The 113,590-nt window shown below is 66.6% G+C and carries 113 protein-coding genes and 1 tRNA gene (1 of these 114 cut by a window edge); 49 read left to right on the top strand and 65 right to left on the bottom strand.

The window, feature by feature from the left end; translation table 11 throughout:
• Positions 1-790 carry the 3' portion of a class I SAM-dependent methyltransferase gene (locus tag BPODLACK_RS16180; RefSeq protein WP_159405684.1) on the top strand. Its footprint begins 74 nt before the window's first position, so 790 of the gene's 864 nt are visible here — the last part of the coding sequence; its start codon lies beyond the left edge, outside the window; its stop codon occupies positions 788-790.
• Positions 791-808: 18 nt separating this feature from the next.
• Here BPODLACK_RS16180 and BPODLACK_RS16175 read toward each other — a convergent pair whose 3' ends face one another.
• The 6 genes from BPODLACK_RS16175 to BPODLACK_RS16150 all read right to left on the bottom strand — a co-directional run bounded on the left by BPODLACK_RS16175 (position 809) and on the right by BPODLACK_RS16150 (position 8,090).
• The gene (locus BPODLACK_RS16175) at positions 809-1,582 is read right to left on the bottom strand and encodes an amino acid ABC transporter ATP-binding protein (protein ID WP_006437329.1); all 774 of its coding nucleotides are present in this window, start codon (positions 1,580-1,582) and stop codon (positions 809-811) included.
• Entirely contained in the window at positions 1,579-2,559 is a 981-nt protein-coding gene (locus BPODLACK_RS16170) for an amino acid ABC transporter permease (RefSeq protein ID WP_024498727.1), read from the bottom strand. Before BPODLACK_RS16170 ends, BPODLACK_RS16175 begins: the two co-directional genes overlap by 4 nt.
• A gap of 1 nt (position 2,560) precedes the next feature.
• Positions 2,561-3,499, bottom strand: a complete 939-nt coding sequence (locus BPODLACK_RS16165) for an ABC transporter substrate-binding protein (protein WP_024498728.1) — start codon at positions 3,497-3,499, stop codon at positions 2,561-2,563.
• Between the two features lie 106 nt (positions 3,500-3,605).
• Positions 3,606-4,694, bottom strand: a complete 1,089-nt coding sequence (locus BPODLACK_RS16160; RefSeq protein ID WP_024498729.1) for an isocitrate/isopropylmalate dehydrogenase family protein — start codon at positions 4,692-4,694, stop codon at positions 3,606-3,608.
• Entirely contained in the window at positions 4,694-7,441 is a 2,748-nt protein-coding gene (polA, locus tag BPODLACK_RS16155; protein ID WP_035760413.1) for a DNA polymerase I, read from the bottom strand. The genes BPODLACK_RS16160 and polA overlap by 1 nt, the downstream gene beginning before the upstream one ends.
• A 79-nt stretch (positions 7,442-7,520) precedes the next feature.
• A complete protein-coding gene (locus BPODLACK_RS16150) occupies positions 7,521-8,090 on the bottom strand; it encodes a GNAT family N-acetyltransferase (protein WP_024498730.1) in 570 nt (189 codons plus the stop codon).
• Between the two features lie 220 nt (positions 8,091-8,310).
• Between BPODLACK_RS16150 and BPODLACK_RS16145 the strand changes: the two genes are divergently transcribed.
• From BPODLACK_RS16145 to BPODLACK_RS16130, 4 genes are read left to right on the top strand one after another with little or no spacing between them, the layout of a single operon-like run.
• Positions 8,311-9,732, top strand: coding sequence for a branched-chain amino acid ABC transporter permease (locus BPODLACK_RS16145; RefSeq protein ID WP_024498731.1), 1,422 nt, complete (start codon positions 8,311-8,313; stop codon positions 9,730-9,732).
• A 3-nt stretch (positions 9,733-9,735) separates the two neighbouring features.
• Positions 9,736-10,725: a branched-chain amino acid ABC transporter permease gene (locus BPODLACK_RS16140; protein WP_159405683.1), complete on the top strand. Its 990-nt coding sequence runs from the start codon at positions 9,736-9,738 to the stop codon at positions 10,723-10,725.
• On the top strand, positions 10,718-11,839 hold the full coding sequence (locus BPODLACK_RS16135; RefSeq protein ID WP_159405682.1) for an ABC transporter ATP-binding protein: 1,122 nt from the start codon (positions 10,718-10,720) through the stop codon (positions 11,837-11,839). The genes BPODLACK_RS16140 and BPODLACK_RS16135 overlap by 8 nt, the downstream gene beginning before the upstream one ends.
• Complete coding sequence (locus BPODLACK_RS16130) at positions 11,839-12,654, top strand: ABC transporter ATP-binding protein (RefSeq protein WP_159405681.1); 816 nt, start codon at positions 11,839-11,841, stop codon at positions 12,652-12,654. The genes BPODLACK_RS16135 and BPODLACK_RS16130 overlap by 1 nt, the downstream gene beginning before the upstream one ends.
• Positions 12,655-12,733: 79 nt before the next feature.
• On the opposite strand, the gene BPODLACK_RS16125 is transcribed toward BPODLACK_RS16130, so the two are convergent.
• Positions 12,734-14,098 (bottom strand): ABC transporter substrate-binding protein, encoded by a 1,365-nt coding sequence (locus BPODLACK_RS16125; RefSeq protein WP_024498735.1) that lies wholly within the window; start codon positions 14,096-14,098, stop codon positions 12,734-12,736.
• Positions 14,099-14,265: 167 nt separating this feature from the next.
• Positions 14,266-14,889, bottom strand: coding sequence for an ANTAR domain-containing response regulator (locus tag BPODLACK_RS16120; protein WP_159405680.1), 624 nt, complete (start codon positions 14,887-14,889; stop codon positions 14,266-14,268).
• A gap of 100 nt (positions 14,890-14,989) precedes the next feature.
• On the opposite strand from BPODLACK_RS16120, the gene BPODLACK_RS16115 reads away from it, so the two are divergent.
• The 12 genes from BPODLACK_RS16115 to BPODLACK_RS16060 all read left to right on the top strand — a co-directional run bounded on the left by BPODLACK_RS16115 (position 14,990) and on the right by BPODLACK_RS16060 (position 27,184).
• A tRNA-Leu gene (locus BPODLACK_RS16115) sits at positions 14,990-15,066 on the top strand.
• 12 nt (positions 15,067-15,078) lie between these two features.
• Positions 15,079-15,258 carry a hypothetical protein gene (locus BPODLACK_RS16110; protein ID WP_159405679.1) on the top strand — a complete coding sequence of 60 codons (180 nt, stop codon included), beginning with the start codon at positions 15,079-15,081 and terminating at the stop codon, positions 15,256-15,258.
• 41 nt (positions 15,259-15,299) lie between these two features.
• Positions 15,300-15,770, top strand: coding sequence for a hypothetical protein (locus BPODLACK_RS16105; protein WP_159405678.1), 471 nt, complete (start codon positions 15,300-15,302; stop codon positions 15,768-15,770).
• A gap of 252 nt (positions 15,771-16,022) precedes the next feature.
• Positions 16,023-16,307, top strand: coding sequence for a hypothetical protein (locus tag BPODLACK_RS16100; protein WP_159405677.1), 285 nt, complete (start codon positions 16,023-16,025; stop codon positions 16,305-16,307).
• Positions 16,304-17,245 carry an FAD:protein FMN transferase gene (locus BPODLACK_RS16095; RefSeq protein ID WP_159405676.1) on the top strand — a complete coding sequence of 314 codons (942 nt, stop codon included), beginning with the start codon at positions 16,304-16,306 and terminating at the stop codon, positions 17,243-17,245. Before BPODLACK_RS16100 ends, BPODLACK_RS16095 begins: the two co-directional genes overlap by 4 nt.
• Positions 17,245-17,802: a ferric reductase-like transmembrane domain-containing protein gene (locus BPODLACK_RS16090; RefSeq protein ID WP_159405675.1), complete on the top strand. Its 558-nt coding sequence runs from the start codon at positions 17,245-17,247 to the stop codon at positions 17,800-17,802. Before BPODLACK_RS16095 ends, BPODLACK_RS16090 begins: the two co-directional genes overlap by 1 nt.
• The gene (locus BPODLACK_RS16085) at positions 17,799-19,040 is read left to right on the top strand and encodes an NADH-ubiquinone oxidoreductase-F iron-sulfur binding region domain-containing protein (RefSeq protein ID WP_159405674.1); all 1,242 of its coding nucleotides are present in this window, start codon (positions 17,799-17,801) and stop codon (positions 19,038-19,040) included. The genes BPODLACK_RS16090 and BPODLACK_RS16085 overlap by 4 nt, the downstream gene beginning before the upstream one ends.
• Entirely contained in the window at positions 19,037-19,264 is a 228-nt protein-coding gene (locus BPODLACK_RS16080; protein ID WP_159405673.1) for a ferredoxin, read from the top strand. The genes BPODLACK_RS16085 and BPODLACK_RS16080 overlap by 4 nt, the downstream gene beginning before the upstream one ends.
• Positions 19,265-20,106: 842 nt before the next feature.
• The gene (locus tag BPODLACK_RS16075; protein WP_236577692.1) at positions 20,107-21,114 is read left to right on the top strand and encodes an alpha/beta hydrolase; all 1,008 of its coding nucleotides are present in this window, start codon (positions 20,107-20,109) and stop codon (positions 21,112-21,114) included.
• Between the two features lie 257 nt (positions 21,115-21,371).
• A complete protein-coding gene (locus BPODLACK_RS16070; RefSeq protein WP_159405672.1) occupies positions 21,372-22,136 on the top strand; it encodes an amino acid hydroxylase in 765 nt (254 codons plus the stop codon).
• Positions 22,137-22,199: 63 nt separating this feature from the next.
• Positions 22,200-26,150 carry an amino acid adenylation domain-containing protein gene (locus BPODLACK_RS16065; protein WP_328722244.1) on the top strand — a complete coding sequence of 1,317 codons (3,951 nt, stop codon included), beginning with the start codon at positions 22,200-22,202 and terminating at the stop codon, positions 26,148-26,150.
• Between the two features lie 233 nt (positions 26,151-26,383).
• Positions 26,384-27,184 carry an O-methyltransferase gene (locus BPODLACK_RS16060; protein ID WP_159405696.1) on the top strand — a complete coding sequence of 267 codons (801 nt, stop codon included), beginning with the start codon at positions 26,384-26,386 and terminating at the stop codon, positions 27,182-27,184.
• 243 nt (positions 27,185-27,427) lie between these two features.
• Here the strand turns inward: BPODLACK_RS16060 and BPODLACK_RS16055 are convergent, their stop codons facing one another.
• From BPODLACK_RS16055 to BPODLACK_RS15985, 15 genes are all read right to left on the bottom strand, one after another.
• Entirely contained in the window at positions 27,428-27,772 is a 345-nt protein-coding gene (locus tag BPODLACK_RS16055) for a gas vesicle protein K (RefSeq protein WP_201450625.1), read from the bottom strand.
• Positions 27,769-27,990, bottom strand: coding sequence for a gas vesicle protein (locus tag BPODLACK_RS16050; protein ID WP_159405671.1), 222 nt, complete (start codon positions 27,988-27,990; stop codon positions 27,769-27,771). The genes BPODLACK_RS16055 and BPODLACK_RS16050 overlap by 4 nt, the downstream gene beginning before the upstream one ends.
• Complete coding sequence (locus BPODLACK_RS16045; protein WP_159405670.1) at positions 27,987-28,772, bottom strand: GvpL/GvpF family gas vesicle protein; 786 nt, start codon at positions 28,770-28,772, stop codon at positions 27,987-27,989. The genes BPODLACK_RS16050 and BPODLACK_RS16045 overlap by 4 nt, the downstream gene beginning before the upstream one ends.
• The gene (locus BPODLACK_RS16040; protein WP_159405669.1) at positions 28,759-29,166 is read right to left on the bottom strand and encodes a gas vesicle protein; all 408 of its coding nucleotides are present in this window, start codon (positions 29,164-29,166) and stop codon (positions 28,759-28,761) included. The genes BPODLACK_RS16045 and BPODLACK_RS16040 overlap by 14 nt, the downstream gene beginning before the upstream one ends.
• Positions 29,163-29,456 carry a gas vesicle protein GvpO gene (gene gvpO / locus BPODLACK_RS16035; protein ID WP_159405668.1) on the bottom strand — a complete coding sequence of 98 codons (294 nt, stop codon included), beginning with the start codon at positions 29,454-29,456 and terminating at the stop codon, positions 29,163-29,165. Before gvpO ends, BPODLACK_RS16040 begins: the two co-directional genes overlap by 4 nt.
• Positions 29,457-29,463: 7 nt before the next feature.
• A complete protein-coding gene (locus tag BPODLACK_RS16030; RefSeq protein ID WP_159405667.1) occupies positions 29,464-29,715 on the bottom strand; it encodes a gas vesicle protein GvpG in 252 nt (83 codons plus the stop codon).
• 4 nt (positions 29,716-29,719) lie between these two features.
• Positions 29,720-30,508: a GvpL/GvpF family gas vesicle protein gene (locus BPODLACK_RS16025; RefSeq protein ID WP_159405666.1), complete on the bottom strand. Its 789-nt coding sequence runs from the start codon at positions 30,506-30,508 to the stop codon at positions 29,720-29,722.
• Positions 30,508-30,894, bottom strand: a complete 387-nt coding sequence (gene gvpJ, locus BPODLACK_RS16020; protein ID WP_159405665.1) for a gas vesicle protein GvpJ — start codon at positions 30,892-30,894, stop codon at positions 30,508-30,510. The genes BPODLACK_RS16025 and gvpJ overlap by 1 nt, the downstream gene beginning before the upstream one ends.
• A complete protein-coding gene (locus BPODLACK_RS16015) occupies positions 30,891-32,006 on the bottom strand; it encodes an SRPBCC family protein (RefSeq protein ID WP_159405664.1) in 1,116 nt (371 codons plus the stop codon). The genes gvpJ and BPODLACK_RS16015 overlap by 4 nt, the downstream gene beginning before the upstream one ends.
• A 1,005-nt stretch (positions 32,007-33,011) precedes the next feature.
• Positions 33,012-33,149 carry a hypothetical protein gene (locus BPODLACK_RS23595; protein ID WP_236577691.1) on the bottom strand — a complete coding sequence of 46 codons (138 nt, stop codon included), beginning with the start codon at positions 33,147-33,149 and terminating at the stop codon, positions 33,012-33,014.
• Between the two features lie 843 nt (positions 33,150-33,992).
• Complete coding sequence (locus BPODLACK_RS16005) at positions 33,993-34,187, bottom strand: CsbD family protein (protein WP_159405662.1); 195 nt, start codon at positions 34,185-34,187, stop codon at positions 33,993-33,995.
• A gap of 182 nt (positions 34,188-34,369) precedes the next feature.
• Entirely contained in the window at positions 34,370-35,116 is a 747-nt protein-coding gene (locus BPODLACK_RS16000; RefSeq protein ID WP_159405661.1) for a succinate dehydrogenase/fumarate reductase iron-sulfur subunit, read from the bottom strand.
• A gap of 1 nt (position 35,117) precedes the next feature.
• The gene (locus BPODLACK_RS15995) at positions 35,118-37,046 is read right to left on the bottom strand and encodes a fumarate reductase/succinate dehydrogenase flavoprotein subunit (RefSeq protein WP_024498743.1); all 1,929 of its coding nucleotides are present in this window, start codon (positions 37,044-37,046) and stop codon (positions 35,118-35,120) included.
• Between the two features lie 57 nt (positions 37,047-37,103).
• On the bottom strand, positions 37,104-37,928 hold the full coding sequence (locus tag BPODLACK_RS15990) for a hypothetical protein (RefSeq protein WP_159405660.1): 825 nt from the start codon (positions 37,926-37,928) through the stop codon (positions 37,104-37,106).
• Positions 37,925-38,215, bottom strand: a complete 291-nt coding sequence (locus BPODLACK_RS15985) for a hypothetical protein (protein WP_024498745.1) — start codon at positions 38,213-38,215, stop codon at positions 37,925-37,927. Before BPODLACK_RS15985 ends, BPODLACK_RS15990 begins: the two co-directional genes overlap by 4 nt.
• 333 nt (positions 38,216-38,548) lie before the next feature.
• Here BPODLACK_RS15985 and BPODLACK_RS23790 point away from each other — a divergent pair, with 333 nt between their 5' ends.
• Positions 38,549-38,671: a hypothetical protein gene (locus BPODLACK_RS23790; protein WP_268895971.1), complete on the top strand. Its 123-nt coding sequence runs from the start codon at positions 38,549-38,551 to the stop codon at positions 38,669-38,671.
• Here BPODLACK_RS23790 and BPODLACK_RS15980 read toward each other — a convergent pair.
• A complete protein-coding gene (locus BPODLACK_RS15980) occupies positions 38,668-39,651 on the bottom strand; it encodes a glycoside hydrolase family 43 protein (protein WP_159405659.1) in 984 nt (327 codons plus the stop codon). The genes BPODLACK_RS23790 and BPODLACK_RS15980 overlap by 4 nt on opposite strands.
• A gap of 221 nt (positions 39,652-39,872) precedes the next feature.
• On the opposite strand from BPODLACK_RS15980, the gene BPODLACK_RS15975 reads away from it, so the two are divergent.
• The gene (locus BPODLACK_RS15975) at positions 39,873-41,492 is read left to right on the top strand and encodes a DUF222 domain-containing protein (RefSeq protein ID WP_159405658.1); all 1,620 of its coding nucleotides are present in this window, start codon (positions 39,873-39,875) and stop codon (positions 41,490-41,492) included.
• Between the two features lie 161 nt (positions 41,493-41,653).
• On the opposite strand, the gene BPODLACK_RS15970 is transcribed toward BPODLACK_RS15975, so the two are convergent.
• On the bottom strand, positions 41,654-42,610 hold the full coding sequence (locus tag BPODLACK_RS15970) for a DUF1214 domain-containing protein (RefSeq protein ID WP_159405657.1): 957 nt from the start codon (positions 42,608-42,610) through the stop codon (positions 41,654-41,656).
• A 286-nt stretch (positions 42,611-42,896) separates the two neighbouring features.
• Here BPODLACK_RS15970 and BPODLACK_RS15965 point away from each other — a divergent pair, with 286 nt between their 5' ends.
• From BPODLACK_RS15965 to BPODLACK_RS15955, 3 genes are read left to right on the top strand one after another with little or no spacing between them, the layout of a single operon-like run.
• The gene (locus BPODLACK_RS15965; protein ID WP_159405656.1) at positions 42,897-43,844 is read left to right on the top strand and encodes a phosphate/phosphite/phosphonate ABC transporter substrate-binding protein; all 948 of its coding nucleotides are present in this window, start codon (positions 42,897-42,899) and stop codon (positions 43,842-43,844) included.
• Between the two features lie 25 nt (positions 43,845-43,869).
• Positions 43,870-44,703, top strand: coding sequence for a phosphonate ABC transporter ATP-binding protein (gene phnC / locus BPODLACK_RS15960; protein WP_201450624.1), 834 nt, complete (start codon positions 43,870-43,872; stop codon positions 44,701-44,703).
• Positions 44,697-46,421: a PhnE/PtxC family ABC transporter permease gene (locus BPODLACK_RS15955; protein ID WP_159405655.1), complete on the top strand. Its 1,725-nt coding sequence runs from the start codon at positions 44,697-44,699 to the stop codon at positions 46,419-46,421. The genes phnC and BPODLACK_RS15955 overlap by 7 nt, the downstream gene beginning before the upstream one ends.
• A 53-nt stretch (positions 46,422-46,474) precedes the next feature.
• Here the strand turns inward: BPODLACK_RS15955 and phnF are convergent, their stop codons facing one another.
• Complete coding sequence (gene phnF / locus BPODLACK_RS15950) at positions 46,475-47,203, bottom strand: phosphonate metabolism transcriptional regulator PhnF (RefSeq protein ID WP_236577690.1); 729 nt, start codon at positions 47,201-47,203, stop codon at positions 46,475-46,477.
• Between the two features lie 207 nt (positions 47,204-47,410).
• On the opposite strand from phnF, the gene phnG reads away from it, so the two are divergent.
• From phnG to phnN, 9 genes are read left to right on the top strand one after another with little or no spacing between them, the layout of a single operon-like run.
• Positions 47,411-47,902 carry a phosphonate C-P lyase system protein PhnG gene (gene phnG, locus BPODLACK_RS15945; RefSeq protein WP_159405653.1) on the top strand — a complete coding sequence of 164 codons (492 nt, stop codon included), beginning with the start codon at positions 47,411-47,413 and terminating at the stop codon, positions 47,900-47,902.
• Positions 47,899-48,531, top strand: a complete 633-nt coding sequence (phnH, locus tag BPODLACK_RS15940; RefSeq protein ID WP_159405652.1) for a phosphonate C-P lyase system protein PhnH — start codon at positions 47,899-47,901, stop codon at positions 48,529-48,531. The genes phnG and phnH overlap by 4 nt, the downstream gene beginning before the upstream one ends.
• A complete protein-coding gene (locus BPODLACK_RS15935) occupies positions 48,531-49,652 on the top strand; it encodes a carbon-phosphorus lyase complex subunit PhnI (RefSeq protein ID WP_159405651.1) in 1,122 nt (373 codons plus the stop codon). Before phnH ends, BPODLACK_RS15935 begins: the two co-directional genes overlap by 1 nt.
• Entirely contained in the window at positions 49,649-50,509 is an 861-nt protein-coding gene (locus BPODLACK_RS15930) for an alpha-D-ribose 1-methylphosphonate 5-phosphate C-P-lyase PhnJ (RefSeq protein ID WP_159405650.1), read from the top strand. Before BPODLACK_RS15935 ends, BPODLACK_RS15930 begins: the two co-directional genes overlap by 4 nt.
• Complete coding sequence (gene phnK / locus BPODLACK_RS15925) at positions 50,506-51,285, top strand: phosphonate C-P lyase system protein PhnK (protein WP_159405649.1); 780 nt, start codon at positions 50,506-50,508, stop codon at positions 51,283-51,285. The genes BPODLACK_RS15930 and phnK overlap by 4 nt, the downstream gene beginning before the upstream one ends.
• Positions 51,282-52,082 carry a phosphonate C-P lyase system protein PhnL gene (gene phnL, locus BPODLACK_RS15920; RefSeq protein WP_236577689.1) on the top strand — a complete coding sequence of 267 codons (801 nt, stop codon included), beginning with the start codon at positions 51,282-51,284 and terminating at the stop codon, positions 52,080-52,082. The genes phnK and phnL overlap by 4 nt, the downstream gene beginning before the upstream one ends.
• A complete protein-coding gene (locus BPODLACK_RS15915) occupies positions 52,079-52,903 on the top strand; it encodes a DUF1045 domain-containing protein (protein WP_159405648.1) in 825 nt (274 codons plus the stop codon). The genes phnL and BPODLACK_RS15915 overlap by 4 nt, the downstream gene beginning before the upstream one ends.
• Entirely contained in the window at positions 52,900-54,078 is a 1,179-nt protein-coding gene (locus tag BPODLACK_RS15910; protein WP_159405647.1) for an alpha-D-ribose 1-methylphosphonate 5-triphosphate diphosphatase, read from the top strand. The genes BPODLACK_RS15915 and BPODLACK_RS15910 overlap by 4 nt, the downstream gene beginning before the upstream one ends.
• The gene (gene phnN / locus BPODLACK_RS15905) at positions 54,075-54,641 is read left to right on the top strand and encodes a phosphonate metabolism protein/1,5-bisphosphokinase (PRPP-forming) PhnN (RefSeq protein WP_159405646.1); all 567 of its coding nucleotides are present in this window, start codon (positions 54,075-54,077) and stop codon (positions 54,639-54,641) included. Before BPODLACK_RS15910 ends, phnN begins: the two co-directional genes overlap by 4 nt.
• Before the next feature lie 69 nt (positions 54,642-54,710).
• Here phnN and BPODLACK_RS15900 read toward each other — a convergent pair whose 3' ends face one another.
• The gene (locus BPODLACK_RS15900; RefSeq protein WP_159405645.1) at positions 54,711-55,457 is read right to left on the bottom strand and encodes a class I SAM-dependent methyltransferase; all 747 of its coding nucleotides are present in this window, start codon (positions 55,455-55,457) and stop codon (positions 54,711-54,713) included.
• A 210-nt stretch (positions 55,458-55,667) separates the two neighbouring features.
• On the opposite strand from BPODLACK_RS15900, the gene BPODLACK_RS15895 reads away from it, so the two are divergent.
• The 6 genes from BPODLACK_RS15895 (at position 55,668) to BPODLACK_RS15870 (ending at position 59,908) form a co-directional block, all read left to right on the top strand.
• Positions 55,668-56,267 (top strand): hypothetical protein, encoded by a 600-nt coding sequence (locus BPODLACK_RS15895; RefSeq protein ID WP_159405644.1) that lies wholly within the window; start codon positions 55,668-55,670, stop codon positions 56,265-56,267.
• 219 nt (positions 56,268-56,486) lie between these two features.
• On the top strand, positions 56,487-57,734 hold the full coding sequence (locus BPODLACK_RS15890; RefSeq protein ID WP_159405643.1) for an alkane 1-monooxygenase: 1,248 nt from the start codon (positions 56,487-56,489) through the stop codon (positions 57,732-57,734).
• Positions 57,731-57,898 (top strand): rubredoxin, encoded by a 168-nt coding sequence (locus BPODLACK_RS15885; protein ID WP_024499789.1) that lies wholly within the window; start codon positions 57,731-57,733, stop codon positions 57,896-57,898. The genes BPODLACK_RS15890 and BPODLACK_RS15885 overlap by 4 nt, the downstream gene beginning before the upstream one ends.
• A complete protein-coding gene (locus BPODLACK_RS15880) occupies positions 57,895-58,074 on the top strand; it encodes a rubredoxin (protein ID WP_006437844.1) in 180 nt (59 codons plus the stop codon). The genes BPODLACK_RS15885 and BPODLACK_RS15880 overlap by 4 nt, the downstream gene beginning before the upstream one ends.
• A complete protein-coding gene (locus tag BPODLACK_RS15875; RefSeq protein ID WP_159405642.1) occupies positions 58,071-59,309 on the top strand; it encodes an NAD(P)/FAD-dependent oxidoreductase in 1,239 nt (412 codons plus the stop codon). The genes BPODLACK_RS15880 and BPODLACK_RS15875 overlap by 4 nt, the downstream gene beginning before the upstream one ends.
• Complete coding sequence (locus BPODLACK_RS15870) at positions 59,306-59,908, top strand: TetR family transcriptional regulator (RefSeq protein WP_024499787.1); 603 nt, start codon at positions 59,306-59,308, stop codon at positions 59,906-59,908. The genes BPODLACK_RS15875 and BPODLACK_RS15870 overlap by 4 nt, the downstream gene beginning before the upstream one ends.
• 8 nt (positions 59,909-59,916) lie before the next feature.
• Here the strand turns inward: BPODLACK_RS15870 and BPODLACK_RS15865 are convergent, their stop codons facing one another.
• The gene (locus BPODLACK_RS15865; protein ID WP_024499786.1) at positions 59,917-61,404 is read right to left on the bottom strand and encodes a phospholipase D-like domain-containing protein; all 1,488 of its coding nucleotides are present in this window, start codon (positions 61,402-61,404) and stop codon (positions 59,917-59,919) included.
• Positions 61,405-61,529: 125 nt separating this feature from the next.
• On the opposite strand from BPODLACK_RS15865, the gene BPODLACK_RS15860 reads away from it, so the two are divergent.
• The 5 genes from BPODLACK_RS15860 to BPODLACK_RS15840 all read left to right on the top strand — a co-directional run bounded on the left by BPODLACK_RS15860 (position 61,530) and on the right by BPODLACK_RS15840 (position 66,555).
• Positions 61,530-62,153 (top strand): CHAP domain-containing protein, encoded by a 624-nt coding sequence (locus tag BPODLACK_RS15860; RefSeq protein WP_159405641.1) that lies wholly within the window; start codon positions 61,530-61,532, stop codon positions 62,151-62,153.
• 22 nt (positions 62,154-62,175) lie between these two features.
• The gene (locus BPODLACK_RS15855) at positions 62,176-62,808 is read left to right on the top strand and encodes a DUF2461 domain-containing protein (protein ID WP_024497908.1); all 633 of its coding nucleotides are present in this window, start codon (positions 62,176-62,178) and stop codon (positions 62,806-62,808) included.
• 361 nt (positions 62,809-63,169) lie between these two features.
• Complete coding sequence (locus tag BPODLACK_RS15850; RefSeq protein WP_159405640.1) at positions 63,170-64,162, top strand: antibiotic biosynthesis monooxygenase; 993 nt, start codon at positions 63,170-63,172, stop codon at positions 64,160-64,162.
• A gap of 46 nt (positions 64,163-64,208) precedes the next feature.
• Entirely contained in the window at positions 64,209-65,606 is a 1,398-nt protein-coding gene (locus tag BPODLACK_RS15845; RefSeq protein ID WP_159405639.1) for an amidohydrolase family protein, read from the top strand.
• Between the two features lie 4 nt (positions 65,607-65,610).
• Positions 65,611-66,555: a hypothetical protein gene (locus BPODLACK_RS15840; protein WP_024497905.1), complete on the top strand. Its 945-nt coding sequence runs from the start codon at positions 65,611-65,613 to the stop codon at positions 66,553-66,555.
• Between the two features lies 1 nt (position 66,556).
• On the opposite strand, the gene BPODLACK_RS15835 is transcribed toward BPODLACK_RS15840, so the two are convergent.
• The gene (locus BPODLACK_RS15835) at positions 66,557-66,964 is read right to left on the bottom strand and encodes a YchJ family protein (protein ID WP_024497904.1); all 408 of its coding nucleotides are present in this window, start codon (positions 66,962-66,964) and stop codon (positions 66,557-66,559) included.
• 91 nt (positions 66,965-67,055) lie between these two features.
• On the opposite strand from BPODLACK_RS15835, the gene BPODLACK_RS15830 reads away from it, so the two are divergent.
• On the top strand, positions 67,056-67,268 hold the full coding sequence (locus BPODLACK_RS15830) for a dodecin (protein ID WP_006867659.1): 213 nt from the start codon (positions 67,056-67,058) through the stop codon (positions 67,266-67,268).
• A gap of 18 nt (positions 67,269-67,286) precedes the next feature.
• Here BPODLACK_RS15830 and BPODLACK_RS15825 read toward each other — a convergent pair whose 3' ends face one another.
• A complete protein-coding gene (locus BPODLACK_RS15825; protein WP_159405638.1) occupies positions 67,287-68,174 on the bottom strand; it encodes an alpha/beta fold hydrolase in 888 nt (295 codons plus the stop codon).
• Positions 68,175-68,249: 75 nt separating this feature from the next.
• Between BPODLACK_RS15825 and BPODLACK_RS15820 the strand changes: the two genes are divergently transcribed.
• Positions 68,250-68,870, top strand: coding sequence for a TetR/AcrR family transcriptional regulator (locus BPODLACK_RS15820; protein ID WP_159405637.1), 621 nt, complete (start codon positions 68,250-68,252; stop codon positions 68,868-68,870).
• On the opposite strand, the gene BPODLACK_RS15815 is transcribed toward BPODLACK_RS15820, so the two are convergent.
• The 5 genes from BPODLACK_RS15815 to BPODLACK_RS15795 all read right to left on the bottom strand — a co-directional run bounded on the left by BPODLACK_RS15815 (position 68,844) and on the right by BPODLACK_RS15795 (position 74,071).
• Positions 68,844-69,518 carry a TetR/AcrR family transcriptional regulator gene (locus BPODLACK_RS15815; RefSeq protein ID WP_024497900.1) on the bottom strand — a complete coding sequence of 225 codons (675 nt, stop codon included), beginning with the start codon at positions 69,516-69,518 and terminating at the stop codon, positions 68,844-68,846. The genes BPODLACK_RS15820 and BPODLACK_RS15815 overlap by 27 nt on opposite strands.
• A gap of 95 nt (positions 69,519-69,613) precedes the next feature.
• Positions 69,614-70,759, bottom strand: a complete 1,146-nt coding sequence (locus BPODLACK_RS15810; RefSeq protein ID WP_159405636.1) for an acyl-CoA dehydrogenase family protein — start codon at positions 70,757-70,759, stop codon at positions 69,614-69,616.
• 22 nt (positions 70,760-70,781) lie between these two features.
• The gene (locus BPODLACK_RS15805) at positions 70,782-72,458 is read right to left on the bottom strand and encodes a class I adenylate-forming enzyme family protein (protein ID WP_159405635.1); all 1,677 of its coding nucleotides are present in this window, start codon (positions 72,456-72,458) and stop codon (positions 70,782-70,784) included.
• A gap of 47 nt (positions 72,459-72,505) precedes the next feature.
• Positions 72,506-73,255, bottom strand: a complete 750-nt coding sequence (locus tag BPODLACK_RS15800) for an SDR family NAD(P)-dependent oxidoreductase (protein ID WP_159405634.1) — start codon at positions 73,253-73,255, stop codon at positions 72,506-72,508.
• Between the two features lie 21 nt (positions 73,256-73,276).
• Complete coding sequence (locus tag BPODLACK_RS15795; RefSeq protein ID WP_024497896.1) at positions 73,277-74,071, bottom strand: enoyl-CoA hydratase-related protein; 795 nt, start codon at positions 74,069-74,071, stop codon at positions 73,277-73,279.
• 232 nt (positions 74,072-74,303) lie between these two features.
• Between BPODLACK_RS15795 and BPODLACK_RS15790 the strand changes: the two genes are divergently transcribed.
• Together BPODLACK_RS15790 and eutC are read left to right on the top strand one after the other, a co-directional pair.
• Positions 74,304-75,713, top strand: a complete 1,410-nt coding sequence (locus BPODLACK_RS15790; protein WP_159405633.1) for an ethanolamine ammonia-lyase subunit EutB — start codon at positions 74,304-74,306, stop codon at positions 75,711-75,713.
• The gene (eutC, locus tag BPODLACK_RS15785; RefSeq protein WP_159405632.1) at positions 75,710-76,519 is read left to right on the top strand and encodes an ethanolamine ammonia-lyase subunit EutC; all 810 of its coding nucleotides are present in this window, start codon (positions 75,710-75,712) and stop codon (positions 76,517-76,519) included. The genes BPODLACK_RS15790 and eutC overlap by 4 nt, the downstream gene beginning before the upstream one ends.
• Positions 76,520-76,540: 21 nt before the next feature.
• Here the strand turns inward: eutC and BPODLACK_RS15780 are convergent, their stop codons facing one another.
• From BPODLACK_RS15780 to gltB, 9 genes are all read right to left on the bottom strand, one after another.
• Positions 76,541-76,876: an SHOCT domain-containing protein gene (locus tag BPODLACK_RS15780; protein WP_159405631.1), complete on the bottom strand. Its 336-nt coding sequence runs from the start codon at positions 76,874-76,876 to the stop codon at positions 76,541-76,543.
• Positions 76,877-76,916: 40 nt separating this feature from the next.
• Positions 76,917-77,366, bottom strand: coding sequence for a DUF6325 family protein (locus tag BPODLACK_RS15775; RefSeq protein ID WP_159405630.1), 450 nt, complete (start codon positions 77,364-77,366; stop codon positions 76,917-76,919).
• A complete protein-coding gene (locus BPODLACK_RS15770) occupies positions 77,366-79,201 on the bottom strand; it encodes an AMP-dependent synthetase/ligase (RefSeq protein ID WP_159405629.1) in 1,836 nt (611 codons plus the stop codon). The genes BPODLACK_RS15775 and BPODLACK_RS15770 overlap by 1 nt, the downstream gene beginning before the upstream one ends.
• Before the next feature lie 109 nt (positions 79,202-79,310).
• On the bottom strand, positions 79,311-81,290 hold the full coding sequence (locus BPODLACK_RS15765) for an ABC transporter ATP-binding protein/permease (protein WP_159405628.1): 1,980 nt from the start codon (positions 81,288-81,290) through the stop codon (positions 79,311-79,313).
• Positions 81,291-81,479: 189 nt separating this feature from the next.
• Positions 81,480-81,944 carry a hypothetical protein gene (locus BPODLACK_RS15760; RefSeq protein ID WP_159405627.1) on the bottom strand — a complete coding sequence of 155 codons (465 nt, stop codon included), beginning with the start codon at positions 81,942-81,944 and terminating at the stop codon, positions 81,480-81,482.
• 11 nt (positions 81,945-81,955) lie between these two features.
• Positions 81,956-82,834 (bottom strand): acyl-CoA thioesterase, encoded by an 879-nt coding sequence (locus BPODLACK_RS15755; RefSeq protein ID WP_006437818.1) that lies wholly within the window; start codon positions 82,832-82,834, stop codon positions 81,956-81,958.
• Positions 82,835-82,886: 52 nt separating this feature from the next.
• Positions 82,887-84,311: a pyruvate kinase gene (pyk, locus tag BPODLACK_RS15750; protein ID WP_006437817.1), complete on the bottom strand. Its 1,425-nt coding sequence runs from the start codon at positions 84,309-84,311 to the stop codon at positions 82,887-82,889.
• Positions 84,312-84,504: 193 nt separating this feature from the next.
• Positions 84,505-86,010 carry a glutamate synthase subunit beta gene (locus tag BPODLACK_RS15745; protein ID WP_159405626.1) on the bottom strand — a complete coding sequence of 502 codons (1,506 nt, stop codon included), beginning with the start codon at positions 86,008-86,010 and terminating at the stop codon, positions 84,505-84,507.
• Entirely contained in the window at positions 86,003-90,574 is a 4,572-nt protein-coding gene (gene gltB / locus BPODLACK_RS15740) for a glutamate synthase large subunit (protein ID WP_159405625.1), read from the bottom strand. The genes BPODLACK_RS15745 and gltB overlap by 8 nt, the downstream gene beginning before the upstream one ends.
• A gap of 541 nt (positions 90,575-91,115) precedes the next feature.
• Between gltB and BPODLACK_RS15735 the strand changes: the two genes are divergently transcribed.
• Complete coding sequence (locus BPODLACK_RS15735; protein WP_375295661.1) at positions 91,116-92,303, top strand: IS30 family transposase; 1,188 nt, start codon at positions 91,116-91,118, stop codon at positions 92,301-92,303.
• 46 nt (positions 92,304-92,349) lie between these two features.
• Here the strand turns inward: BPODLACK_RS15735 and lgt are convergent, their stop codons facing one another.
• The 16 genes from lgt to hisD all read right to left on the bottom strand — a co-directional run bounded on the left by lgt (position 92,350) and on the right by hisD (position 107,160).
• The gene (gene lgt, locus BPODLACK_RS15730; protein ID WP_159405624.1) at positions 92,350-94,218 is read right to left on the bottom strand and encodes a prolipoprotein diacylglyceryl transferase; all 1,869 of its coding nucleotides are present in this window, start codon (positions 94,216-94,218) and stop codon (positions 92,350-92,352) included.
• A 176-nt stretch (positions 94,219-94,394) separates the two neighbouring features.
• The gene (gene trpA / locus BPODLACK_RS15725) at positions 94,395-95,204 is read right to left on the bottom strand and encodes a tryptophan synthase subunit alpha (protein WP_024498861.1); all 810 of its coding nucleotides are present in this window, start codon (positions 95,202-95,204) and stop codon (positions 94,395-94,397) included.
• Positions 95,201-96,535: a tryptophan synthase subunit beta gene (gene trpB, locus BPODLACK_RS15720; RefSeq protein ID WP_159405623.1), complete on the bottom strand. Its 1,335-nt coding sequence runs from the start codon at positions 96,533-96,535 to the stop codon at positions 95,201-95,203. Before trpB ends, trpA begins: the two co-directional genes overlap by 4 nt.
• A gap of 61 nt (positions 96,536-96,596) precedes the next feature.
• Positions 96,597-97,415: an indole-3-glycerol phosphate synthase TrpC gene (trpC, locus tag BPODLACK_RS15715; protein WP_024498859.1), complete on the bottom strand. Its 819-nt coding sequence runs from the start codon at positions 97,413-97,415 to the stop codon at positions 96,597-96,599.
• Between the two features lie 196 nt (positions 97,416-97,611).
• A complete protein-coding gene (locus BPODLACK_RS15710; RefSeq protein WP_159405622.1) occupies positions 97,612-98,382 on the bottom strand; it encodes a TIGR02234 family membrane protein in 771 nt (256 codons plus the stop codon).
• The gene (locus BPODLACK_RS15705; RefSeq protein ID WP_159405621.1) at positions 98,379-99,971 is read right to left on the bottom strand and encodes an anthranilate synthase component I; all 1,593 of its coding nucleotides are present in this window, start codon (positions 99,969-99,971) and stop codon (positions 98,379-98,381) included. The genes BPODLACK_RS15710 and BPODLACK_RS15705 overlap by 4 nt, the downstream gene beginning before the upstream one ends.
• Positions 99,968-100,147, bottom strand: a complete 180-nt coding sequence (locus BPODLACK_RS15700) for a tautomerase family protein (RefSeq protein ID WP_005196179.1) — start codon at positions 100,145-100,147, stop codon at positions 99,968-99,970. The genes BPODLACK_RS15705 and BPODLACK_RS15700 overlap by 4 nt, the downstream gene beginning before the upstream one ends.
• A 39-nt stretch (positions 100,148-100,186) precedes the next feature.
• Positions 100,187-100,558, bottom strand: a complete 372-nt coding sequence (hisI, locus tag BPODLACK_RS15695) for a phosphoribosyl-AMP cyclohydrolase (protein ID WP_024498856.1) — start codon at positions 100,556-100,558, stop codon at positions 100,187-100,189.
• 19 nt (positions 100,559-100,577) lie between these two features.
• Complete coding sequence (hisF, locus tag BPODLACK_RS15690) at positions 100,578-101,351, bottom strand: imidazole glycerol phosphate synthase subunit HisF (RefSeq protein ID WP_024498855.1); 774 nt, start codon at positions 101,349-101,351, stop codon at positions 100,578-100,580.
• Positions 101,352-101,461: 110 nt separating this feature from the next.
• Entirely contained in the window at positions 101,462-102,283 is an 822-nt protein-coding gene (locus BPODLACK_RS15685) for an inositol monophosphatase family protein (RefSeq protein ID WP_159405620.1), read from the bottom strand.
• Positions 102,283-103,026 (bottom strand): bifunctional 1-(5-phosphoribosyl)-5-((5-phosphoribosylamino)methylideneamino)imidazole-4-carboxamide isomerase/phosphoribosylanthranilate isomerase PriA, encoded by a 744-nt coding sequence (gene priA / locus BPODLACK_RS15680; protein ID WP_159405619.1) that lies wholly within the window; start codon positions 103,024-103,026, stop codon positions 102,283-102,285. Before priA ends, BPODLACK_RS15685 begins: the two co-directional genes overlap by 1 nt.
• A 64-nt stretch (positions 103,027-103,090) precedes the next feature.
• Entirely contained in the window at positions 103,091-103,402 is a 312-nt protein-coding gene (locus BPODLACK_RS15675; protein WP_159405618.1) for a hypothetical protein, read from the bottom strand.
• Complete coding sequence (hisH, locus tag BPODLACK_RS15670) at positions 103,399-104,040, bottom strand: imidazole glycerol phosphate synthase subunit HisH (RefSeq protein WP_006437803.1); 642 nt, start codon at positions 104,038-104,040, stop codon at positions 103,399-103,401. The genes BPODLACK_RS15675 and hisH overlap by 4 nt, the downstream gene beginning before the upstream one ends.
• On the bottom strand, positions 104,037-104,660 hold the full coding sequence (hisB, locus tag BPODLACK_RS15665) for an imidazoleglycerol-phosphate dehydratase HisB (protein WP_006437802.1): 624 nt from the start codon (positions 104,658-104,660) through the stop codon (positions 104,037-104,039). Before hisB ends, hisH begins: the two co-directional genes overlap by 4 nt.
• Positions 104,657-105,820, bottom strand: coding sequence for a histidinol-phosphate transaminase (locus tag BPODLACK_RS15660; RefSeq protein WP_159405617.1), 1,164 nt, complete (start codon positions 105,818-105,820; stop codon positions 104,657-104,659). The genes hisB and BPODLACK_RS15660 overlap by 4 nt, the downstream gene beginning before the upstream one ends.
• Complete coding sequence (gene hisD / locus BPODLACK_RS15655; RefSeq protein ID WP_024498849.1) at positions 105,817-107,160, bottom strand: histidinol dehydrogenase; 1,344 nt, start codon at positions 107,158-107,160, stop codon at positions 105,817-105,819. Before hisD ends, BPODLACK_RS15660 begins: the two co-directional genes overlap by 4 nt.
• A gap of 285 nt (positions 107,161-107,445) precedes the next feature.
• Between hisD and BPODLACK_RS15650 the strand changes: the two genes are divergently transcribed.
• Positions 107,446-107,901, top strand: coding sequence for a hemerythrin domain-containing protein (locus BPODLACK_RS15650; RefSeq protein ID WP_035760451.1), 456 nt, complete (start codon positions 107,446-107,448; stop codon positions 107,899-107,901).
• Positions 107,902-107,957: 56 nt separating this feature from the next.
• Here BPODLACK_RS15650 and BPODLACK_RS15645 read toward each other — a convergent pair whose 3' ends face one another.
• From BPODLACK_RS15645 to BPODLACK_RS15625, 5 genes are all read right to left on the bottom strand, one after another.
• Positions 107,958-108,986 carry an ABC transporter substrate-binding protein gene (locus tag BPODLACK_RS15645; protein ID WP_024498847.1) on the bottom strand — a complete coding sequence of 343 codons (1,029 nt, stop codon included), beginning with the start codon at positions 108,984-108,986 and terminating at the stop codon, positions 107,958-107,960.
• A gap of 102 nt (positions 108,987-109,088) precedes the next feature.
• Positions 109,089-109,460, bottom strand: a complete 372-nt coding sequence (locus BPODLACK_RS15640; RefSeq protein ID WP_024498846.1) for a 4Fe-4S dicluster domain-containing protein — start codon at positions 109,458-109,460, stop codon at positions 109,089-109,091.
• Positions 109,457-111,070, bottom strand: a complete 1,614-nt coding sequence (locus BPODLACK_RS15635) for an FAD-dependent oxidoreductase (protein WP_024498845.1) — start codon at positions 111,068-111,070, stop codon at positions 109,457-109,459. Before BPODLACK_RS15635 ends, BPODLACK_RS15640 begins: the two co-directional genes overlap by 4 nt.
• A complete protein-coding gene (locus BPODLACK_RS15630; protein WP_024498844.1) occupies positions 111,063-111,818 on the bottom strand; it encodes an ABC transporter ATP-binding protein in 756 nt (251 codons plus the stop codon). The genes BPODLACK_RS15635 and BPODLACK_RS15630 overlap by 8 nt, the downstream gene beginning before the upstream one ends.
• A 3-nt stretch (positions 111,819-111,821) precedes the next feature.
• The gene (locus BPODLACK_RS15625; RefSeq protein WP_159405616.1) at positions 111,822-112,697 is read right to left on the bottom strand and encodes an ABC transporter permease; all 876 of its coding nucleotides are present in this window, start codon (positions 112,695-112,697) and stop codon (positions 111,822-111,824) included.
• 273 nt (positions 112,698-112,970) lie between these two features.
• Between BPODLACK_RS15625 and BPODLACK_RS15620 the strand changes: the two genes are divergently transcribed.
• On the top strand, positions 112,971-113,590 hold a 620-nt coding region (locus BPODLACK_RS15620; RefSeq protein ID WP_159405615.1), incomplete at its 3' end, for a DUF222 domain-containing protein.

Genomic DNA, 113,590 nt, shown 5'->3' with positions numbered 1-113,590 from the left:
GGGCGACGTCGACTCCGCGACAAGTGACCGGGCCAGCCGCTGGTGGTGGGACCACGACGCGGAGAATTACCACGACGAACACGGCGCCTTCCTCGGCACCTACACCGGGGGCGGCGACTTCGTGTGGTGTCCCGAAGGTGTCCGCGAGTCCGAGGCCGGCCTTCTCGGCGAGATCCAGGGCCGCACGATCCTCGAGATCGGCTGCGGCTCAGCACCATGCGCCCGCTGGCTGGCGGCGCGCGGCGCGCACGCCGTCGGTGTCGACCTGTCCCGTCGCATGCTCGGGATCGGACTCGACGCCATGGACGCCGACGAGGTGCCCGTGCCGCTGATCCAGGCGACCGCCGAAACGCTTCCGTTCGCCGACGAGTCATTCGACACCGCCTGCTCGGCCTTCGGCGCGATCCCCTTCGTCGCCGACTCCGCCGGCGTCATGGCCGAGGTCGCCCGCGTCCTGAAGCCCGGCGGCCGTTGGGTTTTCGCGGTCAACCATCCGATGCGGTGGATGTTCCTCGACGACCCGGGGCCCGAGGGGCTGACCGTGCACATCCCGTACTTCAACCGGACGCCGTACACCGAAACCGACCCGAGTGGTCAGATCACCTACGTCGAGCACCACCGGACCATCGGCGACCGGGTGCGCGAGCTCCGGGCGGCCGGATTCATCCTCGACGACATCATCGAACCCGAGTGGCCTGACGATCACGATCGCGAATGGGGGCAGTGGAGCCCATTTCGCGGACGCTATTTCCCCGGCACCGCGATCTTCTGTAGCCACAAACCTGCATGACGAGCCGGGGTCCCGGCCTCAGAGCAGCTTCGACAGGAACTCCCGCGTCCGCCCCTCCTGCGGATTGGCGAGAAGTTCGCGCGGGTCACCCTTCTCCACGACGACGCCGCCGTCCATGAAGACCAGCTGGTCGGCGACCTCGCGCGCGAACCCCATCTCGTGGGTCACGACCACCATGGTCATTCCCGACGCGGCGAGTTCGCGCATCACCTTGAGGACGTCGCCCACGAGTTCGGGGTCGAGTGCCGAGGTCGGCTCGTCGAAGAGCATGAGCTTGGGTTCCATCGCCAGGGCCCGGGCGATGGCGACGCGCTGCTGCTGACCGCCGGACAACTGCGCCGGATAGGCGTCGGCACGATCCGACAGACCGACCCGCTCGAGCAGGTACTCGGCCCGTTCGATGGCCTCGGCCCGTTGCTGCTTCTTCACCTGGATCGGCGCCTCGATGATGTTCTCGAGGGCTGTCCGGTGCGGGAAGAGATTGAAGTGCTGGAACACCATGCCGATGTCGCGGCGTTGGGCTGCAGCAGCTTTGGCGCTCATCTCGTAGAGCTTGCCGTTGCGCTCCCGGTAGCCGATGAGGTCACCGTCGACGTAGAGCCGGCCGGCGTTGACCACGTCGAGATGGTTGACGCACCGCAGGAACGTCGACTTGCCCGAGCCGGACGGACCGATCAGACACGTCACCTCGCCCCGGGCGACCTCGAGTGAGATGCCCTTGAGGACCTGGACCGATCCGAAGCTCTTGCACACCCGGTCGGCGAGGACCATCGGTGTCTCGGCGGAACTCATGCGTTCTCTCCCCCGGTCGTGCGGCCTGCTCCCGGTCCGCCCGCGACGTCGTCGGCCGCAGCCGCCTGCCCGTCGGCCATCGCCTTCAGCTGTCGTGCGGTCAGCGCGCGGGTGGCGCCCCGCGAGTAGTGGCGCTCCACGTAGTACTGGCCGACCATCAGGATGCTGGTGACGACGAGGTACCAGGTCGAGGCGACGAGCAGCAGCGGGATCGGTTCGAAGTTGACGCCGGAGATGTCACGCACCCGTCCATAGAGGTCGAGGGTCAGCGGTACCGCTGCCACGAGGCTCGTGGTCTTGAGCATGGAGATCAACTCGTTGCCGGTGGGCGGGATGATCACCCGCATGGCCTGCGGCAGCACGGTCCGGCGCATCGTCTGCGCCCACGACATGCCCAATGCGATCGACGCCTCGGACTGTCCCTCGCCGACCGACGACACGCCCGCGCGCACGATCTCGGCCATGTACGCGGCTTCGTTGAGACCGAGGCCGATGACCGCGAACAGGAATGCGGCGTTGAGGGTCTGGATGTCGAAGGACGCGAACTGGTGAACGAAGGGGATGCCGACGTCGATCTGCTTGTAGATCGCCGGGAACAGACCCCAGAAGACGAGCTGCACGTACACCGGTGTGCCGCGGAAGATCCACAGATACACCCAGGCGGTGCCGCGCAGGACAGGATTCGGCGAGAGCCGCATGATGGCGAGGGCGACACCGAGGACGATCGCGATCGTCATCGCCAGCACCGTGAGTGCGAGCGTGTACCCGACGCCGGACAGCACGCGTTCGTCGAACAGGTAGCGGCCGTAGGTGCCCCAGGCGTAGGCCTTGTTGGTGGCGGCCCCGTAGACGAACAGCGCCGCCAGCACGAGGATGATGACGGCGGCGATCCACTGCCCCGGTCGGCGAAGCGGTACCGCCTTGATCGGTTCGGGCTCGCCGGTCGTGGTGGTGGTGTCGGTCTGCGGTGAGGTCATCTCAGCTCACCGCTCCGTTGATGACGGAGACATCGATCATGCCCTCCTGCAGGCCCCAGTTGGCCGCGATCTCGTCGTACTGTCCGTTGTCCATCAGATATTGCACGGCCTTCTGCAGCGCGGGCCCCAAGCCGGAACCCTTCCGAACCGGCCATCCGTAAGGCGCCGAGTCGAACAGTTCACCGGCGGCCTTCAGCTTTCCGTTGGTGCGTTTGATCGCATAGGCGGTGACCGGCGAATCCGCCGACATCGCGTCGACCCGGCCGAGGATCAGCGCGTTGACCGCCTCGTCCTGGCTGTCGAATTTCACCTTGTCGATCGGCCGGAGACCTCTGGCCACGCATTCGGCGCTCTTGGCCGGGATCTCGTCGGTGTCCTCGTAGGTGGTGGTCTGCACCGCGACCCGCTTGCCGCACGCGTTCGACGGGTCGATGGCCTCGTCGGCGTCGGCGGCCTGTGCCCACTGCACGCCGGCGCTGTAGTAGGTCACGAAGTCGACCTGCTTCTCCCGCTCGAGCGTGTCGGTGAACGACGACATGCCCAGCTGGTACGTCCCCGCCTGCACCGACGGGATGATCGTGTCGAACTGCGATTCCTTGTACACCGGCGTCAGGCCGAGGACCTTGCCGACGGCGTTCATGAGGTCGACGTCGTATCCGATGATCCTGCCGTCCGGTCCTTTGAACTCGTTGGGCTGGTATGGCACGTTGACGCCGACGACGAGCCGACCGGTGCGAGCGATCTCCGGCGGAACCAGCGCGGCGATCGCCGGCACCTTCGCGACGTCGACGTCGATCGGGGTCACCTGGTTGGCGCGCTCGCGTTCCTCGTTGTTCACACAGCCGGTGACCACGACCGCGAGCGTCAGGAGCACGCCCAGCAGCCGGGCCACGCGTGGTCGAAGGGAACGTCGGTCGACCCGCGTCGAGGCCCGTGTCACAACACATCCCTTCGATCTCGAACGATCACCTGGTCAGACAACACACTGTAGTTGCCACCCGTCCCACCGGCTGACCACCCGGAGTTCACGCACGTCCGCGTGCGCGTCACCGGCCGGTCACCCGCCGGACCGCCTCCGCGGCGAACTCGGTGGTCGACGCCGTCCCGCCCAGGTCGGCGGTCGCGATCGCGGCCGCAAGGGTGCCGGCGACCGCCGAATCCATGCGGTCGGCAGCCGCGACGAGTCCCGGGTCGTCCGCGATGAGCCCGTAGCGCCGGAACCCCATGGCCACCGACGCGACCATGGCGACGGGATTCGCGACGCCCCGCCCGGCGATGTCCGGGGCGGCTCCGTGGGTGGCCTGCGCCATCACCTGGGTCGTCGAACAGTTCACCGAACCGGCGATCCCGAGCGAGCCGGCGAGTTCGCCCGCCAGGTCGGACAGGATGTCGCCGAAGAGGTTCTCGGTGACGATGACGTCGAAGTCGGCGGGTCGGCGGACGAGCAGCGCCGCCATGGCGTCGACGTGTTGTTCGGTGACCTCCACGTCGGGGAACTCCTTGCCGACCTCCCGGCACGCGTCGCGGAACAGGCCCGTGGTCAGGCGCAGCACGTTCGCCTTGTGCACGATGGTCAGCCGTGCCGGACGACCGGAATCAGCGCGGTCCCGTGCGGCTTCGAAGGCGACCCGCGCGATGCGCTCGCTGGCCGACCGGGTCACGAGCCCCACGGCCAGTGCGACATCCGGGGTCGGCATGAACTCACCGCTGCCCACGGTCATGTTGCGGTCGGCGTAGAGACCTTCGGAGTTCTCCCGGACGATCAACACATCGATGTCGGGCTTCGTCGCCGGCACGCCCGGAAATGCCTTGGCGGGACGGAGATTGGCGAACAGTCCGTACCTGGTGCGCAGCACCGCCCCCGGGGTGCGGCTGCGGTGCTCGACCGGGTACGACGCCGAATCGTGCGGCCCGACGATCCACAGACCGAGGTCGTCGAGGGCCGACAGCGTCGCATCGGGTACCGCGTCGTCGTGGGAGGCGATGGCGGCGGCACCGAACGGGAGTTCCTCCCAATCGATCCCGAAGCCCTCCACGGCCGCTGCCGCGTCGGCCACCGTCATCGCGGCCGGCACGACCTCGGGACCGATGCCGTCGCCGATGAGAACACCGACCCGCCTGGGCGAGGAGACCATCAGTGGGCCGCGTCGTCCCAGGACCGACCGAACCCGACCGACACCTCGAGCGGGACCGACAGCGTGATGGCGTTACCCATCTCCTCACGCACCGCGGCCTCCACCGCGTCCCGCTCACCGGGCGCCACCTCGACCACGAGTTCGTCGTGGACCTGCAGCAGCACCCGCGATGTCAGCTTCTCCGCGACGAATCGCTTGTGGACGTTGATCATCGCGACCTTGATGATGTCGGCCGCGGTGCCCTGGATGGGTGCGTTGAGCGCCATCCGCTCCGCGGACTGGCGCCGCTGCCAGTTGTCGCTGTTCAGGTCGGGCAGGTAACGCCGGCGGCCGAACAGGGTCGCGGTGTACTCGTTGCGCCGGGCCTCGGCGACCACATCGTGCAGATAGTCACGCACGCCGCCGAAGCGCGCGAAGTACGCCTCCATCTGTTCCTTGGCCTCCTCGCGGCTGATCTTCAGCTGTGCCGCGAGTCCGAAAGCGCTGAGGCCGTAGGCAAGTCCGTACGACATCGCCTTCACGCGGTGACGCATCTCGATGGTCACCTCGTCGATCGGCACCCCGAAGGCACGCGACCCGACGAAGTTGTGCAGGTCCTCGCCGGTGTTGAAGGCCTCGATCAGTCCCTCGTCCTCCGACAGGTGCGCCATGATCCGCATCTCGATCTGGCTGTAGTCGGCGGTCATCAGACTTTCGTAGTTGACCTCGGACGCCTGGTCGGTGCCGACGATGAAGCCGCGGCGGATCTCGCGTCCGGCCTCGGTGCGGACCGGGATGTTCTGCAGGTTCGGCTCGGTCGACGACAACCGGCCGGTGGCCGCGATGGTCTGGTTGAAGGTGGTGTGGATGCGACCGTCGTCCGCCACCGATTTCAGCAGACCATCGACGGTGACCTTCAGCCTCGTGGCGTCGCGATGCTCGAGAAGGTGTGCGAGGAAAGGATGTTCGGTCTTCTCGTACAGCGACTGCAGGGCGTCGGCGTCGGTGGTGTAACCGGTCTTGGTCTTCTTGGTCTTCGGCATGTCGAGCTTGTCGAAGAGCACGGTCTGCAACTGCTTGGGCGAGCCCAGGTTGATCTGTTCGCCGATGACCTCGTAGGCCGATTCCGCGGCTGCACGAATCCGGTCGTTGAACATCTGCGCGAGTGCATTGAAGTGGTCGACGTCGACGGCGATGCCGGCGGCCTCGAGGTCGGCCAGCACGAACGACAGCGGCAGCTCCATCTCGGTCAGCAGCGGCTTGGAGTCGATGCGGTCGAGCTCGATGTCGAGCGTGTCGGCGAGTTCCTGTACCGCCCGCGCCTCGAGCATGTGCTGTTCGGCGACCTTGCCCTCGGTGTCGTCGTCGAGCAGTGACATCTGGCCGTCACCCGCACCCGTGTCGGCGCGCAGTTCCCGGCGCAGATACCGCAGGGCCAGGTCGTCGAGGTTGAAGGTCCGCTGTCCGGGGCGGACGAGATATGCCGCCAGCGAGGTATCGCTGGTGACCCCGTCGAGCTTCCAGCCGCGCGAGCGCAGCGCGTGCACCGCCCACTTGGCCTCGTGAACAGCCTTCAGCGCGTCGGGATCGGCAAGCCAGTTGGCCAGTGCCGCATCGTCTTCCGGCGTCAGCGTGGTCACATCGACGTACGCCGACGAGCCGTCGGCGGCCGCGATCGCCAGACCGGTCGGGTCGGAGCCCACGACGACGTGCGGCGCGGTCACCGCGAGACCCGTGCGGCCCGTTCGGGCGTGTTCGGTGAGCCAGCTCGCGACCTCACCGGCACCGAGGACCGAACCGTCGAGGTCGAATCCGGCTTCGGCCTCGGGCTCAACGGAACTCAGGGTCGAGAACAGGCGGTCGCGCAGGACGCGGAACTCGAGGTCGTCGAAGAGCTGGTGGATGCGGTCGCGATCCCAGCCGACCATCGCGAGGTCGTCGGGGCCGGCCGGCAGTTGCATGTCGCGGATGAGTTCGGTGAGCTGACGGTTGGTCTGCACCGAGGCGAGATGAGCACGCAGGGCGTCGCCGACCTTGCCCTTCACCTCGTCGACGTGATCGACCAGCGAGGCCAGCGAACCGTATTCACGAATCCACTTCGACGCGGTCTTCTCCCCCACCCCGGGGATGCCGGGCAGGTTGTCGCTGGGGTCGCCGCGCAGTGCGGCGTAGTCCGGGTACTGCGCCGGGGTGAGACCGTACTTCTTCTCCACCTCTTCGGGGGTGAAACGCGTGAGGTCCGAGACACCCTTGCGCGGGTAGAGGACCGTGGTCGAGGCGTCGACGAGCTGGAGCGAATCGCGGTCACCGGTGACGATCAGCACCTTGAAACCCTGTTCGCGGGCCTGGGTCGCGAGGGTCGCGATGATGTCGTCGGCCTCGTAGCCCTCGATGGCCATGACCGTGACGCCCAGCGCGTCGAGAACCTCCTTGGTGAGGTCGACCTGCCCGTTGAACTCGTCGGGCGACTTGGAGCGCTGCGCCTTGTACTCCGGGTACATCTCCGAGCGGAACGTTTTCCGCGAGACGTCGAAGGCGGCCGCGATGTGGGTCGGCTCCTCGTCGCGCAGCAGGTTGATCAGCATCGAGGTGAAGCCGTAGACGGCGTTCGTGGTCTGCCCGGAGTGCGTCTTGAAGTTCTCGGCCGGGAGCGCGAAGAACGCCCGATATGCCAGGGAATGTCCGTCGAGGAGCATGAGGACCGGTTGCTTGGTCTTGACCTTGCTGCCGGTACGGGTTGCTGCCGGGGAACTCTGCGCTGGACTCACAGTCGCTGAGTCTAGTGATCCGTTCCGACACCCGGACCCCGCCCGCCGGGTGTTCGACCCGGGGGGTGACGACCAGGTGTCACATCGGGCGGTACATCGCCCAGACCTTCGGGCCGTCGAGCGGCAGTTCGAACTCCTCGGTGACCTGGAAGCCGAACCGCTCGTACAGCGGCACGTTGAGGGCATTGGAGCATTCCAGGTACGCGGGTCCGTCGATCTGCTCGAGCCGGTGCGTCAGCAGCGCCGTGCCGATGCCGGCACCTTTGACCGGGGCACCGATCTGCCCCAGATACCAGTGGGGTTCTTTGGGACGATACTTCGCGAACTCCGTCTCGAGCTTGATCCCGCGGTTGACGCGAGACCCGAGAGTACGGAAGAACTCCCACGACGACACGATCTGAGCCCACGTCGAGATCTTGTGCCCAGGAGGGTCCCAGGCGGCCGCACCGACCGGTTGCCCGTCGCGCATCGCGAGATCGAGCGTCGAACCTCGTCCGTGACTGTGGACCAGCAGCGTGCGGAACATCGCGCGGTGTCGAGACGTGTCGGGGTCCATCCACACCGTCACCGGATCGTCGGCGAAGGCCTGTGCGAGCAACGCACTCGCGAGTTCGACGTCTTTGGTCTGCGTGATGGTCACCGGCACCATCCGACCAGCGTACGGCGCGATCGTCGAGCCGACACGACATTGCGTCGATCGAACCGATCGCGTCGCGCCGCAGATGTAACTTCCGGGAAACGTCGTTGTCGTCACGTGGCGACGATGCTGCGGCTAAGTTCCCCAAGTGACCCGCCGCACAGCGACACCGGCGGGCTCATGCGCCGACCGAAGCCAACCCGCACGGGTCAACAGGGAGGTACCACCCTCGATGACAGAGCCTGACCGGCAGGCCCCACTCGTGTCCGATGACCACACCGAACGGATTCACGCGCATCGCCCCGAGTGTCGGCCCGCCTGCCAGACCCGTTCACCGTCCTCCCGCCCGCCATCCCGGCGATCACCGACACGCAGGACTTTCACCCGGCGCACCGCATCGACCATCCTGCTGTTCATTGCGGCATCGATCCTGTGCGGGCTGTTCGGGACCCCGTCGGCCGACGCCGCTCCCGACGAGGTGCGGGTCTTCGGCGTCCTGCGGAACGGCACGGAGAAGGTCGCGGGTGTGAAACTCGAGGCCAAGGACGCCGCCGGCAGCGTCGTCGGGACGGCGACCTCGTCCGCGACCGGCGCCTGGTCGGTCATGGTCCCACCCGGGAAGTACACGATCGTCGTCGACACCGGTTCTCTCCCAGACGATGTCGAGGTCCAGAAGTCCGAGTTACCGGTCGATGTCAGCGGTGGAACCGCCCGGCCGGTCATCTTCTCGTTCGGCGAGGTGCGGACCGGCACCGAGGTGTCGGCGGTCTCCGAACTCACGCGCCTGGCGATCGACGGCATCCGCTTCGGCCTCATCATCGCCATCACCGGCGTCGGGCTCAGCCTGATCTTCGGTACGACGGGCCTGACCAACTTCGCCCACGGGGAGCTGGTGACACTGGGGGCCGTCGTCGCGTGGGTGTTCAACGTGAGGGTCGGGCTGCAGCTGATACCGGCGACGATCCTCGCCGTCATCGTCGGCGTCGGCATCGGCATCCTGAACGAGCTCGGCCTCTGGAGACCGTTGCGACGACGACGAACCGGGCTGATCGCCATGCTCGTCGTGTCGATCGGTCTGGCCCTGGTGATGCGGTATCTGATCCTGATCTTCTTCTCCGACCGGGCCGAACCATTCGACGACTATCAGGCGCAGACCCAGATCGGGTCGGGTCCGTTCGCGATCACACCGGTCAATCTCGCCTGCATCATCATCTGCATCGTCGTGCTGCTCGGCGTGGCTCTGCTGTTGCAGCGCACCAGGATCGGCAAGGCGATGCGGGCCGTCGCCGACAACAAGGATCTCGCCGAGTCGTCGGGCATCGACGTCGACCGCGTCATCCTGTTCGTGTGGGCACTCGCCGGCGGGCTGGCGACGCTCGGCGGCGTGATGTTCGCGCTCTCCGAACTCGGTGGCCGCGTGCAGTGGGAGATGGGTTTCAAGCTCCTGCTGCTGATGTTCGCGGGCATCACCCTCGGCGGTCTCGGCACCGCCTACGGCGCGCTGCTCGGCTGCCTCATCGTCGGACTGCTCGTCCAGCTGTCGACGTACATCCTCAGTCCCGACCTCAAATACATCGGCGGCCTGTTGATCCTGATCATCATCCTGACCATCCGGCCCCAGGGCATTCTCGGGTCGCGAGCGAGGATCGGCTGACCCATGGACATCATCTCCGCTCTACAGATTGCGCTCGCGCAGCTCGTCGGCCCGTCGGCGATCTTCTACGCTCTGCTGGCCATCGGTCTCAACCTGCACTTCGGCTATGCCGGGCTGCTCAACTTCGGCCAGATCGCCTTCGCGCTCCTCGGCGGCTACGGCGTCGGCATCATGGCCGTCAACTACGACCAGCCACTGTGGCTGGGCGCCATCGTGGGAATCGCCGCCGCCGGCATGCTCGCGGTCGTCCTCGGCATCCCGACGCTACGTCTGCGAGCGGACTATCTGGCGATCGTGACGATCGCCGCGTCGGAGATCCTGCGACTGGTGTTCCGTTCGACGTCGGCCGACGATTTCACCCACTCCACCAACGGCATCTACGGATACGCGAGCGGTTTCTTCACGATCAGCCCGTTCGACAACGGCAAGCAGTACTCGTTCCTCGGGGTCACATTCCTCGGTGGCGACCTGTGGTCGATGGTGGTGGGCTGGATCGTCGTCGGTCTCCTCTGCCTCATGGTCTATCTCCTCGTGCGCAGCCCGTGGGGGCGTGTACTCAAGGCGGTGCGCGAAGACGAGGACGCGGCCCGTTCGCTCGGCAAGAACGCCTACTTCTTCAAGATGCAGGCGCTGATCCTCGGCGGTTGCATCGGCGGCCTCGCAGGCGTGTTCAACGCGCTTGCAACGCAATCGATCAACCCCGACTTCTACTCGACCGCCCAGACCTTCTTCGCCTACGGCGCACTGATCCTCGGCGGTGCGGCGACCGTGTTCGGACCGGTTCTCGGTGCGATGCTCTTCTGGTTCCTCCTTGCCATCCCCGACGCACTGCTGCGCCAGGCGACGGCCGGCGACGACCCCCTGCTCGACCTGTCGGCACAGCAGGTCGGCGCGATCCGCTACGTGCTGCTCGGTCTGGCGATCATTCTGATGATGGTGTTCCGGCCACAGGGACTCCTCGGCAACAAGAGGGAGGTGCAACTCGATGCCTGATGACGGTCGCCATACGGCTCACGACGACGAACCCTCGACGCCCACCGGATCGGCCGCCGGGGTCACGGTCGACGGGACAGACCCCGACATCGCCGACACCAGGGCGACGCGCCGCGACCTCAAGACGCTGTCCGCTCCCGAACGTTCGCGCCTGTTCGCCGACGTCTCACCCGAACCCGGGTCCGCCAAACCCGACCCGATCATCGTGGTGGACAACATCTCTCGCACCTTCGGGGGGATCAAGGCCGTCCAAGTGGATCACCTGGAGGTGCAGCGCGGGGCCATCACCGGTCTCATCGGCCCCAACGGCGCCGGCAAGACCACCTTCTTCAACCTGATCACCGGTTTCGACAAGCCTGATTCCGGTACCTGGTCGCTCAACGGCGAATCCCTCGGCCGGATGGTTCCGCACCAGGTCGCCCGACGGGGCATGGTCCGTACGTTCCAGCTGACGAAGGCACTGTCGAAGCTGTCGGTGCTCGACAACGTCAAACTCGGTGCGACAGAGCAGCGTGGCGAGCATTTCCTCGCCGCCCTCGCACCGTGGACGTGGCGCAAGCAGGAGGCCGAGATCACCGAGCGCGCCCACGAACTGCTGCGTCGGTTCAAGCTCGACGCCAAGGCGGGCGACTTCGCCGGGTCGCTCTCGGGTGGGCAGCGCAAGCTGCTGGAGATGGCGCGCGCGCTGATGACCGATCCGGAGATCGTGATGCTCGACGAGCCGATGGCGGGTGTGAACCCGGCTCTGACCCAGAGCCTGCTCGAACACATCAAGTCGCTGCGGGACGAGGGCGTCACAGTGGTGTTCGTCGAACACGACATGGACGTCATCCGCAACATCAGCGACTGGGTCGTGGTGATGGCCCAGGGACAGATCATCGCCGAATCCCTGCCGGATCGCCTGGGCGACAACGAGGCCGTCGTCGACGCCTATCTCGGGGGGCATCACGATCAGGCGCTGGAGTTCGACGACCGGGGGCAACCGGTCGGCGCGACCGCCGTGCTCGCGGAGAAGGTCGAGGCGGCCATCGAGGCCACTCTGGAGGTGGGCGGCGATCTGTCGGAGGTCACCGAGTTACCGCCCACCATCGCGGACGAGAAGGAGGCGCAGTGATGAGCACCGGTTCGGACGCCGGGTCGCTGACGCCGGCACAGCTCGCGGCCACGCCGGAGGAACACCGCAGGCTCGCCACGAATGCCCTGCTACGTGCCGACGACATCACCGCCGGCTACCTACCGGGCATCAACATTCTCGAGGAGTGCAACTTCTTCCTGGACGACGGCGAGATCGTGGGCATCATCGGGCCCAACGGTGCCGGCAAGTCGACACTGCTCAAGACCCTGTTCGGGCTGATCCCGGTGCGAAAGGGCTCGGTCACCCTACGGGGCGACGACATCACGTCGGCCAAGGCCCACGTCCTCGTCGACAAGGGCGTCGGGTACGTCCCGCAGACGCAGAACGTGTTCCCCGCGTTGTCGATCGAAGAAAACCTCGAGATGGGCGTCTACCTGCGTCCGAAGACCTTCGTCAAGCGGTTCGAGTTCGTCTCGGAACTGTTCCCGCTGCTGGCCGAACGCCGAAAGGTCAAGGCGGGTGCGCTGTCCGGCGGTGAACGACAGATGGTCGCGATGGGACGTGCGCTGATGATGGATCCGGCGGTGCTGCTGCTCGACGAGCCGTCGGCCGGCCTGTCCCCCATGTTCCAGGACGAGGTGTTCATCCGCTGCAAGGCGATCAACGCCACCGGCGTCTCGATCATCATGGTCGAGCAGAACGCCCGCCGCTGCCTCCAGATCTGCGACCGCGGTTACGTTCTCGACCAGGGCCGCAACGCCTACACCGACACCGGCAGCAACCTCGCGAACGACCCCAAGATCATCGAGCTCTATCTGGGCACCCTGGCGGGCAGCTCGGAGAAGAAGAAGTAGCGTCGCTCACCGGATCTCATGAGCGGACAGACGCAGGGACCCTCGGCTCGCGAGCCGAGGGTCCCTGGTTCCGTTGTGGCTACTGCGCGGCCACCGACACGTACTTGCGGGTCGGCGTCAGCAGCTTGTTGTCCCCGTCGAACTCGAGGACACCGTACGAGCCGACGCTGGGCTCACCGGCGGCGTTGAACGCCAGGTTGCCGGTCTTGCCGACGTAGGCGATCGTCTTGCCGCTCTTCAGCAGATCCAGGCAGGCCTGGTACGAGTCGCAGTCCTCGTCGCCGTTGGTGACGCCGATGATGTCGGCGGCAATGGTGCGACCGTCGGTCGACTTGGCTGCAGTCGCCGCAAGAGCACTCAGCACCGCGGCGTCGTAGCTCTCACCCGAGTAGTTGTAATCGATGAGCTCGGGATCGAGCTCCTTGAGGGCGGACTGGAACTCACCGCTGGTCTGCGTGAGCGGCGTGGTGCCCTTCATGCCCTTGAGCAGACCGGAACCGACCGATTGGCCCAGCGCGTTGCCCATGTTCCCGTCGACGCCGTACACGAGCTTGCCGTCGCTCGGCCCGATGCCGACCTCGTGCATACGGGTCAGGATCTTGGCGCTCTCCTCGAACCCGATGAGCGCGATGCCATCCGGGTTGAAGTTCTTCACCTGGTCGACCTCGGCGTTGAACGACTGGGCGTTCGGGTCGTAGATGATCTTCTGGATCTGGTCGGCGGGCACACCGGCGGCCTCCAGGTCACGAACGGTGTTGTCGGCCAGGCCTGTTCCGTACGGGTCGTTGAGCGCGAGGACTGACACGCGCTGAACGCCGTCCTCGGCCATCGTCTGCGAGAGTGCCTGTGCCTGCAGGACATCCGCGGGAGCGGTACGGAAGTACTGACCCTTGTCCTGATAGCAGGTGAACTCGTCGGAGGTGTTGGCCGGCGAGAACATGACGGCGCCCGCGTTGGCGATCTTGTCGATGACCTTCAGCGACACCGAGGACGACGCCGCACCGATGATCACCTGGGTACCGGCGGACAGTTCGCGGTCGACAGTGGCGTTGGCCGTGTCGGTGGTGGTGTCGCCGGAGTCGCCGGTGACCAGCGCAACGGGCTGATCGAGCACACCGCCGGCGGCGTTGATGTCTTTGATGGCGAGGTTGACGCCGGCGACCATGGGCGGTCCCAGAAAGGCCAGGGAGCCGGTCTCGGGGAGCAGCGTTCCGATCTTCAGCGGCGCGGTGCTCGCCGGTCCCGGGGTGGCCTTCGGCGGATTGCAGGCCAGTTTCTGGGCGAGGCCCGGTCCGGGAGGCGCGGGCGTGGACTCGACAGCTGCGCTCGCCGACCCTCCCGAGCCTTCGTCGGAACCGGAGTCAGAGCTGCTGCAGCCGGCGACGACGAGCGCTGCCGCCGCCGTCATGACCACCGCCCCGCTCGTCAGGAAACGAAAGGACATCGGTGTTCTCCTTGCGATTGGAGGTATCCCACGAAGGCGGCGCATCGACATCGACGCATCGAACCGCGCCTCGCTGGAGAAAAGCTAGCGCGATCTTGTTGCCCCTGCGTAAAGACAGTGAAACTGACTTGCGCGCAGAGGCATTGCGTCAACGGACCCTCGGTCGCTCAGTTCGCTCCGAGGGTCTCCACGACCACCTGCGCCACGGCTTTCATCGTGGTCCGACGGTCCATCGCAGCGCGCTGGATCCATTTGAACGCCTCGGGTTCCGACAGCCCCTGTTTCTGCATGAGCAGACCCTTGGCACGTTCGACGAGCTTGCGGGTCTCGAGGCGCTCGTTCATCGTCGCGACCTCACGCTCGAGCAGCTTGAGCTCGTGATAGCGGCTGACGGCGACCTCGATGGCGGGCACCAGGTCGGCCTTGGTGAACGGTTTGACCAGGTAGGCCATGGCACCGGCGTCGCGCGCCTTCTCGATGAAGTCGCGCTGACTGAAGGCGGTGAGCATGACCACCGGCGCCAGCCGCTTCTCCGCGATCTCGGTCGCCGCGTCGATGCCGTCCCGGATGGGCATCTTGATGTCCATGATCACCAGGTCGGGCCTCAGCGACTCGGTGAGCTCGACGGCGACCTGCCCGTTGGGGGCCTCGCCCACGACGTCGTAGCCCTCTTCACGGAGCATCTCGATGAGATCCATGCGGATCAACGAGTCGTCCTCGGCCACCAGAACCCGGTGTGTCTTCGTGGTCTCACCAGCTGTTGTCGTCGCACTGTCGGTCACCGTCACCATCCCCTCCTCCACGCCATAGTTGCTCCGAAAGAGTACCGGCTGCCGGCCCGGTCGGCCGATCATCTAAAGTTGGCTCCTGCACGGGGCAACCCGAGCACTGGCCCCCGTAGCCCAATTGGCAGAGGCAACGGATTCAAAACCCGTCCAGTGTGAGTTCGAGTCTCACCGGGGGCACCAGAGGCGCGCGTGGTGCGGGAGCCCCTTGATGGCGCTGACGGCTCCGACTACGGCGCCCACGGCGTCTTCGGCAACCGTGCCGCTGCCCATTCACCGCAGCGTTGGCTGGCCGAACACACCCGTCCGTGGGCCTGGGGCGTCGCCGGCGTGGCCCCGACACTCGGTAATGTCGCGATGGCGCGGCACCGCTGAACGAGCCGACCGCGTCAGAAGACCTGGACGGAGACACGCCCGTGAGCGCAACCTACCGCCGAATCGAACTGCTCCGTGGAACGTGGGGAACGGTCCTGCTGGTGGGCCCACGCGGTGTCATGCGCGCACTGGGGGTCCACGTCGACACGTCGAGCATCGTGGTCGCCCGAATCCTGGGGGCGCGGCACATCATCCAAGCTGCATCGTCCGGGGTGAATCCCAGCCCGGAGGTCCTGGCGGTGGGTGTATGGGTCGACGCCGTGCACGCCGCCACCGCGATCGGGTTGGCCGCCGCCGACACCAAACGGGCACATGCGGGATTGCTCGACGCCCTGGTCGCCGGGATATGGGCGGCATCAGGCTACCGAGACCTGGCCAGAGCCCGAGCCACGCCACAGCGCCATCAACGCGTGCGTGACCAGTGGGCCCGTGATGTGCTTTCGGTCGTCCCCGGCGGTCGAACACTTCTCGGCCGGGTCGATCAGGACCGCCATCTCGGACACGACCGATGAATAGCTCTCGGCGCGGCCCGGGTTACACCAGCGGCCCTCCGGTTGTCGATCGAACCAGGTCTCCACGTGAGCGGACGATGCTCGTGGTCGTCTACCGAGTCACCGAAGGCGGGCTCTGAAGCGGGCTGATCGATGCTTCCCGTCACTCCCCGACCAACCTCACAGCCCTCACTCAGCAAAACTACAGCGACGAACCGGATCTTGGATATCGAGGCCCGGAAATGCACTGGTCTCGGTATTGCCAAGGAGGCCATGATGAAGACGCCCGAGTCCGGTTTTCGCCGCACCCGAGCTGCGACGGCGACGGTCCTGGCGGTCGGTGCTGCCGCTGCCATCGGAACTTCGACGCTGGCATACCTCGATACGCAGACGGCCGGCGCAACGCCGCAGTCAGCACCGACACCGCGCGAACCGGAGTCCTCCTCGCAGTCGTCGTCGACTTACTCGTTTCCGGACACCTCGTCATCACAGTTCGGGCCGGCGCCGGCGGTATCACAGGGAAGCGGCGGCGGACAGACCAGCACGCACGGCTCATGAACGGCGCCACGATGACCGCCGAACTGGCGCAGTCGCACTGGCAGGTGTGGGGAACCGACGCCCACTTGATCGTCACGGACCCGGTGGTCCTCGAGGAGGCACAGACCCTGGTACAGACTGAGCTGGCAGCGATAGATCTCGCCTGCAGTCGCTTTCGCGAGACATCCGAGATCAGGTCGCTGACGCGGTCGAACGGTCGACCGATGGCGGTCAGCAGGTTGCTCGCCGACTTCATCGACGCAGCCCTCGATGCCGCGCGGATGACCGGTGGCGCAGTCGATCCCACTGTCGGCTCGGCGCTGATCGACCTCGGATACGACCGCGACTTCGCGGCGCTGAGCCGAGAACCGCACGCGGGCCGTCGCGTCGTCCCCCGTGTTGTTCAACGCGCCTCGTGGAAGATGGTGACGTCGAGGGACCAGATGGTGACCGTCCCGGCGGGCGTGATCCTCGACCTGGGCGCCACTGCGAAAGCTCTTGCCGCCGACCGGTGCGCGGCCCTCGTCCACACGACGTTCGGATGCGGCGTGTTGGTCAATCTCGGTGGTGACCTCTCGATCAGCGGCCCTACCCCTGTCGGTGGCTGGCAGATTCGAGTGCAGGACGGAGACGACCAGCCGGCCGCGGTGGTCGAGACGGGGCAGAACGTCGGGATCGCCACGTCGAGCACGCTTCGGAGGCGCTGGCACCACGCAGGCGAGAGCATCCATCACATCATCGACCCTGTGCTCGGCACACCGGCGCAAGCATGTTGGCGGACAGTGACTGTCGCGGCAACGAGTTGCCTGATAGCCAACACCGTCAGTACCGCCTGCATGGTGCGCGGACGCGACGCATCGCAGTGGGCCGCGACACTCGCTCTTCCGGTGCGCTTCGTCGACCAGGCGGGCGCGGTCACGCACACCGCGGCCTGGCCCCGGGAATCGAGGAACCAGTGATGGATCAAGCGTTGTGGGCACTGGGCCGCGGCACAGGTATGTCGGCCCTCATCATCCTGACGCTCTCGATCGCATCGGGCATCGTCGTCCGGTCGGGTCGCGCCCTGTTGACCCTGCCGCGGTTCGGCATGGTCGAACTTCATCGCAACACCACGTTGCTCGGAACGCTGTTGATCGCGTTCCACCTGGGAGCACTGTTCTTCGATCCCTATGCGCAGTTGAAACTCGTGGACGTTGTGCTGCCCTTCCTCGGCACCTACCGCCCTTTCTGGCTTGGACTGGGGACCGTGGCAGTGGATCTGATCATCCTTGTCGGGGTCACCAGCCTTCTCCGTCACCGGTTGGGGCACCGAGTCTTCCGAACGGTGCACTGGCTCGCCTACGCCCTGTGGCCGATCGCCCTGGTACACGGTTTGGGCAACGGCACCGATGCCGGGCACCTGTGGTTCCTCACGATCGTTGCCGCGTGCATCGCTCTGATGACCGCAGCAGGCGTGTTCCGACTCCGCCACGACTTCTACGAACATCACGACACCCGAATGAAAGTGTCCGCATGACAACGACTGCGCCGTTCCGTTCACCTGTCTCCCGTTCGACCCGACTCCTATCCGGGGACGGTCACGACCTGGCCCGCCACGCTGCCCGCTTCGGTCCTCGTCCCCGCTGCGGACCCCACTTGATCGATGCGGTGGCGGCGGCAGGGCTGCGCGGGCGCGGCGGTGCCGGGTTTCCGGCAGCGAGGAAGATGGCCGCTGTCGCAGCGGGCAGACGGTGCGTCCTCATCGCCAACGCTTCCGAAGGTGAGCCGCTCAGCCGCAAAGACGCAGCACTGCTTCACTCCTCGCCACACCTGGTCCTCGACGGGATGGCCGCAGTCGCTGACGCCATCGGCGCCCATGAGTCCTATCTGTACGTTCGACAGCACATGGTCGCACCGCTCCGCCGGCTCATCGACGAGCGCAGAACAACCGGCTGGGACCCGACGGACATCACGGTCGTCGAGGCACCCGAGCGATTCGTCGCAGGCGAGAAGACCGCAGTGATCGCGGCGGTCGGCGGTAGAGCAGCGATTCCGAGCGACTCCGTGACCAGCACGTCGGTCTCGGGGTTGCGGGGCCGTCCGACCCTGGTCCAGAACGTCGAAACCCTTGCACACATCGCGACGATCGCCCGCCGCGGGCCCGACTGGTTCCGAGAAGTCGGTACCCCGGACGAACCGGGCACGATGCTCATCACCCTCACCGGTACGAATCGCAATCCCGAAGTGCGGGAGGTCCCCATCGGGGTTCCGCTGTATTCGGTCCTGAACCCCGTAGCCGGTGAACCCGGTCGCTTCCGTGCGGTACTGGTTGGCGGATACCACGGAACGTGGCACGGGACAGACCAGTTGAGCGGTCAGACTCTGTCACGGTGGTCGTTGTCCACACTCGGCGCGAGCCCGGGAGCGGGCGTGATCCACACGCTCGACTCGGGTTCGTGCGGAGTTTCCGCGACGGCCCGCATCGTCGAATACCTTGCCCGTGAAAGCGCCGGTCAATGCGGACCCTGCCTGAACGGGCTTCCCCGCCTCGCAGAGTCGATGGCGATCTTGGCTCGGGGGCGGTGTGGCGCCGATGTGATCACCGATATCCGCAGATTCGCCGGGCTCGTCGACGGGCGCGGCGCCTGCCACCACCCTGACGGCACCGCCCGTTTGGTGCGCTCCGCGCTGACCACCTTCGCCCGTGATGTCGAGTTCCATCTTCGTGGGCGCTGCGAAGCGGGTCACCTCACCCAGCAGAGGAGAATCACATGAGGGACCGCGAGCGCGCCGCGACACGATTGCACATCGATTGGACTCGCTGCGATGGACGCGGCATCTGCACGGAACTCCTTCCGCGAGAACTCGCTCGCGACGAATGGGGGTACCCCCTGCCGTTGAGTGGTTCGCCCGAACCGGTCATCGGACGCGAATCACTTCGGCACGCACGCGACGCTGTCCGCCTGTGCCCGCGACTCGCATTGACACTTCGCTCATAGCACCGAAACCCCTCCGCCATGTCCGTGGCCATGAGAAAGGCACCATTGGTGGCCAGGTCGAGGTCCCCACTGGGGGCCAGTAAAAAAAGTGGCCCCACCCTGTGCTCGTCGTGTCGACCCGGAACGCCGCAAGGCCCAGGCGATGCTCACCGAGAACTCGGAAGCCTGGGTACGACGGCGTTCGCGACGACTCCACCTCTGAGGCAGCCCGTCCGATCAGCGAGTACCTTGTTGTGCACTCCGCCGATCTCCTCGAAACACGTGGCGAGAAGTGGTAGTTACCTGCACTGATGACGAGAAGTGGAGCCGTAACCGCAGGTGGCATCTGACCGTCGAGTGCACACCTTGGGTATTCAACACCCGTCCAGTGTCAGCTCGAGTCTGACCAGGGGCACGCATAAGGCCGGTTCAGAACCCGTCTCCGTGGGGCGGCGAGCCTTGATCAGCATATTTCGGGCAGCTCGAAGGGGAACCGTCTGTCCGCTTCTCGGCATCCGTGTCCGCTCAGCTCGGTACGTCATCGTGTCGCGGCCGGCTGCGCCGACGTGATGCGTTGTCAGCCGTCCCGGTGTTCGATGAACTTCCCACGCGCACAGCTGGTTTCCATCATGTGAACGGCAAATCCGCCGTCGGATACGCACCGCTTCGCCGACGATCGCGGTGTAGACGACAGCGCGTTCACAGCAGCCGTGCACCCCGCTCAACACTGCATCACGAAATTCGCGCCGGGATCATTCCCGCAGCGGCTACGATTCCGGGATGTATGAACACAACGCTCGGCGGCGTGTACCTGCTTGCAGCGAATCAGTCCGATGACGGTGCGCCGGCGGGGCCCACTGTCGATGGCCGTCGGCGCGTCGATGGCCGTCGGCGCGTGGATGGTGGTCTGCGCGATGGCCGCATCTTCCCCGGTTGCATTCGCAGCGCCCAACCCGGCAGGACCAGTTGGGTCGGATCGATCCGCCGTGGTGTCCGTGACGCCTCTGGGCGGACGCCAGTTCGCGGTGACGGTGTATTCGGCGGCGATGAATCGCCGGATTCCGCTGTGGGTGTCGCACCCGAATGCGTCGGCACCCGCGCTCTATCTCCTCAACGCCGTCGACGGCGGCGAAGGCGGGGGCGCGTGGACCGGACGAACCGACGTGGCCTCGTTTTTCGCTGACAAGAACGTCAACGTGGTGATCCCGATGGGAGGCCGCGCCAGCTACTACACCGATTGGCAACATCACGATCCCGTCTTGGGCACCAACAAATGGGCGACGTTCCTGACCCGCGAGTTGCCGCCATTGCTCAACGCCAGATTCTCCATGACCGGTCGGAATGCAGTTGCCGGATTGTCGATGTCGGCGACCTCGGCCCTGGACCTGGCGGCCCATGCACGCGGGCTCTATCAGGCGGTGGGTTCCTACAGCGGCTGCACACGCATGAGCGACCCCGTGGTGCAGGCGTCGGTGTACGCGGAGTTGGCGATCTTCGGCGCCAATGCGGCCAACATGTGGGGTCCACCCGGCGATCCCGCGTGGGCCGACCACGATGTGACGCTGCACGCGGATCGACTGCGTGGCACCCACGTGTACGTTTCGGTCGGCACCGGCCTTCCGGGCCCGCACGAAACACCCAATGCGCCGGGGATCGGCGGCAATGTCGGTGCGCTGGTCGATCGAGTTGTCGTCGGCGGAGCGTTGGAGGCGTTTGTCAATCAGTGCACGCGGCCATTGGTGGACCGCTTACGTGCCCTGCGCATCCCGGTGACTGTGGGCATGCCTGCGGCCGGCACACACTCATGGCCGTACTGGCAAGACCAGCTGCACAGATCTTGGCCCACACTGGCTGCCGCGATCGGCGCATGAGCCGAATCCCGAAACGTGTCGCAGATCGGCCAGATTCAAAGCGCTCATTTCGCACATTCCGGACGACATCGCTGGTTTCGCAAAACATTTCGCCGGGTACTGCCTTCTCCAGATGTTGTCAGTCTGTGGTGAATTCGCAGCACGGGTGGCAAGATTACCGTTCATAATCGGAGAACCCGAACACATTTGAGCTGAGCGTGAACAGGAGCAACTGAGACTGGCAGGAAGATTCCAGCAACGAGAAAGTACCGATTGCGATGACAGCATGTCTCGATATACGAGCCGAGCGCGAGCGGGTCGCCCGCGCGTTTCGCCCGGGGCGACCGTTGCCCGATTTTGGCTACAGCAGCGAAGAGGACGCCTTGTGGTCGCGTGTGTTCGCGACCCTTCGCGGCATGCATGAGGATCTCAGCTGCATGGCGTATCAGGGGGCCGCACAACGCGTGAAGCTGCCCACCGGCCGGGTGCCGCAGCTCAGTGAGGTCTCACGTACCCTTCGGTCCTTGACCGGCTTCGAGCTCGCACCGGCGATGGGGGCAGTACCGGGCCCGCTGTTCTACGGACCACTTGCCAAGGGCATTCTCACGTCAACCCCGGATGTGCGCCCGGTCACGGAGCAATCATTTTCGCCTGACCCCGATGTCATTCATGAACTGGTCGGCCATGGGGTGATGCTTGCCGATCCGGAGTTCGCGGAGCTGTACCGCCGGTTCGGACGAGCTGCCTTACACGCCGACTCTGACGAGGTGCGGACGGCGATCTCACGGTTGTTCTGGTTCACCATGGAGGTCGGCCTGGTCATCGAGAACGGCCGCCCGCGAGCGTGTGGTGCCGCCATCTTGTCCTCGGTTGCAGAGATGGAGTCTTTCGAGGATGCGGAGTTGAGAGACTTCCGGGTCGAGGATGTCATTGCCAGCGACATCGACGACAGCATCTGTCAGCCAGTGCTGTATGTCGCCGATTCGGTCAGCCAGATGATGGACGCCGTTGAACGTTTCCTCGCAGCTGGTGCCGAACTGTGACAGTGCAATCAAGCACAGTCGCCGTCGCTGACGCCCTCGCCGTCGAGCGCTGAGGACTTTGCCGTGCTGGACCTGTCGGGCGACGTGCGCCAGAATGGCAGCGCGATACCGGCGGCGAGCACCTTCGAATTGTCGGTCGCGCAGTCCGAACTGTGGATGGCGCAACAACTTCACCCGCGCACGCCGTTCTCCATTTCTCAGTATGCCGATCTGCACGGACCCGTCGATCTCGAACTGCTACAGGACTGTTGGCGACGGGCCGGTCGAGAATTGCAGTCGCCACATGTGCGTTTCACGGTCGTCGGTGGTAGGCCGCGCCAATACGTCGACCATGATCTACCGGCGGGGTTCGACTGCATCGATGTGAGCGATCAACCCGATCCAGACCATGCCACTCGTGTCTGGATGAGCAACGACCTTGAGGCCGCCATCGACTTGTCGGGTCCCGATGTCACCAGGACGGTGATGTTCACCCTCGGTCCCGACCGATACCGCTGGTACGCGCGCAGCCACCATATTGCGATGGACGGCTTCGGCGCCGCGCAACTATCGCAGCGAACGGCCGAACTGTATTCCGCCGCAACCGAAGGTACGGCCGCTCCACCGTGTCGGGCGATGCTCCTGACCGAGATTGTGGCGACCGAGCAGCGGTATCGGTGCTCGCCACGATTCGACGCCGACCGCGCGTACTGGGCTGGGCAACTCGCCGGTCTGGATCACATCACCAAGCTGACCGATCGATACGCTGCACCGTCGACAAGGCCGCATTCGGCGCAGGCAACGGTTGATGCAGCAGCAACGGCGCGGCTCGATGCCGTGGCCGGCCGGTACGGCACCGGAATGGCAGAGGTGTTGGTCGCGGCAGCAGTCGGGTTCCTGGCGCACATGACCGGTGACCGCGATGTCACAGTGTCACTGCCGGTGGCCGCCAGAACCACCGGGGCACTGCGTCGATCGGCGGGGATGGTCTCGAACGTGGTGCCCATACGCGTGCGAGGCGTAGCCGAGAGCACGGTCGCTGAACTGGTGCAACAGGTGCGCCTGACCATCATCGGCGCATTGCGGCACCAACTGTATCGCCACGAAGACCTGCTCCGCGACCACGGTGTGGGGCTGGCCGGTCGCAGTGGCTATGGTCCGCTGATCAACGTCCTCACCCTTCCCGAGAGCATCGGCTTCGGTGGCGCCCGCGGTCGGGCGCACCTGCTCTCGGCCGGGCCGGTAGAAGATCTGTCGGTCAGCTGCTACCGAGTCGGTACCGGACCCCTCAGCATCGATTTTCATGCCAACCCCGCCCTGTACACCGCAGATGAGCTGGATCGGTATCACCAGCAGTTCATGGACTGGTTGTCCCGATTCCTGCGGGCTTCGGCCGGGGAGAAGGTGTTCGCACTCAGGGCCGGCACACGGAGCGTCGCGGCCCCGCAGTCCCGGCGTCGGTCGCGGTTGCTGCCGGAGCTGCTGGCGGCCGGGATCGGTGCCGGTGAACGGATTGCACTGAGCGGGCCGGACCGGTCGGTGTCGTATCGCGAACTCGACGAGGTGACCGCACAGTGGGCACGTGAGCTGACAGCACGTGGGGCCGGTCCGGAAGTCGTTGTAGCGGTGGCCTTGTCCCGATCGGTGGAATCGGTCATGGCGCTGTGGGCGGTAGCCCGGGCAGGCGCGGTGTTCTTCCCGGTGAATCCCACCGATCCGCCGGCGCGGGTGACGAAGCTGATTGCAGATTCTGGGGCGATGTCGGGAATCACCCTCACCAGATGGTGCACACTGCTGGACGCCACGGCGGTGGATTGGCTGCTACTCGACAGCGACGAATTCACCTGCGCCGCAGCAACACAGCCGGTTGTGGCAGTGACCGATGCGGATCGGACACGGCCGCTGCGCGCCGCTCACCCCGCTTATCTGATCTACACCTCCGGATCCACCGGCGAGCCGAAGGGTGTGCTCAGCACTCACGAGGGTCTGTCGGCACTGAGTGACGAACTGCTCGCTCGGGGTCGGATTCGCCCGGAATCGGTCGTGCTGCTGGCGCATTCACCCTACTGCGACGCGTCGATGCTCGAATACCTCTCCGCATTCGCGTCCGGGGCGAAGCTGGTCGTGCCGGCACCGGACATCGTGGCCGGCGAACAACTCTCCCAGGTGATCGAGCAGGAGGCGATCACCCATTTGAACGTCACGCCGACCATTTTGGCGACACTCGACCCGCATCGACTGACGTCGCTGCAATGCGTCACCGTCGGCGGCGACAAATGCCCACCGGCACTTGCAGGCCGCTGGGCCACCCGGGTGCCCATGTTCAATTCCTACGGCCCGACCGAAGCCACTGTGATCGTGACCCACACAGGTGCGCTCGATCCCAACGCGACCATGACGATCGGCGGGGCACTCCCCGGAATGCAGACTCTCGTGCTGGATGCCAAGCTCGGCCTCGCACCGCCCGGGGCCCGCGGCGAACTCTATGTCGCCGGTGACGCGTTGGCGCGAGGCTATCTGGGACGGCCCGCGACCACGGCCCATTGTTACGTCGCAAACCCGTATGGCCCCGAGGGAACCCGAATGTATCGCACCGGTGATGTGGTTCGCGAGCAGCCGGACGGCACCCTGGAGTACCTCGGACGAAGCGATGTCCAGATCTCGCTACGCGGGCAGCGCATCGAACCGTCCGAAGTCGAGCGTGCTCTGACCGCGGACGAGGCAGTTGATCAGGCCGTGGTGCGGATGTGGACGTCCGAGACACTCGGCGACCGGTTGATCGGTTATGTCGTCGCGGCTGATGGCGACGGCTTCGACCGCGCCGCCGTGTTGGCGCGGTTGCGGACAGTGTTGCCGCCGGCCATGGTTCCGGCAGCGTTGGTGCCGCTGACCGCGATACCGATCAACCCCGGCAGCGGTAAGGCCGACCGATCCGCACTGCCTGATCCACAAGTGCTGGCGCGTCCCGCATTTCGCCCGCCGCAAACACAGATCGAGCACATCGTGGCAGCGGCGATCGCCGAAGTGACCGGACACTCGCGCGTCGGTCTGGACGACAATTTCTTCGAACTCGGTGGCAATTCGCTGCTGGGAGTGGATCTGTGTCAACGATTGTCGGAGCAGAGCGGCACCGCGGTGGCGATGTCGTCGTTGTTCACCCCGACGGTGGGCACCCTGGCAGCCGCCATCGAGTCCTCGGCGGCGGTCGGCTCGAACAGTGATCCGACGGCAGGTGTGTCCGCGCTGGAGACAATTCTTCCGTTGCGTGGCAACGGTTCAGGGACGCCGCTGATCTGTCTGCATTCCGCCGTGCCGCTGTCGTGGTGTTACACCGGCTTGCTGCAGTACGTCAGCGACCGGCCGATCTACGGGCTGCAGTCCCCAGCCATCGCCGCCGGAGGGCAGCGGTGGCGGACCGTCGAGGAGTTGGCGCAGGTATACCTGGACGAGCTCACGCGTGTGCAACCACAGGGGCCCTACCACCTGTTGGGATGGTCGCTGGGCGGGCAACTCGCGCACGCGCTTGCCATCGGGCTACGCGCTCGTGGGCATGACGTGGATTTGCTCATCATGCTCGACAGCGTCGTATTCGCCGACGGCACACCCCGGCCGCCATCGCCGACGATGCGCGATCTGATCACCCACCTACAAGGCAACGAGACAGACACTCCTGACAGCAGGCCGCTGGCCATCGACGACGCAGTCGATCTGCTCGCCCACACCACCGGGCCGGGCCGGGGGTTGACCCGTCAGCAGCTCGAGCGCCTGCACCAGGGATATGTCGACTGCGTTGGCATGTCGGCGCACTATCGGCCGAAATCCTACGACGGTGACTTGCTGTACTTCTCGGCACGCGAAGGAATCACCGGCGGCCTCACCGGCGACATGTGGCGACCGTATGTGTCCGGAACGATCATCGAACACTCCGTCGACGTCACGCATGCCCAAATGGCGAATCCCGAGGCCCTCGCGGTCATCGGACCGATCTTGGAGGCCGAATTGACTCGGCGCCATCGCATCGGCGGGCGACCGTGAAGTCATGCAGCACGCAGAAGGTCTGCCATGACGTCGGCAGCAGAGTGACGGAGGGGCATGTGGGCAAACACTTCGATGCGATCCTGGCGGTCACGGTGTCGGTCGCTTCATCGGTTCTGCTGATCACACGTCGGCCGAGACTCTTTGGGAGTCGACTCTCGCGGGTTGCGCTGACGGCCATCGCGGCACTCGGTCTGGCTATCGGCGTCAACGAGTGCATCGGTAGGCCGGTGATGTTTCTGCGATGGTCGTATCTGCGGTTCCTGTTCGGTCTGCGGCATATGGGCGCCACCTGGCAGGTCGGTGACGGTCGCGAACAGGCCTTGGCCGACTACGTGTGCACGCATGCTCGCCGGAACGACATCGACGACGTCATCCGGGCGATTGACGAGTTCTGCTATACCAAGAGCTATCTGATCAACATCGGTGACGAGAAAGGCAAGTTGCTGGATGACGCTGTCGCAGCAGCACAACCGCGCCGGTTGCTGGAACTCGGCACCTACTGCGGCTACAGTGCACTGCGCATTGCGCGTGTCATGCCCGCCGACGCCGTCTTGTACTCGATCGAATTCAATCCGGCGAACGCCGCCGTTGCCCGACGGATCTGGGATCACGCGGGCATCGGCGAGCGCATCGTCGTGATCGTCGGAACGTTGGACGATGACGGGAGAACCCTCAGCACGCTGGGCGACAGACACCAGTTCGCCCCCGGAACCCTCGATTTCGTCTTCATCGACCACGAAAAAGACGCGTATCTCCCGGATCTCCGCCGGATCCTGGATCACGAATGGCTGCACCCGGGCTCGGTTGTCGTGGCAGACAACGTCAAATACCCAGGCGCCCCACAGTACCGAGCATTCATGCGCAGCCAAGAGGGCCTCGACTGGCATACCCGAGAACACCCGTCACACGCCGAATACCAAAAGATCATCAAAGACGTCGTGCTCGAATCGACCTACCTCGGCCGACCAGACAATGCGCAATCAGTCAGCGGTCCAACCCACCTCGTTCAGGATGATCAGCAGCACCATTGAAAGGCGGATCTCGGTCGACCGGTCGCGCCGGCCATGGTCACCGTGACCGCAAGCCTGGACCGGGTCGTTACCCGATGTGGTGATCGGGTGGTCGCTGAGCATCAAAGCTATTGGGCACCAAACGGTTTGACCACCGACCCTGATCACGTGGCGGTGGCCAAAGCTCAACCCATCGGTACTGGACATCACCGAGTTCGGCGTCCTGCGCGCCTACATCCGGCTCGCAATCGGTTGGGGCGCTACTCAGGGTGGTGGCAACAGAGGTCCCAGCGGTCCGAGGTCGATGTTGAGGTCTTCGGGAGTCAACCCGAAATGATCACGGAGCTCGGTCATCTTCTCCTCGAGAAGCATGAGCGTGGTCCCTATTCGCTCGATCTGATCGTCGCTCAGATCTCCGTGTTCGACCCTGCGTATCGCCTGGCGCTCCATCAGCTGACGCAGCAATTCGACGAGGGTGAGGACCAGGGCGACCAAACCGCGCTCGACTGATTCGGGATCCGCGTCGATGCGTTGCGGCAGAACACGTTGCCCCTCGTCGATCAGGGCATCGACATCAACGGATTCAGGCCGATCCGCCGGCTCGGTCATCGGTCGGCCGCGCCGTCCGTGGCCGACGAGAGCGGTTCGAGCGCGCTGACCGACGCGATGAGGGTGCGCAGCGAGATCTTCACCATGTCCACGTCCGCCAGTGACAGGGTGATCTCACCGGTGATGACGACCCCGCCGGCCAGCACCCGGTCGAGCAGATCGACCAGGGCGATGCGGCGCGTGTCATCCGCCCGGACCACGGGAGCCGACTCGTTCATGGTTTCGCCTCGTCGATCCCGGTGAAGGAGTACGGCGGCCACGGCCCGGTCAGCTCGAGAGAGACGCCAGGGTACTTGCCATCGAGTTCGGTTACGACGCCGGCGAATTCGTCGACCAGCCGGTCCTCGACCAGATAGGTGCCGTTGAAGATCATCCAGGCCCGTTTGCCGGAGATCACCGGGTCGGTCACCTGCTGGCGCCGACCGTCCACGGCGTGCGCCCCGAGAGCTGAATGGATGGCTTCGGCATGCTCGGCGGCACGGCGCTCGATGTCCTGCTGCGCCGCGAGTTCCGCGCGCCTGCGGAGTAGGTAGGCGGTCCCCGTCCCGCGTCCGCCCTTCTGACCGGAGTCCTCGGTGGGCTGCGCGAGGAGCTTCGGGTCGCCGTAGGCCTTGACGCCCCATTCGCTCCGCCCGGTGACGCGGTCGAGCGCGGCGCCGAGATCGTCCCGTCGCTCGGTGAGAAGGTCCCGCACCCGGGCGTCGTCGAGGTACAAGGTTGCCAGGCGCAGCGGAATGGTGGGTCCGCAATTCAGAACGGCGGCCACGACTCCGTCGTGGGCGCGTGCTGTCGCCGCCAGCCAGTCGAGGTCCTCGAGATTCCGTTGCAGCGGACCCTCGCCGTACTCGTCCAGACTCACCGAGCCGACAACCGCGCACAGGCCGGCGGCGGTCACCGAGCGGACCGGCTCGCCTGCCACACCTCTGACGTCGGACAGACGCGAGTGATCGACGCCGTCCCGCGTGATGGCATACAGCCACACTCCCTCACGGTCGCTCATCGTGGTCACCTCGCGGGTTGCCCTCCAGCTCGGTCCGGCGGTCCGCCGCAAGGTCGTGGTCGGCCGATCGGTCCGCCTCGAGCGCAGCGATCCTCTCTCTGAGCCTTCGGTTCTCGAGTTCGAGATCACTGCTCTTTCCGGTGAGCCACGGATCGTTCTCCCACCAGTTGATCCCCACTTCTTTCGCCGTCTCCAGCGACGCGATCACCAACCGCACCTTGATCGTCAGCAGTTCGATGTCGAGAAGGTTGACCTGGATGTCGCCGGCGATCACAAGCCCCTTGTCCAGCACCCGTTCGAGAATGTCACCGAGGTTCGTCGACTGATGTCCGCCACCGAGCCCGCCCACAGCGCTCTGCGGAGCGCGGCCGTAGTTGTCACGCGACACGGTCATGGCTCTCCCACCGTCGAGGTGTCACTCGAACCCCGGCTGTAGCGACGGGTTCTGCGGTAGGAGAACAGTTGCCCGTCCAGATCGATGTCCACCTCGTACAGGGCGAGCATGTCTGTCGAGGAGGGTATGCGACGATCCTCGATGACCTCGACCTCGACGGTCCATCCTTCGTCGGTCGGGGTCACCGACGTCGCACCCATCGTCTCTTTGCCCGTCAGCTCGGTGATCGCGCGCAGTGCGAGCGCGACGGTGTCCTGCGCCGAGAGGGCAGGCGGCTCTTCTCGCGCCATGGCTTCCTCACTCCCTCTCCTCTGTCGGCACCTCGTCTGTTTCCGTCATCTGGTCGAGGATCGCTTCCTCCGCCCGCTCGACCTCTTCCTGGCCGATCTCGCCTGACTCTTGCGCCTCCTCCAGCTCCTCCAACGCCCGGCGGGCGTTGGCTGGATCGTGTAGCTCCTCTTCGACCTGGCGCTGGATCAGCTCGGCGAGTGAAATCACCCCTCGCACCGGGGCGACGGGCAGGGTGACGATGAACGACAGCAGTCCCATTGCCTCAGCCCTCCGGTTCGCGGGTCATCACGAAGTCGTAGGCGGCGAGCGGTCCGAGCAGGCGTACCTCGACCCTGCCGTCCCAGTTCTCCGCCAACGTTCCCACCGCGGCTTCGAGATCTTCCTGACGGTCGGTGTCGAGGAGGATCGCCACGTTCGCGGCATCTTCATCATGAGTGGGTTCACGGACTCTGATCTGATCGGTCAAAGACTCGAGAGCCTCGGCGACGACGCGGGTGTCGACCTCGCGTTTCGCCTCTATCGCGTGGGATACCATCTCGCCGAGAGCGATCCGCGCGTCGCGGGTGACCTCCTCCGGCTGATCGCGGATCGCGCCGAGCAGCTCCTGCGCCTGTGCGCTCTCACCGATCACTTCACGCAGGATCGCGTCTTCGACGTAGCGCGCCTTGACCATGAACTGCGCCTTGCCCTCGAGTTCCGCCATCGCCGCGGCGAAGTCGTCGGCGTTCTCGGTGAGCAGTTCGTCCTTCACCGCCTCCACGTCGGTCAGGACCGCACCGAATCGCATGGGGAGCACCGGCGCCACCTTCGCGGTTCCGTCCAGGAGGTGAGCGTGAGCTCTCAGGTCCGCGGGCTTACCGAGTTGCCTGTCCACCGAGATCTCGCTGACCAGCGCCGCGATGTCGCCATGGCTGATGATGCTCACCGGCGAATCGTCGATACCGACTGCGTCGTCCTCGGTCTTCACATCTGCCGGCACGATGCCGTAGACGTATATCCCTTCGATGCGCGGCTCATCCCGCGCATCGGTGGCTTGCTCCGACGTGGACATCAGTCGCCCCCCCTGCCGGGTCCACGCGACTTGCGTTCGCGCGCGGGTTCCGTTTGTCCGCCGAGGAGGTCGCCGAGTTTCTCACCGGCGGCCTCCAGAGCCCCCTCGGTCTTCGACTTGGCTCCGCCCGAGGTCACGGACCCGACCACATCCGTCAGACCTTGCGGCTCACTTCCGATCTCGAGTCGGTTCACCGCCTCCGCGAAACGCAGATAGGTGTCGACGCTGGCGACGACGACACGGGCGTCGATCGTCAGCAACTCGATACCGACCAGCGACACGCGCACGTATGCGTCGATGATCAGACCCTTGTCAAGGATGGTGTCGATGACGTCGGCCAAGCTGCTCGATTCGCCTCCACCCGCACCCGTCACTGCGGTGGTCATCGGCCCGCGCCTTGCCGGGAGCGACCCGACCGAGCGGCCGTCGTCTTTCGCGGGCGGCCCCGCCGTCTCGGAGGCGTCTGGTCCTCGTCTTCCTCGTCGGTGAGGATCGAGTCGTCATCGTCGACATGGTCGTCGTCGGACTCGGCGTCGACAGAATCGTCGTAGGACTCGGCGTCCTCACCGGCATCGTCGGCGTCAGGTTCGTCTCCGGCGACGGCCTCGTCCTCGTCCTCGTCCTCGAAGTCCTCCCCTGTGTCCTCGTCGTGCTCCGGCTCGACCACCTCACCGTCCCGGATCTCACCGGGCCAGCCCTCGACATCGTCGGGGTGCAGGACCGTGTCCGTCATGACATGACGTTGAAAGTTCTTCAGCTCCAGGCGCGCTCGCCGACCCTGCGCTCGCCACAGGTTGCCGGTCTTCTCGAAGAATCCCTGCGGATGGTATTCCAGGATCACGAGGATTCGGGTGAGGTCGGGTGTCAGGTCATGGAACGTGACGGCACCGTCGACGTATCCCTTGGCTCCCTTCGAACGCCACACGATTCGTTCTGCGGGAACCTGTTCGACGATCGTCGACTCCCACGTCCGGTGCGACCAGAAGACCTGCGCCTTCCACTGAAGTTTCTCGTCGGAGACCTGCTCGACCTGCTCGACCTTCTTCATGAAGGACGGAAAGTCGGCGAACTGCGTCCATTGATCGTATGCAAGCTGTACGGGGACGCCGACATCGATCGATTCGACGATGTTGGTGAACTTGAACTTCTTCCCTTTGCCGCCTTTTCCCTCACCACCGCCGCCGGTCACCGCCTCCTTGACGTTGGAAGCCGTGTCCATGACCTTGTTCTTGGTGCCCTCCCAGCCCCCACGGATCGCGGACTTGAGCCCGGACTCACCGTCGTCGCGTTTCTCGGCACCGGTGACCGCGCTGAGCAGACCTCCGCCACCGCCTTCCGCATATTCGGTCAATCGGCCAGATGTGTTCTGCACCTTGCCCGTCACCGAGGACAGTGCACGGTTGGTGGCCGTGCCGATCAGACACTGTACCGCATCCTGCAGCACTCCCGAGGAGTCGCCGGGTGCAGACTTTCGTACCTTGTCGGAGGTGTCCGTCATTGCCATCACCTCGAACCTCTGCGAACGGGCGTGGCATCCGTCGTCGCCTTGGCCCGCGTCCTGCGTTTCCGAACTGGTGCCTCATCGTCGTCGTCATCGTCGGATCTCGTGGTCCTCGATCCACGGTTGGATCGAGTACCGCCGCTCGCGCTCCGGCGACGTGCCATGGGTCGCTTCGACGGGGTCGGTTCATCAGCGTCGTCGTCCGGTTCGTCGTCAGTTGCCTCATCGTCGTCCCGGGAGCGAGCGCGCTTCTTGCTTCCGGATCTCCCTCCTCCGGCGACGCCCCGAGGGTTTCCGTGACACCGGTGGCGGCCTCGGTGACGCCACCGACAGTGTCTGTGACGTCTCCGACGCTGCCCGCGGTGTCTCCGACGGTGTCTGTGACGTCTCCGACGGTGTCTGTGACGTCTCCGACGGGCAACGATTCGAGCCGATTGCTCAACGAGTCGATCCGCTGGCTCGCGGCAGTGACTGCGGCAATCTTGGCCGCGTTCAACAGTTCGCCCCGTACGGTGTCGGTCAGTTTCGCGAACTCCGGCGAATCCGTCAGCATCTTGGTGCTGCGCTCCAGCAGATCTCGCGGCCCGCCGGGAAATCTCCCGGTGGCGCCCGCGCCGGCGAGCATCAACGCCATTTTCATCCTGCGCGTCCGGCCGAGGAAATACCCCACGCCGACGGCGACAGCTACTTGACCCTTGGTGTTCATCGTTGAACCCCTCTTACCTATGGGTATTCACCACGCACCTAACGCCGACCCCGGTAGTGTGTCGCAGCTTCTGATATGTCTCGCGAGACCCGATGCGGTCTGCGGAGTTTTCGGAGTACCCCCGAATCCCGACGATACGCTCTGCCAACGTCGCAGACCGTACATCGGCCACTATCACGGATAGTATTTCGAGAGCGATCGTCCCGCGTGAAATCACCAGCGGCACAACGCGATGACCGCTTTGTCAGTATTTCGTCGACCTCCGATCTGCCGTATGGACACATTCGCCGACCTGGTCATCCGGCCCCGTTCCGCACGGCGACGACGATCGCCAGAGCGAGGGCGACGAGCAGCAGGACCACGAGCAGCACGGGGGCGAGAATGAGTCCGGCCAGCACGAGGAGAACCACGACAACCTTGGCTTTCACGCTCATCGCCGATACGAGCCCTCGCAACGCCGCCCAACGCGGATCGACTCCTCTGGCGACGGCTCGAATCGCCTCGAGTCCCGCCGCCAAACCAGGATTGCCTCTCTCGACCTCCTCCAGGAAGGCGTCCAACCAATCGACGGCCGTCCGCGCGCCCCGTTTCGTCGCTCTGACCAACCGGTCTCGGAGCGCCTGAAGCAGCCGTCGAACAGCACCCCTCAGCCCGTCGCCGCCAGAGGACCGACGGTGTTCTGCCCCCGGCGCCGCTTGGACGGACCCAGATGAGTGGCTTCGGTCCCTCGGCGATCCACGCTCTGGCGTGGTCCGGCCCGCGTCACGCCGGTGCGCGACCGGGGCCGGGTCGGAGGTCGTGCGGACACGCGGTCGTTGTGCCGTGGGTACGGCGCGTCTGGGACTACGTCGTGAGGTGGCGGTACTGGCCCGTGTGGCGCCCGTCCGTCTGCGTGGAAGCCGCCCACCGTACGACGACGCCGATGCGGTAGACCTCGTTGTCGTCATGGAATCACCCACCGAGGCAGGCATTTTCGAGACATGGGATGCACCGGAATGGCCGGCACTTCTGACGTGGCCGACGGATCCGTCCGGTGAGATGCGACCGGCGTCGGGTCGCTCGTGCTCACTGCTGCACCCATACCTCATCGTCTACCGCCGGCCGACGTCCGCGAAACGCATCAGGACATCAAGAGTTGGTATCACCAAGGACACCGGCCGGTGTCGGCGTGGCCGGCACGAGGGCGGTCACGGAGAGTCCCGAGGCGCTCACCGACGACAAACCCCGCCACCGCGTGGCGGGGTCTGGTCCGGGAGTACCTGTCAGTGCTTGATGTGTCAGTGCTTGATGGCGTGCTTCAGCTTGTCGCCCGCCTGCCGGAGTTTGTCTCCGACCTGCTTGCTCTGGCCCTTGGTCTGCCCGCGTGCGCCCTCGGCCTCCATTCTTTCGTTCCCGAGCGCCTGGCCGGTCGATTTCTTGACTGCTCCGCCGGCAGCCTCGCCCTTGTGCCGCAACTTCTTACCGATGCTCATGACATCTCCTTCTGTTCGAGAGATCGGCTCACGCGTTTGCCGAGCTCTCATCCCACGAGATACCCGAGAACCGGCCGGGTCAACCCCTGTGCCGAACAGAGATACACCGGCACCCCCGGGCTCACGGATGCCCGGTCGATCAGCGCGGGCCCACCCGTGCCACTCAGTTCGATCAGTTCTGGCTATCGCCGAAACAGTTTGTTCCCCAACCACACCAGCGGGTCGTACTTCCGGTCGGCCACCCGTTCCTTCATCGGGATCAGCGCATTGTCGGTGATCTTGATGTTCTCGGGGCACACTTCGGTGCAGCACTTGGTGATGTTGCAGAAGCCTAGGCCGTGCTCGTTCTGTGCGGTCTCGCGCCGTTCGGCGACGTCGAGAGGGTGCATGTCGAGCTCAGCGATGCGCATGAGATAGCGCGGCCCGGCGAAGGCCTGTTTGTTCTCCTCGTGATCGCGCACCACATGACAGACGTTCTGGCACAGGAAGCACTCGATGCACTTACGGAACTCCTGGGACCGCTGTACGTCGACCTGCTTCATGCGGTACTCCCCCGGTCCCAGACCCGGCGGCGGGGTGAAGGCCTGGATCTCGCGGGCCTTCTCGTAGTTGAACGAGACGTCGGTGACCAGGTCGCGGATCACCGGGAACGTCCGCAACGGGGTCACCGTGATGACCTCATCCTCGGTGAACGTGGACATCCGGGTCATGCACAGCAGTTTGGGGCGACCATTGACCTCCGCCGAACACGAGCCGCACTTGCCGGCTTTGCAGTTCCATCGCACGGCCAGGTCGGGAGCCTGGGTTGCCTGCAGGCGGTGGATGATGTCGAGCACCACCTCACCGTCGTTGGCGAGCACCGTGAAGTCCTGGAGCCCCCCTCCTTCGGTGTCGCCGCGCCACACCCGGAAACTCGCGTCGTAGCCCATCTCAGTTCTCCTGCCTACCAACGGCATCGGGGTGGCCGGCGATCTCCGCGGCGGTGTAGTACTTCTCGATCTCGGCGAAGTCGAACAACTCCAGGAGATCCGGACGCATGGGGGTCTGCTCTTGCTTCACGACGTCGACTTCGGGGACCGGGGAGCCGTCGCCGATGTCCGCGGTGCACACCAGCAGTGTGTTGCGCCAGTCCGAGTCCATCGACGGGTGGTCGTCGCGCGTGTGTCCGCCGCGACTCTCGGTACGCATGAGGGCTGCTTTCGCCACACACTCGCTGACCAGCAACATGTTCCGGAGATCGATCGCCAGATGCCAGCCCGGGTTGAACTGCCGGTGACCTTCGACCTGCATGTCGCCGAGCCGGTTTCGAAGGTCGGCCAGAACTCGCAGCGCTTCCTGCATCTCGTCTTCCTTACGGATGATGCCCACGAGATCGTTCATCGCCTGCTGCAGATCCATGTGCAGCGTGTAGGGGTTTTCCGGTTTGCCGTCGGCCGGCGGATCGAACGGCGAGAGCGCGTATCTCGCCGCGCGGTCGATGTCGTCCTGGGCGATTCCGGGCCGGTTGCCCAGTGACTCGACATACGACGCCGCGCCGAGCCCGGCGCGTCGACCGAAGACCAGCAGGTCCGACAACGAGTTACCGCCCAACCGATTCGATCCGTGCATCCCCCCAGAGCACTCGCCGGCAGCGAACAGACCCGGTACCCGGGAGGCGCCGGTGTCCGGATCGACCTCGATCCCACCCATCACGTAGTGGCAGGTGGGGCCCACCTCCATCGGCTCGGCGGTGATGTCCACGTCGGCGAGCTCTTTGAACTGGTGATGCATCGACGGGAGTCTGCGGATGATCTCCTCGGCCGGCATCCGGGAGGCGATGTCGAGGTAGACGCCGCCGTGTTCGGTTCCGCGACCGGCCTTGACCTCCTCGTTGATCGCCCGAGCGACCTCGTCACGTGGAAGAAGATCGGGTGTGCGGCGGGCAGAGTCGTTGTCGGCCAGCCACTCGTCGGCTTCATCCTCGGTCTCGGCATACTGCCCCTTGAACACCGGCGGGATGTAGTCGAACATGAACCGCTTGCCGTCGGTGTTCTTCAGGACTCCGCCGTCACCGCGGACGCCCTCGGTCACCAGGATGCCCTTCACGCTGGGCGGCCACACCATCCCGGTCGGATGGAACTGGACGAACTCCATGTTGATCAGGCTCGCACCGGCGCGCAGGGCGAGAGCGTGGCCGTCACCGGTGTACTCCCAGGAATTCGACGTCACCTTGAAGGATTTGCCGATCCCGCCGGTCGCGACCACCACGGCAGGCGCCTCGAACACGATGAACCGCCCGGACTCCCGCCAGTAACCGAACGCGCCGGCGATGGCGTCACCGTCCTTGAGCAGCTCGGTGATGGTGCACTCGGCGAAGACCTTGATCCGCGACTCGTAGTCGCCGGTCGCCGCGAAGTCCTCCTGCTGCAGAGACACGATCTTCTGCTGCATCGTCCGGATGAGTTCCAGTCCGGTCCGGTCACCGACATGCGCCAGCCGCGGGTAGGTGTGACCGCCGAAGTTGCGCTGGGCGATTCGACCATCGGCGGTCCTGTCGAACAGCGCCCCATAGGTTTCCAGCTCCCACACACGATCGGGTGCTTCCTTGGCGTGGAGTTCGGCCATCCGCCAGTTGTTCAGGAACTTCCCGCCGCGCATCGTGTCCTGGAAGTGAGTCGCCCAGTTGTCCTTCGCGTTCGCGTTACCCATCGACGCCGCACAGCCACCCTCGGCCATCACGGTGTGCGCCTTGCCGAACAGCGACTTGCACACCACGGCCACGGAATAACCCTTTTCCCGGGCCTCGATGACCGCCCGCAGACCGGCACCACCCGCACCGATCACAACGACGTCGTACTGGTAGCGTTCCGGTTCGGTCATCTAGCGCGACTCCCAACATTGAAAACGGTTGCACAACAGTGGTTGCGACTCAATCGATCAACCCACGAACCTCAGATCCGAGATGGTGTCGCTGGCCACCAACATGATGTAGAAATCGGTGAGCATCAACGTACCGAGCGTGATCCAGGCGAACTGCATGTGCCGGGTGTTCAGTCTGGAGACCCGCGTCCAGATCCAGTACCTCACCGGATGTTTCGAGAAGTGCTTGAGCCGGCCGCCGGTCACGTGCCGGCACGAATGACACGACACCGTGTAGATCCAGAGCAACAGCACGTTGACCACGAGGATCACGTTGCCCAACCCGAAGCCGAAACCACCGCCCTTGCCGTGGAAGGCGACGATGGCGTCGTAGGTGTTGATCACCGAGATGATGACGGCCACATAGAAGAAGTACCGGTGCGAGTTCTGGATGATCAGCGGAAGCCGCGTCTCCCCGGTGTACTTGGTATGGGGTTCGGCGACCGCACACGCGGGCGGCGACAGCCAGACCGACCGGTAGTAGGCCTTGCGGTAGTAGTAGCAGGTCAACCGGAATCCGAGCAGGAACGGCAGCGACAGGAACGCCAGCGGTATCCACATCGGCAACTCGGGGAAGGGCGTGCCGAAATGGCTCGACCCAGGGACGCACGACTCGCTCAGACACGGCGAGTAGAACGGCGTCAGGTAGTGATAATCCGCGACGTAGTAGGCGCTCCGGACGAACGACCGCACGGTCGCGTAGACGACGAAAGCCGCGAGACCCACGACCGTCAGCAACGGCGACAACCACCATCGGTCGGTCCGTAGGGTTCGCGCCGTCAGGCGCGCCCGTCTCGGGGAGAAGCCCCCGAGTGACTCCCGCTCAGCCGCGGGGGCGCTCACTTCGTGCGCTCACGCGAGTGGAAGCCGAGCCCTTCGTCTTGAGCGCCGAGCCACGCGGCCTCGTCGGACTTGCTGTCGGGAACGTAGACGACCTGCTCCTTGGCCTTCACCTTGATCGGCTTGGGCGGGCTGTGTTCGAAGTCGTGCAGGTCGATCTCGAGGCGGTCGAGGTCGTTGGCCATCCGGCGAACCGCGTCGGTATCGCCGTAGTGCGCCCTCAGTCCGACGATGTGATGCCGCAACGTGGTGATACTACGGTGCAGTTCTCTCATTTCGGCCGTTATCATGGCGCTCCCTCCACAGCCTATGTGATATCCAACACAGTACCGGCAGGGTCGGTTCAGTCAACGGTTTCCGAGGATCGTGTCGCGTGGACGGGGAACGCGACGGTTCATGCACTCCTGCCACTGACCCGCAACAGCGCGTGGCGCATGCGATCTGACATGTCGCTCAAGATCGCCGAATCCTCGTCCCCGAGGGCGGTCGACGCGCGGACCTCGTCATCGGCCAACTCCGGCGCGGCGTCACGTTTACGTCCTCGCGTCGATGGCCGTGCCGTTTCTGCTGCCGGCTCGCTACTCCGCCGGCACCGAGTGGCTCCTCCCGGCCGTCGAGGGGCGATGCTGCTGACGCTCATCGTCGTCGATCCCGGCCGTAATCCGCGGCGCCATCCGGATCTCGCGTTCCCCAGCATCTCGACCCGGCCTGGCGCGAACGCCGTGAACCTGCTCGGGCAGGGTTAGACCGGTTCTCGGACCACGCCGAAGTGACGAACAGATCCGGAGAGTCCGGGGAGCTCCTTCAACGGCGTCCAGGTCCGCAGCCCGTCGCCACTGTCGGAGTAGAAGTACCGGCGGTCCCGATAGGCGTCGACATAGAGCCGCCAGTTGCCGTTCGGCAGCTGGACCACGGCAGACCCCTCGACCAGGCGACCCCACGGACCCGGGGCGACGAATCGGTACGGCCCCACCAGCGACCCGGATACCGCGTGTTCGATGACCTTCTTGGTCTCGTTCTTGGTGAACGCGTGATACGTCGCCCCGACCTTCACGACAGTGGTGTCGATACGGTCCGCCCCGAGGCCGAGGATCGGAACCGGTGGACTCCACAACCGAAGTCCCGGATCGAGCGCGGTCATCAGATACGGAACGAATCCGCCACCCGTCGACATCGACAGGATCACGTTGACCCGGCCACCTTCGACGAACCACTCCGGCGCCCACGCCTTGGTGGTGAACGGCGACAACGACGGTCCGTCACTGGAGCCCGCCGATCCGAAACTCAGCGAGCCCGCCGACGACCCGGTGCCGTCACCCGTGCCGGGCAGGAAGGCACAGCACAACGGCACCGGGTAGTTGTGCATGAAGGTCCAGTTCACGCGGTCACGACTGCGCGCGAAGCCGATCGACGTCGAACCGGTGGTGTAGGTGACGTAGTACCAGCCGTCCGAACTCCGGAAGATACTCGGGTCACGCACCAGACCCGACGGTGGCTGGTAAGCCGACATGCGGATCGGCTGGAACCGGGTCGCGTCCGAGGACTGGTACACGTCCATGTGCTGGGCACTGGTGTTGGAGAACCCCACCATCGTGTACCGCCAGTTGTCCGGCGCCGCGTCTGCGGCACCCGGGGTGCCGGCCAGCAGCGCCGAGAGTGCAAGGACCGCGATCGCCAATGAGCCGACGCGGGACCGGCGAGTGAGGATTCGCTGGGGCAGCAACATTGAAGCAGTATCCGCGAAATCGACTGTGGTGTGAATGGCTTTCGCCGATACAACCACCGGCATTCGAGACACCCGGGATGCCATCGACGACCGGAGGCCCTTTACACCACACCTCCGACACTTCTAGTGCCGCCATCCGGCACCGAATTCTTCTGCACGGCACAGTAATTGCGTGTACAGTCGAACATGCATTCGAACCACGGATTCAGGAGGTGACCGTCATGACCGACATCGCATCTACTGATGTCGTCGACGAGCCCGCCCCTGCCGAGATGCCCGATTTGCTCGATGAACTCGACACGATCGTCGACAAGCTGCAGAACACCGGTTTCACCCGCCTGTCCGATGCCGAAGTCGATGACGCCGGCATGCGCATCGAACGGGCCATCGCCCGACTCACCTACACCGGCAACCAGCAGATCGTCGAAGCCGATCAGCGCGACCTGCCACGCAAGTCCGGCTACCGCAGCGTCATCGACTACATGAAACACCGACTCCGCATCGCCTACCCCGGCAAACGACTCAAACAGACCCGGGCCACCGCGACCTACCCCGACCTCACCACCGGTGAACCCCTCGAACCCACGCACCCGACGCTGGCCGGAGCGTTCGCCAATGGCCAAGTCGGTTCCGCGCACGTGCACGCCGTGATGGACGTGTTGGATCAGATTCCGCACGCCGTCGAGCACGACGTCAAGGTCGCCGCCGAACGCACCATGGCCGAACAAGCCGTCAACCTCACCCCCGAGCGGATCACTGACGTAGGTTCGCGACTACTGGCCCACCTCGACCCCGACGGCACCCTCACCGACGACACCGACCGCAAACGACGCCGCAAACTGTCGGTCAACCGGCAACGCGCCGACGGCACCGCCAAGATGACCGCCACCCTCACCCCCGAACTCCTCGCACGCATCACCATGCTGCTCGCCGTGTGGGCCAAACCCGGCATGAACAACCCGAACGATCCCGAATCACCCCACGGGTCGATCGAGGACGCCGATCCCGACGCGGTGGCGGCGGCGGCCGAACGCGATGACCGCACCCCGGCCCAGTTGAATCACGACGCCCTCAACGCCCTGCTGAAGGTGGTGTTCGAGGACGGACTACTGGGTAAGAGCCACCGCGGCCTTCCCGTGCAACTGATTGTCAAAGCCGATGTGAACGACCTCATCCGCGAAGCCGGGTTCGCCACCACCGCCACCGGCACCCTGATCCCGATCAAAGATCTCATCAACCTCGCCGCCGACGCCCAACCCTGGCTGGCCGTGTTCAAAGACGCCACCGCCGTACCGCTCTACTTCGGACGCGGCAAACGGCTGGCCACCCGCGAACAACGCCTCGCCTCCTTCGCCCGACCCGACGGCGACGTGTGCTCCACCCCCGACTGCGACCTATCCGCCACCCACGTGGAAATGCATCACGCCCAACTCGATTGGGGTCTGGGCGGACTCACCGACATCACCGACCTGACCCCGGCGTGCCCGAAACACAACCGCATGGTCAGCAACCGGCCCGGCGACTACACCACCCGTATGGTGCGGGAAGGACCCGATGAGGGTCGCTGCGCCTGGCGGCTCAACACCCAACCCGGCGCACCACCCAACCCCGAACGCATCAACCGGCGACCCGATATACCCCGCCGATTCATCGAGCACCTCCGACAGGTGCGTACCGAGATCCACGGACCCGACCCGGCGTCCGGCGATCAGCCACGCCTGGAGATCCGCGAAGTCATCGACCACCGACCGGAGCCGCCAATGCGCGGGCTGTCCGTCACTGAGCTGTCCCCCATCGAACTACAGCTCGCAGCCATCATCGGATTGAACACCAGACGCTGATACCACCACGGCGACGGGTCCACCAGCGGTCGAGGATCCTTGGCTCGCACCTCGTGCGATCGAAGTCGCTTGCGACACTGTTCTGTTCACGCGACTTCGATCGAAGTCGAACGGCCGCAACGACATCGCACGCGACGTCATTCCGGAGGGCGACCGACGGCTCAGGATTCGGCGACCGGCTTCAGCACCGGCGGAGTCCACGTGCCGTCGAGGACCTCGGGGCGCGGACGATACAGGCGGATGAGGTAGTTCCAGCCCCCGGGCGTCACGATCGCGTTGGGCGGGACGTCACCAGTGACGGCGGGGATGAACCGGACGGTGATCGATCCGTCGCCGTTGCGTACGCCGGTGACGCTGTTGACCGTGTACAGGTCCTTCTCGTTGGGCTCGAAGAACCCCGCCGCGTTGTAGACCGACACCGACCAGAAGGCGTCGACCGGGATGTCGGCGAAGACGAGTTCGTAGTGTCCGGGGCCGACGGCGGGGTCGACGCCGACATAGGTGGCCTCGGATGTCGGGAGCCCACCCCAGCCCGCCGCGCATCCGATGAGGTGGCGGACCGGGTCCACCTCGTCGCGGCTGCCGAAGGTGTGGTCGAAGGAGGTGAGCCCTTTCGCCAGCTCCAGCAGAGCATCTCGGGTCGCATCGAGACTTGCGGTGTCGTAGTCGGGGGACACGAACGGCTCCGACGAGCCCGGAAGGAGCGTCACCTGGTCCTGCAATCTCCCGACTTCGGCCACATCGACCACATCGGTCGGATCGACCAGAATCCGTACGGCGACCAGGACGTAGCGCGATCCGTACGTCTCCTGCGTCAGCGTGTGCTCGCCGGACGCGTGCAGAACGTCACCGACGTAGTGGTCCTCGTTCACGATCATCGCGGACACGTAGCGGTCACCGGCGTCGGGCAAGGTGAGCACCGCCGGCGCCGCGAGATCGGCGACGGCGAAGCTGTACAGGGTGTCCCGATTGAGCCGGATCACCGTCTGTTCGTCGATGGCGGCTGGTTCGCGATTGTGGCGGAACCTGCCCACCCCACCGGCGGCCAGCTGGATGTCGGCGAACATCCGATGCGTCTCCGCCCGAACGAAGTTGTCCACGTTGACATGGCCCGACATACGTTGTCTCCCTCAGTGAGTCCAGAGGAAAACAGTAGCGGGCGACACCGAATCCATCCCGCTTCGCCACTCAACGAAACCAACCTGTCTACACAACTAGACATGTTCCGGGCGCCTTCACCCAGATGACAGGTGCGGGTCGACAACCGTTCATCGGGCCATCGAACCCTGATGGCGTGCCCGGAAGGCGGCTCGCGCACCTGCTGCTCACAGCCGCATCTCCGCCACATGGATTCCCCCGACCGCCCTGGTCGTAGCCATCCCACCGCCTCGAAAGGCCTCCATCATGCGCGCCCCCAGCATCAAGACCCTGCTGTCCGTCGCCGTCGCCGGCGCACTTTCCGCCGCCGCACTGACCGGTTGTTCGTCCACCGACTCCGCCTCCAGCGGCTGGGCCAAGGCCCCCGAGACCCTGGTCTTCGCCGCGGTCCCGGACAAGGCCGGCTCGGATGCCAACTGGAAGCCGATGCAGAACTACCTCGCCAAGACCACCGGTTACGAGGTCGAGTACTACCCCACGAGTGACTACACCGCGTTGGTCGCGGCACTCGTCGCAGGTAAGGCAGACGTCGGCGTCATGGGCGGCCTCCAGTACGTGATGGCCACCAACAAGGGTGCCGAGATCGAACCGGTCGCCGCGGGCCTCACTTCACCGGACGCCGAGGACGCCGGGTACTTCTCGGAGGCCATCGTCGCGGCTGACTCGCCGATCGCCTCGCTGGCCGACGCCAAGGGCAAGTCGGTCTGCTTCGTCGACCCGAATTCGACCTCCGGCTTCCTCTTCGGGCTCAACGCCCTGTCCAAGGCGGGACTCGATGTGACGTCGACGGGCCAAGATGCCAACGGCCGACCCACCTTCGACGACTTCACTCCGTTCTTCGCCGGCAGCCACGACAAGTCTGCCCAGGCAGTGGCTTCCAAGCAGTGCGACCTGGGATTCGCCGAGGACACCGTGGCCGCCGAAGGCGTCAAGAAGGGTCAGCTCAAGGTGATCAACCGCGAGTACGTGCCCGGCGGCCCGTTCACCGTCTCCTCCGCATTGCCGGCCGACGCGAAGACCAAGGTCACCGACGCATTGCGCGGTGCCACGGTGGAAGCCATCACCGCGTCGGGGGTCCCGATGACCGACGGTTTCACGTCCAACTACTTCGGCGTACTCCCGGTGGACAAGCAGTACTTCACCCCGATCAGCGATCTCTGCACGAACATCGCCGCCGCGAAGTGCGCGTCCTGACCCGCTGAGTCGAAGGATCACGACCATGACCAACACGACGATCTCACCCACTGCGATCACGACGACGGTTGCACCACTCATCGAAGTGAACGGGGTCTGCAAGGATTTCGGCGCCACCCGCGCCCTGCACGACATCAACCTCACGGTCGCACGCGGTGAGATCGTCGTGTTGCTCGGCTTGTCCGGGTCCGGCAAGTCGACCCTGCTCCGCCATCTGGACGGGCTCGACTCACCCACATCGGGAGCCGTATCGGTACTGAGCCGCACCCTCACCGGGAGCTCCTCGAGAGAGTTGCGCGCGCTGCGTGGCCGGATCGGGATGATTTTCCAGCAGTTCGAACTGGTCGGCCCGCTCACCGTCCTGGAGAACGTGCTCACCGGGGCGCTCGCGCAGCTGCGCGGTCCGCGCCTGGGACTGTGGACTTATCCGAAGTCCCTGCGGCGCAAGGCTCTCGGTCATCTCGATCGAGTCGGTCTGCTGCACAAGGCATATGAACGTGCCGACCAGCTGTCCGGCGGGCAGCAGCAGCGCGTCGCGATCGCGCGGGCACTGATGCAGGATCCCGAGATCCTGCTCGCCGACGAACCCGTGGCCAGCCTGGATCCCGACTCCAGCGCACAGGTCATGGCACTCATCCGGGAGATCGCCGCAGATCGCGGACTGACGGTCGTCTGCAGTCTCCATCAGGTCGAACTCGCTCTCGAGTGGGCCGACAGGGTGGTCGGACTGCGGGCGGGAGAGGTCGTCCTGGACACGCCGACTGCCGAGTTGAGCCGCGAGCGGGCCATGACGATCTATCGCCAGGTCGGCGCCGAAACCGGTGAGCACGACCTCCGCATCCGGAGCGGCACGTGGTGACCGTCCTCGAGACCGCTCCGCCAGAACCGGAGCAGTCGGCACCCAGGCCGCCACGGCGGACCGGGCGCACCGCCGGCACGGTCGTGATACTCGGTATGCTGGCTTTCGGGGTCTATTCGCTGAGCACTCTCGACTTCTCCTGGGCCAACATCGTGTCGAGCATCGACAATGCCCGCAAGGTGTTCACGCTGATGGACCCGATCAGCCTGCCGGCCTGGGGTGAGCTCGCATATCTCATCGGGCTGACCTTGGGGATCGTGATCCTCGGGACGGTGATCGCCGCGATCATCTCCGTTCCGGTGGCCTGGGTGTCGGCGTCGAACACCACCCCGTCCACCACGTTGCGCTGGGTGGGCCGGACCAATGGTGTGCTCACCCGCTCGGTGCCCGATGTCGTTCTCGCGTTGGCATTTTCGCTTGCTTTCGTATTGGGGAGTCCGCTGCCCGGTGTGCTGGCGATCGGCATCCACTCGATCGGCATGATCTCCAAGATGTTCGCCGATGCGATCGAACAGATCGACGACGGCCCCCGGCTGGCGATCCGGGCGGCGGGAGGCAGTCGCGCACAGGAGTTCTGGTCGGGCGTCTTCCCTCAGGTGCTGCCGTCATGGATCGCGACGACCCTGCACCGCTTCGACATCAACCTGCGAGGTTCGGCGATCCTCGGCTACGCGGGCGTCGGCGGACTCGGCTATGCGATGAAGATCGCGTTCGAGCAGTTTCCGCAGGGCTACGGACGCGGTCTCGGGATCGCCGGGGTCATCTTCGTGTTGTGCGTCGTGTGCGAGATCATCTCCTCGACCATCCGGCGCAACCTCCTCGGCGTGGAACCTCGCGGTCGCCGGCTGGGTGACCGCGCCGTACGACTCGTCACCCGCGGCCGGCCGCGTCGCACCTCCACCGACGCCCCCTCCACCATCGCGATGACCGTGGACTCCATGACGCGTCAGCCGTGGACGCGACGACGAATCCGCAACTGCGCCTGGACCGTCGGCGCGATCATGCTCGTGATCTCCAGCTACTGGATGGCCGACATCGACTTCGCCGACGTCAACTGGTCCCACATGTGGCCGTCGATCGCGAGTTTCTGGCCGCCCAACACCGGTTCGTACACCTTCGGCGAGTTCGCCGAGGCACTGCTGGTGACCGTGCAGGTCGCGTTCGCCGCGGCATTGCTGTCGCTCGTCGTCTCGCTTGTCGTCGGGTCCCTCGCGGCCCGCAACATCGCCCCCAATCCGGCTGTGCGCGGAACATTCCGGGTGCTGCTGGTGATGTTCCGCGGGATACCCGAACTGGTGCTCGCGATCTTCCTGATCATGATTACCGGGCTCGGCAATCAGGCCGGTGTGGTGGCACTCGCCGTCGGCGGCATCGGACTTCTCGGCAAGCTGATCGCCGACTCCTGCGAGGAGGTGTCCCCCGGCCCTGAACGCGCCCTGACCGCAACCGGCGCGGCACGCGGCCAGCGCTACCTCGCGGCCACCTGGCCGCAGGCCCTGCCCTCGATGATCGGCAACACCCTGTACCTGGTGGACTCGAACATCCGGGCCGCGACCATCCTCGGCATCGTCGGTGGCAGCGGCATCGGCTTCTACCTGATGAACGCCTCGACCTTGTCGTCGACGCACGGTCAGGTGACCACGCTGGTGATGATGATGGTCGTCACCGTTCTCATCGTGGAGGGCCTCGCCGCCTGGCTACGGCGGGTGTTCCGCTGACCGGTCAGATCAGGGTCGGACCATGCCCGGCGGGGCGTACCCCGGGCGGTGCCTCACCGCCCGGGGTCGACGTCGAGTTCGACCCGGTCCGCCGGGAAACGTGTGACAGCCAGTTGCAGCGGTGTGCCGTCCGGCAGCTGGTCGAGCCCTTCGACCGCCAAAACCACTGCACCCTCGAGCAATTGCAGATCGGCGACCTCGCTCGTCGTCGCATGGCGGGCCGCGATCGTCGTCGCACCGCGCACGTAGTCGTCGATCCCCTCGGCGCGCAGCGCCCCGGTCACGGACCCTTCGGCCTCGAAACGCCCGGCGAGACCGGGTACGCGTTCGGCGTCGAACCAATTGGTGCTCAACGAGATCGGGAGACCGTCGACGGCGCGGACGATCTCCAGGCGCAGCGCCGGGCGGTCGTCGAGACCCAGTCGCGCCGCGACGGATGCCGGCGCGGGCACGGTCTCGGCGTCGAGTAGGCGCACAGTCGCACCCTTGGCCCGGCCACCGAGACTGTCGCTGAGACGCGTCCTCAGGCCGATCCGGTGGACCAGGACCTCGTGTTCGGCGACGAAGGTTCCGCTACCGCGCCGCGCGACGACCAGGCGGTCTGACGCGAGCGCGGCCACCGCCTGCCGCACGGTGTTGCGATTGACACCGAAACGACTCGCGAGCTGCGACTCCGACGGCAGCCGAGTGCCGGGCGGCAGTCCGCCGTCGACGATCTCGCCCCGAAGCTCGTCGGCGATGAGGCGCCACGTCGAGTAGCCACTGGGAGACCTGCTGTGCATGACCATGATGATCCCGAATGTACCGCCTGCGCAGGGGCTCGAAGCCGTTCACCAAGTGTTCACCGCACGGCGACCGCACCGCCATCCCACGTCACCGAGTTGGTGGCCGACACCGGCCACCATCAAGTTGTCTACTGATCTAGACAACTACTGCAGGACCGCTCCACCCCCCACCGACTCTCACCGATTCAACACACCGGAGGACCGATGACTGCGACGACACCTCGCACCGACGCGGACCCCGCGCTCACCCCGCGACAGAACTGGATGCACACTCTGGCATCGGCGCCCCCAGCCGAGGTGGACACCGCGTGGCAACAGTGGGAACCCAAACCCACCGTGCAGCAGATCCGCGGCCCCGAGGCCGGCCTGCTGATGCTCCGCGCCCGGATCGACTCGGTCGGCAACCGTTTCAACCTCGGTGAGGCCACGGTGACCCGCGCAACGGTCCGCCTCAGCGGGGGACCGCTGACCGCCGACGCCGTGGGCTCGGCCTACATCCTGGGCACCGACCTCGACCATGCCCGTGCCGCCGCATGTTTCGACGCTCTCCTCTGCGACGACACCCAGCGTCCACGGGTTCTCGCCGAGGTCATCGAACCGATGCGGAAGGCAGCCGAAGAGCGCGACACCACCCGCCGCGCCGAAGCCCGCAGCACACTCGTGGACTTCTTCAACATCTCCAGGGAGCACGAATGACCCCCACACCGCCGACCGTCTCCGCGGACACTCTCGTTCCCGCACCCGGTTTCGACGATCCGACCAGGGAATCCCAGGCGGCGTTCCGCGCCGTACTCGACGCCCTGGCACATCCCGGACGGCGATTCCCCGTCGCCGGCACACCTGCGGCCCCGCTGCCCCTCGGTCCCGCACTGGGGGCGCTCGCCCTGACCCTCCTCGACGACGACTGCACCGTCTGGCTCGCACCGGAACTGTCCTCGACACCGACGATCCGCACCTGGCTGACCTTCCACACCGGTGTCCGGCTGATCGACGACCCCGCCGAAGCCCAGTTCATCCTCGCCACCGATCCCGCGTCGATCCCGCGCCTCGACACCCTCGACGCCGGTACCGACGAGGCGCCACATCAGTCGGCGACAGTCCTGCTCGCCGTCCCCGCCGACGCACCGACGACCCGTTTCGCCGGACGCGGGCCGGGCATCGAGACCGCCCAGGCCGTCGAGGTGCCGACTGGGTTCGACGATTTCGCCGCGCAGTGGCACCGCAACACGACCCTCTTCCCCCGCGGCGTCGACCTCGTGCTCGTCACCGGGAACACCGTGGCCGGGCTGCCTCGCACGACTCGACTCGACCCCCAGGAGGTCTGATGTATGTAGCGGTGAAAGGCGGTGAACGCGCCATCGCCAACGCCCATGCCCTGCTGGCCAAGCAAGGACGCGGCGACGCCGGCCGGCCCGCGCTCGAGCCCGCCCAGATCGCCGATCAACTCGGCGTCCTGGTCTCCCGGGTGATGAGCGAGGGGTCGCTCTACGACCCCGAACTCGCGGGCCGCGCCATCGTGCAGGCCCAGGGCGATGCACTCGAGGCCATCACCCTGGTCCGGTCCTACCGGACCACTCTCCCCCGGTTCGGCTATTCCGAACCCGTCGACACCGCTTCCCTGCCGCCACAGCGTCGGGTGTCGGCCACGTTCAAGGATCTGCCCGGCGGGCAGCAGCTCGGCGCAACCTTCGACTACACGCATCGGTTGTTCATCGATCGCGACACCGACGGTCCGGAGGCGGCGACGCTCACCGAGGACGTCCACATGCCCCGGGTCACCGATCTTCTCGCCGGGGGCGACCTCATCGAGGACGCCGATCCGGACCCGCACGACCCCGAACCCGTGGACATCACCCGCGATCCGACCACGTTCCCGATGTCCCGAGCCGGTCGTCTGCAGGCCCTCGCACGCGGCGACGAAGGGTTCCTGCTGTCGCTGGGCTATTCCACTCAGCGCGGGTACGGCCGGACGCACCCATTCGCCGGCGAGATCCGCGTCGGCGAGGTCGAGGTCGAATTCGTCGCGCCCGAACTGGGATTCGCGGTTCCGCTGGGTCGTGTCGAGATCACCGAATGTCAGATGATCAACCAGTTCACCGGAAGTGCCGATTCACCCGCCCAGTTCACCCGTGGTTACGGACTGGCATTCGGTCGAGGTGAACGCAAGGCCATGTCGATGTCGCTGGTCGACCGGGCCCTGCGGACCGACGAGTTCGCCGAACGCATCGTCGCGCCCGCTCAGGACGAGGAGTTCGTCATCAGTCACGCCGACAACGTGGCCGCGACGGGCTTCGTCGAGCATCTGAAACTCCCGCACTACGTGGACTTCCAGGCCGAGCTCGTCCTCGTCCGGCAGCTCCACGACGACTTCCGCCGTCGGGTGGCGCGCGTCGCCGACGACCCGGCCGACACATCCACCCGTGAGCTCGACCCGGAGGCATCATGAGCGTCACATCCATCGGCTACAACATCGGCTATCTGGATGAACAGACCAAGCGGATGATTCGTCGTTCGCTGTTGAAAGCGGTTGCCGTGCCGGGCTTCCAGGTCCCGTTCGCCTCGCGAGAGGTGCCGATGCCGCGTGGCTGGGGCACCGGCGGCGTCCAGGTGACCGCGGCGGTTCTCGGCGGCGACGACGTGTTGAAGGTCATCGACCAGGGTGCCGACGACACCACCAATGCGGTATCCATCCGGACCTTCTTCGCCGAGGTGTCCGGCGTCGCCACCACCACCGTCACCGAGGACGCCACGGTCATCCAGACCCGGCACCGCATCCCCGAGACCCCGTTGCGCGCCGGACAGATCCTCGTCTACCAGGTGCCCATCCCCGAGCCGCTGCGGTTCCTCGAGCCCCGGGAAACCGAGACCAGCAGGCTTCATGCCCTAGAGGACTACGGGCTGATGTACGTCAAGCTCTACGAGGACATCGCCTCCTTCGGGCACATCGCCACCACCTACGACTACCCGGTACTGGTCAACGGCCGATATCTCATGTCGCCCTCGCCGATTCCCAGCTTCGACAATCCCAAGATGCACATGAACCCGGCGCTGCAGCTCTTCGGCGCCGGCCGCGAGAAGCGGATCTACGCCGTCCCGCCGTTCACCTCGGTGGAGAGCCTGGGCTTCGAGGACCATCCGTTCGAACCGCAACGTTTCGACCGGCCGTGCGCCATCTGCGGATCCGTCGGGGTCTACCTCGACGAGGTGATCACCGACGACTCCGGCACCGCCATGTTCGTGTGCTCCGACACCGATCACTGTGAACGCAACGCCATCCGAACCGACGAGGAGGTCGGAGCATGAACGACGACGCACCCCTGTTGACCGTCCGCGGGGCCGGGCATCGCTACGGACATCGGTATGGTTGCCGCGACGTCGATTTCGACCTGTGGCCGGGCGAGGTCCTGGCCGTCGTCGGCGAATCGGGCTCGGGCAAGTCGACGTTGCTCGGCACGCTGTCGCAGCGACTGTCGCTGTCGGAGGGCGAGATCCACTATCGTCTGGCCGACGGCGAGGTCGTCGACCTCGCCGCGCTCAGCGAGAGCGCGGTACGGCACCTGTGGCGCACCGAATGGGGCTTCGTCCATCAGAACCCCGCCGACGGCCTGCGCATGCACGTCAGCGCCGGCGGCAACATCGGGGAACCGCTCATGGCCACCGGGCACCGCCACTACGGCCGGATCCGGCACACCGCGGCCCAGTGGCTGGAACGGGTGGAGATCCCCGTGGACCGCATCGACGACGCGCCGGCCGACTTCTCCGGCGGGATGCGCCAGCGTCTGCAGATCGCCCGCAATCTGGTCGTCGCCCCGCGGTTGGTGTTCATGGACGAACCGACCAGCGGTCTCGACGTCTCCGTGCAGGCCCGGTTGCTGGACCTGCTCCGCCGGCTCGTCGCCGATCTCGGGCTGGCCGTCGTGATCGTGACGCACGATCTGGCGGTCGCACGGTTGCTGTCGCATCGCACGGTGGTCATGAAGGACGGCCGCGTCGTCGAATCAGGGCTCACCGACCGCGTTCTCGACGACCCCCATGCTCCTTACACCCAACTCCTCGTCTCGTCGATCCTGCAAGGATGACCATGCTCCCCACCACCGAAAGCCGTTCCTCGGCAACGTCTTCGGACCCATCCGGACGCGGCGTCGCCGTTCTCGACGTGTCCGGAGTCGACAAACGATTCGTCATGCATCTGCAGGGCGGGGTCGAGCTCCCGGTGCTGACCGGACTCGAATTCCAGGTGTTCGCCGGCGAATGTGTCGTCCTCGACGGTGCGTCCGGTGCCGGCAAGAGTTCGATCCTGAAGATGGTCTACGGCAACTACGGCGTGGACCGCGGCCGGATCGTGCTGCACACCGGTCGGGGAACCGTGGATCTCGCCGGGGTCGACCCCCGCGAGATCCTCACCGCGCGACGTGATCAGGTCGGCTACGTCAGCCAGTTCCTGCGCTGCGTCCCGCGGGTCCCGACCCTCCAGGTCGTCGCCGAACCGCTCCTCGAGCGCGGCGTCGACGCCACCGTCGCCGAAGAGCGGGCCGCCGCTCTGTTGACCCGTCTCAGCATCCCCGAACGTCTCTGGGGATTGCCGCCGGCCACCTTCTCCGGCGGCGAACAGCAACGGGTCAACATCGCGCGCGGGTTCCTCCCGGACCTGCCGTTGCTCCTCCTCGACGAGCCGACGGCATCCCTGGATGCCCACAACCGCGACGTGGTGATCGACCTGCTCCGCGAGAAGTGTTCCCGCGGAACCGCAATGCTCGGCATCTTCCATGACGCACACGTCCGTGAAGCCGTCGCCGACCGACTGATCGACGTCGCCTCCTTCACCCCGCCAGCGGGCGGTGTCGGTTCGTCACCGATCGCGGGTACCGCGAGATGACCGTGTGGCGTGCCGCGGTCTACGCGGCACCGGGATTCGGCCGGGGGTCCTCGGAGGCCGACGCGCGCGCGGCCCGGCTCCGGGAACATGCCGAGAAGTGGCTGGGTCGCGCGATCGACGGCCGCGCCGTACCGCCGTGTGCGCCCAGCGGGTGGGTGCGCGACGAGGTCGACGCGATCACCGTCGCCGCACGTTCGTACGGTTTCCACGGGACACTGAAGCCGCCGTTCCGTCTCGCCGCCGGCCGGTCGCTGGACGAGTTGGCCTGCGCGGTGGCCGATCTGGCGGCACGCACCCCGGCCGTGTCGATCCCTCGTCTGCGTCTGGGCCGGCTCGAATCGTTCTTCGCGCTGGTTCCGGGGGTCGATGACCAGCCGTTGCGCTCGGTGGCCGACGCAGTCGTCACCGGTCTCGACACGTTCCGTGCGCCGTTGACCGACGAGGATCGTGCGCGCCGAAACCCCGACGCGCTGACGCCGAGACAACGAGAGCTCCTCGAGCGCTGGGGTTATCCGTACGTACTGGACGAGTTCCGCTTCCACCTCACGCTTACCGACCGGATTCCCGACGACCGGCGGTCGGAAGTCGGTGGGGTGTTGCAGTCGTGGTTCGCCGATGTACTCGGCCACGACATCCCCCTCGACGTGTTGACGGTGCTGATCCAGGAGACACCGGGCGCACCGTTTCGTCTTCATTCGGTTCATCCCATGACCTTCGGGACGGCACGGCCGGAACCCGTCGCACCTGCATCCCGTCATCCCGGCGCGAGCGCCCAGACAGCCCAGACAGCCCAGACAGCCCAGAGAGGAATCACACGATGAGCAGCGAAACGGTCCTCTCCAACGCCCGGATCGTCCTCGACGATCAGATCCTGCACGGCAGCGTTCTGATCCGGGACGGCGTGATCGCCGACATCAGTCCGCAGCGCTCCGCTCCGTCGGCCGGAGAAGACCTCGACGGCGACTACCTGATTCCCGGTGTGGTCGAGGTCCACACCGATCACCTCGAGTACCACTTCGCACCGCGACCGGGTGTCTTCTGGGATCCGTTGCCCGCGGTGCTGGCCCACGACGCCCAGATGGCCGCGGCCGGCGCCACCACGGTCCTCGACGCCGTCCGCATCGGTTCCGAGTCGGAGTCGGCCGACCGGGCCGCGACCGCCGCGCATCGCCTCGCCGATGCGGTGACGCAGGCGGCCGACGCCGGGCTGCTGCGTGCCGACCACGCGATCCATCTCCGCTGCGAGGTGTCGGCCGCCGACTGCGTCGATGCCTTCAGCCGATTCGCCGACGACCCCCACGTCCGACTCGCCTCGTTGATGGACCATGCGCCGGGGCAGCGACAGTTCGCCGATGTCGAGCAGTTCAAGAAGTACTACTCGGGCAAGCATCTGATCGCACTCGAGGACATGGACAGCTACATCGCCGAACGGGTCGAACAGTCCGAGCGATATGCCGACCTGAACCGGAAGACGATCGCCACACTCGCGGCCGAACGGGGGATCACGCTCGCCGCACACGACGACGCCACCGTCGAACACGTCGAGGAGTCGATCGGCCTGGGAGTGCACATCTCCGAGTTCCCGACCACGATCGTCGCGGCCGAGAGTGCCACCCGCCACGGTCTCCGGGTGGTGATGGGGGCTCCCAACATCGCGCGCGGTGGAAGCCAGTCCGGCAACGTGGCCGCCAGCGACCTCCTGGAACGCGGGCTTCTGCACATCCTGTCGTCGGACTACGTACCGGCGAGCCCACTGCAGGCGGTGTTCCAGCTCGCCGCCGAGGGCTCGCTCGACCTGGTGGCGGGCGTGAAACTGGTGAGCGGCAACCCCGCACGCGCCGTCGGCTTCGACGACCGCGGCGAGATCGCGGTGAACAAGCGTGCCGATCTGGTGCGGGTGCGTCCGCATTCGTCGTCGCCCACGCCACGTCATCCCCGCGGCGTGGACGTCCCCGTCGTCCGAGGCGTCTACCGAGCCGGGACCCGCGTGACGTGAGCACGCCACTCGGTCCCGGCGCGTTCGTCGCGGTGGTGGGCGCCAGCGGCGTCGGCAAGGACTCGCTGATGGACTACGCCACCGAGCGCTGCGACGCGTATTTTCCGCGGCGGGTGATCACCCGGCCCGCCGGCCCCGGCGAGGATCATCGGCCGGTCACCGACGCGGAGTTCGACGCAGCCTGTGCACGTCGAGACTTCGCGGCGCACTGGGTGGCGCATGGCCTGCGCTACGGGATTCCGGCCGATATCGACGACACGGTGCGGAGCGGCCGGGTCGCGGTGGTGAACGTTTCGCGATCCGTCATCGACGAGTTGGCGACCAGGTACGCGCGGCTGGTGGTCGTCCGGGTGACCGTCTCCGACGACGTCCGGGAGCGCCGCCTGCGGGGTCGAGGACGAGAGTCCGATAGCGACGTGACGGCGCGCCTGTCCCGTCCCGACCCGGCGCCACATCGTCCGGGCGACGTCGTCATCGTCAACGACGGCTCGGTGGCCGACGGAGGTGAGCAGTTGGTTCGCGTTCTCCGAACGCTGGGGGCGAAATCCGTGTCGAGGCTGTGATCCGTACCGGAACTTCACCATCCTGCTGCGGGTATACGGCCGTCGGCCGCCGACTGACCCAGCCCGGGCTCATACCGTCCCGCGAGCGGCCCACGCGGTGGCCGAGACGGTGAACGGCCCGTCGCCCAGACGACCACGCGCGACCGTTTCGAGTTCGGTTCGGGCACCGGCGCCGAGCGTCGTCACGTACTCGCCCGCAGGACCGACGCCGAGAGTGTAGGGCTCCCACCACTCCGGAAAGGTCGGGTGCACCACGTCGACGGTGATCGGTTCCTCGGTGACGTTCCGCAGCCCGGCCGTCTCGAACAGTTCGGTGAGGTGACCGCGGTGGGCGCCGGAGAGGAGCGCCTCGTCCTGGGCGTCGGGATCGAGAACGTGCACCGCATCCCAGAAGGGCGCGAGCGCTCCGCTGGGTCCGTCCCACACACATGCCGCGACGATCCCCTCCGGCCGGGTCACCCGCGCCATCTGCGTGATGCCGCGAACCGGGTCGGTCATGAAGTGGACCACCAACTGCGCGAGGGCGTGGGTGAATTCGTCGGCGTCGTACGGCAATTCCTCGGCCGTCCCACGACGCACGTCGACATCGGGGAATCGCTGGTGGATCGCGTCGACGAACGGCGGGGACGGATCGATCGCGGTGACTGCGGCCCCTCGCGACAGCACATGGGCGGTCAGCGCCCCCGGGCCACACCCGACGTCGAGGACACGCGCGTCGGCACCGACCTCCGCGAAGGTCGCGAAGACCTCGGCGAGAGGGTCGGCATAACGGCCCATGAAGCGCCCGTAGGCGTCGGGCGGGACGACGAAACCCACTCGTCCATGGTAGGACGCGGTGTGATCGGGGTCACCGTTGTCATCCGTTCGTACCAATGGCCGCGGGACAGAGCACACATGGTCGTGAGCCGATGCAAGAATCACACCGCTTGAACCCGACAATGCGCTCGGACCGGCAGCAGACGGCCTGAATGTGGTCACCGGAGGCGACGGCGACCTGTCGCCACGCAGACGAAGTGGAGATCAACGATGAGACGTTTCCGCCTTCTCAGCGTCACGACGTTGGCTGTCGCGATGCTCACGGTGTCGTTCGGCACCGCTCACGGAACGCCCGCGCCGGCGGCGCCGTCACATCTGTCGGTGGCATCCGCGGACGGCACATCCATCTCCTCCGCCCTGAAGAACGCCACATTCGTCGCCGCCGGCGACGAGATCCGCGTCGTCGATCTCAACGGCCGAACGCTCGAGCGTGTCGCCCTGGCACTCCCGCTGAACGGGGTGAATGTGCCGTTACAGACGCGGGTCAGCGCAGATCGCACCCAGGCGACCTTCACCCCGCTCCTCACACCGGAGGCCCGGGCAGCGATCGCCGCCGGTGTCCGCCCGGCGTCGGCGAAGAAGGACCGCGCATATCAGCAGATGATCTGGCACATCACCAACGGCTGGAACCGCGGTGGCAACGTGACGACCGCGGTCGGCGCGCTCGCCGGTCTGATCATCGGCTGTCTGGTCATCGTCGGATGCATCTGGGGCGCCGGGGTCGGCGCCGCCATCGGTGCGGCCATCGGTATCGGCAACGGCGATCCCGCTGCCGCCCAGTCGATCCTGAATTGGATCAACACCCCATGACCGAGGGGTAGAACCCCCTCGATTCCGGATGCGGCCTTCCCCCGCCGTCCCGGAGTTCCCCCAGGAAGATCCCTCGCGCCCTCCCCCGACAGAAACGCGCGAGGGATCTTCTTTCCGAGAGACTACTTTACAAACCATCGGTTTTGTCTAGACAACGTACATTGTCTCGGTTAGTGTCTAGTGCGGCAAGTCACAGTCCTTCTCGTGAGAGGAGCGTGCATGAGTACCGCACCGCTCGAATCCACCCCCGGCACCCCGCCCCTGGAATGGCGCGACAAGAAGCGCCACCTCTGGCTGCTCGGCCTCATCCCGCCGACGTCGGTCTTCCTGGCGATGGCATTCGTCGCCGCCTTCAACGCGATCGGCCACGGTTTCGACGCCGTGTCCCCCGTCTGGTGGTGGATCGGACCCATGCTGGTCTATGTCCTGCTGCCCATCCTGGACGTCTTCTTCGGCCCCGACGGCTCGAATCCGCCGGAAGAGCTGATGGAGCAGCTGGAGAACGACAAGTACTACCGCTGGTGCACCTACATCTACATCCCGTTCCAGATCGCCAGCCTCGTCATGGCCTGTTATCTGTGGACTGCCGACGATCTCAGCTGGCTCGGCATCGACGGCGGATTGGGCCTCGCCTCCAAAATCGGTCTCGCCCTGTCGATCGGCGTGATGGGCGGTATCGGCATCAACACCGCACACGAACTCGGCCACAAGAAGGACGATCTCGAGCGGTGGCTGTCGAAGATCACGCTCGCTCAGACCTTCTACGGTCACTTCTACATCGAGCACAACCGCGGACATCACGTCCGTGTCGCCACCCCCGAGGACCCGGCGAGCTCGCGTTTCGGTGAGACCTTCTGGCGATTCCTGCCGCGGAGTGTGTGGGGCAGCCTGAAGTCGTCGATCGAGCTGGAGCGCAAGCGACTCGACCGTGTCGGCAAGCCGTTCTGGCATCCGAGCAACGACGTCCTCAACGCCTGGGCCATGTCGATCGTGCTGTGGGGTGTGCTCGCGGCGGTGTTCGGGTGGCAGATCCTGCCGTTCCTCGTCATCCAGGCCGTCTACGGGTTCTCGCTCCTCGAGACCGTCAACTACCTCGAGCACTATGGTCTGATGCGCCAGAAGACCAAGACCGGCCGCTATGAGCGCTGCACCCCGGAGCACAGCTGGAACTCCGACCACATCTGCACGAACATCTTCCTGTATCACCTTCAGCGACACAGTGATCACCATGCCAACCCCACCCGCCGCTACCAGACGCTGCGCAGCTTCGACGGTGCGCCGAACCTGCCGAGCGGGTACGCCAGCATGATCACGCTCGCCTACTTCCCACCCATCTGGCGTGCGGTGATGGACAAGCGGGTCCTCGACCACTACGACGGCGACATCGAGCTCGTCAACGTCGCGCCGCATCGTCGTGAACGCATCCTCGCCGCGCACGGTGTCGCCGGGAAGGACGGCGACCGATGAGCGCCTACCGTTGCCCGGTCTGTGATTTCGTCTACGACCAGGCGGCCGGCGCACCCCGTGAGGGATTCCCGGCCGGCACCGCGTGGTCCGACATCCCCGACGACTGGGCGTGTCCGGACTGCGGCGTCCGCGAGAAGATCGATTTCGAAGAGGTGGCGAAGTGAAGTTCAAGCTGTTCCGCTGCGAGGTCTGCGGATTCGAATACGACGAAGAGCTCGGGTGGCCGGAGGACGGCATCGAGCCGGGGACCCGCTGGGACGACATCCCCGACGACTGGAGCTGCCCCGACTGCGGTGCCGCGAAGGCAGATTTCGAGATGGTCGAGGTGGCCCGCCCGTGAACTCCGGGCCCGCCCACCCCCCATCGGTGGTGATCGTCGGGACCGGGGTCGCGGGCATCACGGCAGCGGAAACCCTGCGGGCCAACGGGTTCGACGGGACGATCACCGTCTTCGGCGAGGAACCCCACCTCCCCTACCGACGCACCGCGCTCAGCAAGGGCATCCTCGACGGGGACCTCTCCGATCCCAAGATCACCCTGCGGCCCTCGGGGTACTGGGAGGAGCGCGGCATCCACATCGTGCCGTCCGTCCGGGTCACCGGCATCGACGCCGTGTCCCGAACCGTCGGACTCGCCGATGGTTCGGCGGTCGGCTATGACGCGCTCGTCCTCGCGACCGGCGGCACGGCGCGCCAACTGCCCGGCGCGTCGCCGGACCTCCTGTCGCTGCGCACTCGCCGCGACGTCGAACGTCTCCGTGCCCGGATCGACTCGGGTCCGGTCGTCATCGTCGGCGGTGGACTGATCGGCCTGGAGATCGCCGCCGCAGTGTCGTCCTCCGAGCAGCGGGTGGACTCCGCCGGACAGATCACCGTTCTCGAGGCCGCCGCGTCGTTGCTGTCGCGGGTGGTCCCGGACAGCGTTGCGGAGGCCGTCGCCGCCCTGCATCGGGATCGCGGCGTGCGGGTCGTCACCGACGCCCGGATCACTGCCGCCGAGACCGACGCGGTGACGCTGGCAGACGGCACCCGGCTGACCGGAACCGTGATCAGCGCCATCGGGATGCAACCAGATACCGCCCTCGCGGAGGCGGCGGGTCTGTCGGTGAGCCCCGCGGGCATCGTCGTCGACGAGACGCTGCGCACCTCGACACCCCGGATCTATGCCGCCGGCGACGTCGCAGCACGGCCCCATCCGCTGACGGGTGAGCCGATGCGGGCCGAGCAGTGGCTGACCGCGACCGAGCACGGCAAACTGGTGGCCATGACCATCGCCGCCGATCTCGGCCTCGCCACCGGTCCCTCGACCCCCGTCCCGCGCGTCCCGCTCGCATGGTCGATGCAGTACAGCAGCAACATCCAGATGGTCGGGTGGCCGACCATGGCCGACCGGTTCGACGTGGACCTCGACACCAGCACGGGGACGGGCACCTGCGCCGACGGGTTCGCCACCACCGTCCGCTGTTTCGCCGACGAACGCCTCGTCGGCGCGGTGTGCATGGGTCGCGGCGGTGCCGGCCGTGCACTCCGTACCGAGATCGAGAAGACGCTGGAGCCGGTCGGCGCGGCGGGATGACGACGCGTAACTACGCCCAGGACAGCAAGACGCTGCTGCGTAACTCTCTGCTCGACGGGTTGCACGATCTGCTGATGGACCGGGACTGGTCGGCGGTACGGATGTCGGACGTCGCCGCCGCCACCGGTGTCAGCCGGCAGACCGTCTACAACGAGTTCGGGTCGAGGTACGGACTCGCCCAGGGATATGCGGTCCGGCTGGCGAGCCGTTTCGCCGGCCATGTCGCCGACTCCCTCGCCGAGCACGTCGACGACGTGACCGGCGCGCTGCGCACCGCGTTCACCGAGTACTTCACCGGCGTCGCCACCGATCCCCTGATCGCGTCGCTGCTCTCCGGCGAGGCGAAACCGGATCTGATGAAACTCATCACGACGGATGCGGCACCGATCATCGCCACGGCCGGCGACCGGCTCTCCCAGGCGTTCCGCGAGTCGACGTGGTTGTCGATGCCCGACTCCGACATCGAACGCATCGCGCGCGCCATCACCCGCATGGCGCTGAGCTATGTCGCGATGCCGCCGGAAGGCGATCGCGACGTCGCGGCGGATCTCGCCGAGATCATCGCTCCGGCCATCGAGACCGCGCGGCTCTCCGACTGAGGAAACCCTCAGCGCGGCAGTCGTTTTCCGACCCCGCGCCGGATCACCCCGCGGTAGATCCGCTCGACCAGCGGAGTGCGCGCACCCTCCGGGTCGACGAGTTCGTTCTCGGCGATGATCGATGCCTCGTCGTCGATCACGTCGCGGTCGAACAGTTCGAGCGTGCGGCCCGGGGTGGCCAGCGACTCGATCGCCCCGATCAGCGACTGCTTCTCGCGCACGGTGTCGTCGAAGACCTCGGCATCGACGTCGAGATGTTCCGACAGCAGCCGGGTACGCATCGATGTGATGGTGTCGCGAAGTCCCGCGTCGTCGGGGTCGTCGCGGCGTGCCTCGATGGCCACGTCGCATTCACTGTCGAAGCCCAGCGACCGGTTGTTGAGATTCGACGAGCCGATGCGCAGCAGGACGTCGTCGACCACGAGCACCTTGGCGTGCACATAGATCTCGTCACCCTCCGAGGTCACCGGATAGTAGGCACGGAACCGATCGTGGACGTCGGCACGCCACAGCATCCGGAGCAGCTTGTGGCGTGCGCCGTCCATGGCCAGTCGTTCCACCGGGCTGTCGGCGTTGCGTGGGAGGACCACGACGATCTCCGGACCGTCGGGTTCGGCGAGTCGCTCGGCCAGGGCCTCCGCGATCTCGCGGGCGGCCAGATACTGGCTCTCGACGTAGATCGTGCGGCGGGCGGCGGCGAAGGCCGCCCGGTACAACCGGCGGATCTCGTCGATCTCCGGACGGTCGTTGTAATGAGGGATGGTCCGGGCGACCCCGACCTCGCAGTCCGCGAACGTCACGTCGAGACCCTTCGGCCAGATGTCGGGGCCCTCGGTGTCGACGAGGGGTGCCAGACGCTCACCGGTCGCCGCCTCCCACCGGTCGACGGCGACACTCGCGACGACGCGTGCGGCATCCCCGTCCAGTGCGACGGTCACGTCGTGCCACGGACCATGCGGTTCACCGTCGGGGTCGCGACGGAAATCGTTGTGCGACAGATGTTCCGAGGTGTCCCAACGGTCCACGGTCATGTCGATGCCGCCGCAGAACGCGAACTGGTCGTCGATGACCGCGATCTTCTGGTGGTGTGCGGCCGACACCGGATGCGCGGCATCGATCCGGTAGTGCAGACGACGCCCCGTGAGGAGGTCCTGGACGAACGGCGGCGCCACCCCGCGAAGCATCCCGGTGAACGCACCCGTGCTCCAGCGCAGCACGTAGATCTCGAGGCCCGACCGGTGCTCGATGAGCCATTCGAGGAAGTCGCCGAGCCGGTCGGGGATCTCGTGGTCGGATGACCGCGGATCGAGGCTGATCCGGGTGTCGACGTCCCAGCCGATCAGGATGACCCGGCGTCGTGCCTGGAGCAGTGCCGACTTGGCGTGCAGAAAGTAGTCCGCCGCGTCGACGATGCAGGCGACGCGGTCGGCGGTGGCGATCTCCCGACAGGTGTCACCCGCACGCAGGATCGGCTCGTGTCCCGACTCGTCCGCCATGTTGTCCTCTGCCTCGTTCTCGTCACCCGTTGTCGTTGTCAGTCCCCCCGTCAGCCCGTCATTCTGCCAACACACGTCGGTCGCCATGGCACCCCCACCTCGGGGCGGTCCCTACACTCGTCGAGGTGACACCCGAAGCCGCGCACGACCTCGACGAAAAGCCCACCCGACGTCGACGACGCCGGCCGTTCGCCGTGGCTGTCGTGGTCGCCGTGGTCCTGCTCCTGGGTGCCGGGCTGGTCGCGTGGCGCACCGTTCCCGAGCGGTGGCTCCCGTGGGACACCGCGGAATTTCCCCAGGTGGACGCCTCGCAGCTGTCACCGGCACAGAACCGGATCGTGGAGTTGCTCCGTGCCGAGCACGCTGCACAGCGGCCGGGCACGTTCTATTCCGAAGGCGTCGACGAGCCGTGGTGCGCGAACTTCGTCAGCTGGATCATGCGCGAAGCCGGAACCCCGTTCGCCAACCCCCACTCGGGGCACTGGCGAATCCCCGGAGTGTTCACCCTGCAGGAGTACTTCCAGGACACCGGGCGCTTCGAACCCGCCGGCGACTACACGCCCCGCGTGGGCGACGTCGTGATCTACGACCGGTCGTCGGCACTCGGCCAGCACACCAATATCGTGGTCGGGGTCGACGGTGACGAGGCGACCACGGTCGGGGGCAACGAGATGCGCAGGATCCGGGTACACGAGCTGGACTGGAGGTCCGACGGCGGCGTCGTCGGATTCGGACGGACTATCGGATGACTAGTGCCGGCATGGTGATGTCATGAGCTTCGACGGATTTCCCGAAGCCGCCCTCGACTTCTACGACGATCTCGAGATCGACAACTCGAAGTTCTTCTGGGAGCAGCACAAAGAGACGTATCGCACGGCGGTCGCGGAACCGATGTCGGCACTCGCCGAGGAGCTCGCCGACGAGTTCGGCACCGCCAAGCTGTTCCGGCCGTATCGCGACGTCCGGTTCTCGAAGGACAAGACGCCTTACAAGACACATCAGGGAGCTTTTGTGGCCGTGGCCCCGGCCACCGGCTACTACATCCAGATCGGCGCTCCCGGTGTCCGCGTCGGGGCCGGGTTCTACGAAGCCACCCCGGCACGGCTCGCCGAGTTGCGCAAGGCCATCGACCATGACCGGCACGGGCCCGAACTGGAGAAACTCGTCCGTAGGCTCACCAGAGCCGGATGGGAGATCGGCGGCGACCGGTTGAAGACCGCTCCACGCGGCTACGACGTCGATCATCCGCGCATCGACCTTCTGCGTCACAAGTCGCTCTTCGCCGGCCGTGACTACGGCTTCGACGAGGTCATCCACACCCCGGCACTCGTCGACCGGGTCCGCAAGGACTGGCGCGCGACGACCCCGCTCGTGGAGTGGATTGCGCGGCACGCGGCCACCTGAGCTGCCGGCATCGGCGATACGGCACCGCTGTGGTCTCCTGAAACGAATTCTGGGACCACTTCCCGGTCTTTCGGCGCGCGCCTGAATCCGCCGTGGTCATACTGGCGCGGTCCAACGTCGACAACGACCTCGAATGACCGAGACGGCCGATGACAGCGCTCGACCACGGTATCGCCGAACTTCTCGAGGCCGCCATACCCGGCCGTGTCCACCCACCGGATTCGGCGGATTACCGGGATTCGTTGGCACGCATCTTCTTTCCCGACGCTTCCCGACGCCGTCCGCCGTGCGTCGTCCACCCCCCGGGATTCCGCGGACGTAGCGCTCGTGCGCCGACACGTACCGACTCCAGGAGTAGTCCATGACCAACGAGACATCCCAGCACACCGGTCGGTCGGCCGGGATCCCCGACGGCGCTGCGACGCTCATCTTCGGGCAACGCGTCCGTGAGGGATTCGACGAGTCGTTTCACACGTGGCATGCCTCGATCTCCGGCGCTGCCGCCGACTTTCCGGGCTTTCTCGGCGTCGAGTTGCGGCCGCCGACCGACACCCGCCCGGAATGGCTCACCATCTACGGCTTCGACTCGGTCAGCCATCTCCAGGACTGGCTCAACAGCAGCATCCGACTCGAACACATCCGCGCCGGCGCGCCGCTCATGGACGGCCCCGCCAGCGCGCAGGTCCTCGCACACGACGCCAAGGAACCCGACACACTGGTCACGGTCGTGATCACCCACCGTGTCGCCGACTCCAAGGTCGACGACTTCCTCGCGTGGCAGAAACGGGTGGATGACGCCGAGCACCTATTCGCGGGCTTCCGCGGGTCCGAACTCTTCCGGCCCATCGAGGGGGTGCAGGACGAGTGGACGATCTCCTACCGCTTCGACACCGCCGAGCATCTCGAGGCCTGGCTGACCTCGCCGGAACGTCGTGCGCTGCTCGCGGAGGCGGAGGAGTTCGGCGAGTTCACCCTGCAGACGATCGACCACTCGTTCGGCAACTGGTTCTCCCACGGCGACCCCGATGCCCCGCCTCCGTCCAACTTCAAGACCTCGGTGGCGGTGTGGGTCGGCCTCTACCCCACCGTGGTGTTCCTGACGTTGATGACCGCACCGTTGGGCATGCCGCTGTGGCTGGGCATGTTGATCGGTAACCTGTTGTCCAGCTTCGCGATGAGTTATCTGACGATGCCGTACTACGTGAACAGGGTTCTCGGTTGGTGGCTGCAACCGAAATCCACCGCGCCACAGCCCCGCACGAACGTGAACGGAGGCCTGTTCATCCTCGCCCTGAACGCGGTGTGGGTGGCGATCTTCTACCTCGTGACCGTCCAATTCTGGTCGTTGCCATGACGATCCGTCCATCACCGACAAGCTCACCCCGAACCGAGGAGCACCGATGACCGACCACGTCCATCACGGCCACATCTTCCACCTGGCCGGACGTCCGAAGATCACCGAGGCCGTCGACGCCCTGGTGTCGATCCCCGACGGCGCTCTCGTGGTCGGGGATGACGGGAAGATCAAGTACGCGGGCGAACGGTCCGGGCTACCGACCGAATTCGCGTCGGCCGAGAAGCACGATCATCCCGGCGGGTACCTGATCCCCGGCTTCGTCGACACCCACATCCACTTCCCACAGACCTATGCGGGTGACTCCTACGGCGGCGGACAGCTTCTCGAATGGCTGAACCTCTGCATCTTCCCCTCCGAATCGAAGTTCGCCGATCCCGAGTTCGCCCAGGCCGCGGCGGTCGAGTTCACCAGACGCCGCGTCGCCGCCGGCACCACGGCGATGATGGTGTTCGGTTCGGCCTTTCCCCACGCGCAGGATTCGCTGTTCACCGAGACCCGCAAGGCGGGTCTGCGCATCGTGGCCGGTCGCGGTATCCAAACCGTCGGCGGCGACACGGCCAAACCCCTCCTCACCTCCGAGGAGGAGGCGATCCGCCTGACGCGGGCGGAGATCGAGAAGTGGCACGCTGCCGACACCGGCGACTTCCGCACCGCGCTGCTGCATGTCGCGATCATCCCGCGATTCTCGTTGTCGGTGACCACCGAGACGTTGCGCAATCTCGGCGAACTCTACGACGAGTACCGCGATCTGGGCGTCTACGTCCACTCGCACCTCAACGAGAACAACCGTCCGGGCACGGGCGAGATCGACACCACCAAGGAGGTCTACCAGGTCGATTCATACCTGGACACCTACGACGGCAAATTCCTCCCGGGTTCCCAGGTCGGGGGCAAGAGCCTTCTGGGTCCACGAACGATCCTGGCCCACAGTGTGCACTGCCAGGACGTCGAACTGGCCCGGATGGCCGAGACCGGTACGTCCATCTCCCACTGTCCCGTGTCGCAGCTGTTCCTGGGTTCGGGGACCATGCCGTGGAAGCGCACTGTCGCGTCGGGGGTGAACATCTCGGCGGGAACCGATTTCGGCGGCGGCGACGAGTGGCTCATCCCGCGGGTGCTCGGCGACGCGTTCAAGCAGCACATCACCGAACCCGGCGACGCCGGGGTGTCGATGCATCCCGCCGAGATGCTGTTCATCGGAACCCTCGGTGGCGCCCGTGCTCTGGACATGGAGGCCCGCTTCGGCAACTTCGACGAGGGCAAGGAAGCCGACTTCCTCGTCATCGAACCGGCTGACGCGCTCAAGGGAGTGCTCGAGAACGCGGTCCGCGCCGAGGACGACGACCTCGCCCGCGACCAGACACTGTTCGGACTTCTCATGGGGTTGCGTGAATCCTCGATCGCCGAGGTCCATGTGCAGGGCCGGCGAGTTTCCCTCTGATGCCGTGATCACGACCGTGTCGGTGTTCCACCCCGTCTCACAGACCGGGTTCGCCGACTGGGCCGCACTGCTCGCCGCGTCGGCGGCCGACAGCGAGGGCTGCCTGAGCGCGCGTGTCTCGACCGTTGCGGATGGCCGTTTCGAACCGGCGGTGGCCGCGACCTTCGTCGACGAGAAGGCCTGCGACCGCTGGGTCGACAGCCCCCGGCGGGCCGAGATCCTGCGGGACGGGCGTGTTCACGGTTGGATGGCATCGGCGCCGATGCTCGAACTGGTCGACGGCGTACCGCCCCCGCCCGGCGTCGGCGCCTTCCGCCACGACATCGTGTCGGGCAAGGTCGACGCTTTCATCGACGCGCAGCGCGACTTGACCGGCGCCGCAGGAGAATTCAGCGGTTACGAGGGCACGTCACTGTTCGTCGACGAGGACCGCGAGACGGCGTTGTCGGTGCTGCGGTTCCGTACCGACCGGCAACTCTCGGCGTGGGTGTCGTCTCGCGAACGCAGCGCCGCCCTCTCCGGACTGCGTTCGAGTCTGACCCACGACTTCGAGACGATGTCGAGCACCACCGCGTTCGGCACCACCGTGCGGAACGACCACGGCCGTATCCGCCAGACGCCGAACTGGAAGTCGGCGATGATGGTCCTGCTGGTGCTCTACCCGACGGTGATGGTCCTGTCCCGTTTCCTCGGGCCGGTTCTCGACCGCATCGGAGCCCAGCCGTGGCTGGCGTTGTGGCTGAGTCAGGTCGTGAGCGTCGGATTGATGCAGTGGTGGCTCATGCCGTGGGCGGCGAAACCGTTCCGCCGCTGGCTGGATCCGGTGGACGGCAACAGCCTCCGCAGCAATCTCGCCGGCGCCGGGGTGATCCTGCTGGTGTACGTCGGATGCCTGGCGATCTTCGCGAACGTCACCTGGCTCCAGTTCTGGGATTACGTGGACTCCTGAGTCAGCCGACGACACCGTCGAGGTAGACCCAGCGCCCGTCGTGTCGGGTGAAGCGACTGCGTTCGTGCAGCGTGCCACGCTCCGAACCGGTCTTGTAGTACGCGGTGAAGGTGACCTCGCCCTCGGTGTCGAACGGCGATCCGCCGTTCGTCGATTCGATGTCGAGGCGGTACCACCGCATCGCATCGTCGAGTTCGAGATCGTCGGGACGCGTGTCGGGGTGCCAGCTGAGCAGCAGGTGATCTCGATCACCGAGGGCGAAAGCGGTGAAGCGCGATCTCATCAGCGCCTCGGCGGTCGGCGCGTCGCGCTCACCGGCGAGGATGGTCCCGCAGCATTCACCGAACGGCAAGCCGGACAGACACGGACACCGCGCGCCGGGATCACGGTTTGCCGATTCGATGTTCATTCCCCGCATCTTAGGGGTAGACAGAAACGAGGTCACCCATGAGGCGGTCCGGTCATCCATGGCCGGACCGGCGCCGACGGAGGGAGAATCGTTGTCCGACAACGTGTATCGAGTCATCGAGGTGGTCGGTTCAGCCGCGACCGGCACCGACGACGCCATCCGGAACGCGATCGCGCGTGCGTCGCAGACGGTCAATCATCTCGACTGGTTCGAGGTGACCGAGACCCGCGGACACATCGAGGACGGCCAGATCGCACACTTCCAGGTCACCCTGAAGGTGGGCTTCAAGATCGAAGGTTCCTGACCCTCGCGGTCGACATGACTATCCGCGGGACGCGGTCGCGGTGAGAAACGCGCCGATCTCGCGGGCGACGGCTTCCGGCTCGTCGAGCATCGACAGCACCGCCGCACCGGGGATCTCGGCATAGCGGCCACGCGGCGCCAGCTCGGCGAGCCGAGGGCCGTGCGCCGGCGGCATCACCCGGTTGTCGGGCGACCACAGCACGAGCACATCCCCGTCGAACCCCCTGAGCGCCTCCGTCTTTCGAACGAGCTCGGCGGGATCGAACGATGTGGTCGCGTATTTGGTGACGTCCCGCCGGATGCGCGGGTCGGCGAGGACGGGGTCGGTCCATCGGCGCATCCGCTCGTTGTCGACGGGCTTGTTGATCATCCAGCCCCAGAGAATGGGCAGTCGTCGCAGCCACCCGATCCGCAGCTGACGTGCGGCGAGGGTGATGCCCCCGGGCAGGCGCACGGCCAGCGTTGCCATCTTGCCGGGAAGTCCCGGCGGGAAGTTCTCGAAGGCCTCACACGGCAGGATCACCATGCGGGCGACACGCTCGTCGCGGCCGAGCGCGGTCAGGAACAATGAGCCGCCCCAATCGGAATGGACGAGGGTCACGTCGCGCAGGTCGAGGGCGTCGAGAACGTCGGCGACGAGACCCACCATCCCGTCCATCGAGAGATCCGCATCCTCGTGCAGCGGAATCCGGTGAGACCCGAGCGGGAGCACCGGCCGGATGTAGCGGAAACCCTTCGGCAACAACGGGATCACGTCGTCCCACACCGTGTGGTCCATGAGCAGGCCGTGCAGGAGGACCACCGGTGGACCCGCACCGTCCTCCGCGTACTCCACCGTCCCGGCCGGGGTCTCGATTCTCTTGACGGCACCCGCCTGCGGGCTTCCCATCTGGTTGAGCTGGGTCATGTCGCGCGCTCCTCACCTCGGCCGGGAGACCGCAACCGGCCTCTAGAACGATCACTCTAGAATATCTGCTCTAGAATGGCCAGGGTGAAGACCGACGAACGCATCGTGGTGGCGATGGCCGAGCTCCTCCGCAGGCAGGGCTATGCGGCGACCGGGATCAAACAGGTCGTCGAGACGGCCGACGCCCCCATCGGATCGATCTATCACCACTTCGGCGGTGGTAAGCGCGACGTCGCGGCCGCCGCTCTCCGGCAATCGGGCGCCGCCTACGGCGAGTTGATCGGCTTGCTACTCGCGCCGTACGACGACCCCGCGGAGGGAATCGAGGCGGCGTTCGTCGCCGCGGCGGACACCATCGAGCAGGGTGGCTGGCTGAACATGTGCCCCGTCGGGACCGTCGCCGGCGAGGTCGCCGATGCCGAACCCGCCCTCCGAGAGGTCGCCGACGAGGTCATGTCCGCGTGGATCGACGCCGGCACCGCACTCTTCGCCGCGCGCGGACTGACCGACGCGGATGCCCGCTCGCTGATGTACGCGGTGGTCTCGGCACTCGAGGGCGCGTTCATCGTCGCCCGGACCCAGCGCTCCACCGATCCGATCCTCGCCGCGGGTCGCGCGATGGGCAGCTATGCGCGGGCACTCACCCCCCCGGTACGGGCAGGGGCGACCTCAGAGCCGGGCGAGATAGGTCGGTAGGGCGTCCTCGACGACGAGGGACTGCAAGGCGAACCGAAGCTGGGCCGACACGTACCGGTCCAGGTCGTACCCGGGCGCGAAATGCCAGTGCTTGAGCGCCCATCCATGGGCGAGCATCATCAGGTCGAAGACCACGAGGTCGGCGTCGACGTCGACGATGAGTCCGGCTGCCGTCCCGGCGGTGACCGCCGCCCGCATCGGTGCGGAGGTCTCGACCTCGAGTTCCTTGATCCGCTCCCGTCCAGCGGCGTCGAGCGTCCGGCTCTCCCGATACGTCAGCACGACGGCGTCACGGTTCTCGTCGACGATGGTCGCGTACTGACGGAAACCCGCGATCAACTGCTCGACGGGATCGTCACCGGCGCGGTCCATGGCGGGCTGGAGCTGATCGCGGAAGGCCTCCAGGATGTCGACGATCGCGGCCAGTAGGATCTCTTCCTTGCCACCGAAGTACTTGTAGAACAGGCCGACGCTGACCTGGGCCTCCTCGGCGAGTGCCTGCATCGACATCTGGTGAAAACCGGTGCGTTGCATGACCTTCACGGCGGCGTCGAGCAGCTGCCGGCGGCGGGTGGAGACACGCACCGCGCGCACCGCTTCCTCGACGGCCAGGTCGGCCGACGACCTCGCCGTCGCAGATTTCGCCATCCCACTAACTTCCTTCTGATCCAATCGTGCCTGTGTTCATCGAGACCGGCCCACGACCGCCTCGACGAATCAGCGCTGGAGTCACTGTACAAGTCCTACAGCCCGAGGTCCTTGGCGACGATCGTCTTCATGATCTCGGTGGTGCCGCCGTAGATGGTCTGGATGCGGGCGTCGACGAACGCCCGCGACACCGGATACTCACGCATGTAGCCGTAGCCGCCGTGCAGTTGCAGGCACCGGTCGGCGGTGCGCACCTGCAGCTCGGTGGCCCACCATTTGAGTTTCGCGGCGCGGGCCGGCGTCAACCGACCGGCGATGTGTTCGGCGATGCAGTCGTCGAGGAACGTGCGGGCGATGTCGAGTTCGGTCGCCAGTTCGGCGGCGACGAACTGCGTGTTCTGGAACGACGAGATCGGCGACCCGAATGCCGTGCGCTCCTGCACGTACTCCAGGGTGCGCGCAAAGGTGCCCTCGGCAGCCGCAACAGCACCGATGGCCAGTGACAACCGCTCCTGCGGGAGGTTGCGGACGAGCTGATAGAAGCCTTCGCCCTCCCCGCCGAGACGGTTGGCCGCGGGGACGCGCATGTCCTCGAAGGACAGCTCACCGGTGTCCTGCGCGTGCAGTCCGATCTTGTCGAGTCGGCGGCCCCGGACGAACCCGGGCGTGTCCGCTTCGACGACGAGAAGCGTGAGCCCCCTGTGCTTCTCGGGCCCCGTCCGGGTGGCGACGACGAAGAGGTCACCGTTGCGACCGTTGGAGATGAAGGTCTTCGCGCCGTTGACCACGTAGTGGTCGCCGTCGCGGACCGCCGAGGTGCGGATACCGGTCAGGTCGCTGCCCGCACCGGGTTCGGTCATCGCGATACCCAGCACGGTGTCGCCGCCGACGACCCCCGGCAGCCAGCGAGCCTTCTGCTCGTCGGTCGTCAGCTCCGTGAGGTACGGCAGTACGACATCGTTCTGCAACGAGAAGGCGATGGCCTCGGCGGCGGCACCGGTGCGCGCCACCTCGTCGATCAGGATGGCGTTGTACCGGAAGTCGTCGACGCCGGGACCACCGAACCGTTCGGGCACGGGGAAGCCCAGGAGTCCGTTCTTGCCCGCCTCGACGAAGAGGTCGCGATCCCATTGCCCGGCGTTCTCCCAGTCGGTGTGCACGGGGGTGATCTGTTCGGCCACAAAGCGTCTGACCGTCTCGCGAAAGTGCTTGTGTTCGAGGTCGTGCGTGAGTGAGGACATCGATTCTTCCGTTCGGGGTGAGTCAGCCGTGGACGCGGTCGGGGGCCGGTGCGCGGAACGCGCCGTCGGCCATCTCGCGCGCGGCGGACTCGGTGGCTTTGTAGTGCAACTTCTTCCCGGTCGCCGAGACGGGGAGCGACTCGACGATGCGATACGCGCGAGGACGTTTGAAGCTCGACAGCATCGGGTGCGAGCGACAGTAGGCGTCGAGGTCCTCCGGCGTCGGGGCCGCCCCGTCGGCGGGCACGACGTAGGCGACGACGAGACTTCCCCACCGTTCGTCCGGGACACCGACCACGAGCGAGTCGACCACGCCCGGATGGCCGTTCAGTGCTTCCTCGACCTGAACCGGGTGGACGTTCTCGCCGCCGGACAGCAGCATGTCGTCCTTACGACCGACGATGGTGACGAACTCATCGGCGTCCCAGGTGGCCAGATCACCGATATGCAGCCAGCTGCCGTTGTACTTGGCCTTCTCCTGCCGGGGGGAGTCGTAGTAGGCGGCCGCGCATTTCGGCGACCGGATGATGACCTCACCGACTTCCGCACCATCGTGTGCGACGACCTCGTCCGGGCTCGCCAGATGCCCGTCGTCGTGAACCCGGACCACGCGGACGTCGTCGTCGATGCACGCACGTCCGGCGGTTCCGGCGTGCTCGGGGAGATCGTCGGGTCGCAGAAAGGTGTTCCAGAATCCCTCGGTGCTGCCGTAGCCGTTGAAGATCCGCGGGGTGAGCACCTGCTGGTAACGCAGTGCCGCCTCGCGTTCGAGCGGGGCCCCCATTGTGACGATGCCGCGCAGACTGGAGAGATCGCGCGGGTTCGCCGACTGCGCGCCGGCAAGCATCGCCAGGTTGGTCGGCGCACCGATGAGAAAGGTCAATCGATATCTCTCCACCCAGTCGAGGGTCAGCTCGGGATCGAAGGTGCGCATCGGGACGACCGTGGAACCCAGGTAGAACGACGGATTGGGACCGGCGCAGTAGAGTCCGCCGCGATGGAACCACGGCGTCATGTTCAGTGTCCGGTCGTCCGGGGACAGCGGGAAGTGCATGATCACGTCGTGCGCCGAGAAGATCTCGATGGCCGAGTTCATCGGCACCGCCTTGGGCATGCCGGTCGTCCCCGAGGTGTACAACCGGGTGGTCTCGTCGAAGACACCGCGCGAGACCGCCGGTGGCACAGCGCCGGCCACCGGCAGATCGTCGAAGCGGATCGACCCGGCGACGAGGTCGCCCTCACCCACACCGACCAGCAGCCGCGGGGTGTGGTCGGCGAGGCCGATGGCCTCGTCGACCGTGGCGCTGAGACTGGTGTCGTAGACGTAGACCTTCGGCCGGCTGATGTCGAGGATGACGGCCGTCTCCCCCGCCGCGAGCCGGAAGTTCACCGGGGATCCGACCGCTCCGGCCGCCTGGGTCGCCAGGTAGAGCTGCGCGAACTCCGGGCCGTTCAGCAACTGATAGCCCACCACGGCGCCGTCGGTCACCCCGCGATCGGCGAGACCGGCCGCGAGTTCGTCCACTGCCGAACCGAGTTCGGCGTATGTCCACTGCCGTTCGGCGAGGGGGTCGATCATCGCCACCTCGCCGCCGTAGCGGGCGACGTTGCGGCGGAAACCGTTCAGATAGGTGAACTCGTGCTCGAAGAAACTGCGGTACGCGTGCGCGTCATACACGTAACTCGTGTCGGGGGTCATGTCGGTTCCCTCCAGGGCTCATCTCGATCCGGGTGGATGGCGGCCGGTCAACCGGCCATGGTGAGACCGCCGCTGACGCTGATCACCTGACCGGTGATGAACGACGCCGCGGGCGAGGCGAAGAACAGGACCGGTGCGGCGACCTCGTCGGGACGTGCGAGTCGCCGGAACGGGATCGCCTTCACCAGAGCTTCTTTCAGCTTCTCGGGTTGCGCCTGGAACAGCGGGGTGTCAGTGGGTCCAGGGCAGACCGCGTTGACGGTGATCTGATACCGGGCCATCTCCCGCGCAAGCGACTTCGAGAGGGCGATGACGCCGCCCTTCGCGCCGGCGTAGATCGTCTCACCCGCCGAACCGACCCGCCCGGCGTCGGAGGCCAGGTTGATCACGCGGCCACCCCGCCAGCCGTCGGACTTCGACGCCTCCACCATGCCGGGCAGAAACGCACTGGCCATGTGGACCGGACCGAGGTAGTTGATGGCCACCACCTTCTCGGCGAATTCGGTGGTGGCGTTCAGGAACTGATCGGTGCGGTCCCAGCCGGCGGCGTTGACGAGGATGTCGGGGACACCCACCTCCGCCTGTACGGCGTCGCGCAGTTCGTCGACCTTGGCACGGTCGGCCACGTCGACGGCCATCGGCACGATGGAACCCGCCTCCTCGGCGGTGCGCTTGGCGGCATCGAGATCGAGATCGGCGGCGACCACGGTGGTCCCCTCGGCCGCGAAGCCCAAGGCGATCGCCTTCCCGATGCCTGATCCGGCGCCCGTCACGACGGCGATACTGTTGGAGCTCATTGGTTTCGGTGTCCTTCCGAATCAGATGGCGGCGAACTTGTTGAATTCGGGCATGCGCTTCTCGGCGAAGGCCCGCGCACCCTCGGCACCTTCTTCGGTGTGGTGGGTGAACAGGTCCAGGGCGCTCATCGCGAGATTGGACAGACCGGCCTGGTGGTCGGTGTCGGCGTTGAAGCTCTGCTTGAGGAAGCGCAGTGTGGTGGGCGACTTCTCGGCGATCTCGGCGGCGATCTTCTTCGCCTCGTCGAGCAGATCGGCCGCCGGGACGACCCAGTTCACCAGTCCCCACCGTTCGGCGGTCTCGGCGTCGTACTGGCGGCACAGGTACCAGATCTCGCGGGCACGTTTCTCCCCCACGACGCGGGCCAGGAACGCCGAACCGAATCCGGCGTCGAAGGACCCGACCTTGGGCCCGGACTGACCGAAGCGTGCCGTGTCGGCTGCGATGGTGAGGTCGCACAGCACGTGCAGGACGTGTCCGCCGCCGATGGCGAGTCCGTTGACCGCGGCGATGACCGGCTTCGGGATGTCGCGAATGGTCTTGTGCAGGTTGCCGATCTCGAACATGCCGCTCTCGCTGGGCCCGTAATCGCCGGTCTCCGCACGCTGTTTCACGTCACCACCGGTGCAGAACGCCTTCTCCCCGGCTCCGGTCAGGATCACCGTCTGGACTCCGTTGTCGGCCCAGGCACGACGGAAGGCGTTGATCATCTCCTCGACCGTCTTGGCCCGGAAGGCGTTGTACCGATGCGGCCGGTTCATCGTGATGATCGCGGTGGGGCCCTCGACCGTGTAGTCGATGTCTTCGTAATCCATCTTGATCTCCTTCTGCTGGGAATCGCCTCCAGGCACATCCATATGGGCGTGTCTGCAGTGGTCAGCGATGATTTCTTGCTCGAGCGGAGCCCCGCTGTGAACATCTATTGCGGTACGAGTGAACGTACATTCATTCATCTGGATGTGTCAAGGGTCACTCCGTTGCCGGCGTCAGTGCAGGTGGTTCGTTCGTCATGCGCGGCGGATCGGCCGAACCTAGACTTCGGGGACCATGAGATTCACCCAGACCATCTCCGGCACGTCCTATGAGTTCGACGGCCTCGTCGAACTCATGGCCAAGGCCACCCCGCGCCGCTCGGGTGACGAATTGGCCGGTTGCGCCGCCACGTCCGACGCCGAACGTGCCGCTGCGGCATGGCAATTGGCCGACGTTCCCCTGTCTTCTTTTCTCGAGGATCTCCTGGTCCCCTACGAGTCGGACGAGGTCACCCGACTCATCGTCGACACGCACGATCGCGCAGCCTTCACCGAGATCTCACACCTGACCGTCGGCGGGTTCCGCGACTGGCTGCTCGAGATCTCCACCCGCTCCGACGCGGCCGAACGCATCGCACGCATCTCCCCCGCCGTGACGCCGGAGATGGCGGCCGCCACGTCGAAGATCATGCGCAACCAGGACCTCATCCTGGTGGCATCGGCCATTCGGGTGACCTCGGCGTTCCGGACCACCATCGGACTCCCGGGCCGCATCGCCACCCGCCTGCAGCCCAACCATCCCACCGACGATCCGCGCGGGATCGCCGCAGCCACCCTCGATGGTCTGCTGATGGGCTGCGGCGACGCGGTGATCGGGATCAACCCGGCGTCGGACTCACCGCAGGCGACCACCGACCTGCTCCACATGCTCGACGAAATCCGTCAGCGCTTCGAGATCCCGATGCAGTCCTGCGTGCTCTCGCACGTCACCACCACGGTCGACCTGATCGGTCAGGGCGTCCCCGTGGACCTCGTGTTCCAGTCGATCGCCGGGACCGAAGGAGCCAATGCGGGATTCGGGGTGAATCTCTCGATCCTGCGTGAGGCCAACGAGGCCGGCCGGTCCCTGCACCGCGGCACGGTCGGCGACAACGTCATGTATCTGGAGACCGGACAGGGATCCGCGCTGTCGGCGGGCGCGCACCTCGGCACCGGTGGCAAAGCCGTCGACCAGCAGACCCTCGAGACGAGGGCCTACGCGGTGGCACGCGCCCTGGACCCGTTGCTGATCAACACCGTCGTCGGATTCATCGGCCCCGAATACCTCTTCGACGGCAAGCAGATCATCCGCGCGGGACTCGAAGACCACTTCTGCGGGAAGCTCCTCGGACTCCCGATGGGCGTCGACGTCTGCTACACCAACCATGCCGAGGCCGACCAGGACGACATGGACACCCTGCTCACGCTCCTCGGCGTCGCCGGAGCGGCCTTCGTCATCGCGGTGCCCGGCGCCGACGACGTCATGCTCGGCTACCAGAGCCTGGCCTTCCACGACGCGTTGTACGTGCGACAGGCACTCGGATTACGTCCCGCACCCGAATTCGAGGCGTGGCTCGCCCGACTCGGGATGTGCGACGCCGACGGCCGGATCCTGCCGGTCGATCCGGCGACCTCACCCCTCCTGCCGTTGGCGGCCGGCCGATGAGCACACCGGAGCAGTCACGGCCGGCGGAACTCGCCGGCGGCGACGACATCTGGGCGTCGATGCGTCGAACCACGCAGGCGCGCATCGGTCTGGGGCGTGCCGGTAACTCCCTGCCGTCACGTCGCGTCCTGGAGTTCCAGGCCGCACACGCAGCAGCACGCGATGCCGTCCACGAACCCCTCGACGCCGACGCCATCGCCGAGTCGCTCGCCGAACTCGGCCTCGGTCGTCCGGTCATCGTCACGAGCCGGGCCTCGGACCGCGGCGAGTATCTGCGCAGACCCGACCTCGGCCGGACACCCGAGGACCTGTCGGCGCTCACCGAATCCGCCACCGACATCGGCATCGTCATCGCGGATGGCCTGTCCCCGCACGCGGTCGCCGATCACGGACACGGTCTGGTGGCCGCACTCGTCGATGCCCTCGACCGCCGCTACACGATGGCGCCGCCGGTGATCGCCACGCAGGCGCGCGTCGCGCTCGGCGACCACATCGGCGAGGCCCTCGGCGTGACGACCCTCATCGTGATCATCGGTGAGCGACCGGGACTCTCGGTTGCCGACAGCCTCGGCATCTACCTGACCCATCTACCCCGGCCCGGACGCACCGATGCCGACCGCAACTGCATCTCCAACATCCACCCGCCGGACGGATTGCACTACGACGTCGCCGCGCGGATCACCGCGGCCCTCGTCGACGGCGCCCGGAGACTCGGCCGATCAGGGGTGGCCCTCAAGGACACCTCACGTCCGGGCGCACAGCAGAACATCGGCGACGCAGACGATCTCACCATCGAGACCTCGTGATCCCGCGATCGCTCCCCGCCCTCACATCCCGAGGATCTTCGCCTTCTGCGCGGCGAACTCCGCCTCCGTGAGGATGCCCTGCTGGTAGAGCGCACCGAGTTCCTTCAGCGCCGCAATAATGTCCATACCGGTCGACTGCGCGGGCGGTTGCGGTGGTTGCGGCGGTGGCGGTGATTCGGGATACGGCGTCGGGGCGTACTGCGGTTCGGGATATCGCTGCGCACTCGGGTCCTGCTGGGTGACAGTCCCCTGTTGCGCCCAGCGGCTCGCCTGACGCCGCGACACCCGATTGCTCACCGCGGTGGCGGTCCCGGAGATGACGGCCGTGCGGGCGACCCCGCGGATCAGACCTGACATGACACTGTTCCTCTCTGACCCGTCAGGGCTGTCGAGACGATCACGATCGCTCGATCGCGTCGAGCGATTCGAGGAGCGCGTCGACGGGAATCCGGCCAGATGCGACCACGCGCCCACCGTTGTTGCGCAACGCTGTGGCGAACGGAGCCGCCCACAGGTTCTCCCACACGAGAACCGCTGCACTGGAACCCGGTTCGATCGCAGTGGCCGCCTCGGCGATGTCGGTGTCATCGAGAATCGACGTCGCCGCTCCGTCGAAGATCGCGAACTCCACACCCAGTTCCCCGATCTCGACCAAGGCGACGGCTCCGTCGGCCCCCTTGGTCAGGAAGACGATGTCGATGAGACGCACGATCCCGCGGTCGATCAGGTCCATCAGGTAGGGCAACGCCTCACCGGTGGGTTCTCGCCCGGCCCATTCGACGACGACGTAGTCGACCGGACCCAGTTCACGATCAGGGGCCTGATCACGATCGGCGGCGGCGGTCATTACCGCAGATCCACTACGGCGTCACCCGGCTGCGGTTCGTACAGGGCACCGATCTCGGCCGCGTACTTCGTGGCGATCGGAGCGCGGCGCAGCTTCATCGTCGGTGTCAGTTCATCCCCGCCCGGATCCCACGTGACGGGGACGATGGTGAACCGCTTGACCTGCTCCACGCGGGACAGCCTTTTGTTGGCAGTACGAATGGCGGTCGAGACCTCGTCCACGACCTCGGGATGCACGGACAGTTCGGTGAGGTCGGCGTCGGGCAGATTCAGCTTCTCGGCGCGCGCCGCCACGACCTCCGGGTCGAGTACGACCAGCGCGGAGACATACGGCTTCGCATCGCCGATCGCGGCCACCTGACTGATCAACGACGACGCCGCCTTCATCGCGTTCTCGATATTGGTGGGCGACATGTTCTTTCCGGACTCGTTGATGATGAGTTCTTTCTTACGGTCGATGATGATGACGTTGCCGTCGTCGTCGATCTTCGCGATGTCACCGGTCGACAACCAACCGTCGGCGTCGATCGCCTCCGCCGTCTTCTCGGGTTGCCCACGGTATCCGCGCATCACCACGGGGCCGCGGACGAACAGCTCCCCGTCGTCGGCGAGTCTGACCTCCATGCCACGTATCGGTGGGCCGACGGTGCCGATCTTGAGGTTGTCGGGCGTGGTCATCGTCGACACACCGGTGGTCTCCGACATCCCCCACACCTCGAGAATCGGGATTCCCAAGCCCAGGAAGAACTTCAACACCTCTGGTGGGATCGCTGCGGCACCCGAGCCGGCGAACTTGATCTGGTCCAGTCCGAGCGCGGCACGCACCTTGTGCAGCACCAACCGGTCGGCGAGGCCACGCTGAGCCCTGGCGAGGACACCCAGCCCCTTGCCGTCGATCTGTGCCTGAACACCGGCTGCTCCCACGCCGAAGGCCCAACCGGCGAGCACTCTCTTCACCGGACTGGACTCCTCGGCGACCTTCGCCTCGACGCCGGCCCGGATCTTCTGCCACACCCGCGGGACCCCGAAGATGAACGTCGGATGCACTTCGGGCAACGCCGCGCCGATCTCGCGCGGGTCCGACACCGTGGTTAGCTGCATGCCGCGCATGATGTTCGCCGCATGCGACGACACCCGGTCGGCGATGTGCGCGGCCGGCAAGTAGGAGATCGAGCGGTCGTCGAACCCCACGTCGACCTTCTCCACCAGCGCGGCCATCTCCGCGACGATGTTGCGGTGGGTGATCTCGACGCCTTTCGGAGGTCCCGTGGTCCCGGACGTGTAGATCAGGGTCGCCAGATCTTCGGGTTCCACCGCCCGCCACGACGCGGTGAAATCGAACCCATCGGGCGGCGGTGTGCGTGCGACGTCGTCGAGCGAGATCGCGTCGGCGGCCACCCCATCGACGACGATGATGCGTTCGACGGCGGTGTTCGCCGATGTGATCACCGGCAGGAACTTCTGCTCGGTGATCACCACCGAGTTCTCGGCGTTGCCGAACAAGTACTCGATCTGGTCGGAGGAGCTCGTGTTGTAGATCGAGAACGGGACCGCACCCAGGTGCACTGCCGCGGTGTCGACCAAGTGGAACTCCGGCCGATTGGTCAGCATGAGACCGATGGTGTCGCCGTGCCCGATGCCGAGCGCCGCGAGTCCACCGGCGATGGCCTCGACCCCGCTGGCGTACTGCGCCCAGGTGATCTGCCGACCGCCGCCGGCGGTACGGATGGCCACTGCGTCCGGACGGACCGTGACCGTCTGCTGGAACGCAGCAGGCACCGTCGACACGTCGACGCCGGTCTCATGGGGAAAGGTGATCAGGTCTGGAGCGCTCATCTGGTCCTCCAATCGCCAGTGCGATGGCTGTGCTGCAGATCACACTAGCGAGGGTGACCGTGGCGAGGACCGGTTCACGCCAAACGGTGACCAGATCGAAAACTGCGGGTCAAGACTGTTTGTCTAGCGAAAGACTCGAGTCGACCGGCGACAACGTCCACGCCCCTCCACCGATCAGTTCCAGCACTTCGGTGTGGTGCTGGTCGGTGGTGCTCCGGTGGCTGACCGACACCAGGATCGTCTCCGGGAGCTCGGTCCGGATCAGTTGGTACAGCGCGTATTCGAGGCCCTCGTCGACCGCCGAGGTCGCCTCGTCCATGAACACCGCCTGCGGCTTCGTCAGCAGGATGCGAGCGAACGCGACGCGCTGCTGCTCGCCCGGCGAGAGCACTTTGGCCCAGTCCTCCTCATCGTGCAGACGGTCGACGAGATGCGGCAGGAACACCTTCTCCAGGGCCCGCCTGATGGTGTCGTCGCCGACGTCGTCGGGAAGCGCCGGATAGGCGACCGCGGTCCTCAGATCGCCCAGCGGGATGTAGGGCATCTGCGAGAGGAACAGGGTGTGGTCGCCCGGCGGGCGGGCGAACTCGCCGTCGATGAACGGCCACAGGCCGGCCAGTCCCCGCAGGAGAGTGGTCTTGCCCGAACCCGAACGGCCCTTGATGACCAGCGCGTCACCGGGATCGAGAGAGACGTTGAGTGCGCGGATCAGCTCATCGCCGCTCGGGGTGTTCACATCGATGTCGGCGAGACGCACTGCGCGTTCCCGATCCGTGGTCGTGATCTCGGGCATGGATCGCGACTTGACGTCGGCGTCGGCCAGCCCGTCGAGACGGATGATCGACGCGCGCAGACCGGTGAAGTCGTCATACGCGGTCCGGAAGAAGGAGAGTGCGTCGTGCATCTCGCCGAAGGCCGACGCCGTCTGCTGCATGTCGCCGAGCTTGATCTGGCCGTCGAAGAACCGCGGGATCTGCACCAGATACGGGAACACCACCGCGAGCTGGCTGACGCTGAAGTTCCAGCCGACGAAGGCCATCCGGACATGGACGATCTGCCAGTAGTTCCTGATGACGGCCGCGAACCGGGACATCAGTCCGGAGTGTTCGACCCGTTCTCCGCGATAGAACGCGATGTTCTCCGCACTGTCGCGGACCCGGACGAGCGCGTAGCGGAAATTCGCGGTGAGCCGCTCGTTCCAGAAGTTGAGACGGATGAGCGGTCGACCGATGGCGAACGCCACGACGCTCGTCACCAGCACGTACACGAAAACCAGCCACATCATCATCCGTGGGATCTCGACACCGAGGAGCGTCACCGGCCCCGACAGATCCCAGAGGATCTTCGAGAAGGACACGATCGAGGCGATCGCCGTGAGCACACCGTTGGTCGACGAACCGCCACCGCCCCAGAGCAACGACGATCCGACGGACGCGACGTTGGTGATGTCGGCCTGGATGCGCTGGTCGGGGTTGTCGACACCGGGATGGATGTCGGTCGGCCTGCTCGAGGGCTCCGGTGTGCGGCGGAACCACCTGCGCCGCATGAGTCCCGCACTGAGGTCGACGAAGCGATTGCGGTAGAAGGCGCGTCCGTTCATCCAGTCCGCCGATGCCCCGGCGGTCATCCAGCGGCGGAGGTTGATCTCGAATGCGGCCCCGACGTAGATCTCGATCATGGTGCGCACCACGTGGAGCGACGCGAGGATCGCGAACACCATCATGGAATGCCAGAACGCGTCCTTGCCGGCCTGAAGCAGGTCGGCACCCTGCGGACCGCCTGCCAATCCCTCGGCCGCGGTCTGCAGGCCGGTGAAGAGGTCATTGCTGAAGTACGAGAACAGCACCGTCACCCGCACACCCATCAGTGCGAGCAGGGTGAGCGCCGCGGCCAGCCCCCAGGCCCGCAGTCGCGTGCCGGGCTCGGTGAAGAATCCGCCGATGACGCGCCACAGCGGCCTGCCCCAACGACTGAAGCGGGCGAGCAGGAATCCGATGACGAGAATCGACGCCGCGGAGATCCCGAATGCGATGGCCAGCCACTTCAGGCTGGCCCACACCTCGTTGCCCCAGTCGATGCTGTACTCCACGCACACTCCCTTACCGTCGGACGTCGCAGCCGGGAACGCCGGGCGACATCGCGGCCCGTCTGCACGCGGAGCGTCGAAGATGCAGTCGACACAACGGGTCCGGGCCCAACAATGATCCGGCGCAGTTTAACCCGGCGTTCACCGGCTGTCCGGACAACTGCGGCCCATGTCGCGACGGGTCGGCGGAACTCAGGCGAGGGACCGGAGCACCGCACCCTGTTGGAGGGCGGACGTGGAGACCGGTTGGGAGAAACGATCGCCGACCCGGACGACGTAGCCGGCGTCGGTGAACGTCACGCCGTCGACCTCGAAGGTCAGTTGGCACCCCTCGTCCGCGCGCAGGAAGCGGTCGAGCGAGGTGACGGCGACCTCACCGCCGGCGGCGTCGTAGATCGCGACCTGCGCGCCGCGGACGATGCGTCCGCCGTCGGGCAGCGCCGCGACTTCCGTTGCGCAATCGGCGACGACGCCGCCCTTGGCCGTGAAGGTCGGGGTGGTCAGGAGTCCGACCAGCAGGGCGCCGATCGCAACGGCGGCGAACAGCACCATCGCAATCGTGGTCCCGACGATGACCGGTCGACGCGTCCTGCGCTGCCAGGTCCGGCGTGGGAGGGGCGGGCCGGGATCGAGCCACATCTCCTGGGCTGCAGTCATTTTCGAAGGAGTCACTTCTTGGGCGGGAAGTACTTGATCAACGCTTCCTGCACGACCGACGTCGCGAGGGTGCCGTCACGCATCCAGAATCGTCCCGACCCCATGCCGCGCGAACCCGTCGCCACCGGCGAACGCGTCGCGTACAGCAACCAGTCGTCGAAACGGAACTCGCGATGAAACCACATCGAGTGGTTCACGGTCGCCGCGAACAGCCGGTCGATGCCCCACGACAGTCCGTGAGTGGTGATGATGGAGTCGAGGACCGTGGTGTCGGAGGCGTAACACATTGCGGCGACGTGCATCACGGGGTCATCGGGCATCACGCCGTCGGCCTTCATCCACACCCGGTTGTCGGTGAGCTTGTGCCCGGCCTCCTTGGCCTTCCAGCTCGGATCATTCGCGAAGCGGATGTCGACCGGATGCAGGGCGTTCACGAAGGTGGCGATCCGGTCCTCGAATCCCTTGAAATGCTCTCCGAGAGTGGGCAATTCCTCCGGGTAGGGCACCTGCGGAATCTCCACCGCGTGCTCGAGTCCGGCGGCATTGTCCTGGAAGGCCACCAGCATCGTGAAGATCTCTTCGCCGTTCTGCTTGGCGGTGACCTGACGATTGGCGAAGGACTTGCCGTCGCGGAACCGGTCGACGTGGTACTCCATCGGTTTGGTGACGTCGCCGCCGCGGATGAAGTGTGCGTGTAACGCATGGATCGGCGGGTTGCCGCGCGTCAGGCTGCGGGATGCGGCCACCACTCCCTGCCCGAGGAGCTGCCCGCCGAAGGTGCGTGCGGTGACCTGCTCCGGGTGGTGTCCGATGAACACGTCCTCGTCGCGGCGTTCCACGTCGAGCAGTGCGAGCAGCTTGCCGAGATCCCCGGTCTGTTCCACGGTCATGGCCTTCACCCTAGTGACAGACCCGGGACCTCGGTGTCGGTGGTCGTGCTTGTCAGTGGTCCTGCTCGCCGATGCGGTGGACGTGGATGAGGTTGGTGGAGCCGACGGTGCCGGGCGGGGCGCCGGCCACGATGACCACCACGTCACCCTCGGACAGTCGGCCGATGCGCAGCAACTGATGGTCGACCTGGTCGATCATGTGGTCGGTGGTGTCGACGTTGTTGACGATGAACGTCTCCGTGCCCCAGCTCAGTGCGAGCTGACTCCGTACCTCCTGCGTCGGCGTGAAGGCCAGCAGCGGCAGCCGCGAATGCAGCCGGGCGAGGCGCCGGACGGTGTCGCCGGACTGGGTGAACGCGACGAGTGCCTTCACCTCGAGGCGTTCGCCGATGTCGCGGGCTGCGTACGAGATGACGCCGCGCTTGGTCCGGGGCACATGCGACAGCGGCGGCACGTCACGCGGACCGGACTCGACGGCCCGGCAGATGCGGTCCATCGTGCGGACGGTTTCGAGCGGGTACTTCCCCACCGAGGTCTCGCCGGAGAGCATCACCGCGTCCGCACCGTCGAGGACGGCGTTGGCCACGTCGGACGCCTCGGCGCGGGTGGGTCGCGAGTTCTCGATCATCGAGTCGAGCATCTGGGTCGCGACGATCACCGGCTTGGCGTTCTCACGGGCCATCTGGATGGCCCGCTTCTGCACGAGCGGCACCTGCTCGAGCGGCAGTTCGACGCCGAGGTCGCCGCGGGCGACCATGATGGCGTCGAAGGCCAGGACGATGGCCTCGAGGTTCTCGATGGCCTCCGGCTTCTCCAGCTTCGCGATGACCGGCACCCGGCGGCCCACCCGATCCATGACCTCGTGGACGAGTTCGATGTCGGACGGGCTGCGCACGAACGACAGCGCGATCATGTCGACACCGAGACCGAGTGCGAACTCGAGGTCCGCGATGTCCTTCTCGGACAACGCGGGCACCGAAACGCTCATACCCGGCAGCGACAGACCCTTGTTGTTGCTGACCGGACCGCCCTCGGTGACGGTGCAGACCACATCGTTGCCGTCGATCGACGAGACCGTCAGTCCGACCTTGCCGTCGTCGACGAGGAGCCGGTCGCCCGGGCTCGCATCCTCCGACAGCTGCTTGTAGGTGGTGGAGACGCGATCGTGGGTGCCCTCGACATCGTCGACGGTGATCCGGATCTCCTCACCCGTCTCCCAGACGGTCGCGCCGTCGCAGCCGTCGAAACGACCGAGCCGGATCTTGGGTCCCTGCAGGTCGGCGAGGATGCCGACGGCCTTCTCCGCCGCATCGGAGGCCTTGCGGACGCGCGCGTAGACGGCAGCATGGTCCTCGTGCTTGCCGTGGCTGAAGTTCATCCGGGCCACATCCATACCGCTGGCGACGAGTTCCTTGAGGCGTTCGTCGCTGGAAGTGGCCGGACCCATGGTGCAGACAATCTTGGTTCGCCGAGTCACACCAACACCTTAGTCCCGTCGGTGGAGCATCTCCACGCGCCGTCACAGACGTCATCCAGTGGTCACGTGGTGTTGTCGCTGGTGACGGTGCACTACCTTTCGGTACGGGTTTCGCGTCACACGCGCCGCCCGCGCGTGTTCTCCCCACCCGCCGTCTCGGTCGGCGACCGCGATGGTCCGTCGGCTCCGCTCGTCAGCGCACGGAGAGCGGCAGGGCCGCGGGCCGGACCGGAGAGGGTAGGTCGGATTCACCGACGAGGTACTCGTCCACCGCCCGCGCCGTCGACCGGCCCTCGGCAATCGCCCACACCACCAGCGATGCACCGCGATGCGCGTCCCCACACACGAAAACACCGGGAGCGTCTGTCTGCCAATCACTTCCGCACGAGATGGCGCCCCTCTTGTTGGGTTCGATCGCCAGTCCCGACAGCAGTTCGCCGCGCTCCACACCGGCGAAGCCGATCGCGAAAAGCGCCAGCTCACAGGGGATCTCGAACTCCTCCCCGACCGGTTTGATCTCGCGTCGACCGTCGGCGTCTCGTCGTACCTCGACCTCCGCGAGGACCATGGTGGTGACGTTGCCCTCCTCGTCGCCGAGGAAACGCTGGACGGCCACCTGGTACCTGCGTTCACCGCCCTCGGCGTGCGCACTGGAGGTCCGCATGACCAGCGGCCAGGTCGGCCACGGCGAGCGCGTGTCGTCGCGTTCGTCGGGGAGTTCGGGGTTGTAGTCGAGCTGGACCACCGAGGCCGCGCCCTGCCGGTGGGCGGTGCCCAGGCAGTCCGCGCCGGTGTCGCCGCCGCCGATGATGACGACGTGCTTGCCGGCCGCGGTGATCGGCGACGGGCCGTCGCCCTCGCACTCCCGGTTGGCGGGCACGAGATGTTCCATCGCCAGGTGGACCCCGTTGAGCTCGCGACCGGGCACCGGGTTGTCGCGGGCCTGCATCGCGCCGATGGCCAGGACGACGGCGTCATGTCGCGCCTGCAGGTCGCCGACGGACAGATCGGTGCCGACGTCGCAGCTGGTGACGAACTCCGTTCCCTCGGCGCGCATCTGGGCGATACGACGATCGATGTCGGACTTCTGCAGCTTGTACTCGGGGATGCCGTAGCGCAGCAATCCGCCGAGCCGGTCGTCGCGCTCGTAGACGGTCACGTCATGCCCGGCACGCGTGAGCTGTTGCGCCGCAGCGAGTCCGGCCGGACCGGAACCGACCACCCCCACCGACTTCCCGGTCTTGGACGCCGGCGGTTCGGGTCCGATGACGCCCTCCGCCCACGACTCGTAGGCGATGGTCTTCTCGATGCGTTTGATGGTGACGCTGCCGCCGGTCGCGGACTCGGAGATCGACAGGACACAGGCGGCCTCACACGGCGCCGGGCACACCATCCCGGTGAACTCGGGAAAGTTGTTGGTGGCGTGGAGCCGGCTGCTCGCCGCGTCCCAGCGGCCGCGTCGGACGAGGTCGTTCCACTCCGGGATCAGGTTGCCCAACGGGCAACCCGCGGAACCGGAGTGGCAGAACGGGATACCGCAGTCCATGCAGCGGCGCGCCTGAGTACTGACCTCCTCGAGCACCTTCAGAGGGTTGTCGGCGTGGACGTAGACATCGTCCCAGTCCTGGACGCGCTCGGCGACCGGACGGTACTTCGCTTCTTTCTTCGGGACTTCCAGGAACCCGCGCGGATCAGCCACGTGCCGCCTCCATGATCGCTGAATCGACGTCGCGTCCCTCGGCCTCGGCCATCCTGGCCGCGTCGAGCACGCGCTTGTAATCGGTGGGCATCACCTTCGTGAACGCCAGGCAGCGGCGGGGCCAGTCCGCCAGGATCGAGGCGCCCATCGCCGACCCCGTCAGGTCGGTGTGTCTGGCGACGGTCTCCTTGAGCCATGCCAGATCGTCGGGGTCCGGGCGCATGAGCTTGACCATCGCCATGTTCACCTTGGTCCGGTCGAGGTCGTGCACGTAGGCGATACCACCCGACATCCCCGCCGCCAGGTTGCGTCCCGTCGGTCCGAGGATCACCACGCGCCCGCCGGTCATGTACTCGCACGCGTGGTCACCGACACCCTCGACCACCGCGGTCGCACCCGAGTTGCGAACCGAGAAACGTTCGCCCACGCGGCCTCTCAGGTACACCTGACCCGAGGTCGCGCCGTAGAGGATGGTGTTGCCGGCGATGACCTGGTCCTCGGCCACGAACCACGAGTCGGGATGCGGGGCGACGACGATCTTGCCGCCGCACAGCCCCTTCCCGACGTAGTCGTTGGTGTCACCGGTGAGCTTGATCGTCACGCCGGGCGGCAGGAACGCGCCCAGCGACTGGCCGGCCGAACCCTCCAGCTTCACCACGATCGTGTCCTCGGCCAGGCCCTCGGCGCCATAGCGTCGCGTGACCTCGGCCCCGAGCAGGGTGCCCACGGTCCGGTTGACGTTGCGCACCGGCAGTTCGAGCGTGACCGGGTGGGCGTCCTCCAGCGCACCCTCGGCGAGCTGGATGAGCGTCTGGTCCAGTGCACGGTCGAGTGCGTGATACTGCTCCCGCACCCGACGGCTCGGACCCTTGTCCTCCACCTTGCGGAAGATCGGGGACAGATCGAGTCCTTTCGACTTCCAATGCGCGACCGCGGCGTCGGTGTGCAGACGCTGCGACTGCCCGATGGCCTCGTCGAGGGTCCGGTACCCCAGCTGCGCCAGATACTTCCGCACGTCCTCGGCGATGAAGCGGAAGAAGTTGACCAGGTGATCGACCTGGCCGGTGAACCGCGACCGCAGCTGCGGGTTCTGGGTGGCGACACCCACGGGGCACGTGTCGAGGTGACAGACGCGCATCATGATGCACCCGGCCACGATCAGTGGCGCGGTCGAGAAGCCGTACTCCTCGGCGCCGAGCAACGCCGCCATGATGACGTCTCGGCCGGTACGCAGTGCACCGTCACACTGGACGGTGATCCGGTCGCGAAGTCCGTTGAGCATCAACGTCTGCTGGGCGTCGGCGAGTCCGATCTCCCACGGGGTGCCGGCATGCTTGAGCGAGGTCAGCGGCGACGCACCGGTACCGCCGTCGTGTCCGGAGATCAGCACGACGTCGGCATGTGCTTTCGACACGCCCGTCGCGACCGTCCCCACGCCCACCGCGCTGACCAGCTTGACGTGGATGCGCGCTTCGGAGTTGGCGTTCTTCAGATCGTGGATCAGCTGGGCGAGGTCCTCGATCGAGTAGATGTCGTGGTGCGGCGGCGGCGAGATCAACGCGACACCCGGCGTCGAATGCCGCGTCTTGGCGATCCACGGGTACACCTTGTACGCCGGAAGCTGACCGCCCTCACCGGGTTTCGCACCCTGGGCCATCTTGATCTGGATGTCGGTCGCGTTGATCAGGTAGTCGCTGGTGACACCGAACCGCCCGGACGCGACCTGCTTGACGGCGCTGCGGCGTTCCGGGTCGTAGAGACGGTCGACGTCCTCGCCGCCCTCACCCGAGTTGGACCGGCCGCCGATCCTGTTCATCGCCATCGCGATGGTCTCGTGGGCCTCGGCAGAGATCGAGCCGTAGCTCATGGCACCGGTGTTGAAGCGCTTCAGGATCTCCTCGACCGGTTCCACCTCCTCGATCGGGATCGGTTCGCGCGCATCGAGATCGAATTCGAAGAGACCGCGGAGCGTGCCGCCTTCGCGGGACAGCCGGTCGACCTCGTCGGAGTACTTCTGGAAGATCTCGGCCCGCCCGGTCTTGGTGGCGTGCTGCAGCAGGAAGACGGTTTCCGGGGTGAACAGGTGCAGTTCGCCGTCCCGGCGGTACTGGTACTCGCCGCCGGAGTCGAGTCGGCGGTAGACCTGCTCGGTGGGATTCTCCGGGAAGGCGCGGTGATGACGTATGCGCACCTCCTCGGCCAGTTCGTCGAGTCCCACGCCCTCGATGCGCGACACCGTGCGGGTGAAGTATTCACGCACCACCTCCGACGACAGGCCCACGGCCTCGAAAGCCTGTGCGGCGGTGTAGGAGCTGATCGTGGAGATACCCATCTTGCTCATCACCTTCAGCACACCCTTGCCGAGCGCCTCGAGGTAGTTGCGGATCGCCTTCGACGGGGTGACGCCGGTCAGTTCACCCTCGGCGATGAGGTCCTCGATCGTCTCGAGCGCCAGGTACGGGTTGACCGCGGCCGCCCCGAAACCGATGAGCGTCGCGATGTGGTGGACCTCACGGGCGTCGCCGGATTCGACGACCAGTGCGACCCGGGTTCGCTCCTTGGTGCGCACCAGATGGTGGTGGACGGCCGAGGTGGCCAACAGCGACGGGATCGGCGCGTGGTCGGAGTCGGTGAGGCGATCCGAGATGACGAGCGTGGTGTGTCCCTCGGCGATCGCGTGGCTCGCCCGCTGACGCAGATCCTCCAGCGCGGCCGCGAGGCCGGCTCCGCCCTCGGCCACCTCGTACAGCGCACGGAGCAGCTTGGCCGACGACCCCGGATGATCGCCGTCGTCGTTGATGTGGACCAGCTTGGCGAGGTCGGCGTTGTCGAGGACCGGCCAGTGCAGCATGATCTGGCGGCACGACGCGGCGCTGGGATTCAGCAGGTTCTGCTCAGGACCCATCACGCGGCCCATCGAGGTGACGATCTCTTCGCGGATCGCGTCCAGCGGCGGGTTGGTGACCTGCGCGAACAGTTCGACGAAGTAGTCGTAGAGCAGCCGCGAGCACTGTGACAGGACCGCGACCGGGGTGTCGGTGCCCATCGAGCCGAGCGGTTCGTACCCCGACGCCGCCATCGGCGTGAGCAGCACGCGCAGGTCCTCTTCGGTGTATCCGAAGGACAGCTGCCGGCGGACGACGGTGTCGTGGTTGGGCTGGAAGACCGGGCGTTCGGGCAGCGTGGCGATGTCCACGAGCCCGGCGTGCAACCACTCGTCGTATGCCTCGGCGTTCATCAGCTCGCCCTTGATCTCCTCGTCCGGGATGATCCGCCCCTGGGCCGTGTCGACGAGGAACATGCGGCCCGGCTCGAGGCGCCCCTTGCTGATGACATCGTCGACCGGGACGTCGAGGACACCCGCCTCGGAGGCGAGGATGATCCGGCCGTCGCGAGTCTGCCACCATCGGCCGGGGCGCAGGCCGTTGCGGTCGAGGACCGCGCCGACGACGGTGCCGTCGGTGAAGGTCACGCACGCCGGCCCGTCCCAGGCCTCCATCAGCGACGCGTTGAACTGCAGGAACGCGCGGCGCTTGGGATCCATGTCGGGGACGTTCTCCCACGCTTCCGGGACCATCATCATGACCGCGTGGGGCACGCTGCGACCGCCGAGATGCAACAGTTCGAGCACCTCGTCGAGCGAGGCCGAGTCCGAGGCCTCGGGAGTGCAGATCGGGAAGGCACGCTTGAGGTCGCCGGGGATGAGATCGGTCTCGAGCAGGGCCTCACGGGCGCGCATGCGGTTACGGTTGCCGCGCACCGTGTTGATCTCGCCGTTGTGCGCGACGAACCGGAACGGATGCGCGAGGGGCCACGACGGGAACGTGTTCGTCGAGAACCGCGAATGGACGATCGCGATGGCGCTCTGGCACCGGTCGTCGCGCAGATCCGCGTAGTACAGCGGCAACTGCATCGTGGTGAGCATGCCCTTGTAGACCATGGTGCGGCTCGACAGCGACGGGAAGTACAGGCCGGTACCCGCCTCCTCGACCTCCGGCGTTACCCGCTCGGCCTGCTTGCGGAACGGGTAGATGAAGCGGTCGAGGGCCACGCCGCCGATGCGTTCGTCACCCGGTTCGGGATCGACCGTGACGAAGATCTGCATCATGTACGGCATGCACGCGACGGCGGTCCCGCCGATGTCGGCGTGTTCGTGGTCGACGGGCACATCACGCCAGCCGAGGACCGTGATTCCTTCGTCGGCGGCGAGCGCCTCGACCCGCGCGATCGCCCGCTGTTGCAGGTCCGGGTCCATCGGCAGGAAGCACGTGCCCGCCGCGTAGGTGTGGGAGCCGTCGGCGGCCGGCGCGGGAAGCTCGAAGTCGGCGGTGGCACGCAGCAATTCGTCGGGCAGCTGGATCAGGATGCCGGCGCCGTCACCGCTGTTGGTCTCGGCTCCGGCGGCCCCGCGGTGCTCGAGGTTCTCCAGTGCCAGAAGACCGTCGGCGACGATCGAGTGCGAACGCCGGCCGTGGATGTCGGTGACCATCGCGACGCCACACGAGTCGACTTCGGCCTCCGGGTCGTACAGGCCCTGCTTGGCCGGGAGCGCGGAAAACAGCATCACTACCTCCACTCGATCCGGAAACGGATCGCTGCTGAGTGTCCACTGGGACAGCACTGGCCCGAGGAGTATTGCGCGGCGAGCGAGTGACCGTGCCGAGATCGGTACCGGGCTGATTCGAAACCGTCGCGACCCCGAGGGTCGTTTGCGAGGGTCATGGTGGTCGGTACCGGGCGGTCGGAGATCGCGCGTCGTGAGATTCGATCGTATCCGAACACCACGGGGCACGCCGGTGCTCGAGGCCTGTGATCCTCACGACCGGAATCCGCCCCGGGAAACCACCCTCGACAGGGGCGCCGACGAGAATATGTCGTTCCTGGGCTCAAGTGGTCACTGCAACACCTTGATGGAGGTGGCTGTGGCTGCAAGTGGTGTGCGTGTGAGTGATGGAGTGCGCGAGGGCTTCTTTGATGCGGTCGAGGCGGGTGCCTCGGTCGTGGCTGCGGCGAAGGCCGCTGGGGTGTCAGGGTGCACCGGGTATGCGTGGATGACTGCTAGCGGGCGGTCGCTGCCCTCGGCACGTCCGGGACGGCCTCAGGGAATGTGGCCGCAACAGGTTCACGAGGCTTTCTGGGCGGAGTTGGCGCGCGGAGTGAGTGTCGCGGCGGCCGCGCGTCACGCCGGCGTGTCGAAACGCACTGGCCAGGATTGGTTCACCAAAGCTGGTGGAGTGCATCCCCGAACACAGAATCCGCAGTTGGAAGCAGTGGTGAGCACCGGTCGCGGCCGGCTCAGTTTCCTGGACCGATGTCATATCGAGGAGCTTCTCGAGGCCCGCTACCGGCCTGCGCAGATCGCGGGGCTGTTGGGGCGGGCTCGATCGACGATCACCCGGGAGATCGCCCGCGGGCAGCTCGGCGGCCGCTACCGCGCCCGTCAGGGTGAGAAGGTCGCCGCCCGCCGTCGACGCCGACCCAAACAACCCAAACTGGTGGCGGGCAGCAGACTCTACGCTGAGGTGGTCCGACAGTTGCGCCAGTTCACCAGTCCCGAGCAGATCAGCGGACGCTTGCGCATCGAATTTCCTGACGATCCGGAGATGCGGGTGTCCCACGAAACGATCTACCTCGCCCTCTACGTCCAAGCCAAGGGCAGCTTGAAAGACGAGGTCAAGAAGGGATTACGCACCGGGCGACTGCGCCGCAAACCCCAGGGCCGCCAACCCCGGGGCGGTGGCTCGATCAAGGACGCGGTCTCGATCAGCGAACGCCCCGCCGAAGCCGCCGACCGCGCCATCCCCGGTCACTGGGAAGGCGATCTGATCCTCGGCGCGCACGGCACCTCAGCGATCGGCACGCTGGTCGAACGCAGCACCGGGTTCGTGATGCTGCTGCATCTGCCCGGTGATCACACCGCCGCCACGGTGGCCGCGGCCATGACCGAGGCCGTGCCCAAGATCCCAGAGATCCTGCGCCGGTCGTTGACCTGGGACCGCGGATCGGAGATGGCGCTGCACACTGCCATCACCGCCGCCACCGGACTGCCGATCTACTTCGCCGATCCCTACAGCCCATGGCAACGCGGCACCAACGAAAACACCAACGGACTACTACGCCAATACTTCCCGAAAGGCACCGACCTGTCATTCCACGGGCCAGGCATCCTCGACAACGTCGCCGCCGAACTCAACAACCGGCCCCGCAAACGCCACGGATTCCTCACACCCGCCGAAAAACTCGACGAACTCCTACACTCACACCCAACCGATCCTGTTGCAGCGACCGCCTGAATTCACCGTTGGCTGCTCTCTGGAGGGCGCTTTACTGGGGTCTATTTCAGGGGCGGCGGCGACCGAATCTGGAGGCGACCCGGCGGCGGAAACTGCTCGTGGAGTCGGTCTCCCCGGCGTCTGGTCGGTCTGCGTCGGTCGCTTCCACGTCGGCGTCATCTGGGGCAGCAGATTCTGCGTCACCGGTTTCGGCGGCAGACGACGTCACGTCGCTGTCGGCGACGTCGCTTGCTGCGTCCTCGGATTCGGCGACGCCGCCAGCCTCGGATTCCGTGACCCCGGACCCAGTGGTCTCGGAGTCGGCTACCTCGGCGTCGGCGACCTCGGAGTCGGCTGCCTCGGTCTCCGGCTCGGGTACGTCGGACTCCCCTGCGTCCGAGTCGACCGTGTCCGACTCAACCGTGTCCGAGTCGACCGTGTCCGACTCAACCGTGTCCGACTCAACCGTGTCCGACTCAACGGTGTCCGATTCGACGGTGCCCGACTCTTCCGCGTCAGACCCGACGGCCTCCACATCAGCTGAGTCCGAATCAACTGTGTCCGACGCAGCTGTGTCCGGCTCAGCTGTGCCAGGCGCCGTGTCACCGGTTGGCTGCACGTCGGCGGACTCAGCGCCGGCCTCCGTGACCGCGGTTTCGTCGACCGCGGATTCCTCGAGCGCGGTTTCGTCGACCGCCGATTCGGCAGCCTCGGTGCCGTCGCCGTCCGCGGTCTCGGTGTCGGCCTGCGAGTCGTCCACCGCGCTCGGCTCGGCGTTATCGGCCGCCTGATCGGCGGATTCACCGTCCTGTGCTGTCGCTGTCTCGGCCACCGCCGGTTCGGCACTTCCGGTGGTCTCGGTCGTCTCCGCGCGCTCCGCCGCCTCGGCCTCCTTTGCCTCCTCGGCGATCTCGTCGTCGAGGACGTCCAGGGTGGTGGCGCCTGCTGCCGGCTCGACCTTCTTACCGTCCAGGTCGTCGAGATCTTCGTCGTACCAGTCGTCGACGTATCCGGCGACGCCCTGCTCCTCGAGTTCGGCGGCACGTTCGGGGTGGTACATCTCCAACCCTTGTTCACGTCCCTTGGGCGCGACCACGAAGTAGACGATCGCGCACACGAACACGAGCGCGGCCGTGAAGAGGTTCGGACGGATCCCGGCGATGTCGTTGGCGACGGCGGCACGGTCGTCGCGCAGCATCTCGATGAAGAACCGGCCAAGGCAGTAGCCCGCGATGTAGAGCGCGAACAGGCGACCGTGACCGATGCGGAACCTGCGGTCGATGACCACCAGCAACACCACGATCAGCACGTTCCACAGGAGTTCGTAGAGGAACGTCGGCTGGACGATGGCGACGACGACGCCGTTGGACTTGCCGTCGATCAGGCCCGCGTCGGAGTAACCGGCCTCGTTGACGCGCTCATAGATCTTGAGACCCCAGGGCAGCGTCGTCTCGCGGCCGTACAACTCCTGGTTGAAGTAGTTGCCGAGCCGGCCGATGGCCTGCGCCAACAGGATCGGCGGGGCGATCGCATCGCCGAAGGCGGGCAACCGGATGCCGCGGCGTCGGGCGCCGATCCACGCTCCGACCGCACCGAGCGCGACCGCACCCCAGATTCCCAGACCCCCGTCCCAGATTCGCAGGGCGTCGAGCGGTTCTTTGGGGGCGTCGGCCCCGAAGTAGGTCTTCCAGTCGGTGATCAGGTGGTAGAGACGACCGCCGAGGAGACCGAACGGCACCGCCCAGATCGCGACGTCGAGGACCTCGCCTTCCTGTCCCCCGCGGGCGATCCACCGGCGATTTCCCCACCAGACCGCGACGATGATCCCCGCGATGATGCATAACGCATAGGCGCGCAGCGGGAACGGTCCGAGATCCCACACGCCCTGGGGCGGACTGGGGATGTAGGCGAGCATCGTCGAGGTCGGCGCGTTCACGGTGCAACCCTATCCGACCGGGCCACTCACGCCCGTCGGTCCGGGTGCCGGGTGGCGCGCCTGGCCTCGATACGGGCCCTCTGGTGGCCCCCCGGCCTCACTCGACCAGCAGGACACGCAGGAGCCGCAGGAGACGCAGGAGACGCCGGCGAACGACTCGCGCAGCAGGGCCGGCGTCAGACGGCGGCGTGGCGCGACCGCACGCCCTCGGCGAGTTCTGCGGTGAGCGAAGCCAGTCGGTCCTGGCCGGCCTTGGCCGCGGTCACGAGTGCCGACCCGACGATGACGCCGTCGGCATAGGACGCGATCTGGGCGGCCTGTTCGCGGTTGCGGACACCGAGGCCGACGCCGATGGGGATGTCGGAGTACTCGCGGACGCGGGCGCACAGCTCGGGAGCCATGTCCGACACCGCGTCACGCGCACCGGTGACACCCATGGTGGATGCGGCGTACACGAATCCGCGCGATGCGTCGACGGTGTATGCGATGCGTTCCGTGGTCGACGACGGCGCGACCAGATAGATGCGGTCGAGCCCGTGCTCGTCGGAGGCCGCGTGCCATGCGGCCCCTTCCTCGGGGATCAGGTTCGGCGTGATGAGACCGGCGCCGCCGGCGTTGGCGAGATCGCGTGCGAACTTGTCGACGCCATACTGCAGCACCGGATTCCAGTAGGTCATCACGACCGCGTTGCCGCCCGCCGCGGTGATCGCCTCGACTGCCGTGAACACGTCATGGACGCGGACGCCGTTGGTGAGGGCGAGATCGGCGGCTTCCTGGATCGTCGGACCGTCCATCACCGGATCGGAGTAGGGCACCCCGACCTCGATGATGTCGCAACCGGCGTCGACCATCGTGCGGAAGGACGTCAGCGAATCGTCGACGGTCGGATAACCCACCGGGAGGTAGCCGATCAGGGCGGCGCGGTTCTCCGCGCGGCACTTGGCGAACACCGGTCCGGTTTTCGACGGGATCGTGTCTGCGCTCATGCCTGCTCTCCCGGTTGCCCGCTGGTGGTCTTCGCCTCGTCCTGTGACGGTGGGGGATCGAAGAGGCCGAACCAGCGCGCCGCGGTGTCGACGTCCTTGTCGCCGCGTCCGGAGAGGCTGACGACGATGATCGAGCCCTCGCCGAGTTCCTTGCCCAGCCTGAGCGAACCGGCGACCGCGTGGGCCGACTCGATGGCCGGGATGATCCCTTCCCGACGGCTCAACAGCGCCAGTGCGTCCATCGCCTCGGTGTCGGTGATCGGACGGTACTCGGCCCGGCCGGTGTCCTTGAGATAGGCGTGCTCGGGGCCGACGCCCGGGTAGTCGAGACCGGCGGAGATCGAGTGGGATTCGATCGTCTGACCGTCCTCGTCCTGCAACAGGTATGAGTACGCGCCCTGGAACGCTCCCGGCGTCCCGCCGGTGAAAGTCGCTGCGTGACGGCCGGATTCGACACCGTCACCGGCCGCCTCGAAACCGACTAGGCGAACGTCCTTGTCGTCGATGAAGGGGTGGAATATCCCGATCGCGTTGGAACCACCACCGACACAAGCGGTCACCGCGTCGGGCAGGCGTCCGGCCTTGTCCAGGATCTGGGCGCGAGCCTCGAGACCGACGACGCGCTGGAGGTCACGGACCATGACCGGGAACGGGTGAGGTCCCGCGGCGGTGCCGAAGCAGTAATACGTGTTGTGCGCGTTGGTGACCCAATCGCGCATCGCCTCGTTGATCGCGTCCTTGAGGGTTGCCGAACCGTTGTCGACGGCGATGACCTCGGCGCCGAGCAGGCGCATCCGAGCGACGTTGAGCGCCTGACGGTCGGTGTCGACGCGACCCATGTAGATCACGCACTCGAGACCCAGCAGCGCACACACGGTGGCGGTGGCGACACCGTGCTGACCGGCACCGGTCTCCGCGATGATGCGGTTCTTGCCCATCCGCTGAGCCAGAAGCGCTTGTCCCAGAACGTTGTTGATCTTGTGCGAGCCGGTGTGGTTGAGGTCCTCGCGTTTGAGGAAGATGCGCGCTCCCCCCGCATACTCGGCGAGACGCTTCGCTTCGTACAGCGGCGACGGCCGTCCGGCGTAATCACGCTGCAGACGGTCGAGTTCGGCGAGGAAGTCGTCGTCGGAGCGGATCTTGTAGAAGGTTGTGGTGACCTCGTCGATGACGGCCATCAACGCCTCCGGCACGTGCCGTCCGCCGTAGACGCCGAAGTGACCGCCCTCGTCGGGTTCGATCGACGTACGCGTGGTCAGTCCGGTGCTGGCGGGCGGAAGCACCGTGCTCGCGGAAGAATCAGGATGGGCCGAATCAGGATGGGCGGTCACTACATCTCACAGTCGATCGGGCCGACGACGACATGGACCGAACACGGCCCGAAGGCGTATGTCAGCGAACTGGTTTCGGGCACGACGGATGGGTACCCGCGGTGACCAGCTCACGCACCGCGGCGCGGGGGTCACCACTTGTCACGAGTCCCTCACCCACCAGGACGGCGTCGGCGCCCGCGCCGGCATAGGCCAGCAGGTCGGCGGTTCCACGAACGCCGGATTCCGCGATGCGGATGATCTCGGTCGGCAGGCCGGGGGCGATCCGCGAGAAGGTGTCCCGCTCGACCTGCAGGGTCTTCAGGTTTCGGGCGTTCACGCCGACCACCGACGCGCCGGCCTCGAGGGCACGGTCGGCTTCTTCCTCGGTGTGGACCTCCACAAGGGCGGTCATGCCCAGGCTCTCGGTGCGGTCGAGCAACGAGGCGAGGACGTTCTGTTCGAGGGCCGCCACGATGAGCAGGATGACGTCGGCGCCGTGGGCGCGGGCCTCGTGGATCTGATACGGCCCGACGATGAAGTCCTTGCGCAGGACCGGGATGTCGACCGCTGCACGAACGGCGTCGAGGTCGGCGAGTGATCCGTGGAAGCGACGCTCCTCGGTCAGCACGCTGATGATGCGGGCGCCGCCCTGTTCGTAGGCCTTGGCGAGTTCGGCGGGATCGCCGATCGAGGCGAGCTCCCCCTTCGACGGACTGGCGCGCTTGACCTCGGCGATCACACCGATGCCGGGCTGGCGGAGCGCCGCCATGACATCCCGGGGAGCGGGAGCCTTCGCCGAGGCGGCCTTGACAGCAGCGAAGTCGACCACCGCTTCACGTGCGGCGACGTCGGCTTTGACTCCCTCGATGATCGACTCGAGAACGTTGGGCATGCTCACAGCGACTCCGCTCCCTTCCGCTCGTCGTGTGGTCTCAGGGTAGACCGATCGTCTCGGCGGCCTGTCGTCGGGTTGGCCGAATCTCCACAAACCCGCAACCGTCCTCGACTGTTACGCATGTCTCAGTACGCATATCCCCGGCCTGTCGGGTGCGTCTCCCGGAGAACTCCGGTCGGGTCATTGCTCGCCCGGAGGGTCAGCGCTCGTCCGGATCGGACGACTCTGTCGGGTCGATCCCGGTGTCGAGCGCGTCCCACATCATGCGCTCGTTCGCGTCGGGATCGTCGCCGGGCCGGCCGTCCTTCCCGCCCGTCTCGACCTCGCCCGTGGCCGGGGTGTCACCGGTCGTGGCGTCCGCCGCGGCCGCCTTCTTCCTTCGCTCGTAATCGGCGAAGATCTCGGTCTCGAGCTCCTCCCGCCGGGCGGCGGGAGTCTTGTACTTGGACGACATCCTCGCACCCTTGGCCACCCGGAGCAGCACCACGGCGGCGACGACCGCGCACACGGTGCCGAGCAGCACCAGCGCGGCAGGCGGCCACTTGGTGTCGGTGTAGAGCACGATGTACCGGTCCGGGATGTCGCCCGCGTCGGCGGCGTACTCGGAGTCGGTGCCGCCGGTGATGAGTGAGATCGCCGGGAACGCGGCCAGCACACCGCCGGCGGCGACCAGCAGAGCGACGAGGCGCAGGCCCCAGCCCCGCACGGACAGCACCGCGGCGATACCGGCGAGATAGACCAGGGCGAGCGGCGTCAGCCAGGGGCTCCAGTCCGATCCCTTGACGTCGAACGCGCGCTGGGGTGAGAGGCCGTCCTCTGCCGAGACCGTCGCCCACGTCAGCCGGCTCGCACCCCAGAACGCGGCGGCGGTGGCCGCCATCAGGATCGCGGCGATGATCTGCGGACGGCGCGACGACTTCGGCCGGGACTTCGGCGCGGCGCCGTCGGCCGGCTGCTCGGCTGAGGTCACGACGTCTCCCCTCCAGGTGTCTCCCCGACCCTGCTCATCGTCGACGCGGCGGCCACGGCATTGAGCACCGCGGTGGCCTTGTTGCGTGCCTCGTTGTACTCGTATTCGGGTTCGCTGTCGGCGACCACGCCGCCACCGGCCTGCACGTAGGCGTGCCCGCGTGCGAGAAGCGCGGTGCGGATGGCGATGGCGGTGTCGGCGTTGCCGGCGAAGTCGAGGTAGCCGACGATGCCGCCGTACAGGCCGCGTCGTGTCTTCTCGTGTTCGTCGATCAGTTCCATCGCGCGCACCTTGGGCGCTCCGGTGAGGGTTCCCGCCGGGAAGCAGGCGGTGACCGCGTCGAGCGCGTGCTTGTCCGTTCGGAGGGTTCCCGAGACCGTCGACACCAAGTGCATGACGTGGCTGTACCGCTCGATGTGGCGGTAGTCGCTGACCTTCACCGTGCCCGGGACGCACACGCGACCGAGATCGTTGCGGCCGAGGTCGACGAGCATGAGGTGTTCGGCGTTCTCCTTCTCGTCCTCCAGAAGGCCCTTGCCGAGCAGCTGGTCCTCTTCCTCGGTGGCGCCCCGCCAGCGCGTTCCCGCGATGGGGTGCGTGGTCGCGACCCGGTCGGACACGGTGACCAGCGCCTCCGGGCTGCTGCCGACGATCGTGAACGGCTTGCGTGCGATCGCATCGGGAGCAGCGGTGTCGCTGTTCGCCTCGGTCCCCGGCATCCGCAGCAGGTACATGTACGGGCTGGGGTTGGACGCGCGGAGCACGCGGTAGACGTCCAGCGGATCGGCGTCGGTGTCCATCTCGAAACGCATCGAGGGGACGACCTGGAAGGCCTCGCCCGCCTCGATCTCGCCGACGAGGCTCGTGACGATCTCGCTGTACTCCTCCAGGGAGCGCTGCGCGGTGAAGTCCGGCTTGGGCCGGTCGAAGGTCGAGACGGTCGAGGACGCCGGTGCGGCGAGCGCCTCGGTCATCCGGTCCAGCCGCGCCACGGCGTCGGCGTAGGCCTCCTCGACGCGTTCGTCGGAGCCGTCCCAGTTCACCGCGTTGGCGATCAGAGTGATCGTGCCCTCGTGATGGTCGACGGCGGCGAGGTCGGTGGCCAGCACCATCATCATGTCCGGCAGGCCGAGGTCGTCGACGGTGGTCTCCGGGAGGCGTTCGAGACGCCGGACCATGTCATAGGCCATGAACCCGACGAAGCCACCGGTCAGCGGCGGCATACCCGGAAACGGGTCGGTCCGCAGGACGCGCAGCGACTCGGCCAGCACCTCGAGCGCGTCTCCACCTTCGGGCGCGCCCACCGGCACCGATCCCCACCAGTGCGCCTGACCGTCGACGACGGTCAGCGCCGATGGCGCTCCGGCCCCGATGAAGGACCAGCGCGACCAGGAGCGGCCGTTCTCCGCCGATTCCAGCAGGAAGGTGCCGGGACGGTCGCCGGCCAGCTTGCCGTACGCCGACAGCGGTGTCTCGGAATCGGCGAGCACTTTTCGGGTCACCGGCACCACGCGATGGTCGCGGGCGAGGTCGAGGAATTCGGAGAGGGACGTCGTGTGCGCCACGGCCGCCGAGTTCACGCCGCTCATCCGAGGGGCTCGCCGCCGACGCCCCACTGGGTGCGCGGTACCTCGGTGATCGTCACCCAGACGGAATCCGGGTTCTTGCCGGTTGCCTTGGCGTACGCCTCGGTCACCGCCGCGATGGTCTCGCGCTTGACGCGGTCGGAGAGTCCGGGGGTCTGCGAGATCTGGATGAGGGGCATGCAGCGTCACCGCCTTTCGGGTGTGATCACGATGGAAATCTACTGTGCGGAATCGACGGGACGGGCTTCTGTTCCGAAAGGCAGCGAGTCGGTGTCGAAACAGCTGTGGTTGCCGGTATGGCAGGCCGCGCCGACCTGGTCGACGACGAGCAGCACCGTGTCGCCGTCGCAGTCGAGGCGTGCGTCGTGCACGTACTGGGTGTGGCCGCTGGTCTCGCCCTTGACCCAGTACTCCTGGCGCGAGCGCGAATAGTAGGTCGCCGTGCGTGTCGCGAGGGTGCGCTCGAGGGCGGCATCGTCCATCCACGCGACCATCAGTACGTCACCCGTCGAGCGTTCCTGGGCGACCGCACTGAACAACCCGTCGGCGTTGCGCTTGAGACGTGCGGCGAGCTCCGGATCGAGTGCCATCAGCGTTCTCCTGCCTGTGTCATCGGACGGTGATCCCGGCGTCCCGCATGGCCGCCTTCACGTCGTGGATGGTGAGTTCACCGAAGTGGAACACCGAGGCGGCCAGCACCGCGTCCGCACCGGCCTCGACAGCGGGGGCGAAGTCCTCGACACGGCCGGCACCGCCGCTGGCGATGACCGGAACCTGCACGGCCTCGCGCACCGCCTTCAGCATGCGCAGGTCGAAACCCTGCTTGGTGCCGTCGGCGTCCATCGAGTTCAGCAGGATCTCGCCGACCCCGAGCTCCTGACCGCGCCGAGCCCACTCGATCGCGTCGATACCGGTGCCCTTGCGGCCACCGTGCGTGGTGACCTCCCAGCCTGACGGCGTCGGCTCGGAACCCTCCGGCACGGTCCGCGCGTCGACCGACAGGACGATGCACTGCGAACCGAACCGCCGGCTCATCTCGGCGAGGACCTCGGGACGTGCGATCGCGGCGGTGTTGACGCTGACCTTGTCCGCGCCCGCGCGCAGCATCGTGTCGACGTCCTCGACGGTGCGGATGCCGCCACCGACGGTGAGCGGGATGAACACCTGGTCGGCGGTCCGCTTGACGACGTCGATCATCGTCGAACGTCCCGAGCTCGACGCGGTGACGTCGAGGAAGGTCAGTTCGTCGGCACCCTCGCGGTCGTAGCGTTCGGCCAGTTCGACCGGATCTCCGGCGTCACGCAGGTTCTCGAAGTTGACGCCCTTGACCACTCGACCGTCGTCGACGTCGAGGCACGGGATGACCCGGGTCGCCAGCGTCATCGTCGTGACTCCTTCAGCTCGTTGACCTGTGGTGCTTCCATGGGATGCTCTCGCACCTCTCTCATCGGTGGCTGCCTCATCGGTGGCTGCCACGTCTCGGTTCTGCGGGGTCACGCCGACCAGTCCTCGACCGTTTCGTCGATCACCGCCATCAGCCCTGCGTGCACCGTGGGTGCGCCGGCCACCAGCGACGGGGACGCGACCGTCCAGCGCTCCCCCGCCAGGTCGGTGGCCACGCCACCCGCGGCGCGGACCAGTGCGGCGCCCGCCGCGTTGTCCCAGGGATGACGTCCGAAGGCAACAGCTCCGCCGAACACGCCCGAGGCGGTGAACGCCATGTCCACGCCGGTGCTGCCGGTCATCCGGATCCGTGCGACACGTGAGCTCAGCGCGCGCAGCAGGTCGGCCCGCTTGGATCCCGCATAGCGACCGCGCCCGGCCGCGTTGAACGGCCCGAAGGCGATCGCCGACTCGTCGAGGGCCGGATCGGGCGGTGATTCCACGGCCACACCGTTGACCATCAGTGGTCCGTCCGCGTGGGCCGCGTACTTCCGGTCCAGGAGCGGCAGCCAGGTCAGACCCAGCGTCGCCTCACCGTCGACGACGAGACCGAGCAGGATGCCGGTCAGCGGCATGCCCGCGGAGTAGTTGAAGGTCCCGTCGACCGGGTCGAGCACCCATACCGGGCCGTCGATCGGATCGGCACCGCCGAACTCCTCACCGTGGACGGGGATCTGCGTCCGGTCCTCGAGTTCGGCGGAGATCTGCCGTTCCAGGTCGAGGTCCACCTGGGTGGCGAAGTCCGTCCCGCCCTTGTGCACGGCGCTCGGCGCGCCCAGCCCTTCGACGAAGGTCTCCACGGCGGCGTCGAGGACCGATCCCGCGGTGTCGAGCAACCGCGGGAGGTCGAGCGAACTCTGGGCTGCGCTCATCAGACCCCGGCGACGGCCGTGAGCGCCTCGGGCAGGGTGAAGCGGCCGGCGTAGAGCGCCTTGCCGACGATCGCGCCCTCGACGCCCTGGTCGACGAGACCGGCGATCGCGATCAGATCGTCGACCGCCGAGACCCCGCCGGAGGCGACGATCGGTGCGTCGGTGGCCGCGGCGACCTCGGCGAGCAGTTCGAGGTTCGGGCCCTTGAGGGTGCCGTCCTTGGATACGTCGGTCACGACGTAGCGCGAGCAGCCGTCGCGGTTGAGGCGCTCGAGGACCTCCCACAGGTCGCCGCCGTCGGTGACCCAGCCGCGGCCGCGCAGCCGGTAGGACTCGCCGTCGCGGATGACGTCGAGGCCGACGGCGATGCGGTCTCCGTGGTCGGCGATCGCGCGGGCACACCATTCCGGGTTCTCGAGGGCCGCGGTACCGAGGTTGACGCGCGTACAACCGGTGGCCAGCGCCGCGGCGAGCGACTCGTCGTCGCGGATGCCGCCCGACAGTTCCACCTTCACGTCGAGTTCGCCGACCACACCGGCAAGGAGCTCACGGTTGTCACCACGGCCGAACGCGGCATCGAGATCGACGAGGTGAATCCACTCCGCACCGTCGTTCTGCCACGCCAGCGCCGCGTCACGCGGCGAACCGTACGAGGTCTCGGTGCCGGCCGCGCCCTGGACGAGGCGGACCGCCTGCCCGTCGGCGACGTCGACGGCGGGAAGGAGTTCGAGGGTGCTACCCATGGGTGGAGTTTTCCTGTCTGTTCTCGGGTCGGACTGTTGTGTCCTGGCTGTCGTGGGAGAGGGGTCAGGCCGGCGGGTGGTCGTCACGGGCTGCGATCAGATCGGCCCGCGCGCGGTTGACCATGCGATTTGCCACCGTACCGATCGCCGCGATCATCGCGACCACCGCCGCCAGCGCGGCGATCAGACCGGCGACCGGCGACCAGTTCGCCAGCAGGACGATGATCGGGATGGACACCGCCAGAACCAGCACACCGGCGCCGAGAGCGTAGAACGCGAGCTTGGCGATCGAGAAACCGCCGCCCGCCGACGGGGTGTCGGCAGAGTTCCCGACGGCCCCACCGCCTGCATCGCCGGCCGGCGTGCCGCCGGTCATGAGAGACCCTTCACCCAGTTCTCCAGGAGTTGGGCTCCGGCATCGCCGGACTTCTCCGGATGGAACTGCGTGGCCGAGAGCGGTCCGTTCTCGACGGCAGCCAGGAAACGTCCGCCGTGTTCGGCCCAGGTCAGCTTCGGGGCCGCGAGCGGCGAACCGACGTTGTCCATCTCCCAGCTCTGTGCGGCATACGAGTGCACGAAGTAGAAGCGGGTGTCGGCGTCGAGTCCGGCGAACAGCACCGAGTCCTCCGGGGCCTCCACGGTGTTCCAACCCATGTGCGGCAGGACCGGAGCCGGCAGCTGGGTGACGCTTCCGGGCCACTCCCCGCAACCTTCGGCCTCGACCCCGAACTCCACACCGCGTTCGAACAGGATCTGCATGCCGACGCAGATGCCCAGGACCGGGCGTCCGCCGGCGAGGCGCCGACCGATGATCCGGTCGCCCTTCACCGCGCGCAGACCTTCCATGCACGCAGCGAACGCACCGACACCGGGCACGACGAGACCGGTCGCCTCGAGTGCGGTGTTGAAGTCGGAGGTCACGGTCACCTGGGCGCCCGTGCGCTCGAGCGCCCGCTGCGCCGACCGCAGGTTGCCCGAACCGTAGTCGAGGATCGTGACGTCGGCCGCGCTCACAGGGCACCCTTCGTCGACGGCACACCGGTCACGCGTGCGTCGTATTCGGTTGCCGTGCGCAGGGCACGCGCAACGGCCTTGAACTCGGCCTCGGTGATGTGGTGCTGATCGCGGCCGTAGAGCACCCGCACGTGCAGGGCGATGCGGGCGTTGAGGGCGATCGACTCGAAGACGTGCCGATTGATGATCGTCGAGTACGGCACGCCCGGGTATCCGCCGATCACCGCGGTGAGCAGGTGGTCCGGTTCGCCGGTGTGCACGCAGTAAGGACGGCCGGACACATCGACGACGGCCTGCGCGAGGGTCTCGTCCATCGGGATCCAGGCGTCGCCGAAGCGGCGGATGCCCTTCTTGTCGCCGAGAGCCTGACCGAGCGCCTGTCCGAGGACGATGGCGGTGTCCTCGATGGTGTGGTGTCCCTCGACCTCGATGTCGCCCTCGGCCTTGACGGTGAGGTCGAAGCTGCCGTGCTGGCCGAACGCCGTCAGCATGTGGTCGTAGAACGCGATACCGGTGGAGATGTCGGTGATGCCGGTCCCGTCGAGATCGAGCTCGACCGAGATCGAGGATTCCTTGGTGGTCCGTTCGACCTTCGCGATGCGAGGCGCGGGGGTGCTCACTGAGAGTTCTCCAGATCTGTTGTTGCGAGCGTGCGGCTGACGTCGAGGAAGGCGTCGTTCTCGGGTGGGAGTCCGATGGTCACCCGCAGGTGGCCGGCGATCCCGACGTCCCGGATGAGGACACCGGCATCGAGGTAACGCTGCCAGGACGCGGGAGCATCCCGGAAGCCGCCGAACAGCACGAAGTTCGAGTCCGAGTCGACGACGCGGTAGCCGAAGCCGGTGAGCGCCGTCACCACGCGTTCGCGTTCGGCGATGATCTCGGCGACACCGGCGAGGGTGTCGTCGCTGTGACGCAGTGCGGCGCGTGCGGCGGCCTGGGTGAGCACCGACAGGTGGTACGGCAGGCGGACGAGCTGGATGGCGTCGACGACGGCCGGTGCTGCGGCGAGGTAGCCGAGGCGTCCGCCGGCAAAGGCGAAGGCCTTCGACATGGTGCGGCTGACGACGACCTTGGTCGGGAACTCGTCGATGAGCTCGGTCGCGCTCGGTGCGGACGAGAACTCGGCATACGCCTCGTCGACGATCACGATGCCGGGTGCGGCCTCGACGATGCGCCGCAGATCGGTGAGCGGGATCGAGCCACCGGTCGGGTTGTTGGGCGAGGTCACGAAGACCACGTCGGGTTCGCGGTTGGTGACCTCGGCGACCGCGTAGTCGATGTCGAGACCGAAGTCGGGTGAGCGCGCGGCGACGAGCCAGGCGGTGTCGGTGCCGTCGGAGATGATCGGGTGCATCGAGTACGACGGCACGAAGCCGAGCGCACGACGCCCGGGACCGCCGAACGCCTGCAGCAGTTGCTGCAGGATCTCGTTGGAACCGTTTGCGGCCCAGAGGTTTTCGGCACCGAGCTGCACTCCGGTGGCTCGGGTCAGGTAGGCGGCGAGGTCGGTACGCAGGGCGATCGCGTCGCGGTCGGGGTAGCGGTGCAGTTCCGCCGCGGCGTCACGGGCCGAGGCGGCGACGTCGTCGATCAGGGCCTGCGACGGCGGGTGCGGGTTCTCGTTGGTGTTGAGGATCACCGGCACCTTGAGTTGCGGTGCGCCATAGGCGGACTTACCGCGCAGGTTCTCGCGCAGCGGCAGGTCGTCGACGGTGATGCCCGAGCCCGGGACGTTGCTTCCCGTGACGTTCGTGACAGGCGCCTCCGATGCCGTCACGAGCGCACGCTCCCCGCGAAGCGCTGCTTGACCGCATCGCCGTGACCGGGCAGGTCCTCGGCATCGGCGAGGGTGACGACCTTGTCGGCGACCTCACGCAGTGCGGCCTCGTCGTAGTCGATGACGTGGACACCCTTGAGGAATGTCTGCACCGACAGGCCCGACGCGAAGCGCGCCGAACCCGAGGTCGGCAGAACGTGATTGGAGCCCGCGCAGTAGTCGCCGAGACTGACCGGCGCATACGGGCCGACGAAGATCGCACCCGCGTTGTGCACGCGGTCGGCGATCGCGGCGGCGTCGCGGGTCTGGATCTCGAGGTGTTCGGCGGCGTAGGCGTCGACGACGGCGAGACCGGCTTCGAGGTCGTCGACGAGGACGATGCCGGACTGCTCCCCCGACAACGCGGTCGTGACACGCTCGCGGTGCTTGGTCGCGGCGACCTGCTGGTCGAGTGCGACGTCGACGGCATCGGCGAGCTCGGTGCTGTCGGTGACGAGCACCGAGGCGGCGAGGACGTCGTGTTCGGCCTGGCTGATGAGGTCGGAGGCGAGGATGCCCGCGTCGGCCGAGTCGTCGGCGAGGATCGCGATCTCGGTGGGTCCGGCCTCCGAGTCGATGCCGACCACGCTGCGGCACAACCGCTTGGCGGCGGTGACGTAGATGTTGCCCGGGCCGGTGATCAGGTCGACCGGGTCGAGGACGGCGCCCGGCTCGTCGGCGGCATCGGTATCGGTTCCTCCGTAGGCGAGCAGCGCGACGCCCTGTGCACCGCCGACCGCCCACACCTCGTCGACGCCGAGAAGCGCGCAGGCGGCGAGGATGGTCGGGTGTGGCCAGCCACCGAAGTCCTTCTGCGGAGGCGACGCGACGACCAACGAGCCGACGCCGGCCTCCTGCGCGGGGACGACGTTCATGATCACCGAAGACGGATAGACCGCGTTGCCGCCGGGAACGTAGAGCCCCACGCGACGCACCGGAATCCACTTCTCGCTGACGACACCGCCGTCGACGACCTGGGTGTGGGTGGTCTCGCGCCGCTGGTCGGAGTGCACCTTGCGCGCACGGGTGATGGATTCGCGGAGCGCGTCGGCGACCTGGGGGTCGAGACCGGCGAGGGCATCGGCGATGACCTGGGCGGGGACCCGCACCGAGGCGGGCCGCACACCGTCGAACTTCTCCCCGAATTCCAGCGCCGCGGGCGTGCCGGTCTCGGCCACCGCATGCACAACCGGCGTCACCGTGTCGAGTACGGCATTGACGTCGGTACCCCCGCGGGGCAGCGCGCGACGCAATTCGGCGAGCGTCGGCGTGCTACCGCGCAGGTCAATTCGGGCGAGCATGATCTCTCCTGGTCGGTGCGGGAATTTACCCGTCCAGGATACGGGTCGGTGGCCAGCGGGTTTCTGGTGCGGGTGGGGAGGGTGTGCCGACGTCTCGCGTACTCGTCGTTCCCGACCACCGCCGACCGGCGAGAGACACGCGACAACCCATCATTCCTCGTACCGTGGGATGTGGGTGGAGGGCTCACATTCCCGCAACCGGACCGAACGAGCGGACCGTCGAGGGACGGCGGGGTGAGTGGACAGAGAGGTGAGAGAGTGTGCCAATACTGCGGTTGCCGGGACATGCCGCTCCTGCGGGATTACACCGCCGAACACGAGCGGGCCGTGAACCTCGGCGGCGATGCGGTCCGCGCACTCGATGCGGGTGACGTGGATCGTGCACGTGACCTCGCCGGAAGGCTGACAGTCGAACTCCGGTCGCACTGGCGTGGCGAAGAAGACGGCCTGTTCTCCCAGCTGCTCGACTCCGAACACGACCTCTTCGCCGAATACATCGACCCGCTCGTCACCGAGCATCGCGAACTCGGCACCTTCCTGGACTCGATGGACCTGTCAATCCCGGAAGACCGGGACCGATTCCGACGCGAGGTCTTCGCCCTGCACCGGCACATCGCGAAGGAGGAGGACGCCCTCTTCCCCGCGTCGGTCACCACCCTCGACGGCGACCAGTGGGACGCCGCGATCGCCGCGTGGGAAGCCGCCCACCCCGGTGAGCGACTACTGGGCACCGGGATCTAGGCGGCCGGGACCCTTGACCGGCCGCGGGAGCCGCATGAGTACGGAGGCACCTCCGATCAGGGGTTCTTGTCGATCGGCGACCGCTGGAACCAGCTCTCGAGGTCGAAGTCGGACTTGATGCTGCCCTGCTCGACGAGGAACGCCTTGGTGCCGGTGAGCAGTTCGACGGCATCCGCGGGGAACGGTTCTTCGGAGTACCCGTCGGGATTCGCTGCGGCACGGACCGCCGCCTCGGGAGCCTTGGAGTTGCCGAGTTCGAACTGCAGATACTCGTCCCAGTGGTCCTTGGCGTAGTCGACCGCGGAGGCGTGCAGCTTCTGCCAGATGGGCGCGAACTCTGGGTTCTTGGTGAGGAACTCCTCGCTGCTGACGGTCACACTGGTCCCGGCGAGATTCGGACGGTCCCGGTAGACGGAGTCGACGAGGTGGAACCCCTTCCCTTCGAACGTCTGCAGGGCGACCGACGGGATGACGCCCGGGAGGGCCGCTGCATCGATCTCGCCCGAGTTGAGTGGCGCCTCTTGATCTGCCGGGTACAGATGGATCAGGTTCGCCGAGATCCCCTCCTCGGCCAGGGCTCCCTGCAGGTACCGGTCGATGTAGGACCCCTTCGGGACTCCGATGTTCTTGCCCGCGAGGTCCGAGAGTGTCTTGATGGACGGGTCCTTCGCGACGACGCCGGCGTCGTTGTTGAACTGCTGAACCGCGACCAGTCGCGTCTGCAGGCCGGATCCGCGGGCCACCAACGCGGGCGTGTCGCCGTAGTTGGCCACGTCGAGTCGCCCCCCGACGAGGGCCTGGTTCAGATCGGGACCGTTCGGGAAACTGAACACCTCCACCTTGCTGACCCCGAGAGGCGCGAACGCCTCGAGGAGTTCGCCGCGGCTGTGTGCGAACCCGACCGGGCCGGCGATGACGTTGCTGGAACCGATGACACCGATACGGAGGGTGTCGATGACGTCGCGCTGGGCCGAGGACGTGTCGTCGGATCCGCATGCGGCGACGGCCATGACCGCAGATGCGGCCGCAAGGACGGCGACCGTGCGCGTGAATCGGCGGATCGGATGACGGCGGTCGATGTTCATGGGTGAGTTCTCTGTTCGTGGCGCGATCCCGGCAAAGGCATGACGAGAGCGCGCGGGTTCGGTGAACCGGTTGCGGTTCAGGTGATTTCGACTGAGGTGTGTTCAGCCGATGGAGGGAGAGGGTTCGTCGAGGATTCGCTCGACGAGCCGTGGCGGCGGATCCCCGTGCGGAATGGGCGGTCCGACGGCCGTTCGGCTTCCCGGCTGACGCCCCTTCCCCCAGCCCAGCTTCTCGCGGTAACTGCCGATCAGTTCCTCGCGGACCGTGTCATCGGAACCGATCGGCGTCGATTGAGGACTGACATAGAGCGCGTCGGTCGGGCAGTACGCCTCGCACATGAAACACGTCTGGCAGTCCGACTGTCGCGAGATCACCGGGATACCGTCTGTGCCCGTGTCGAAGACGTTCGTCGGGCAGACGTTCACGCACTTGTCGCAGGCGATGCAGGCGGACGCGACGACGAGTTCGATCATGCCGGAATCCTCGCGAGAGTCCCGGTTCCGACGTGGCCGGTCGGGCGAGGGCCGGAGACCCACACCTCGTCGAGTCCACCGGTACGCACATGTGCCTGCTGGGCGGGATCGAGACCCGGGATGTCGTCGCGCTTGCTCATCCCGCGGGATTCGGTGCGCGCCAGCGCCGATCGATAGATCCAGCGTCCGACGGCGGTGATCGCGGCGGCCTCTCTCGTCCGGATGCGACCTGCCGGCGTCGGCGCTCCATAGGAGCTGTCGGCGACGCCGTCCCACAGGGAATCGAGCCCCCGCAGAGCAGCGGCCATCCGATCACCGGTGCGAATGTAGTTCTTGTCGAACGGAGTCAGCTCGGCCTGCGCCGCTGCCACGACCTCGTCGGCGCTGAGCGAGCCGTGGGTGAGCGACAACCCGACGGTCCCCGCGCCGCGGAGCCGGTCGATCGGCACCGCGCCGCCCGCGCTGCGGGACGCTCGGGCGGCCGCCGCACCGGCGAAGCTGCCGGAGGACATCGCCCACGCCGAATTGTGGCTGCCACCACCGGTGAAGCCGCCACAGATGCGCTCGCGGGTCGCCGCGTCGCCGGCCGCGTACAGGCCGGGTACTCCCGTCCAGCAGTCGTCGTCGACGACGTCGATGCCGCCGGTTCCCCGCACGGTTCCCTCGGCGAGCAGGTCGACCTCGAAACGCTGTGTGAACGGGTCGATTCCACGGCGATCGAACTGCAGGAAGAAGTTGGGTTGCCCCTTCCGCATCTTCGCTGCGACCGTCTCGTCGGCACGGTCGAGTTGGGCGAAGACGGGTTCGTTCAGCAACGTCCGGGCGATCATCGACCTCCCCTTCATCGACCCCGCGCCCTCGACGATGCGTCCGTCGGCGTGGAAGAAGGTCGCGTACCCGTAGTACGCGGTCTTCGTTACCGTCGAGCCTTTGGGGACGATGGCGTAGGCGTTCGCGAACTCCATGCCGGAGAACGACGCCCCGACCTCGGCTGCCATGAGTGCACCGTCACCGGTGTCGACGTTGGTGCCCAGCGCTGTGGACAAGAACGCGCAGCCACCGGTGGCGAGGACGACCGCCCCTGCCGTGACGCGGAAGTCGCGATCGGCCTGGCGCTGGTAGCCCACCGCGCCGCCCACCGCGCCGGACGCGTCGGTGAGGAGTTCGAGAACCGGCGAATGGTCCAGGATCTGCACACCGCGGCGCTGGACCCAGGCCCGCATCCGTCGCATGTACTCGGGGCCCTGGACGCCGGTACGGATGGGTTCGCCGGTTCGGTCGTCGACCGGGAACGGATACCGGCCCTCGGTGCCCAGCCGGTGCATATTGGCGTAGGTCTGGTCGAGCACCCGGTCCATCCACGCGTGGTCGGCGAGGTTTCCGCCCAGCGTCTCGCGGCTCGCCTTGGCCTTGGCGCGCTCGTCAGGATCGGGAGCCACGTACCAGACACCGGTTCCGGCGGGCGCCGTCGTGCCCGAGGTACCGCAGTATCCCTTGTCGACGATGATGACCTCCGCACCCGCGTCGCGGGCATGGATGGCCGCCCAGGTGGCCGCCGGCCCGCCGCCGATCACGAGCACATCGGTGGACAGCGTCAGTTGCTCAGACATGTGTGTACTCCTGATCAGTGGTGGTCGTTCGGATGGGTTCGCCGTCGCCGACACCGAGTCCGGCGAGCAGACGCGAACGTAGGGCGACGAACTCGGGATCGGTCACCCGGCGAGGACGGGGAAGGTCGACGACGATCTCCTCGTCGATGTGGCCGCCCCGCAGGATCAGGGCGCGATCGGCGAGCAGCAACGCCTCTTCCACGTCGTGGGTGACGAGAAGAGTTGCCGGGCGATGTGTTTCCCACAGTCGCGCGACGAGCTTCTGGGCGTTGATCCTGGTCAGTGCGTCCAGTGCACCGAACGGTTCGTCGAGCAACAGCAGTTCGGGCTCGCGGACGAGGCCGCGGGCCAGTGCCGTCCGCTGCGCCTCGCCACCCGACAGGGTCGAGGGCCACGCGTCGGACTTCGAGGCGAGACCGACCTCCTCGAGCGCGCGTCTTGCACGGTCCCGCGTGTTGCCGCCGCGTAGGCCGAGAGCGACATTGCGCCATACGGACAACCACGGCATGAGCCGGTGTTCCTGGAACACGATGGCCTTGGCGGCCGGGGCCTCGATGATGCCGGTGAATCCACGGTCGAGGCCACCGATCCCCCGCAACAGCGTGCTCTTGCCCGAGCCACTCGCCCCGAGGAGGGCGACGAACTCTCCCGGTTCGATGGTCAGATCGACGTCGGCCAGGACCGTCCGCCCGTCGAACTCGCGGCCTGCTCCGGCGACCACAACCCTGTTCTCGTTACCGATGACCATCTGTCACCGACCTTCGAATCCGTTGCGCCAGGACAGGAACCGGCGTTCGAGCACACGCACGGCGATGTCGGTCAGCAGACCGAGGATCGCGTAGATGACCAGCACCAGGAAGATCTGGTCGGTGCGGAGGTATTCCTTCGCGTCGTTCATCAGGAAGCCGAGACCGACGGGCGTCGTCTGCATCTCCGCGACGACGAGCACCAGCCAGCCGATACCCAGCGCCTGGCGGAGGCCGACGAAGATCTGCGGCAGTGCACCGGGAAGGACGACGTATCGGATCAGCTCGAACCGTGTCAGTTCCAACGACTCCGCGGCCTCGATCAGTTTCTGGTCGACCCCACGGATGCCGGCGACGACATTGAGATAGATCGGGAAGATCGGCGCCACGATGATGAGTGCGATCTTGAACTCGTCGCCGATCCCGAACCAGATGATGAACACCGGCACCAGTGCGACAGCCGGCATCATGCGCAGTACCTGGACGGGCGCGTTGACCAAATCCTCGGCGACCTTGAACAGTCCGGCGGCGGCACCCAGGACGGCACCGATGACGATACCGATGGCCAGGCCGATGGCCACTCGACGCCCGGAGGCGGCGAGGTGGGTCCACAGTTCACCGGTGCGAACGAGTTCCCAACCGGCGGTGACCACCTCGGTCGGCGCAGGCGTGGTGGCACCCAACCAGTCTCGTGCTCCGAGCTGCCAGACACCGACCACGAGGATCAGGCCGATGGACTGGCGCAGGACACGAATCGAATTGGTACGCAGGAGCGGGAGTCGGCGCGAGCGCGACGTGGACCGCACCGGCGTCGCCGCGGTCGCTGGTGCCGCGGGCACGGCACCGACGACACCCGGAGGCGTCGAGAGCTCGAGAGTCATGAGAGATCCGCCTGAGAAGTGGGCTGGCCAGGACGTTTCGGACGCTACTGACACGTCCCACCGTGAGGGACCCTTTGGCCCAGAGTGATTCAGAACACCCCACCGCCCGAACGACAGAGTGATCTGCGGTCATCATGCACCGAAGTCCCGCGCGTCCTAGCACGCCGTACCGACAATTCGCGACGGATAACTGATGATCGGTTTTCATTGCACGGCAACGCGATAGCGCGTACTGTCGAACATACATTCGCAGGACGGACGGGGGTGTGCAGCATGTCCAGCAGTGAAGCCATCATCACTTCAGACGTGCCGCCGTCGCGGGCCACCGAACTCGTTCGCAGTCTGCACGCCCTCATTGATGGGATCCAGACTGTCGATCTGGCCTCGTGCACCGATTCCGAACTCGTGGAGGTCGCCGCGGAGACCGAACGTGCCGTCGCGCGACTGAGTTTCGCCGGGGACCGTCAGGTCGTCGAAGCCACCGAACGTGACCTACCCCGTAAGACCGGGCACCGCAGCGTCATCCAGTTCATGACCCACCGCCTCCGGATCGCCGAACCCATGCGGCGCCGCGACCAGATGTCGGCCACCGCAACCTTTCCCAGCCCTACCGGCGAACCACTCCCACCCCAGCACCCCACCCTGGCCGACGCCTTCGCCGACGGACATGTCGGCCCCGCCCATGTGCGTGCGGTCATCGACGTGCTCGACCAGATCCCGCACGCCGTCGACCACGACGTGAAGATCGCCGCCGAACGACAGATGACCGAAATCGCCGTCGACCACACCCCCGCCGACATCACCAACCTCGGCGCACGCCTGTTGGCCCACCTCGACCCCGACGGAACACTCGCCGACGACACCGACCGCAAACGCCGTCGCAAACTGTCGGT

This window comes from Gordonia sp. YY1, from assembly GCF_009872315.1.
GTDB lineage: Bacteria > Actinomycetota > Actinomycetes > Mycobacteriales > Mycobacteriaceae > Gordonia > Gordonia amicalis.
Note: the sequence above shows the minus strand (reverse complement) of the source record. Positions and strands in the feature narration are given on the sequence as shown.

Bases quoted from the DNA above. Each gene is read 5' to 3' on its own strand.
- BPODLACK_RS15835 (WP_024497904.1), bottom strand. From the start codon at position 66,964: ATGAACATCGAATCGGCAAACCGTGATCCCGGCGCGCGGTGTCCGTGT.
- BPODLACK_RS15820 (WP_159405637.1), top strand. From the start codon at position 68,250: ATGGCCAGGGTGAAGACCGACGAACGCATCGTGGTGGCGATGGCCGAG.
- gltB (WP_159405625.1), bottom strand. From the start codon at position 90,574: ATGCTGTTTTCCGCGCTCCCGGCCAAGCAGGGCCTGTACGACCCGGAG.
- BPODLACK_RS16070 (WP_159405672.1), top strand. From the start codon at position 21,372: ATGACAGCATGTCTCGATATACGAGCCGAGCGCGAGCGGGTCGCCCGC.
- BPODLACK_RS16045 (WP_159405670.1), bottom strand. From the start codon at position 28,772: ATGAGCGACCGTGAGGGAGTGTGGCTGTATGCCATCACGCGGGACGGC.
- BPODLACK_RS16140 (WP_159405683.1), top strand. From the start codon at position 9,736: ATGGACATCATCTCCGCTCTACAGATTGCGCTCGCGCAGCTCGTCGGC.
- BPODLACK_RS15760 (WP_159405627.1), bottom strand. From the start codon at position 81,944: ATGACTGCAGCCCAGGAGATGTGGCTCGATCCCGGCCCGCCCCTCCCA.
- priA (WP_159405619.1), bottom strand. From the start codon at position 103,026: ATGGGTAGCACCCTCGAACTCCTTCCCGCCGTCGACGTCGCCGACGGG.
- BPODLACK_RS16075 (WP_236577692.1), top strand. From the start codon at position 20,107: ATGGCCGTCGGCGCGTCGATGGCCGTCGGCGCGTGGATGGTGGTCTGC.
- BPODLACK_RS15640 (WP_024498846.1), bottom strand. From the start codon at position 109,460: ATGATCGAACTCGTCGTCGCGTCCGCCTGCATCGCCTGCGACAAGTGC.
- BPODLACK_RS16085 (WP_159405674.1), top strand. From the start codon at position 17,799: ATGACAACGACTGCGCCGTTCCGTTCACCTGTCTCCCGTTCGACCCGA.
- BPODLACK_RS16125 (WP_024498735.1), bottom strand. From the start codon at position 14,098: ATGTCCTTTCGTTTCCTGACGAGCGGGGCGGTGGTCATGACGGCGGCG.
- BPODLACK_RS15705 (WP_159405621.1), bottom strand. From the start codon at position 99,971: ATGAGCGGCGTGAACTCGGCGGCCGTGGCGCACACGACGTCCCTCTCC.
- BPODLACK_RS16025 (WP_159405666.1), bottom strand. From the start codon at position 30,508: ATGTCCACGTCGGAGCAAGCCACCGATGCGCGGGATGAGCCGCGCATC.
- BPODLACK_RS15810 (WP_159405636.1), bottom strand. From the start codon at position 70,759: ATGTCCTCACTCACGCACGACCTCGAACACAAGCACTTTCGCGAGACG.
- BPODLACK_RS16170 (WP_024498727.1), bottom strand. From the start codon at position 2,559: ATGACCTCACCGCAGACCGACACCACCACCACGACCGGCGAGCCCGAA.
- BPODLACK_RS15915 (WP_159405648.1), top strand. From the start codon at position 52,079: ATGACCGTGTGGCGTGCCGCGGTCTACGCGGCACCGGGATTCGGCCGG.
- BPODLACK_RS15735 (WP_375295661.1), top strand. From the start codon at position 91,116: ATGTGGCCGCAACAGGTTCACGAGGCTTTCTGGGCGGAGTTGGCGCGC.
- BPODLACK_RS15845 (WP_159405639.1), top strand. From the start codon at position 64,209: ATGACCGACCACGTCCATCACGGCCACATCTTCCACCTGGCCGGACGT.
- BPODLACK_RS15935 (WP_159405651.1), top strand. From the start codon at position 48,531: ATGTATGTAGCGGTGAAAGGCGGTGAACGCGCCATCGCCAACGCCCAT.
- BPODLACK_RS15650 (WP_035760451.1), top strand. From the start codon at position 107,446: ATGCCGCTCCTGCGGGATTACACCGCCGAACACGAGCGGGCCGTGAAC.
- BPODLACK_RS16060 (WP_159405696.1), top strand. From the start codon at position 26,384: ATGTTTCTGCGATGGTCGTATCTGCGGTTCCTGTTCGGTCTGCGGCAT.
- BPODLACK_RS15630 (WP_024498844.1), bottom strand. From the start codon at position 111,818: ATGGTCATCGGTAACGAGAACAGGGTTGTGGTCGCCGGAGCAGGCCGC.
- BPODLACK_RS16095 (WP_159405676.1), top strand. From the start codon at position 16,304: ATGAACGGCGCCACGATGACCGCCGAACTGGCGCAGTCGCACTGGCAG.
- BPODLACK_RS15895 (WP_159405644.1), top strand. From the start codon at position 55,668: ATGAGACGTTTCCGCCTTCTCAGCGTCACGACGTTGGCTGTCGCGATG.
- BPODLACK_RS15980 (WP_159405659.1), bottom strand. From the start codon at position 39,651: ATGTTGCTGCCCCAGCGAATCCTCACTCGCCGGTCCCGCGTCGGCTCA.
- BPODLACK_RS15755 (WP_006437818.1), bottom strand. From the start codon at position 82,834: ATGACCGTGGAACAGACCGGGGATCTCGGCAAGCTGCTCGCACTGCTC.
- BPODLACK_RS15645 (WP_024498847.1), bottom strand. From the start codon at position 108,986: ATGAACATCGACCGCCGTCATCCGATCCGCCGATTCACGCGCACGGTC.
- phnC (WP_201450624.1), top strand. From the start codon at position 43,870: ATGACCAACACGACGATCTCACCCACTGCGATCACGACGACGGTTGCA.
- BPODLACK_RS15975 (WP_159405658.1), top strand. From the start codon at position 39,873: ATGACCGACATCGCATCTACTGATGTCGTCGACGAGCCCGCCCCTGCC.
- BPODLACK_RS16000 (WP_159405661.1), bottom strand. From the start codon at position 35,116: ATGGGCTACGACGCGAGTTTCCGGGTGTGGCGCGGCGACACCGAAGGA.
- BPODLACK_RS15985 (WP_024498745.1), bottom strand. From the start codon at position 38,215: ATGATAACGGCCGAAATGAGAGAACTGCACCGTAGTATCACCACGTTG.
- BPODLACK_RS16145 (WP_024498731.1), top strand. From the start codon at position 8,311: ATGACAGAGCCTGACCGGCAGGCCCCACTCGTGTCCGATGACCACACC.
- BPODLACK_RS16150 (WP_024498730.1), bottom strand. From the start codon at position 8,090: ATGGTGCCGGTGACCATCACGCAGACCAAAGACGTCGAACTCGCGAGT.
- BPODLACK_RS16015 (WP_159405664.1), bottom strand. From the start codon at position 32,006: ATGACGGACACCTCCGACAAGGTACGAAAGTCTGCACCCGGCGACTCC.
- phnK (WP_159405649.1), top strand. From the start codon at position 50,506: ATGAACGACGACGCACCCCTGTTGACCGTCCGCGGGGCCGGGCATCGC.
- BPODLACK_RS16030 (WP_159405667.1), bottom strand. From the start codon at position 29,715: ATGGGACTGCTGTCGTTCATCGTCACCCTGCCCGTCGCCCCGGTGCGA.
- BPODLACK_RS15870 (WP_024499787.1), top strand. From the start codon at position 59,306: ATGACGACGCGTAACTACGCCCAGGACAGCAAGACGCTGCTGCGTAAC.
- BPODLACK_RS15625 (WP_159405616.1), bottom strand. From the start codon at position 112,697: ATGACTCTCGAGCTCTCGACGCCTCCGGGTGTCGTCGGTGCCGTGCCC.
- BPODLACK_RS15635 (WP_024498845.1), bottom strand. From the start codon at position 111,070: ATGTCTGAGCAACTGACGCTGTCCACCGATGTGCTCGTGATCGGCGGC.
- BPODLACK_RS15790 (WP_159405633.1), top strand. From the start codon at position 74,304: ATGAGATTCACCCAGACCATCTCCGGCACGTCCTATGAGTTCGACGGC.
- gvpJ (WP_159405665.1), bottom strand. From the start codon at position 30,894: ATGACCACCGCAGTGACGGGTGCGGGTGGAGGCGAATCGAGCAGCTTG.
- phnH (WP_159405652.1), top strand. From the start codon at position 47,899: ATGACCCCCACACCGCCGACCGTCTCCGCGGACACTCTCGTTCCCGCA.
- BPODLACK_RS15890 (WP_159405643.1), top strand. From the start codon at position 56,487: ATGAGTACCGCACCGCTCGAATCCACCCCCGGCACCCCGCCCCTGGAA.
- hisI (WP_024498856.1), bottom strand. From the start codon at position 100,558: ATGGCACTCGATCCGGAGCTCGCCGCACGTCTCAAGCGCAACGCCGAC.
- BPODLACK_RS15850 (WP_159405640.1), top strand. From the start codon at position 63,170: ATGACCAACGAGACATCCCAGCACACCGGTCGGTCGGCCGGGATCCCC.
- BPODLACK_RS15775 (WP_159405630.1), bottom strand. From the start codon at position 77,366: ATGACCGCCGCCGCCGATCGTGATCAGGCCCCTGATCGTGAACTGGGT.
- BPODLACK_RS15795 (WP_024497896.1), bottom strand. From the start codon at position 74,071: ATGGATTACGAAGACATCGACTACACGGTCGAGGGCCCCACCGCGATC.
- BPODLACK_RS16130 (WP_159405681.1), top strand. From the start codon at position 11,839: ATGAGCACCGGTTCGGACGCCGGGTCGCTGACGCCGGCACAGCTCGCG.
- BPODLACK_RS23595 (WP_236577691.1), bottom strand. From the start codon at position 33,149: ATGAGCGTGAAAGCCAAGGTTGTCGTGGTTCTCCTCGTGCTGGCCGGA.
- BPODLACK_RS16055 (WP_201450625.1), bottom strand. From the start codon at position 27,772: ATGACCGAGCCGGCGGATCGGCCTGAATCCGTTGATGTCGATGCCCTG.
- BPODLACK_RS15700 (WP_005196179.1), bottom strand. From the start codon at position 100,147: ATGCCCCTCATCCAGATCTCGCAGACCCCCGGACTCTCCGACCGCGTC.
- BPODLACK_RS15965 (WP_159405656.1), top strand. From the start codon at position 42,897: ATGCGCGCCCCCAGCATCAAGACCCTGCTGTCCGTCGCCGTCGCCGGC.
- BPODLACK_RS15780 (WP_159405631.1), bottom strand. From the start codon at position 76,876: ATGTCAGGTCTGATCCGCGGGGTCGCCCGCACGGCCGTCATCTCCGGG.
- BPODLACK_RS15675 (WP_159405618.1), bottom strand. From the start codon at position 103,402: ATGACCGGCGGCACGCCGGCCGGCGATGCAGGCGGTGGGGCCGTCGGG.
- trpA (WP_024498861.1), bottom strand. From the start codon at position 95,204: ATGAGCGCAGACACGATCCCGTCGAAAACCGGACCGGTGTTCGCCAAG.
- BPODLACK_RS16080 (WP_159405673.1), top strand. From the start codon at position 19,037: ATGAGGGACCGCGAGCGCGCCGCGACACGATTGCACATCGATTGGACT.
- BPODLACK_RS16175 (WP_006437329.1), bottom strand. From the start codon at position 1,582: ATGAGTTCCGCCGAGACACCGATGGTCCTCGCCGACCGGGTGTGCAAG.
- eutC (WP_159405632.1), top strand. From the start codon at position 75,710: ATGAGCACACCGGAGCAGTCACGGCCGGCGGAACTCGCCGGCGGCGAC.
- BPODLACK_RS16050 (WP_159405671.1), bottom strand. From the start codon at position 27,990: ATGAACGAGTCGGCTCCCGTGGTCCGGGCGGATGACACGCGCCGCATC.
- hisD (WP_024498849.1), bottom strand. From the start codon at position 107,160: ATGCTCGCCCGAATTGACCTGCGCGGTAGCACGCCGACGCTCGCCGAA.
- BPODLACK_RS15805 (WP_159405635.1), bottom strand. From the start codon at position 72,458: ATGACCCCCGACACGAGTTACGTGTATGACGCGCACGCGTACCGCAGT.
- hisF (WP_024498855.1), bottom strand. From the start codon at position 101,351: ATGACGCTGGCGACCCGGGTCATCCCGTGCCTCGACGTCGACGACGGT.
- BPODLACK_RS15930 (WP_159405650.1), top strand. From the start codon at position 49,649: ATGAGCGTCACATCCATCGGCTACAACATCGGCTATCTGGATGAACAG.
- phnG (WP_159405653.1), top strand. From the start codon at position 47,411: ATGACTGCGACGACACCTCGCACCGACGCGGACCCCGCGCTCACCCCG.
- BPODLACK_RS15825 (WP_159405638.1), bottom strand. From the start codon at position 68,174: ATGACCCAGCTCAACCAGATGGGAAGCCCGCAGGCGGGTGCCGTCAAG.
- BPODLACK_RS15815 (WP_024497900.1), bottom strand. From the start codon at position 69,518: ATGGCGAAATCTGCGACGGCGAGGTCGTCGGCCGACCTGGCCGTCGAG.
- BPODLACK_RS16090 (WP_159405675.1), top strand. From the start codon at position 17,245: ATGGATCAAGCGTTGTGGGCACTGGGCCGCGGCACAGGTATGTCGGCC.
- BPODLACK_RS16100 (WP_159405677.1), top strand. From the start codon at position 16,023: ATGATGAAGACGCCCGAGTCCGGTTTTCGCCGCACCCGAGCTGCGACG.
- BPODLACK_RS16040 (WP_159405669.1), bottom strand. From the start codon at position 29,166: ATGACCGTGTCGCGTGACAACTACGGCCGCGCTCCGCAGAGCGCTGTG.
- BPODLACK_RS16160 (WP_024498729.1), bottom strand. From the start codon at position 4,694: ATGGTCTCCTCGCCCAGGCGGGTCGGTGTTCTCATCGGCGACGGCATC.
- BPODLACK_RS15770 (WP_159405629.1), bottom strand. From the start codon at position 79,201: ATGAGCGCTCCAGACCTGATCACCTTTCCCCATGAGACCGGCGTCGAC.
- phnF (WP_236577690.1), bottom strand. From the start codon at position 47,203: ATGCACAGCAGGTCTCCCAGTGGCTACTCGACGTGGCGCCTCATCGCC.
- BPODLACK_RS15855 (WP_024497908.1), top strand. From the start codon at position 62,176: ATGAGCTTCGACGGATTTCCCGAAGCCGCCCTCGACTTCTACGACGAT.
- BPODLACK_RS15865 (WP_024499786.1), bottom strand. From the start codon at position 61,404: ATGGCGGACGAGTCGGGACACGAGCCGATCCTGCGTGCGGGTGACACC.
- BPODLACK_RS23790 (WP_268895971.1), top strand. From the start codon at position 38,549: ATGCTGCTGACGCTCATCGTCGTCGATCCCGGCCGTAATCCGCGGCGC.
- BPODLACK_RS15910 (WP_159405647.1), top strand. From the start codon at position 52,900: ATGAGCAGCGAAACGGTCCTCTCCAACGCCCGGATCGTCCTCGACGAT.
- BPODLACK_RS15995 (WP_024498743.1), bottom strand. From the start codon at position 37,046: ATGACCGAACCGGAACGCTACCAGTACGACGTCGTTGTGATCGGTGCG.
- BPODLACK_RS16135 (WP_159405682.1), top strand. From the start codon at position 10,718: ATGCCTGATGACGGTCGCCATACGGCTCACGACGACGAACCCTCGACG.
- BPODLACK_RS15970 (WP_159405657.1), bottom strand. From the start codon at position 42,610: ATGTCGGGCCATGTCAACGTGGACAACTTCGTTCGGGCGGAGACGCAT.
- BPODLACK_RS16005 (WP_159405662.1), bottom strand. From the start codon at position 34,187: ATGAGCATCGGTAAGAAGTTGCGGCACAAGGGCGAGGCTGCCGGCGGA.
- phnL (WP_236577689.1), top strand. From the start codon at position 51,282: ATGACCATGCTCCCCACCACCGAAAGCCGTTCCTCGGCAACGTCTTCG.
- gvpO (WP_159405668.1), bottom strand. From the start codon at position 29,456: ATGGCGCGAGAAGAGCCGCCTGCCCTCTCGGCGCAGGACACCGTCGCG.
- BPODLACK_RS16120 (WP_159405680.1), bottom strand. From the start codon at position 14,889: ATGGTGACGGTGACCGACAGTGCGACGACAACAGCTGGTGAGACCACG.
- BPODLACK_RS15800 (WP_159405634.1), bottom strand. From the start codon at position 73,255: ATGAGCTCCAACAGTATCGCCGTCGTGACGGGCGCCGGATCAGGCATC.
- BPODLACK_RS15885 (WP_024499789.1), top strand. From the start codon at position 57,731: ATGAGCGCCTACCGTTGCCCGGTCTGTGATTTCGTCTACGACCAGGCG.
- BPODLACK_RS15685 (WP_159405620.1), bottom strand. From the start codon at position 102,283: ATGAGCGCAGCCCAGAGTTCGCTCGACCTCCCGCGGTTGCTCGACACC.